Here is an 84,282-nt window from a genome sequence, read left to right as displayed (position 1 = left end):
GTTTATATTTATTAAGTAAAATTGGTGAAAAAATTATTTATGCGATACGCTCAGTTTTATGGGAGCATATCATACAATTAAAAATGCCATTCTTTGATAAAAATGAAAGTGGTCAATTAATGAGTCGATTAACTGACGATACGAAAGTGATAAATGAATTTATTTCACAAAAGCTACCTAACTTATTACCATCAATCGTTACATTAGTTGGGTCACTAATCATGTTATTTATTTTAGATTGGAAAATGACATTATTAACATTTATAACGATACCGATATTTGTTTTAATTATGATTCCTCTAGGACGTATTATGCAAAAGATATCGACAAGTACACAATCTGAAATTGCAAACTTTAGTGGTTTGTTAGGGCGTGTCCTAACTGAAATGCGTCTTGTTAAAATATCAAATACAGAGCGACTTGAATTAGATAATGCACATAAAAATTTGAATGAAATATATAAATTAGGTTTAAAACAGGCTAAAATTGCGGCAGTTGTACAACCAATTTCAGGTATTGTTATGTTGCTAACAATTGCAATTATTTTAGGTTTTGGTGCATTAGAAATTGCGACTGGTGCAATCACTGCAGGTACATTAATTGCAATGATATTTTATGTTATTCAATTATCGATGCCTTTAATCAATCTTTCAACGTTAGTTACAGATTATAAAAAGGCAGTCGGTGCAAGTAGTAGAATATACGAAATCATGCAAGAACCTATTGAACCGACAGAAGCTCTTGAAGATTCTGAAAATGTATTAATTGATGACGGTGTGTTGTCATTTGAACATGTAGACTTTAAATATGATGTGAAGAAAATATTAGATGATGTGTCGTTCCAAATCCCACAAGGTCAAGTGAGTGCTTTTGTAGGTCCTTCTGGATCTGGTAAAAGTACGATATTTAATCTGATAGAACGTATGTATGAAATTGAGTCAGGTGATATTAAATATGGCCTTGAAAGTGTCTATGATATCCCGTTATCTAAGTGGCGACGCAAAATTGGATATGTTATGCAATCAAATTCGATGATGAGTGGTACAATTAGAGACAATATTTTATACGGAATTAATCGTCATGTTTCAGATGAAGAACTTATTAATTATGCTAAATTAGCGAACTGTCATGATTTTATCATGCAATTTGATGAAGGGTATGACACGCTTGTAGGTGAACGAGGATTGAAACTGTCTGGCGGTCAACGTCAACGTATTGATATTGCTAGAAGTTTTGTTAAAAATCCTGATATTTTGTTACTTGATGAAGCAACAGCTAATCTCGATAGTGAAAGTGAATTGAAAATTCAAGAAGCTTTAGAAACATTGATGGAAGGTAGAACAACGATTGTCATTGCGCATCGTTTGTCTACAATTAAAAAAGCCGGTCAAATTATATTCTTAGACAAAGGACAGGTAACAGGTAAAGGTACGCATTCAGAACTGATGGCATCACATGCGAAGTATAAAAACTTTGTAGTGTCTCAAAAATTAACAGATTAATTTTATATATATAAGTAAGCTTGGAGCAAATACAGATATACCATCGAGAAAATTTAAGTGTGGCACATTGATGGATATAGATGTTAATAAAATGCTTCAAGCTTTTGTCTATTTTAAATCATGTGAGAAGTTACGACATAATAATTCTTAAATTAATGAAATCGATATTTTAAGAAAAAAATGCTCATGGTATAATACAAGTTATAAGCAAACATACATATATTAAATACTGTAGCCACGAGTCATAATTCTTCATATTTTACATAGCAATTTAACTGATTTTAGAGTCCACGGTACAGAAGTTTGATATTTCAATGTTTCTAAATTTTTAAAAAATTAAATCATAGGTGGGTGCCAAATGTTTTTATTAATCAACATTATTGGTCTAATTGTATTTCTTGGTATTGCGGTATTATTTTCAAGAGATCGCAAAAATATCCAATGGCAATCAATTGGGATCTTAGTTGTTTTAAACCTGTTTTTAGCATGGTTCTTTATTTATTTTGATTGGGGTCAAAAAGCAGTAAGAGGAGCAGCCAATGGTATCGCTTGGGTAGTTCAGTCAGCGCATGCTGGTACAGGTTTTGCATTTGCAAGTTTGACAAATGTTAAAATGATGGATATGGCTGTTGCAGCCTTATTCCCAATTTTATTAATAGTGCCATTATTTGATATCTTAATGTACTTTAATATTTTACCGAAAATTATTGGAGGTATTGGTTGGTTACTAGCTAAAGTAACAAGACAACCTAAATTCGAGTCATTCTTTGGGATAGAAATGATGTTTTTAGGAAATACTGAAGCATTAGCCGTATCAAGTGAGCAACTAAAACGTATGAATGAAATGCGTGTATTAACAATCGCAATGATGTCAATGAGCTCTGTATCGGGAGCTATTGTAGGTGCGTATGTACAAATGGTACCAGGAGAACTGGTACTAACGGCAATTCCACTAAATATCGTTAACGCGATTATTGTGTCATGCTTGTTGAATCCAGTAAGTGTTGAAGAGAAAGAAGATATTATTTACAGTCTTAAAAACAATGAAGTTGAACGTCAACCATTCTTCTCATTCCTTGGAGATTCTGTATTAGCAGCAGGTAAATTAGTATTAATCATCATCGCATTTGTTATTAGTTTTGTAGCATTAGCTGATCTATTTGATCGTTTTATCAATTTGATTACAGGATTGATAGCAGGATGGATGGGCATAAAAGGTAGTTTCGGTTTAAACCAAATTTTAGGTGTGTTTATGTATCCGTTTGCGCTATTACTCGGTTTACCTTATGATGAAGCGTGGTTGGTAGCACAACAAATGGCTAAGAAAATTGTTACAAACGAATTTGTTGTTATGGGTGAAATTTCTAAAGATATCGCATCTTATACACCACACCATCGTGCGGTTATTACAACATTCTTAATTTCATTTGCAAACTTCTCAACGATTGGTATGATTATCGGTACATTGAAAGGAATTGTTGATAAAAAGACATCAGACTTTGTATCTAAATATGTGCCTATGATGCTATTATCAGGTATCCTAGTTTCATTATTAACAGCAGCTTTCGTTGGTTTATTTGCATGGTAATATGTCGAAGAGTGACTACGATAATACATTTTAACTAAAAAAGATGTCCAGGCATGTCGTCTATTGATATAGGTGAGATGCTTGGACTTTTTTATTATTGATATAAAGATATTTAAATATTTTTAAAGTTACCGAAATTGATGCAATATAAAAACCAAGTGCACATGGTAATACACTTGGCTTTTATGGGAAATGAATATTATTGTACATATGACAGTAAGGACTAGGTACAGTCATAGTACTTCGAGCAAAATTTGTTTTGTTATTATAAACAACACAAAGGAGATAACTTCTCTATTGAAGAAGTTAAAAACATTATAGCAGACAATGAAATGAAAGTAAATTAAAAATTCAGAATATTTTTAATTATTATATTGTGAGTGATATTTATTAGGGAAAGCTATTCTTCATATAAATTAGTTAAATAGTAAATCTTTGTTAGGACTATTTCCATAGAGTTGTGACAGTATTTTTGTTGTGCTACTATTTTTATAGTCTAATAAATATATAAAGGGGATGGTTTCGTGAATAAAACGGTTAAAGATTTAATACTAGTTGTCTTAGGTTCATTTATCTTTGCTGCAGGTGTAAATGCATTTATTATTTCTGGTAACTTAGGTGAAGGCGGGGTTACAGGTTTAGCAATTATTTTATATTATGCGTTTCATATTTCACCAGCCATCACTAACTTCTTGGTCAACGCAGTATTGATTGTCATAGGTTATAAATTTTTGAGTAAGAGAAGTATGTACTTAACTATTCTTGTAACAATTCTTATTTCAATATTTTTGAGTTTAACAGAATCATGGCAAGTAGAAACTGGAAACAGCATTGTGAATGCCATTTTTGGTGGTGTAAGCGTTGGACTAGGAATCGGAGTAATTATTCTTGCAGGCGGTACAACAGCAGGTACAACAATTTTAGCGAGAATTGCAACGAAATACCTCGATGTAAGCACGCCATATGCTTTGCTTTTCTTCGATATGATCGTTGTTGCAATTTCACTTACAGTTATTCCACTTGATAAAGTTTTAGTAACAGTAATATCACTTTATATAGGAACAAAAGTGATGGAATATGTCATAGAAGGTTTAAACACTAAAAAAGCTATGACGATTATCTCAACTAATCCCGACAAACTTGCCAAAGCAATAGACGAGCAAATTGGAAGAGGTTTAACCATTTTAAACGGACATGGCTATTATACACGTGAAGAAAAAGATGTCTTATACGTTGTTATTTCTAAAACACAAGTTTCAAAAGCAAAGCGATTAATTAAACAAATCGATAAAGATGCATTCCTCGTAATTCATGATGTAAGAGATGTCTATGGTAATGGTTTTCTTGCAGATGAATAAATAAATGGTAAGAGCACACACATACTTAAATAGAAGTCCACGGACAAGTTTTTGAATTATGAAGACTTATCTGTGGACGTTTTTTATTTTATAAAAGTAATATACAAGACATGACAAATCGAACTATCCAATTTAAAAAGTAATGTTAGTCAATAAGATTGAAAAATGTTATAATGATGTTCATGATAATCATTATCAATTGGGATGCCTTTGAAAATTGATAATTTAAAAATAGAAATTATTTTTTATAAACAGAAAGAATTTTATTGAAAGTAGGGAAATTATGAATCGTTTGCATGGACAACAAGTTAAAATTGGTTACGGGGATAACACGATTATAAATAAATTAGATGTTGAAATACCAGATGGCAAAGTGACGTCAATCATTGGTCCTAACGGCTGCGGGAAATCTACTTTGCTAAAGGCATTGTCACGTTTATTGGCAGTTAAAGAAGGCGAAGTATTTTTAGATGGTGAAAATATTCATACACAATCTACAAAAGAGATTGCAAAAAAAATAGCTATTTTACCTCAATCACCTGAAGTAGCAGATGGCTTAACTGTTGGAGAATTAGTTTCATATGGTCGTTTTCCACATCAAAAAGGATTTGGTAGATTAACTGCTGAGGATAAGAAAGAAATTGATTGGGCAATGGAAGTTACAGGAACTGATACATTCCGACACCGTTCAATCAATGATTTAAGTGGTGGTCAAAGACAACGTGTTTGGATTGCAATGGCATTAGCACAAAGAGCTGATATTATCTTTTTAGACGAACCAACCACATATTTAGATATCTGTCATCAATTAGAAATACTAGAATTAGTTCAGAAGCTAAATCAGGAACAAGGTTGTACAATTGTCATGGTTCTTCATGATATCAACCAAGCGATTCGTTTCTCAGATCATCTTATTGCGATGAAAGAAGGCGATATCATCGCTACAGGTTCAACAGAAGACGTATTAACACAGGAAATATTAGAAAAAGTTTTTAATATTGATGTTGTTTTAAGTAAAGATCCTAAAACTGGAAAACCTTTACTGGTAACTTATGACTTATGTCGCAGGGCTTATTCTTAATTAAGTAAGTTAATATGATAAAAAGGACAATTAACATGACAAATAGAGAGAATCCAACGCCATTGAAGTTTTTATCCTATATTATAGGTTTAAGTATGATACTACTAATCACACTATTTATTTCTACATTAATAGGTGACGCCAAAATTCAAGCCTCTACAATTATAGAGGCTATTTTTAATTATAATCCTAGCAATCAACAGCAAAACATCATCAATGAGATTAGGATTCCGAGAAATATAGCAGCAGTAATTGTGGGTATGGCGCTTGCAGTTTCTGGTGCGATTATACAAGGTGTCACTCGTAATGGTCTTGCTGATCCGGCGCTCATAGGTTTAAATTCAGGTGCTTCATTTGCTTTAGCATTAACATATGCAGTTTTACCAAACACTTCATTTTTAATATTGATGTTTGCTGGATTTTTAGGTGCTATTCTAGGAGGTGCTATTGTATTAATGATAGGCCGATCTAGGCGTGATGGATTTAATCCGATGCGTATTATTTTAGCGGGTGCAGCAGTAAGTGCTATGTTAACAGCGCTAAGTCAAGGTATTGCATTAGCTTTTAGACTAAATCAAACAGTAACATTTTGGACTGCTGGAGGCGTTTCAGGCACAACCTGGTCACACCTTAAGTGGGCAATTCCATTAATTGGTATTGCGTTATTCATTATATTAACAATTAGTAAACAACTTACCATTTTAAATCTTGGTGAATCATTAGCTAAAGGTTTAGGTCAAAATGTAACAATGATCAGAGGCATATGTTTAATTATTGCTATGATTCTAGCAGGTATAGCAGTTGCTATCGCTGGACAAGTTGCATTTGTAGGTTTGATGGTACCTCATATAGCAAGATTTTTAATTGGAACTGATTATGCTAAAATTCTACCATTAACAGCCTTGTTAGGTGGGATACTCGTGCTTGTTGCCGATGTGATAGCACGATATTTAGGAGAAGCGCCTGTTGGCGCAATCATTTCATTTATCGGTGTTCCTTACTTTTTATATTTAGTTAAAAAAGGAGGACGCTCAATATGATTAGTTCAAATAATAAACGCAGACAATTGATAGCACTGGCTGTTTTTAGCATTCTACTATTTCTAGGTTGTACTTGGAGTATTACCTCAGGTGAATACAACATACCTGTAGAAAGATTTTTCAAAACTTTAATTGGACAAGGTGATGCCATTGATGAGTTAATCTTATTAGATTTCAGGTTACCTCGGATGATGATTACTATTTTGGCTGGCGCAGCGCTTAGTATTAGTGGTGCAATAGTGCAAAGTGTCACGAAAAATCCAATAGCTGAACCAGGTATATTAGGTATTAACGCAGGCGGCGGATTTGCAATCGCATTATTTATTTCAGTTGGTAAAATTAATGCTGACAACTTTGTTTATGTACTGCCGTTAATAAGTATACTAGGTGGTATCACCGCTGCATTGATTATTTTTATTTTCAGTTTTAATAAAAATGAAGGTGTTACACCTGCGAGTATGGTATTAATAGGTGTAGGTTTACAAACAGCATTATATGGTGGCTCAATTACAATTATGTCAAAATTTGATGATAAGCAATCTGATTTCATCGCTGCTTGGTTTGCAGGTAATATTTGGGGTGACGAATGGCCATTTGTCATTGCATTTTTACCGTGGGTGTTGATTATTATTCCTTACTTACTATTTAAATCGAATACACTAAATATTATTCATACGGGTGATAATATTGCACGAGGTCTAGGTGTAAGGTTAAGCAGAGAACGTTTAATATTATTCTTTATCGCAGTGATGTTATCATCTGCTGCTGTAGCAGTAGCAGGTTCAATTTCGTTTATCGGATTAATGGGCCCGCATATTGCCAAACGTATCGTTGGACCACGTCACCAGTTGTTTTTACCAATTGCCATTTTAGTAGGGGCATGTTTACTTGTTATAGCTGATACAATTGGCAAAATTGTATTGCAACCGGGTGGTGTTCCAGCAGGTATTGTCGTAGCAATTATTGGTGCACCGTATTTCTTATATTTAATGTACAAAACGAAAAACGTATAGCGTCAAAGGACACAACTTATTGCTATGAAAAGCACTTTATTATAAGGCTTTTCATAGCATTTTTTATTTAATGAGTCACTCAAGACTATTTACATTTTCAATAATGAACCATTAAGTTATCAAGACTGTCTTATCATAAATATATTTGATAACGGTATCAGGTTAACCCTTTATGATAGCGCATTCATTTATTCTGTTTTATACTATGACTGATAATACCAAGGAGGTACAACATGATGAAAAAGTTAATCAATAAAAAAGAAACATTTTTAACTGATATGCTTGATGGATTGTTAATTGCGCACCCAGAGTTAGATCTGATTGCTAATACAGTTATTGTAAAAAAAGATAAGAAAGAACATGGTGTAGCAATAGTCTCTGGAGGTGGAAGCGGACATGAACCTGCGCATGCCGGTTTTGTTGCAGAAGGTATGCTAGATGCAGCGGTTTGTGGCGAGGTATTTACTTCACCTACACCAGATAAAATATTAGAAGCTATTAAAGCAGTAGATACTGGTGATGGTGTATTACTAGTTGTGAAAAACTATGCAGGTGACGTGATGAATTTTGAAATGGCACAAGAGCTTGCAGAAATGGAAGGTATAAATGTTGAAACAGTTATTGTTCGTGACGACATTGCTGTGACAAATGAAGCACAACGTCGTGGTGTTGCAGGAACGGTGTTTGTTCATAAGCTTGCCGGTTATCTTGCTGAAAAAGGTTATTCATTAACAGAGATTAAATCGCGTGTAGAAGCGTTGTTACCTGAAATTAAAAGTATTGGTATGGCAATTGAGCCACCGCTTGTTCCAACTACTGGAAAATATGGCTTTGATATTGAAGACGACAAAATGGAAATCGGTATTGGTATACATGGTGAAAAAGGTATTCATAGAGAAGAAGTAAAGGATATTGATCATATAGTTGGAACATTGTTAGACGAATTGTATAAAGAAGTTACTGCCAATGATGTCATATTAATGGTAAATGGTATGGGTGGTACGCCGTTATCTGAATTAAATATCGTAACTAAATATATTCAACAAAATTTGGCTGCAAGAGCGGTTAATGTTGCTAAATGGTTTGTTGGTGATTATATGACATCTTTAGACATGCAAGGTTTTTCTATAACTATCGTGCCTAATAAACCAGAATATCTGGAAGCATTTTTAGCACCAACAACAAGTCAATACTTTAAATAAGCAGTGAATATGAATAAATATACATTTATGAGGTGGCACAAATGAAAGTGAATGATATGAAAGCACGTTTATTAAATTTAGAAGAAACGTTTAAAAAACATGAATCTGAATTAACTGAATTAGATCGAGCTATTGGTGATGGTGACCACGGGGTTAACATGGTTCGTGGGTTTAGTAGTCTTAAAGACAAACTTGATGATAGCTCAATGCAATCATTGTTCAAATCGACTGGTATGGCATTGATGTCAAATGTTGGCGGTGCATCAGGACCACTGTATGGCTTTAGCTTTGTTAAAATGTCTGCAGTTACTAAAGATGATATGGATAATCAAGATTTCATTACACTAATTCAAGCATTTGCCGAAGCGGTTGAATCACGTGGGAAAGTTACTTTAAATGAAAAGACAATGTATGATGTAGTAGCACGAGCAGCAGAGAAGCTTAAAAATGGTGAAACTTTAACATTTAATGATTTACAGCAATTAGCAGATAATACAAAAGATATGGTAGCAACGAAAGGTAGAGCTGCATATTTTGGAGAAGAATCAAAAGGTTATATAGATCCAGGTGCTCAAAGTATGGTTTATATTTTAAACGCTTTGATTGGAGATGAAGATAATGCCTAAAATTATACTTGTTAGCCACAGTAAAGAAATTGCAAGTGGTACAAAATCTTTGTTAAAGCAAATGGCTGGTGACGTTGATATTATACCAATCGGGGGATTACCAGATGGTTCAATTGGAACTTCATTTGATATCATCCAAGAAGTTTTGACTAAATTAGAGGATGATGCATTGTGTTTTTACGATATTGGATCTTCAGAAATGAATGTAGATATGGCAATTGAAATGTATGAAGGTAATCATCGTGTGTTAAAAGTTGATGCACCAATTGTTGAAGGCAGTTTTATCGCAGCAGTAAAGCTGTCAATCGGCGGTTCAATTGATGATGCATTAGCAGAAATCAAACAATCATTTTAGTTAAAATTTACTAATAATGAAAAATGTAAACCTTTTTCAAATGAAACTTTATAAAAAATATGATAGTATATATGTAAATGTTTAATAAAATCTGGAGAAATAGGAGGACATTGCCATGCAACACCTTATAAAAAAACATGTATTGAATGGCGAGTTTGATTTAGTACGACAATTGATGTCCGAAACAGATTTTATGGAATTTGAAGAAGCATATATTTCAAGTGCGCATGAAGTAGAAAGTATGATGTTTTATACATGTATTTTAGATATGATTAAGTACGAAGAATCATCTGAAATGCATGACTTAGCATTTTTATTGCTTGTGTATCCACTAAGTGAATATGAAGGTGCTTTGGATTCTGCTTATTATCATGCAGACGCTTCCATAAAACTTACTGACGGCAAAGAAGTTAAAAGTTTGTTACAAATGTTATTATTGCATGCGATACCAACACCTGTTATTTCAGATAAGAAGGCTTTTGATATCGCCAAGCAAATTTTAAAATTAGATCCTAATAATAATGTTGCTCGTAACGTCTTAAAAGACACTGCCAAACGTATGGACAACGTTGTTGTTGATATAAATGAATTACACCAACGTAATGCACGTTAATTTCATTTCAATTATATTAGCTTAATAATAGTTTTAACATTTGGTTGGGTTGGGACATATGTTCCAGCCTTTTTTAATACTTAAAAACTATCGAAGTAAACTTGTATGCACAAATGGTTTTTATACAAGATTTTATAAATTTATACATTTTAATTTAGAACATGCGATAGATGGTTTAAACCTTGTTAACTGAGAGATTTTGATATGTATTCTTCGAAATTCAACTAAATATACGAAATTCAAGAAGCACAATAATTAATCATTTTTCCTATATAAAAGTTCGTATGACTGCATTATAAAAGCATGAATTTATAATTTTTTTAAATGTCATTGAACGTGATAATGTGAATGGATTGAGCAATTTTGAAAAAGTGAAAAATAACCTATGCGACTTGCAATTAATTTTCAGTACGTTATAATGCACACTGTGCAAAATTAAGGAGGTCTATTATTCACATGATGATGAATAAAGAAGCAACAAAAATTGGATTTGCCTACGTCGGCATTGTAGTGGGCGCAGGATTTTCAACAGGACAAGAAGTTATGCAATTTTTCACTAAATATGGCTTGTGGGCTTATTTAGGTGTGATTATATCTGGTTTTATTTTAGCTTTTATTGGGCGCCAAGTAGCAAAAATTGGTACTGCCTTTGAAGCGACAAACCATGAATCAACATTACAATACGTATTCGGTGAAAAGTTTAGTAAAGTCTTTGATTATATTTTAATCTTCTTCTTATTTGGTATAGCTGTAACCATGATAGCTGGTGCAGGCGCAACATTTGAAGAAAGTTATAACATACCTACATGGCTAGGTGCATTAATTATGACATTAGCAATTTATGTAACATTGCTATTAGACTTTAATAAAATAGTACGTGCCCTTGGTGTCGTTACACCATTTTTAATTGTTTTAGTTGTATTAATCGCTGGCGTTTATTTATTTAAAGGTCATGTTTCATTAGCAGAAGTTAACCAAGTAGTGCCTGAAGCAAGTATCTGGAAGGGAATCTGGTTTGGTACAATATATGGTGGATTAGCTTTTTCTGTAGGTTTTAGTACCATCGTAGCAATCGGTGGGGATACTGAAAAACGTACAGTGTCAGGTGCAGGCGCGATGTATGGTGGTATTATCTATACTGTATTACTAGCATTGATCAACTTTGCTTTACAAAGTGAATATCCTACAATTAAAAATGCATCAATTCCAACATTAACATTAGCCAATAATATTCATCCGTTAATAGCAACCGTGTTATCTGTTATTATGCTGGCGGTTATGTATAATACTATTCTAGGACTAATGTATTCATTTGCAGCACGTTTTACAGAACCATACAGTAAAAATTATCATATCTTTATTATTATAATGATGGTGGCAGGTTATTTATTAAGTTTCGTAGGATTTGCTGAATTAATTAATAAGTTATATACAATTATGGGATATGTAGGCTTATTTATTGTAGTAGCTGTAATTATTAAATATTTCAAACGTAAAAATGCGGATAAAAAACATATTGCTTAATATCATATGATGGATATCCGAAACTTTACAATTGAATCACTTTGTTTTAATCTTAAAAGCAATTCGTCTCTACTCTTATCGGGCGAATTGCTTTTTATATTTATTCAGTCTATTAATATGAGCGTCTAACAAATAGAGAGGTACGATGTAATGAATAAAGATAATAAATGGACGATGATAACTGCGTTTTTTATAGCTGTAATCAGTGTATTGTTAGCATTTCATCTGAAACAACATTATGACCAAATTACAAATGAGAAACATGCTAATAAAGACAAAATTAATATAAAAAATAAAAATGTGCGCATTTATCAAAACCTTACATACAATAGAGTTTTCCCTAACAGTAAATTAGATATTATTACACCTGTTGATATGTCTTCTAATGCCAAACTGCCAGTTATTTTTTGGATGCACGGTGGTGGTTATATTGCGGGTGATAAGCAGTATAAAAACCCATTATTGGCGAAAATTGCTGAACAAGGGTACATTGTTGTGAATGTAAATTATGCATTGGCGCCACAATATAAATATCCCACACCATTAATTCAAATGAATCAAGCGACTCAATTCATTAAAGAAAATAAAATGAATTTACCTATTGATTTTAATCAAGTAATTATTGGCGGTGATTCTGCAGGTGCTCAATTAGCAAGCCAATTTACTGCAATACAGACAAACAATCTATTAAGAGAAGCCATGAAATTTGATCAGTCATTCAAACCATCGCAAATTAAAGGTGCTATACTATTTGGTGGTTTTTATAATATGCAAACAGTTAGAGAAACTGAGTTTCCAAGAATACAGTTATTTATGAAAAGTTATACTGGCGAAGAAGATTGGGAAAAGAGCTTTAAAAATATTTCACAAATGTCGACAGTAAAACAATCGACAAAAAATTATCCACCAACATTTTTATCTGTTGGAGATAGTGATCCATTCGAAAGTCAAAATATAGAATTCAGTAAGAAATTACAAGAATTGAATGTACCAGTAGATACTTTGTTTTATGATGGTACGCATCATTTGCATCATCAGTATCAATTTCACCTTAATAAACCTGAATCGATAGATAATATCAAAAAAGTGTTACTTTTCTTAAGTCGTAATACATCTTCTAGTGGTATTCAAACTGAAGAGAAACCACAAATAGAAAATCCGAGTAATGAATTACCGTTAAATCCATTAAACTAATGATAAACAGTAGTAATTTATTACTTAAGCAACATTTAAGATCTTCAAATTGAAAACGAATAATTTAAAACATGTGGGGCTAATGTGTAAGTATCTGAGATATAATAAATAGTTAGCAGTCCTTTATCATTTCTGTCCCACTCTATTATAATGTGACATTTATTTTGCTTACCAATTTGTTTTGGAACTGAAAATAACTTTTTACAACTAAATAGTCGAAAAACTGTGTGTACATGATATAATAAATTTATAAATTGTAAAGAATTCAAAAGAAAAATTAAAATATAGATTGAGCACGAAGTGATTTGAAATAAGGTTGTGAAAGGGAATGACAAGGTCTGCATTAAAACCATTTAAAAATAAACGCGTTATGGTTACTGGACGTATACAACGTGTTTTGTTTAAAAATTATTTAGATAGACATAGCACATTTAAGCCGAATGTAAGGATATTATTAAAAGATGTATTTGTTTCAGGTGTATCAATAGATCATTTATGGTTATATGAGACAAATAAATACTATGCATTGGCAATGGAACTTATTCATCAACGAGTAAAATTTAGTGCGAATGTTGTACCGTATTACAAAATAAATAGAAATAATAATTTATTCGTACAAGATTATGGAATTAAGCGTAAAGGTAGGTTAATTACTGAAGAAGCTTATAATCAAAACAATCAGTATCAGGATAAAATATATGAAAAATTACCGGATATAGATTTTAGACTCGAAGATTTTTATAGTAAGGAAAACTAAAAAACATATATATAAAGCACCACTAATCGTAGTTGATAGTTAATCAATTACACATTAGTGGTGTTTTATTTTGAATTTAAATTTGATAAATGAATAAGAGTATACGCATTCATTTAAGATTAGATGACATTGATAAGTATGAGTAATGTATTAGGTAACCATTAAATTCGTTGTTATACGATTCTAATACAAGATTATGATAAAATAGCTTTAATTAAGAATTTTAGCCATCATATAGTCATCATAATATTTACCATCGATAAATAACTTATCTTTTAAAACGCCTTCGATTTGAAAATCGGCACTTTTAAAAAGCTCGAGGGCAGGTTGGTTATTGAGTGGTACATTTGCTTCAATTCGGTGTATTTGATTGTTTAAACACCAAGCCATAATGGCATCAAGAAGTGCTTGGCCAATTCCACGATGTTGATATAATTTCTTTACACCTAAATCAATTTTAGCAACATGTTTAATGCGTTGAAATGGTGTCGTATTAACAAAGGCAAAGCCAACGAGTTGTTCATCACTTTCAGCAACAAAGATGACTTTATGTGGAGAAGTGATATATTCTTCTAATTGTTTACTAGCCGATGTGACGCTAGGATCATATTCTCCTGGTGTGTAGAACATATACGGAGATTCGTCGTATATTTTCGCTAACATTGAAATGAAATTTTCTACATCTTTGATACTAACTCTACGTATAATATGGGCCATAAAAAGCCTCCAGTATTTTGAAATTTTAAAACATTTGCTACTATTATAATATATATTTAACCAAAAGGTAGAGTAATATGTTTTTTGGTTACAGTTTAAAGGAGTATTTTAGATGAAACCTAAAGTTTTATTAGCAGGTGGAACAGGGTATATTGGTAAGTATTTAAGTGAAGTGATTGAAAATGATGCTGAACTTTTTGCTATATCAAAATATCCAGACAATAAAAAAACAGATGATGTTGAAATGACTTGGATTCAGTGTGATATATTTCATTACGAACAGGTTGTTGCCGCAATGAATCAAATAGATATTGCTGTATTCTTTATCGATCCAACAAAGAATTCTGCCAAAATAACACAATCATCAGCAAGAGATTTAACATTAATCGCAGCAGATAATTTTGGTCGAGCAGCGGCTATCAATCAAGTAAAAAAAGTAATCTACATACCTGGGAGTCGTTATGATAATGAAACAATTGAACGCCTAGGTGCATATGGTACAACTGTAGAAACAACAAATTTAGTTTTTAAACGTTCTTTAGTTAATGTAGAATTACAAGTTTCAAAGTATGATGATGTTAGATTAACGATGAAGGTAGTTTTACCAAAGGGATGGACATTAAAGAACGTTGTAAACCATTTTATTGCATGGATGGGTTACACTAAAGGAACTTTTGTGAAAACAGAAAAATCACATGATCAATTTAAGATATATATTAAGAATAAGGTGCGACCACTCGCAGTATTTAAAATAGTAGAAACAGCTGATGGAATAATAACTTTAATATTATTGAGTGGAAGTTTAGTGAAAAAATATACAGTTAATCAAGGGAAGTTAGAATTTAGATTAATCAAAGAGTCGGCAGTCGTTTATATACATCTATACGATTATATCCCTCGATTATTTTGGCCGATTTATTACTTTATACAAGCACCAATGCAAAAAATGATGATTCATGGCTTTGAAGTTGACTGCCGGATTAAAGATTTTCAAAGTCGATTAAAATCAGGAGAAAATATGAAATATACTAAATGATATTGGGTGATATGGATGCAAATACTACTAGTAGAAGATGACAATACTTTGTTTCAAGAATTGAAAAAAGAATTAGAACAATGGGATTTTAATGTTGCTGGTATTGAAGATTTCGGCAAAGTAATGGATACATTTGAAAGTTTTAATCCTGAAATTGTTATATTGGATGTTCAATTACCTAAATATGATGGGTTTTATTGGTGCAGAAAAATGAGAGAAGTTTCCAACGTACCAATATTATTTTTATCATCTCGTGATAATCCAATGGATCAAGTGATGAGTATGGAACTTGGCGCAGATGATTATATGCAAAAGCCTTTTTATACAAATGTATTAATTGCTAAATTACAAGCGATTTATCGCCGAGTGTATGAATTTACTGCTGAAGAAAAACGTACATTGACTTGGCAAGATGCTGTCGTTGATCTATCAAAAGATAGTATACAAAAAGGTGATCAGACGATTTTTCTATCCAAAACAGAAATGATTATATTAGAAATTCTTATTACTAAAAAAAATCAAATCGTTTCTAGAGATACAATTATTACTGCGCTATGGGATGATGAAGCATTTGTCAGTGATAACACATTAACAGTTAATGTGAACCGATTACGTAAGAAACTATCTGAAATAGGGATGGACAGCGCAGTTGAAACAAAAGTAGGAAAAGGATATATGGCACATGAATAATTTGAAATGGGTAGTTTATTTTCTGAAATCAAGAAAGAATTGGATATTTTGGATACTGTTTTTAAATATTCTTATGTTAGGCATTAGTCTTATTGACTATGACTTTCCAATCGATAGTTTGTTTTATATTGTTTCTTTAAATTTAAGCTTAACACTGATTTTTCTTATATTGACTTTTTTTAAAGAAGTAAAATTATATAGACATTTTGAAAAAGATAAAGAAATCGAAGAAATTAAGCATAAAGATTTAGCGGAAACGCCATTTCAACGTCATACAGTTGATTATTTATATCGTCAAATTTTAGCGCATAAAGATAAAGTGGTCGACCAACAGTTGCAATTAAACATGCATGAACAAACCATCACAGAATTTGTGCACGACATCAAAACACCAGTGACTGCTATGAAATTGTTAATTGACCAAGAAGAGAATCAAGAAAGAAAACAAGCGCTATTATTTGAATGGTCACGTATTAACTCAATGTTAGATACGCAATTGTATATTACGAGATTAGAGTCGCAACGTAAAGATATGTTTTTTGATTATGTCTCGTTGAAGCACATGGTTATTGATGAAATTCAATTAACAAGGCATATAAGTCAAGTTAAAGGTATCGGATTCGATATTGATTTTAAAGTGGATAATCATGTGTACACGGATATAAAATGGTGTCGTATGATTATTAGACAGATTTTATCAAATGCTTTGAAATATAGTGAGAATTATAATGTTGATATTTCAACGGAATTAATTGATCAACATGTTGCGTTAATCATCAAGGATCACGGAAGAGGTATTAGTAAAAAAGATATGCCTCGAATATTTGAACGTGGGTTTACGTCAACGGCTAACAGAAATGAAACGACATCATCCGGCATGGGTCTATACTTAGTGGATAGTGTGAAAGATCAATTAGGAATACAATTACAAGTCACTTCGACTATTGGAAAAGGAACAACGGTTAAATTGATCTTCCCATTACAAAATGAAATTGTTGAGCGCATGTCAGAAGTGACAAATCTGTCATTTTAAACATGCGTTTTGTTACTTAGAATTGATACATCATGACCACTTCAACGATATAATCAAATAGATGTTAATTAAATACAAAATTGAAGGTAAGCGTGCCAAATTGAATATAAAGGAAATGAAGTTAAGATAAATATAGGAGTGTTAAAGTGACAATATTAGAAGTAAAACAATTAACAAAAATATATGGCAATAAGAAAATGGCACAAGAAGTTCTGCGAGATATCAATATGTCTGTTGAAGAAGGTGAATTTATTGCCATTATGGGACCTTCAGGATCTGGTAAAACGACCTTATTAAATGTTTTGAGTTCAATTGATTATATTTCGCAAGGTTCTATCACACTAAAAGGACACAAACTTGAAAAGCTATCAAACAAAGCATTATCTGATATTCGAAAGCATGATATTGGTTTTATTTTTCAAGAATATAATTTACTTCATACATTAACTGTTAAAGAAAATATCATGTTACCATTAACGGTTCAGAAATTAGATAAGGACACAATGTTAGATCGTTATGAAAAAGTGGCAGAAGCATTAAATATATTAGACATCAGTGATAAATATCCATCCGAATTGTCTGGTGGTCAAAGACAACGAACATCAGCTGCCAGAGCATTTATAACATTGCCTTCTATAATATTTGCCGATGAACCTACAGGTGCACTCGATTCGAAAAGTACACAAGATTTATTAAAGCGATTAATGAAAATGAATGAAGAGATTAAGACGACAATTATTATGGTGACACATGATCCGGTTGCAGCTAGCTATGCAAATCGAGTAGTGATGCTTAAAGATGGGCAAATATTCACGGAGTTATATCAAGGTGATGATGACAAACATACTTTCTTTAAAGAAATCATACGTGTACAAAGTGTTTTAGGTGGCATTAATTATGAGTTTTAATGAGATTATATTTAAAAATTTCCGCCAAAATTTATCACATTATGCCATTTATCTTTTTTCGCTAATTACAAGTGTAGTTTTGTTTTTTAGCTTCGTAGCACTAAAATATACGCATAGCATTAACATAACTGAGACATATCCCATTATTAAAGAAGGATCGCAAGTAGGTAGTTACTTTCTATTTTTTATCATTGTTGCCTTTTTGCTATATGCCAATGTACTATTTCTTAAACGTCGTAGTTCTGAACTTGCATTATATCAAACATTAGGTTTATCCAAATTCAACATTATATATATATTGATGTTTGAACAATTATTAATATTTTCAATAACAGCTATATTGGGCATTACGATTGGTATCTTTGGTTCTAAAATTTTATTAATGATAGTGTTTACTTTATTAGGTATCAAAGAAAAGGTTCCAATTATTTTCAGCTTTAGAGCAGTTTTTGAGACGCTATTATTAATTGGCGTTGCTTATTTCCTAACTGCAGCTCAAAATCTTATCTTAGTATTGAAACAATCTATTTCAGAACTATCAAAGCATAATCAGGCTAAGCAAATGAATCATAATAAAATTACATTTGAAGAAGTTATACTAGGAATTCTAGGTATTATTTTAATCATCAGTGGGTATTACTACTCTTTACGCATTGTACATTACTATGATGCAATTGGCGTCCTTATGTTTATATTGTTTGCGACAGTAATTGGGGCGTATTTATTTTTTAAAAGTTCAGTATCCCTGGTATTTAAAATTATTAAAAGGTTTAAAAAAGGTGTAATAAGTGTAAATGATGTCATGTTTTCTTCATCTATTATGTATCGTATTCAGAAAAATGCATTTTCACTTACTGTTATGGCAATTATTTCAGCTATTACTTTATCAGTACTTTGTTTTGCTGCTATCAGTAGAGCAACTTTATCAAGTGAAATTAAGTACACGTCACCTCATGATGTTACGATTAAAGATCAACAGAAGGCGAATCAGTTAGCAAGTGAATTGAACAACCAAAAAATTCCTCATTTTTATAATTATAAAGAAGTGATTCATACAAAACTTTATAAGGATGACTTATTTGATATAAAAGCAAAAGAACCATATAACGTAACAATTACTAGTGACAAATATATTCCTAATACGGATTTGAAACGTGGTCAGGCTGATTTATTTGTGGCGGAAGGTGCTATTAAAGATTTAGTGAAGCATAAGAAACATGGTAAGGCAGTGATAGGAACGAAAAAACACCATGTTGATATTAAATTGCGTAAAGATATCAATAAAATTTACTTTATGACTGATGTTGACTTAGGTGGACCGACGTTTGTGTTAAACGATCAAGATTATCAAGAGATAAGAAAGTATACTAAGCCAAAACACATTGTTTCTCAATTTGGATTTGATTTAAAACATAAAAAAGATATGTTAGCATTGGAAAAAGCAACAAATAAAGTTGACAAATCTATTGAAACAAGAAGTGAAGCCATAAGTTCGATATCGAGTTTAACGGGCATATTGTTATTTGTAACCTCATTTTTAGGAATTAGTTTCCTAATTGCCGTATGTTGTATCATATACATTAAACAAATAGATGAAACTGAAGACGAGTTAGAAAATTATAGTATTCTTAGAAAACTTGGATTTACACAAAAAGATATGTCAAAAGGATTAAAATTTAAAATTGCGTTTAATTTTGGGTTACCATTAGTCATTGCACTTTCACATGCATACTTTACATCATTAGCATATATGAAATTGATGGGGACAACGAATCAAATACCGATATTTATAGTAATGGGACTATATATTTGTATGTATGCCATTTTTGCAATAACAGCTTATAATCATTCTAAGCGTACAATCAGACATTCAATTTAATATATATATATAGCGGCTTTCAGTAGAGTAGTGGATTCGGATTCACGAACTATACTGGAAGCTTTTATTTTTGGATAGTTATAGATCCGGGCACGACAGTTTTAATGTATATGTTTCAACTTTGTAAATTGTATTAAATGTGAGAAAATAGAGCTATAGGTATTGAAAGAAATATGAATTAAGAATAGTTAGAAGAAAGATAAGTGTGTTTTAATATGTAAAAGTTATGTAATAAATATTGCATCGTTGTTTAATTTCCAACTATGTCCAATTACAATTATTAGAGTTTTGTAGATAACAAATTGCCTATATATCAAGTTTTTCAAAACAAATGTCTACCACTATTTAAATTTTATGTAAAAGTTAAGTTTCGGAATTGTTAAAAATTTGTAAATTGAATTGTGGGATTGTAAATTTTGTGCTATTTTCATATAAGGGCAAATACAGTAAATTGTTTACTGTGAGGCATTTTTGAAATTAATATCAGTACACTAAAAATATACTGACGATTGATAATAACAAATTTGTATCATTAGTTTGTAAATTCACTTGTCTTAATTTGAAACAAATTATAACTGAATGTGATTGGTGACAATCGCTTAAATGGAGGATTTTAAATGTTTAGTAAGAAAAAAGATAAGTTTATGGTTCAATTAGAAGAGATGGTTTTTAACCTAGATCGTGCAGCTATTGAATTCGGTAAAATGGATTTCAATACACATCTAGATTTAAAAGCATACTCAGACAACATTAAAACTTATGAGTCACATGGTGACGAATTAGTACATCAAGTAATTACTGATTTAAATCAAACATTTATCACACCAATTGAACGTGAAGATATTTTATCATTATGTGATGCAATTGATGATGTTTTAGATGCAATTGAAGAAACGGCAGCTATGTTTGAAATGTATTCAATCGAATACACAGATGAATATATGGCTGAGTTTGTTGATAACATTCAAAAAGCAGTTGCAGAAATGAAACTTGCTGTCGGCTTATTAGTTGATAAAAAATTATCACATATGCGTATTCATTCAATTAATATTAAAGAATTTGAAACAAACTGTGATGGTATTTTAAGACAGTCAATTAAACATATTTTCAATAGCGAAACAGATCCAATCACTTTAATTAAAATAAAAGATATTTATGAAAGCATGGAAGAAATTGCTGATAAATGTCAAATCGTAGCAAATAATTTTGAAACTATTATTATGAAAAATAGCTAAGGGGAGTATATATTTATGTCATATATAATCATCGTCACTATAGCTGTAGTTATTTTCTCGCTGATATTTGACTTTATCAATGGATTCCATGATACAGCCAATGCAGTAGCTACTGCTGTATCTACTAGAGCGTTAACGCCTAAAACGGCAATTTTAATGGCAGCAGTGATGAACTTTATAGGTGCTTTAACATTTACGGGCGTTGCAGGCACCATTACTAAAGACATTGTCGATCCATTTAAATTGGAAAATGGATTAGTTGTTGTGTTAGCTGCAATACTTGCGGCTATTATTTGGAATTTAGCTACTTGGTTTTACGGAATTCCAAGTTCGTCTTCACATGCACTTATAGGTTCAATTGCGGGTGCAGCAATCGCATCTGAAGGCTCATTTGGCGTATTACATTACCAAGGTTTCACAAAAATTATTATTGTATTAATCGTGTCACCGATTATCGCATTTTGTGTTGGTTTCTTGATGTATTCAATTTTTAAAGTTATCTTTAAAAATGCAAATTTAACAAGAGCGAATCGTAACTTTAGATTTTTCCAAATTTTCACAGCAGCGTTACAATCATTCTCTCACGGTACCAATGATGCACAAAAATCAATGGGTATTATTACGTTGGCATTGATTGTTGCTAATGTACAGAATGATGGCAGCGTTGAACCACAGTTATGGGTAAAATTTGCCTGTGCAACAGCAATGGGGCTTGGTACTGCAATTGGTGGCTGGAAAATTATCAAAACTGTAGGTGGTAATATTATGAAAATACGTCCAGCAAATGGTGCTGCGGCCGATTTATCATCTGCATTAACAATTTTTGTTGCATCATCGCTACATTTCCCATTATCAACAACTCACGTTGTGTCATCATCAATCTTAGGTGTTGGTGCTTCTAACCGAGCTAAAGGTGTAAAATGGAGTACTGCGCAACGAATGATCATTACATGGGTGATCACATTACCTATTTCAGCATTGTTAGCAGGTTTACTATTCTATATACTTAACTTATTTTTCTAATTGAAAATAAAACTAAACTGAACTTCAGTATCACAAAGATATGGTGGTATTGAAGTTCAGTTTTTTATGTAAATAGATAACATATTTTATAGAGTTTACATAGAATGACCAAGACAAAGCATTTTAATTTGTGGCTAAGTTATAAATGTATTCCATGGAACATAAACAGTTAGGTCATTAAAATATAAGTAAGCGTAAAATAATGATTTAATAGTTTATATTCTTCAATGGATGAATAATTAAATAGCTATCAACTTGTTTAATTAACCTAAATTGTATTGGACTTTATTTAATATAAATTTGTATATGTAGACGAAAAAGCGTAAAATACTGGTATAACAAATTAAATCATTATATAGTCAACTTAGTTGCATTATTTTGATTTTTAATATATTATGCATTTAATTTAATTAAATAGGTAGGTCATAATTTTTACCTAACTACCATTCATACAAAATATAAATAAGTATGATAGGGAAAGGTGAGATAATTTTTTGTACCAAAATGAAATTTTTTTTCAGAAATAAAAAACTAGCAATATCACATGATGTGAATTGCTAGTATATATCAGTACAATTTATTTAATTAATGGATGAATGCATAGCTAGAAACTTCTGAAGCTGGAATTGTACGGTAGTTCATATTGTATGGACCATATGTGTAATTCATTTCAGAAATCAAGATACTACCATCACCATTGACACGTTCAACATAAGCAACATGACCATATGGACCAGGTGTGCTTTGCATGATTGAACCAACTGATGGTGTGTTGTTTACTTGGTAACCATCATTAGCTGCGTTACCAGCCCAATACTTAGCGTCTGACCAATATGTGCTAATTGGACTACCAGCTTGAGCACGACGATCAAATACGTACCATGTACATTGACCAGCAGTGTATAAATTTTGGTGATTAAAAGATGATGCATTGCCATTGCTACCTGTTGTAGCTGTTGGTGTTGTACCACCTGATCCACCATTAGGAATTTGTAATGTTTGGTTAGGCATAATTAAATAACCACGTAAGTTATTGGCTGCCATTAATTGATCAACTGAAACACCATATCTGCTAGCAATGATATTTAAAGATTCACCAGCTTGTACAGTATGAGATGATGCTGAGCCAGCTTGTGGAGAAGTGTTTGATGTATTTTGTGCATCACTTCCACCTACTGAGATAACTTGACCAGGGAATACCAAGTTGTTATCTAATTGGTTATTTTGTTTAATACTCTCTACTGAAGTGTTGTATTTTTGAGCAATACTCCATAATGATTCACCAGATTGTACTGTATGTTGTGTAGATGCTTGTGCATCATGATGCGTTAGAAATGCAGCTGCACCAGATGTTGCTGTTATTGCAAATGCTAATTTTTTCAAAGGGACTCCTCCTTAAAATTAAGATTTACTACTTTTAAAAATTATTAAGACAATTTATATAGTAAATTAAGTTTTCGTTTTATATTACGCTTTCCATATTATCAAAAATAAGTAGCTTTGTGTGGTTTGTTATTATCTTGTAATATTATTAACATTTTAGGATATCGGTTCATATTTTTATAAATGCTGATTTGATAGTGTATAAAAGCGTTTTAGTGATTTTAACTAATTATAAAAAATTATATTTTGTAACATTGTAAAATGTAAAATTACTATACTTGTTAAAGGTTATTTCTTTTGATGAAGCAAAATTTACTGTAAAATTTGACGCATAAAACGACAGTAGAAGGAGGAATTATTTTGTCGCAAAATACAAATCATTCATATTTTCAGCAAAACCAGCATGCTCAATCAATAAGTAAAGTGTGGCTTTATTTTATGTATTACTGGATTATCTTTGGCATAGGATGCTATCTAGGTCAGTTTTTACCATTAAGTTGGCGACAACCCTTGTCATTTGGATTACTGATTATTATTTTAGCAACACTTGTTTTTGAAAGAGCGAGACGGTTCGGTTTAATTATTTCACATATTTACGCTGTAGTAATTGGCTTATTGTCATACGCAACGTTTACCACGTATTTACAAAATTTAGGACCTGATATTTTCTATAAAAATATCGCATTAGCAATTTTTGCATTTATAGCATTTGGTATTATTGGTTATTTCTTCGTTGGAGATGCATCGAGTATAGGCAAGTATTTATTCGTTACATTAATAACATTAATTATTGCGAGTCTAATTGGTATTTTTCTTCAAAATCCTATTTTTTATACTATTATTACCGTCGTTAGTTTATTGTTATTTCTACTTTATACTTTGTATGATTTTAATCGTTTAAAAAGAGGTGACTATTCACCAAGAGAAATGGGATTTAATCTATTTATTAATTTGTTGAATATTATTAAGGATATACTTTATCTTGCTAATATGTTCAGAAGATAAACAGTTAAATTAATAAAGAAATTCATATGAAGTTTTAGAATAATCAATAATGAATATCAACCTTAAATTGGAGCGATTGTCATAAATTAGAAATTTAGATAGAGATTTTACTGATAAAGCAATAAAAATATATTACCTTAATTGTAAAGATATTATTAATCATTGAAATGATTAACTGCTATAGTTCTAAAGTGAACAAATCTTAGAAGATAAACTTTAAACAGGTGTACTTGCCTTTCTAATTACACTTTTATTAGAAAAGTAAAGTATAGCTACGTATTAATTTTAAAATCGAAATATTAATAGGAATAAGTATAAATAATATAAAAAATTTAATGTTAGTTTGAGCTCATCTCAAAAGTAGAATGTGATTTAAATAAGTGTTTATTTTTAAATTGAAAATGAATATAAAACTAACAAAAGATAATAGTAATACGTTGTAGATGTGGTCATTTAAAATTATTTTGAAAATACTAAAAAGTAGTGTGTTTTCAATTGGATAGTTTAATTAAACTGACTACATCTATTTTTGTAATATTTAAATGATTGATATATGAGTTTAAAAATTAACCATTATATAGTTTTATTTATTTTTGATTTGGTATTCGTATTGTGTTAAATTTACGTTTAATTAAATAAGTTAAATATTATAGGGAATGATAAAAGTGGTATTTAAATATAGAAAGAGGTAAAGTTATGGCAAAATCATGCTTGCATATACTTACTAATAATGAATATGCGACAACGCGTTGCCAAGATGGCATAGTCTTATTTTGGCCAATTGACGGGGAAATCGAACTACAAAAATTTCGTAAAAGTAAAATAATTGAAGATGATATATATATCATTAATCATCTGGATGTATTTAGTATTAAGAATAATAAAAAAACGATCATGTTGTATTTGAGTAGCGATTGGTTTGCGGAATTAGGCTTTACTTTCTTTAATTATCACTATACAGCAAAGTTAATTAAATCATCCTATAATTTGAAATGCTTATTATTAAAATTGACATATCGATACCTTGATAATCAGCCTATTAATGACGCTGATATTAGAAAATTACAGGATATTATTAAAATCATTGCAAAAGAAGCAAGTATGGATAAAAAGATTGCGCAAAATCAATATCGTTATGCTTATTATGGTGATTTGCGAGATGAGCTCGAATATATTTATCAAAATGTAAATCAACGATTGACATTAAAAAGTGTCGCTGATAAATTATTTGTTTCAAAGTCAAATCTGTCTTCGCAATTCCACTTACTTATGGGCATGGGTTTTAAAAAATATATTGATACTTTGAAAATTGGAAAATCCATAGAGATTCTACTTACTACAGATAGTACTATTAGCAATATAAGTGAACATTTAGGATTTAGTAGCAGCTCAACGTACTCTAAAATGTTTAAAAGTTATATGGATATAACACCGAATGAATATCGTAATTTATCAAAATTTAATAAATGTATCATGCTTAATCCAGAGCCACTTGTAGGCGGTATGGCGCAAGAAGTAAAAGAAGTCATATTGAATTATATTGATCATTATAAAAATCACCTAACTGATGTTATACATATTGACGAAGATAAATTTGAAATACCTAAGTTATTTCAAACGGTTATTCAAATTAATACTTATACAGAAATGAAACTAGTTTTCTTAGAAGGGATTTTTAAAACCTTATTGAATAAGAACAGCCAAGTTGTCTTTTTCATCATGCCATCGATTTTAAAAAGTAAAAATACCATGTCCGAAGAAGAAAAGTTTACAATCATTAAAACCATAATTGAAAGTGATTTAAAGATAGCATTTAATATAAATGATATTGAAACGACTTATTATGTTGAAGAAGCTTTTATGAATGTTATTAGACAATTATCTCCAAACGAAATAAATCATCATAATAATTACGAAGTGCATTTTGTTTTTGATTTATCATTGATGGAAATTAGGACAATTTACCGTATGATTTTAAAACTACATAACATCATGTTAAATGTGAAATTAGGATTGAATATTACCTGTTTATTTGATAAACCTTCAGTTTTTAAATCACTAGTATCACAAATAAAGCGACTTAAATTCGATTCGTTAATAATAGATAATGCAAATTTAAGTAGCCCTTATTTGATGGGGGAAAGTGATGAGTTACTATTGAAAAATATTTTGCATTTTAAAAATTTAAAACAAGTTATTAACGAATTGGATATAGAACAAGAAAAGCTGATTTTTCTAAATGTTGAAAATCATAAACTGCTTAATAATAAAGAACGAGATTTAAGTAATAGTGCTCCATTAATTTATAAGACATTAAGTGCGCTGTATCATAACTTTGATGGTTTTGGATTAAACATTTTTGATAATCATCAAACATTTAATGCGATGCATCTATATGATAAAAATGGATTTAAAACAACACTAGGTCTTATATTAGAAAAGTTTATCGAATATGTCTCGAAACCAAAATACGAAAACAGTTATTATTCTATTTTTGATATAGAGAATTATTATTGTCTGGTTATTTATGATTGGCGAGTGATTGAGAGCGAGACAATTATGAGCAATTTTGAAGATAGTCAAGTTTATATAAATTTCAAAAATAATGTTTTAAACGATAAATATCTAATTGTAATAGAAACGTTAGATGAAAATAGTGGGAACATTAATCATTTGATCTCTAAAGAATTAAGAGATAAATATGAATGGAACCCCAGTTTACTCTCTAAAATTGACAACTACCTTAAACCGGCAATCGAGATTAAAGAGCATAACTTTAGTAATAATTCCTTAAATATTAACGTTACTTTTAATGCGTTATACATAATTAAAATAGGAAAAAAATAACACCTTGATATGTATTGCAAAATTTAATTTGCATTTGTTGGTAATTTTGACAACGTATTAAAAACAAATGAGAAAGACAATGGCAGAAAAATTTAAGATAATAATGACAGAAGCATTGTCTTTATATATTTGGGGGTGCAACATTTTGAATACTGAGAAATTAGAAACATTGCTTGGCTTCTATAAACAATATAAAGCATTATCTGAATATATTGATAAAAAATATAAGTTGTCGCTAAATGATTTAGCAGTCTTAGATTTAACGATGAAGTATTGCAAAGATGAAAAAGTACTTATGCAATCATTTTTAAAAACTGCAATGGATGAGCTAGATTTAAGTAGGACAAAATTATTAGTTTCTATAAGAAGACTAATTGAAAAAGAAAGACTTAGTAAAGTTAGATCATCTAAAGATGAGCGTAAAATTTATATTTATTTAAGTGATGATGATATATCTAAATTTAATGCTTTATTTGAAGATGTAGAACAATTTTTAAATATTTAATTGAAATTGAGTGTCGAAAGCATAGAAATTGCTTATCGGCACATTTTTAATTTATACATATTTTAAAACTAAGTAACAGATTGAAGAAATCGTAGTTCAATAATGTTAATTGTGAAAATGTATATAATCATAAAAAAATCATGTATAATATATGTTGTTAATTAAACAGTTCGAAAGCGAGATGACATTATGGGACGTAAATGGAATAACATTAAAGAAAAAAAGGCCCAAAAAGATAAAAATACAAGTAGAATATATGCGAAATTTGGTAAGGAGATTTATGTTGCAGCAAAATCTGGTGAACCAAATCCAGAATCTAACCAAGCTTTAAGATTGGTACTTGAACGCGCTAAGACATATTCAGTACCGAATCATATTATTGAAAAAGCAATAGATAAAGCTAAGGGTGCTGGAGACGAGAACTTTGATCACCTAAGATATGAAGGATTTGGCCCAAGCGGATCAATGCTTATTGTTGATGCGTTAACAAACAATGTAAATCGTACTGCATCTGATGTGCGTGCTGCTTTTGGTAAAAACGGCGGTAATATGGGTGTATCTGGATCAGTTGCATATATGTTTGACCATGTGGCAACGTTTGGTATTGAAGGTAAAACTGTTGACGATATACTTGAAACATTAATGGAACAAGATGTAGATGTAAATGATGTGATTGACGACAATGGATTGACAATAGTCTATGCTGAACCAGATCAGTTTGCGGTTGTTCAAGATGCGCTTCGTGCAGCTGGTGTAGAAGAATTTAAAGTAGCAGAATTTGAAATGTTACCTCAAACAGATATTGAGCTTTCTGAAGAGGACCAAGTAACATTTGAAAAATTAATCGATGCATTAGAAGATTTAGAAGATGTACAAAACGTATTCCATAATGTGGATTTGAAATAATGAAAACAGCAAAACAATGGATTAATGAATTACAACTCGAATCGCATCCTGAAGGTGGTTTTTATAGAGAGACGATCCGAGAAGTATTAAAAGATGGACACAGAGCGCCGTTTAGCAGTATTTATTTTTTACTTACAGATGACAATATTTCGCATTTTCATCGAATTGATGCTGATGAAGTATGGTACTATCATGCCGGTGATTCTCTAACAATTCATATGATAAATCCGGATGGAGCATATACGACAGCAACATTGGGTACTGATATCCAAAATGGAGATGTATTGCAATATGTAGTGCCTAAAGGAACAATTTTTGCTTCTTCAATTGAAAATTTAAATTCTTATAGTTTAGTAGGTTGTATGTGTCAACCGGCATTTGAGTTTAAGCAATTTGAATTGTTTAAGCAATCTGAATTATTTGTTCAATATCCGCATCTTAAATCAGTAATCGAAAAATATGCTTTAAAATAAAAAGAATCAATGAAGTGGTTTGAAGGTTGTTAATAAACCTTTGAGTCACTTCATTTTTATATGTATTCTTGATTGAATCAGAATAGATTTGATGCTTCAGCTGTTTTTAATGAAATTAACATTAAATGGTTTTGAAAATGATAAGACTATAATATTTATATTTTTGAAAAATCACTTTTATGAAGAAATGTGTGTACTATCTAATTAATATTGTCTATTTTAAGTAAATTGAAGCGAGTTGTAGTAAAATAATAATAAATATTTTCATATGATTAACAAAAACTATAAAACTGTATCATAACATGACATCATTTATGTAGTTTTATATAATAATGACAAGGAGTTGGTGACTGTGAAAGTAAAGTATATAGATAAACGTCACTGGCGTCGCCTAATTGATAGGGAATACACAGAGGTAAAAGTTAATAATAATAGGTTTAAAGGTATTATAGGCTTAGTCACGATGAAAAAGGTTCGTGATCCTTTAGAGGTGACGGTAGTTGGACAAAATATCATTGTCGCAGATGACAATTATAAATGGTTGCAAATACTACCTGAAAAAAAACGTTATAGTATTACTGTAATGTTTGATAATAAAGGCAATCCATTAGAATATTATTTTGATATAAATATCAAAAATATAACGCAAAAAGGTAATGCGCGTACAGTAGATTTATGTTTAGATGTTTTAGCATTACCAAGTGGTGAATATGAGTTGGTAGATGAAGATGATTTAATGTTTGCATTAGAAAGTGAGCAAATTACAAAAAAGCAATTTCATGAAGCATATATGATTGCACATCAAATTATGGCAGAGTTAGAAAATGATTTTAAAGGATTCCAAAAGAAAATTATGTACTGCTTTAATAAAATTAATGCAAAGGCTCAAAAAAATCGTCAAAAGCCACAAAATAAAACTAATTTTGAAAAAAGTAAACAAATAAAACCTAAGCAATATAATCAAACTAAAAATCACCAACAACAAAAGAAAAACTAAGTAATTCAAGCTGCAGCCATACCAATAAAATTGGTGAAATTATTCGTTAGTTATGAACTCATGAATGCTTGTAGCCATGAAAGTTCAATAATTGAATAATTTATGGGGGGAAATTATGAAGATTGAAGACTATCGTTTACTAATAACATTAGACGAAACGAAAACGTTACGTAAAGCGGCTGAAATTTTATATATATCTCAACCTGCTGTTACACAAAGACTAAAAGCTATTGAAAATGCTTTTGGAGTAGATATTTTTATCAGAACAAAAAAACAATTGATTACAACAACTGAAGGAACAATGATTATTGAGCATGCCCGTGACATGTTGAAAAGAGAGCGATTATTTTTTGACAAAATGCAGGCACATATTGGTGAAGTGAATGGAACGATATCAATAGGGTGTTCTTCATTGATTGGACAAACCTTACTTCCTGAAGTTTTGAGCCTATACAATGCCCAATTTCCAAATGTTGAAATTCAAGTACAAGTTGGTTCAACTGAACAAATTAAAGCAAATCATAGAGACTATCATGTCATGATAACTCGTGGAAATAAGGTAATGAATTTAGCTAACACACATTTATTTAATGATGATCATTATTTTATTTTTCCAAAAAATAGACGAGACGATGTTACAAAGTTGCCATTCATAGAGTTTCAAGCTGACCCGATTTATATAAATCAAATAAAACAATGGTATAACGATAATTTAGAACAAGATTACCATGCAACTATTACAGTGGATCAAGTAGCAACTTGTAAAGAAATGTTGATTAGTGGTGTAGGAGTTACAATCTTGCCAGAAATTATGATGAAAAATATCAGCAGAGAACAATTTGAGTTTGAAAAAGTAGAAATTGATAATGAACCACTGATTCGTTCAACGTTTATGAGTTATGATCCGAGCATGTTGCAATTGCCACAAGTTGATTCTTTTGTAAATCTCATGGCGAGCTTTGTTGAACGACCTAAGGCGTAGTTTTAGACTAATTTAAGGTTAGTATTTAATTTTAATCTATTCGATTAAATTGAACGCAGTTGGATGCTAACGCACCAACACAGAAGCTGACGAAAAGTCAGCTTACAATAATGTACAAGTTGGGGTGGGACGACGAAATAAATTTTGCGAAAATATCATTTCTGTCCCACTCCCATAAGAGCCCCTAATTAATAAATTAAAAGGGGCTCTAAGAAGCGGGGTTATGGATATGTTTGCAGCGTTATTACAAATAAAGAATTATAAACTCTTTGTTGCTAATATGTTTCTACTAGGTATGGGTATTGCGGTTACGGTCCCATATCTTGTTCTTTTTGCAACTAAAGATTTAGGTATGACAACAAATCAGTATGGATTACTTCTAGCATCTGCAGCGATTAGCCAGTTTACAGTAAATTCAATTATCGCTAGATTTTCGGATACGCATCACTTTAATAGAAAAATTATTATTATTCTCGCATTATTAATGGGTGCGCTTGGTTTTTCAATATACTTTTTTGTAGATACAATCTGGTTATTCATATTACTATATGCGATTTTCCAAGGATTATTTGCACCAGCAATGCCCCAACTTTACGCATCTGCTAGAGAATCTATCAATGTTTCAAGCTCTAAAGATAGAGCCCAATTTGCCAATACAGTATTACGTTCAATGTTCTCATTGGGCTTTTTATTTGGTCCATTTATTGGTGCGCAATTAATCGGATTAAAAGGCTATGCTGGATTGTTTGGTGGAACAATAAGTATCATTTTATTTACTTTAGTACTTCAAGTGTTTTTCTATAAGGATTTAAACATTAAACACCCTATTAGTACGCAACAACATGTTGAAAAAATTGCTCCTAATATGTTTAAAGACAAAACGCTTTTATTACCATTTATTGCATTTATTTTATTACACATTGGACAATGGATGTATACGATGAATATGCCTTTATTTGTTACTGATTATTTAAAAGAAAATGAGCAACATGTCGGTTATTTAGCTAGTTTATGTGCTGGTTTAGAAGTGCCATTTATGATCATTCTTGGCGTTTTATCATCTAGATTACAGACTCGAACGTTGTTGATTTATGGAGCGATTTTTGGAGGTTTATTCTACTTCAGCATTGGGGTATTTAAAAACTTCTATATGATGTTAGCAGGACAGGTGTTTTTAGCTATTTTCTTAGCGGTTCTTTTAGGAATTGGTATTAGTTATTTCCAAGATATCTTACCAGATTTCCCAGGATACGCCTCAACACTATTTTCTAATGCAATGGTTATTGGACAGTTAGGCGGTAACTTATTAGGTGGTGCTATGAGTCACTGGGTAGGTTTGGAAAATGTATTTTTTGTATCAGCAGCATCAATCATGTTAGGTATGATACTTATATTCTTTACTAAAAATCAAAAAATTACAAAAGAGGATGTGATATCAACATGACAATTATTTTATGGCTACTTATCATCGCTGCCTTCATGTTAGCATTTGTTGGGTTGATTAAGCCGATTATTCCTTCTGTTTTAGTATTATGGGTTGGCTTTCTAATCTATCAATTTGGCTTTCATAATCAGCATTTATCATGGGTGTTTTATGTATCTATGGCATTGCTAACAATATTAATTTTATGTGCGGACTTTTTAGCTAATAAATATTTTGTGAATCGCTTCGGTGGTTCTAAGTTTGGAGAGTATGCAGCTTTAATTGGTGTCGTTATTGGATGTTTTGTTTTACCGCCATTTGGAATTATTATTATACCTTTTATTTTGGTATTCATAGTTGAATTAATACAAGGCTATTCATTTGAAAGAGCAGTTAAAGTAAGTATAGGTTCAATCGTAGCATTTTTAACAAGTAGTATAGCTCAAGCAATCATTATGTTTATAATGATTGTATGGTTCTTTATAGATGCTTTATTGATTAATTAATAAAAAGCTTATTGCAAAATATGTTTTTCGGTAACTGTAATTTAGTGATTTTATCATTAACAGTACCAAATTAGCATATGATGTAATAAGCTTTTTGTTTATAAAAATGTATGAGAATGTTTTTTCGAAATATTTCTTTCAATGCGTAATCCAATAGGCATAACTATAAATGAAAATATAATAAATACCCAATTGCTTACCTGAATATATGGTCCAAAGGCAAGTAATGATTGTGGAATAAAGAATACATAGAAAAATCCTACAATTAGTAGAATGATTGCTAAATAGGTGAATATCCATATCCAATTTGAATTGTTAAAACACTGCAGTTGAATTGTTTTAAAACTAAACCATATAAATAAAAAGACAATAAAGAATCCAACGACTACTGAAAACGGGAATGAAACAAAATATAAATTACTTCCACTTTTTTCCATGAAAAATCCTAAAAATCCTTTGAGAAAACTAACAATACCAATTAATAGAACGATGTGCTGATATATATATTTAAAAATATTTTTAAATGTTTCATTAGGCATCGCTTTTAGTTCTTTTATTGCATGTGCTTTAGGGTCATGATTGAAAAAATCTAAGGCTAATAAACCATGTTGTTCTGCGCTTAATAATTGTTTAAGTATACGGTTAATAATTAACTCTGTATCATGAGGATTGACGCGAAAGTCAGAGCGCATATAAGTCATATAATTCTCGAAGATTTCTCTATCAGTATTGCTTAATCTTAATGATTTAACATTATTTTCTTTTGTTAATTGCGCAGTACTTTTCATTGTTACTTAAGCGCTCCTTTAAAAAATGTTTAATTCCAAATTAAAATGGAAATGATTTTATAGTATTAATAAGGTCAATCATATCATATTAAACGCATAAATATAACGATTAATATTGGAGAGGAAAATGAGGACACTTAATAAAGATGAACATAATTATATCAAGCAAATAGCTAGTATACATGAGACATTATTGTCGCAATCAGAATCCAACTATAAATGTACTAAACTGAGTATTGCTCTTAGGTACGAGATGATTTGTTCAAGATTAGAACATACAAATGATAAAATTTATATATATGAAAATGAAGGTCAATTAATAGCGTTTATTTGGGGACATTTTAGTAATGAAAAAAGTATGGTTAACATTGAACTGCTATATGTTGAACCACAATTTCGCAAACTGGGAATAGCTACGCAACTGAAGATTGCGCTTGAAAAATGGGCAAAAACTATGAATGCAAAGCAAATAAGCAGTACAATTCATAAAAGTAATTTACCAATGATATCTTTGAATAAAGATTTAGGTTATCAAGTGAGTCATGTGAAAATGTATAAAGATATTGATTAGAATTAGGACTATGTTGCTAATTCATGTTAAAATTAAAAAAGATTTAATGACGTTAAGGAGTTTTATATGAAGAAATTAATCATCAGTATTATGGCGGTCATGCTATTTTTAACAGGTTGTGGTAAAAGCCAAGAGAAAGCCACTTTGGAAAAGGATATCGATAATTTACAAAAAGAAAATAAAGAATTAAAAGATAAAAAAGAAAAGCTTCAACAAGAAAAAGAAAAATTAGCAGATAAGCAAAAAGACCTTGAAAAAGAAGTGAAAGATTTAAAACCTTCTAAAGAAGATAACAAGGACGATAAAAAAGACAACAAAAAAGACGAAGACAAAGATAAAGAGGCATCACAAGATAAGCAACCAAAAGATCAAACTAAGTCATCGAATAAAGATAATCACAAAAAGCCTACATCAACAGATAAAGATCAAAAAGCTAATGACAAACACCAACCATAATTGAATTGCTTACTTGTTATATATGAAAGGTACAGCGTTTTAAACCTTATTTTAAGGGTATGTATTAATTAAAATGGGGTCATGATTGAAACAGAACGTAAAAATAGACATCGTAATTAATAAAGGAGAGAAACGGCATGCATGAACAAGATTTTAGAATTTTAGAGGGTCAAGATATTACTTTGCCAGAATTAGGTAGAGAATTAGAAAATATTACTGGACGCACGATTGCTGATTCTACTGGCGAAATTAAGCGTGTAATTGCACATTTACCAAACTTTGAGTCCGATACAGATACTTTTGTTGCTACATATCGTTTAAACCATCAACAAGATTTTATAGATGCAACTTTTACTGCGCTGAAATCAGATAGAGCACGTTTAAAAGAAGTGCCAGTTCATGTTGAACTTATAAGTTATATTTCTAAATCAAAATAGACTGCTATCTAAAACGCAAAGTTGATCAAAATATCGATTTTGTGTTTTTTATTGAGAAATTATATAGGAGTGTCAATCGATGATTTATTGTGAAACAGAGCGTTTAATATTAAGAGACTGGCATGAAGATGATCTGTTACCTTTTCAAAAAATGAATGCGACTTATGACGTACGTAAATATTTTCCAAGTTTATTGAGTTATCGTCGTTCAGAATTAGATATGAGAACTATGGATGCGGTTATTAAAGATTATGGCATTGGATTATTTGCTGTAGAAGATAAAGAGTCCCATCAATGGATAGGCTTTATAGGTTTGAATTATATTCCAGAAACAAGCGAGTATCCATTTAAAGAATTACCGCTTTATGAAATAGGTTGGCGCTTGTTGCCAGAATTTTGGGGAAAAGGATTAGCAACTGAAGGCGCAAATGCAACGTTGAAGTTAGCAGAACAACATCAAATATACGATGTCTATAGTTTTACAGCAGAAGCAAATAAAGCTTCACAACGTGTAATGGAAAAAATTGGCATGACAGTGTATGATCATTTCGAATTGCCTAATCTAAGTAAGTATCATTTATTAAAAAGGCAAGTGCGTTATTACATTAATCTTCGAAAGTGAAAATTTATACATAAGCGTAACAAACACCCCTAATATTGTTTAGCTGATGATAACAATATTAGGGGTGTTTGTTTATTTTTTAACCTTAGAATGATTAATCGTATGAACGAGTACCTAGAGGTTTGAAATTCAATATTGATTCTATTAATGATTCCTTAGTGTCGCATAACGGTGCAAGTGCACGATACTTAGGATCAATAAAACCTTCTTCAATCATATGGTCAATCATTGTTTGTAGTGGGTTGAAAAAGCCATTAATATTATAAATGGCAATAGGCTTTTCATGGATACCTATTTGAGCCCAACTATACATTTCGAAAAATTCTTCTAGTGAACCTGCGCCACCGGGAGCCATGACAAATGCATCTGCAAGTTCTGCCATTTTATTTTTACGTTCATGCATAGAATCAACTAAAATTAATTCAGTTAAACGTTGGCTTGTGATTTCATGTTCATCTAACATTTTAGGCATGACACCAATAGCTTTGCCACCATGATCTAATACACCATCTTGAATGGCACCCATAATACCAATTGACCCTGCACCAAATACTAATTCATAACCTTGTTCAGCAAAATATTTACCTAAATTGTATGCTTTTTGTACATATGAAGGGTCATGACCTTTGCTTGCACCACAATAAACTGCGATTCGCTTCATATTAATCCAGCTCCTTAATTCGATGAATGACTCTTAATAGTGATTGTTCAAACACTTTTTGATCTTGCTTTGTAAAAGGTGGGGGACCTTTGTGGCGACCACCTTGTTTTCTAATTTGTGCATTTATATATCGTTTATCTAATAGTTGTTGAATATTTTTGGAATTGTATATCTTCCCATTATGATGCATGACAATTAAGACTTTGTCGACTAATAAACTTGCGAGTCCATAATCTTGAGTGATTACGATATCATCTTTCGTTGATAATTGAACAATTTTGTAATCAACTGCATCTGGTCCATCATCAACATATAATGTTGATACATGTGGGGGATATAATTGGTTCGAAAAATGGCTGAAGCTCCGAATAATTGTCACAAAAATGCCTGTCTCAGTTGTTAAATCTATAATAGAATCAACAACAGGACAAGCATCTCCATCAATAATAATATGTGTCACAATTATGCCTCTGTATTGTTTTCTTTATTTTGTTGAGAGGCGCTTTTGGCAACATAATCTTTATATTTTTTAAATGACTTGATGCGTGCTTTATCAGCTTCTTGTTGGCGTTTTTGTTCTTCTTTGTGTCGTTTTTCAATATTTTTTTGTAACTTTTTATTCATTTTAGCGATTTCTTTGCGATTTTTTTCAGCTAGTTTATCGCCTTTTTTCTCAGTTTTCTCATCTAATTTATTAGGTGTTAAGCCTGCTTTTTCTTCGTATTTTTGTGTTTTTTTCATATCTTTAATACGTTGTATTTCATTCTTTTCGCGGGCTTTTTGCTCTTCTTTATGACGCTTTTCGATATTTTTTTGAAGTATTTTATTCATTTTATCAGCGTCTTTACGATTTTGTTTAGCTAATTTTTCGCCTTTTTTCTCAATATAGGCAGGATCATGTTCTCTAGCAAACTTTTTAAGTTCACGCTTATTTTCAAAATCTTGTTTTTTATCGCCGACATATTCTTTAACATCACTCGCTGTGTTACTGATTGCTGCAGATGTTTTTGAAGCAACTTTACTTGTAGCATCTGTAACTTTTTGTACGTCCGGATGTTGTTTGATACGTTTACGTTCAACAATTAACGGTACCAATACAATTGGTAATACATTAATCATAAATTTGATGACTTTTTTCTTATCCATAGATCTTGCCTCCATAATTACTTTATTAATTTTACATACCCTATGATACATCAATATAAACGATGAGAGTAGTGAATCACTTATAAGTATTTCAGATGTTTTTTTAAAGAAGACAATATAAACTGCCAATCAAGTGGTTCCTTAATTGACAGTTTATATTTTAAAAGGAAATTAAATACCTTTACCAATGCCAAATCCGAAGTAAAGTATAGCAATAAAGATTACTAATACAATTCTGTAAATGGCAAATGGAATTAATTTGATTTTGTTAATTAGATGCAAGAATGTTTTGATTGCAATTAGTCCAACAGTAAATGCAGCTAAAAAGCCTAAAATATAAAAAGGTATATCAGCAATCTGAATATCTTGATAATGTTTTAATAAAGATAAACCACTAGCTGCTAACATAATTGGAACAGCCATAATAAATGTGAAGTCCGATGCTGCTTTATGATTTAATTTCATTAATACACCAGTTGAAATTGTTGAGCCTGAACGGCTGAAACCAGGCCACATAGCTACTGCTTGAGAGATACCAATTACAAACGCTTGGAAATAATTGATTTGATCCACTGTTTGTGGGTTTTTAACTTTAACTGAATACTTATCAGCGATAATCATATAGATAGCACCTACGAATAAGCCAATCATAACAGTTGGCACACTAAATAAATGTTCTTCGATGAAATCATCAAATAGTAAGCCTAAAATACCTGCTGGAACCATACCCACTAATACATGTAATAAATTTAAACGTCTTGGCTTTGAACGTCTTTGTTGATTGTTTTCTCCTTCAACATGTTTGTGTTTACCAATATGTAAAATCTCTAAGAAGCGTTCGCGGAACACCCATGCTGCTGCAAAGACGGATCCTAATTGGATGACGATTTTAAATGTAAATGCTGATTGAGAACCTAAAAATTCAGATGATTTTAACCACATATCATCAACTAGAATCATATGTCCAGTAGAGGAAACAGGTGCAAATTCTGTTAATCCTTCGACGATCCCTAAGATAATACCTTTTATTAATTCAATGATAAACATAATGTACCCACTTTCATTACTCAATTTAATTTATTTAAATATCAAAATTACCATATCATGATAGCATATTCATTTAAAGACATGCTAGTTATAGTTATAATACTAGACTAAAGATGTATATATTCATTTTCTTTTACATGTAAAACTACAATATTTTATTGAGCTATTTAATTTGATTTTAAGGAAAACCTTTTATAATAGGTTTAGGTGATATAATTGTGAAAAAATTAACAACAATACTGTTTCAATATAAAATTTTTCCGGTACTCATGTTCTTGGTCAGTACTGGTCTCGGCATACTCGTTATAGCGCAAAATATTTTAATAGCAGATTTTTTAGCTAAAATTATAAGACATCAATTTCAAGGTTTATGGATTGTATTATTTATTTTATTAGGTGTTTTACTCTTAAGAGCAACTGTGCAATTTCTAAATCAATGGTTAGGTGATACATTAGCATTTAAAGTTAAGCATATGCTTAGACAGCGGGTTATTTATAAAAATAATGGTCATCCAATCGGTGAACAAATGACTATACTCACAGAAAACATTGATGGTCTAGCACCTTTTTATAAGAGTTATTTGCCTCAAGTGTTCAAATCAATGATGGTTCCGCTCATCATAATCATTGCAATGTTTTTCATCCATTTCAATACCGCATTAATTATGTTAATAACTGCACCATTTATTCCTTTGTTTTATATTATTTTCGGTTTGAAAACGCGAGATGAGTCAAAAGATCAAATGACTTATTTGAATCAATTTAGTCAACGTTTTTTAAATATTGCTAAAGGTTTAGTGACGTTAAAGCTATTTAATCGTACAGAGCAAACAGAGAAGCATATTTACGACGATAGTACTCAGTTTAGAACTTTAACAATGCGCATTTTACGCAGTGCTTTTTTATCGGGATTAATGCTCGAATTTATAAGTATGTTAGGTATTGGATTGGTTGCATTGGAAGCAACGCTAAACTTAGTAGTATTTCATAATATTGATTTTAAAACTGCGGCAATTGCGATTATTTTAGCGCCTGAATTTTATAATGCAATTAAGGACTTAGGACAAGCATTCCATACTGGAAAACAAAGTGAAGGTGCCAGTGACGTTGTGTTTGAGTTTTTAGAACAACCGAACAATAATAATGAATTTCTATTAAAGTATGAGGAAAATCAAAAACCATTTATTCAGTTAACAGACATATCATTTCGATATGATGATTCTGATAGATTGGTATTAAATGATTTAAATTTGGAAATATTTAAAGGTGATCAAATTGCACTTGTAGGTCCAAGCGGGGCAGGTAAATCAACTTTGACACATCTTATTGCAGGTGTTTACCAGCCAACAATAGGTACTATAAGTATAAACCAGCGTGATTTAAATATAGGAATACTTAGTCAACAGCCATATATTTTCAGTGCTTCTATAAAAGAGAATATTACGATGTTTAAAGATATAGAAAATAATACTGTTGAAGAAGTGCTAGACGAAGTAGGTTTATTAGACAAAGTTCAATCTTTCACACAAGGCATTAATACAATAATAGGTGAAGGAGGCGAAATGTTATCTGGTGGACAGATGAGACGCATAGAACTTTGCCGTCTTTTAGTTATGAAGCCAGATCTCGTTATATTTGATGAGCCTGCAACTGGTTTAGATATTCAAACAGAACACATGATTCAGAACGTTCTGTTTCAACATTTTAAAGATACAACGATGATTGTCATTGCACATAGAGATAATACAATTCGCCATTTACAACGACGTTTGTATATAGAAAATGGAAGACTGATTGCTGATGATCGCAATATTTCAGTAAATATAACAGAAAATGGTGATGACTTATGAAAACACGACTAAAATTTCAAGTAGATAAGGATTTATTGTTAGCTATAGTTGTTGGTGTTTGTGGAAGTTTAGTTGCGCTCGCCATGTTTTTCTTAAGTGGTTATATGGTGACACAAAGTGCACTTGGTGCGCCACTATACGCTCTGATGATTTTAGTCGTTACAGTAAAATTGTTTGGGTTTTTAAGAGCTATTACTCGATACGTAGAGCGCCTAATTTCTCATAAAGCTACATTTACAATGCTACGTGATATTCGGGTACAGTTTTTCGGTAAATTAGTAAATGTCATTCCTAATGTTTACCGTAAACTGAGTTCTAGTGATTTAATTTCACGTATGATTAGTCGTGTTGAGGCATTACAAAATATTTATTTACGTGTTTATTATCCACCAGTCGTCATCGGTTTGACAGCGCTAGTTACAGTAATAGTATTGGCGTTCATTTCAATCGGCCATGCGCTATTGATTATGGTTAGCATGTTGTTTACTTTACTCATTGTTCCTTGGTTAAGCTCAAAAAAAGCACGTACTTTAAAGAAACATGCAGCTAATGAACAGGCTCGATTTTTAAATCATTTTTATGATTATAAAGCTGGTATGGATGAACTACGTCGATTTAATCAAATTAATCATTATCGAGATAATTTGATGGCTAAATTAAATCATTTTGATAAATTACAACTTAAAGAGCAACGCTTTTTAACGATTTATGATTTTATATTAAATATTATTGCTATGCTTTCGATTTTTGGTAGTTTAGTTCTAGGATTAATTCAAATTAATGCAGGCCAACTAAATATTATTTATATGACGAGTATCGTTTTAATGGTCTTAACTTTATTTGAACAAGCTGTACCAATGACAAATGTCGCGTATTATAAAGCGGATACTGACCAAGCATTGCACGATATTAATGAAGTGATATCTGTACCTTCTACTAATGGAAATAACCGCCTTACTGATAAGTATGACGCAACGAACATTTATGAAGTTAAGGACGCTAGTTTTAAGTATTGGAACCAGCAAATGTATGTGTTATCGGATATTAATTTTAATGTTAATAGAGGCGAAAAGATTGCGATTGTGGGTCCTTCTGGTTCAGGAAAAAGTACATTACTACAAATTATGGCAGGGTTATATCAATTAGATAGTGGCTCTATTCGTTTCGAAAATATGGACATGTTTGAAATAGATGACAAAGATAAGTTTGAATCGTTAAATGTCTTACTACAATCTCAACAATTATATGATGGTACAATACGTCAAAATTTATTTACCGATGAAAAAGATGAAGCGGTGCAAGCAATATTTAAGCAATTAGATTTAGAACATTTGGCACTAGAACGTCAAATTGACTTAGATGGTCATACATTATCTGGCGGAGAAATTCAGCGTTTAGCGATTGCGAGGATGTTATTAAAAGATACTGCATCAACATGGATTTTAGATGAACCAACAACGGCATTAGATAAACAAAATAGTTTAAAAGTTATGGATTTAATTGAAGCACATGCAGAAACATTAATTGTTGCTACACACGATTTAACTTTATTGTCACGTTTTGAGACCATCATTGTGATGATAAATGGTAAAATAGTTGAAAAGGGAAACTATCAACAATTACTCGCTAATCAAGGTGCTTTATGGAATATGATTCAATATAATGCATAAAAAAACTGCTTGATAGGCTAAGAAACCTTTCAAGCAGTTTTTTAACTAACAAGCTTACGCGTGCTAATTGTTTTTCTATTCTTAATAAATTCTAAACATTACTTTAATTGTCATGACAAAAGTTAATTATTTTTCCTTTGTTTCATCAAATGCATGAATGACTTTACCTAATAAGCGATTAAGTTCTTTAACTTCATCTTGAGATAAAGAAGAAGCTGAAGCGACTTTGTCAGATGCATTACTTAATTCTGGTCTAATAGTTTCACTTTTGTCAGTCAAGTGAATAAATACTTCACGTTGATCGACTTCGGAACGTTCACGCTTAATTAAGTCTACTTGTTCCATTCGTTTTAATAATGGTGATACTGTACCAGTATCGAGTGCTAATTCAGTTACGACTTTCTTGACGTTTACAGGAGATTCATCCCATAAAATAGTTAAGACAAGAAATTGTGGGTATGTTAGATTGTACTTCTTAAAAACTTTGTTAGAGTAGTAGCGATTAACTTGTCTTTGAGCATTGTACAAACTAAAGCATAGCTGTTCTTTTAAATTATGTTGATCAGACATTAAAGTTCTCCTCCAGACATACTATCCGTTTTTTTCTCTTTTCGGATTGGTAATCATTAAAAAGTTGATTGTTTATTAATTCACAACTTTCTTTGATTCAATGCCATGCTAAAATTAAAGTATGTTTAAAGTTTAGAAGATATTTTTGATTAAATCAAGCAAAAAGATAATTTAATATATATGTTATCATTTTTAAAAATAACTGTAATAGAAAAGAGAATATAAAATGAAAAATAATAAAGATGAAAAAATAAGAATATCCATAATTAACGGATTTTTGGGTAGTGGTAAAACCACGTTACTGACACATTATATTAGTGAATTATTAAAAAATGATGAGAAAATTAAAATCATCATGAATGAATTCGGTACTTTTGATATTGATAGCAATAGTATTTCAAATGAAATTGAAGTCCATTCATTGATTAATGGTTGTGTTTGTTGCGATCTTAAACAAGAACTTGTCTATGAACTAAAAGCCATTGCTTTAAAAGGGGACGTTAATCATGTCATCATAGAAGCGACAGGCATTGCGCATCCTTTAGAATTACTAGTTGCATGTCAAGATCCGCAAATCGTTAATTTCTTTGAAAAGCCAATTATTTATGGTGTATTAGATGCGACTCGATTTTTGGAACGTCATCAATATACCGAAAATACAGTTTCGCTGATGGAAGATCAGTTGAAACTAAGTGACATGATTATTATTAATAAAATTGATCTTGTAACTGATGACAGTCTTGAGAAAATTGATAAGCAATTAAGTATGATTTGTGCAAGTATTCCAACTTATAAAACAACCTATGGACAAGTTTCGTTGGAAGAATTGGACTTACTTGGTAAAGACAGAGAGATATCGTCTCATCATCACCATCATCATGGGATTAAAAGTATGACTTACACATTTACAGGTCCGATTGATCGTCAATTGTTTTATCAATTTATAATGAAATTACCGGAATCTGTTCTACGTTTGAAAGGTTATGTATCATTTAGAGATCAACCAAATGCAATTTATGAATTTCAATATGCATATGGTTTACCAGACTATGGAATAATTGGCATGCAATTACCATTAACGATTGTTATTATTGGTGAAACTTTAGATACAAATCACATACGTAATCAATTGGATATGCTACAATTTACGTAAATCACAAAATGTGTTGTTTCAATTTAACGGAAATAGCACATTAATTTCTTAATACTTTTGTTGTGAATATTTTGTGACATTGAGGGATGGAGTGGATGAGATATGGAACAAATAATGATTAATCACTATGTTCATTTTTCTAGGCTTGTACAAGGTTTTTGGCGTGCAAATGAATGGAAGATGACTGCGAAAGAGTTAAATTATTTTATAAATGAATTAGTTGAACGTGGGATTACAACGATGGATCATGCTGATATTTATGGGGATTATCAATGTGAATCACTGTTTGGTAATGCTTTGGATTTATCACCCGAATTAAGAAATAAAATTCAAATTGTTACGAAATGTGGTATCATATTGCCTTCTAAGCAATTTGATTTTACAAATGGACATCGTTATGATTTGAGTAGTAAGCACATCGTGAAATCTGTTGAACAGTCATTAATCAATTTGAATGTAGATTATTTATATAGTCTACTCATTCATCGTCCTTCACCATTGATGGATCCAGAACAAGTTGCTGATGCATTAACTAAACTTGTTAAACAAGGTAAGTTGAAGTCATTCGGGGTGTCGAATTTTAATCATTCACAATACCAATTGTTAAATCAATATATTATGAAAGAAAGACTACATATTAGCATCAATCAATTAGAATTATCGCCATATCACGTTGATAGTTTACAAGATGGAACAATGGATTCAATGTATCAAAACCATGTTCAAATTATGGCTTGGAGTCCTTTTGCAGGCGGTAAAATTTTCGACAAGGAAGATATTAAAGCGCAACGTATTATGAAAGTTATTCAATCAATAGCTGACAAATATGGTGTGAGTGACACAGCTGTGATGATAGCATGGTTAGTAAAAATACCGCATCGTATCATGCCGATACTTGGAACAAGTCAGTTAAAGCGTATTGATCAAGCAATCGAAGGGCTGCAACTTAATTTAGATGATCAGTCGTGGTTTGACATTTACACCGCTATTATCGGACAAGATATTCCATAAACTTATTTACTTTTAAATCATAAAGGAGCATATCATGACAAACGAAGATAAACGTTTCGAACAATTAAGATTTGAACGCAAATTTATAGTTATTCCGTATGTAATTTATGCAGTCATTGTATTACTATTAAATATTTTCTATTCTGATTTGAAAATAACAATGACATTATTCGGACTTTTCTTTGCGTATAATGTAGTCATTTTGTTCATAGCATTTATTAAACATTATAAACGCACATTGTTACTAAGTCTTATATTAACAGTGCTTAGTGGCGCGGCATTCTTTGGAATTATTTATGTTTATGGCATTAATCATTTTTAAATATTAAAAAGAGACTATCTACAATAATCTCATTTGCATTTTATCTAACTAAGTTTAACTTTTGCTTAGAAAAATAATGCTATGAGGATATTCAGTAGATAGTTTTTTATGTTTTAATATTTAAACTTAGATATCGTTTTGTAATTAACCGAGATAACATATCACCTAGCAATATTATTTACAAAATATTTCGATAAATTTGTGTATTTTGCATAAATCGAAAAAGGATGTTTATAAAAATTGTTATAATTAAATTGAGATTAAACAAAGGGGTGACTGTTATGTCAGAAGAAAAAAAGGTAGTTAAACATGAACAACAAAAGAAAGAAAAGACAAAAAAGCAATACAAGCCATTTTGGATTGTTATGAGTTTTATAATACTTATAGTTGTACTATTACTCCCGGCACCTTCAAGTCTGCCAATAATGGCTAAGGCAGTACTAGCTATTTTAGCTTTTGCAGTTATTATGTGGGTAACGGAAGCTGTATCATATCCGGTGTCAGCAACTTTAATTATTGGCTTAATGATATTACTTTTAGGATTTAGCCCGGTTCAAAATTTAGGGGAGAAGCTGGGTAACCCGAAAAGTGGCAGTGCTGTTTTAGCTGGAAGTGATCTTCTAGGAACAAATCATGCATTATCATTAGCGTTTAGTGGATTTGCAACATCAGCTGTAGCTCTCGTTGCAGCCGCATTATTTTTGGCCGCTGCTATGCAAGAAACGAATTTGCATAAAAGACTAGCTCTTATAGTGCTATCAATTGTTGGTAATAAAACTAGAAATATAGTTATTGGGGCAATTATTGTTTCAATTGTACTTGCATTTTTCGTTCCTTCTGCAACAGCTAGAGCAGGGGCAGTTGTACCAATCTTGCTTGGTATGATTGCGGCATTTAAAGTTTCCAAAGATAGCAAGTTAGCGTCTTTATTAATAATTACTTCAGTACAAGCTGTGTCAATTTGGAATATTGGTATCAAAACGGCGGCAGCACAAAATATCGTAGCGATTAATTTTATAAACCATCAATTAGGATTTGATGTTTCATGGGGCGAGTGGTTCTTATATGCAGCGCCTTGGTCCATAGTTATGTCTATAGCTTTATATTTCATCATGATTAAAGTGATGCCTCCAGAAATTAATACAATAGAGGGTGGCAAAGATTTAATAAAAGAAGAATTGCATAAACTTGGCCACGTTAGCGCACGTGAATGGCGTTTAATTGTTATATCGATGTTATTATTACTGTTTTGGTCAACTGAAAAAGTATTACATCCAATTGACTCTGCATCCATTACTATTATTGCTTTAGGTGTTATGTTAATGCCGAAAATTGGTGTCATGACATGGAAACATGTTGAAAATAAAATACCATGGGGAACAATTATCGTGTTTGGTGTAGGTATTTCACTAGGTAATGTTCTTTTGAAAACAGGTGCAGCCCAATGGTTAAGTGATCAAACTTTTGGTGTTTTAGGTTTAAAACATTTACCTATTATCGCGACAATTGCACTTATCACGCTTTTTAATATATTGATTCATTTGGGCTTTGCGAGTGCAACAAGTTTATCATCAGCGTTAATACCTGTTTTTATTTCGCTAACCTCTACGTTACACTTAGGAGACCAGTCTATAGGATTTGTTTTAATTCAACAATTTGTTATTAGTTTTGGTTTCTTATTACCTGTTAGTGCACCTCAAAATATGTTGGCTTATGGCACTGGTACTTTTACGGTGAAAGATTTCTTGAAGACAGGTATACCATTGACAATTGTAGGGTATATTCTAGTGATAGTTTTTAGTATGACTTATTGGAAATGGTTAGGTTTGCTTTAATTAAAAATATAAATAAGAATCTAGGTTATTTTAAAGTGACAAAAAGCTTAATAAAATAAAAAGATAATTGAAGGGTGTTATATTTATGGCAATTGCTGTGTTATTAAATCGAATGTTTCGAATGGAACATAATCCATTATTTGAATATATTTACCAACAAAAAGAAGACATTGATGCATGTTATTTTATCATTCCGGAAGAGGACATGTCTTCAGCTTCTGATTTGAAAGCACAGTTTTATCGCGGTACTTTGAAGCGCTTTTACCAATCGTTGCACGCAGAAAAACTCACACCTTATGTCATGTCTTATGACGATATCATTTCATTTTGTAAAGAAAACAATATCTCTGAAGTAGTGATTGCAGGTGATATTATGAGTTATCACCTTGAAGAATATGATATTTTACATCAACGCTCTTTATTCAATGAAGCACGCATTGCCGTTACTTTGATACGTGGGAATCATTACTTTAAAGCGAGTAAAACAATGAATCAACAAGGGGAGCCATACAAAGTTTTTACTAGTTTCTATAAAAAATGGCGACCTTACTTGAGGCATAGAGACGTATATCACTATGATTTAAAATCATTCGAAGACTTCGTCATTGCATCACCTGATGATTTAGTGTTTGATGACATAGCATTTGGATCCTCACAAATAATTGAACAGAATAAATGGCAACATTTTTTAGATCAAGATATACAGAATTACGAAAGCGGAAGAGACTATTTACCTGAAGTGTTAACAAGTCAGCTAAGTGTTGCTTTAGCATATGGATTATTAGATATTATTGAAATTTTTAATGATTTATTGGCGCGTTATGATGAAGATGAGGCAAACTATGAAGCATTTATACGTGAACTCATTTTTAGAGAATTTTATTATGTGTTAATGACACAGTATCCAGAAACCTCATACCAAGCTTTCAAATCTAAATATCGACAGATAAAATGGTCGCAAAATGAAGCGGATTTTAATGCATGGTGCGAAGGGCAAACAGGATTTCCAATCATTGATGCAGCAATAATGGAATTGACACAAACTGGTTTTATGCACAATCGAATGAGAATGGTTGTGTCGCAATTTTTAACCAAAGATTTATTTATAGATTGGACATGGGGAGAAAAATTCTTTAGAAAGCACCTTATTGACTATGATGCAGCATCAAATATTCATGGATGGCAATGGTCTGCTTCTACAGGTACTGATGCAGTGCCGTATTTTAGAATGTTTAATCCAATAAGACAGAGTGAACGCTTTGATGCTAAAGCTTTGTATATCAAAACATATCTCCCGATTTTCAATCAAATTGATGCAAAATATTTGCATGATACACAACGCAATGAGTCCAACCTTTTTGAACAGGGGATTGAATTAGGTCGTCATTATCCAAGACAAATGGTAGATCATCAAGAAAAACGTACACAAGTTTTAGCTGCATTTAAAGCGCTAGACTAATTCGGCTGAATTGATAGATCAGGAATGAGTAAAACCTGGAGCAGAATTTAAAGTTCTTAAGCAATATAAATAAGCCAATTTCTATTATTGATGTGATAGAAATTGGCTTTGCTCAAATATATAAGTTGTATTTAGTTTTCTTATTAATTTGGTGTTATCTTAGTATGTCCGTAAATAAAGTGAGGTATAGTACGACATACTCTAAAAATGTAGCGAGATAGATATATTTCAATCTAACTTTTATGTTTTGAGGCACTTGCCATTTAGGATATTGTCGTTCGTAATACGACACTTGTTGTATAAATACACCTAGTCCAAATGGTAGCATCATGAGTAAGATACTTCTTAAATAACTTAAACCAATATCATGCCATATGTGTCCAATAATCAATTGAAAGACAATGATAGATACTATTAAAACGATTATATTTATTGTCACTTGTTCAAACGCACTCCTTTTCCAAATAATAGAATTGCTGCTTGCATCACAACCATAAAACATACAAACATAGCAGTTTTAAGCGTAAGACTTTCTAGAATGTGATTTAGAACATGTAAGGGTTCATTAAAGAAATAAACGGAATGTAAGCGTAAGAAACGACCAATATAAATTCCGAATCCATTTAAAAACATTAGTACGACAACAATTAATCTATTAAGCCAACGGTGAGAAGTCAATGTTAGTATTTCAAAATAGATTAAAATCATCACATAAACCGCTAAGAAGACACCAAGCAGTAAATAGGTAAAGTATTTCCACTCACCTAAATTTAGTCCTGCGTAAAAGTTGAATTGAAATTGGTTCAAATGGATTAAATCAGTTACCATATAAAATGTATTTGGTAAAAGTAACACAAATATAAAACTATATATGATAAAGAGTGGCCATTCATACTTTTTATTCGGTTTGAATAATCGTAATAATAGACTAAGCTCAAAAGGTATATATGCTAAAAACAAATTTAAAGTCATAAATTGAAAAATTTTAGTCTCAAAAAGGGAGACGATAAATAATATTAAAAAGTAAATTCTAGCGATGTATCGAGATTGCATCAATAATAAACACTACTTTCTAATGAAAAAAGTTATTCATTCAAATGTGATAGTTATAAACGCATTCAAGTCCTAATTAAAAATTTAATTTAACTCGTTGAAGTATATTAATAAACGAGAATGCATTTATGATTAAGCACTTATGATAACTTGTAATAAAATTTGATTCAACTAAAAAGTAAAGTGCTATTGAGGATCAAGTAAATTTAAACCGACTGCATCGTTGAATGAACGTTGAATGTCCAAATCAGTTACAGTAAGAATGATTTCAGCAGTTGCAGAAACAATTGCTTTAGCGAGATGTCCGCTAAAAGTTTCATATGATTGAGTACCGAAAGTAGCATGCAAATGTGCAAAATGACCATTGTCTAGACGAGAAATATTACCTAATAAGCTCGTCAATTCCAATGGCTCAGTAATATGTTTTTCTTCGTATTGTTTCGTTGTTAAATTGAAAAATTTTAAAACGACGTCATCACATGCACCAATGCCGCTGACAGATGTAAATGTTAAGTCTTGGTCATCTGCAAAGTTTGTTATACATTCAACGATATCTTCGCCTTTTTCTAACACTAGTAGTATAGTATGATTACTTTTTTGCAATTTCATATGATCAATCCCCTTTATTTTAATATGTCATTAATTATACAATTAAATGGAAAATAGTGATAATTACAAAGAAAAAATATTGTCAAATGTAGCAATATTGTAATACAATATAGAAACTTTTTACGAATATTTAGCATGAATTGCAATCTGTCGTGGAAAAGAAAAATAACAGCTTGAAGAGTGACAAGTAGAAAAAAGAGGTGAGCAAATGAATAAACAGATTTTGGTATTATATTTTAATATTTTCTTAATTTTTTTAGGTATCGGTCTAGTGATACCAGTCTTACCTGTTTATTTAAAAGATTTGGGGTTAACTGGTAGTGATTTAGGATTATTAGTTGCTGCTTTCGCCTTATCTCAAATGATTATATCGCCATTCGGTGGTACGTTAGCTGATAAATTAGGAAAGAAATTAATTATATGTATAGGATTAATTTTGTTTTCAGTGTCAGAATTTATGTTTGCTATCGGTCAGAATTTTTTAATTTTGATGTTATCAAGGGTTATCGGTGGTATGAGTGCTGGTATGGTTATGCCTGGGGTGACAGGTTTAATAGCTGATATTTCACCAAGCCATCAAAAAGCAAAAAACTTTGGCTACATATCAGCGATTATCAATTCAGGATTCATTTTAGGACCAGGGATTGGTGGATTTATGGCAGAAGTTTCACATCGTATGCCATTTTATTTTGCAGGTGCATTAGGTATTCTAGCATTTATAATGTCAATTGTATTGATTCACGACCCTAAAAAAGTTTCGACAAATGGATTCCAAAAGTTGGAGCCACAATTGCTAACGAAAATTAACTGGAAAGTGTTTATTACACCAGTTATTCTAACACTTGTATTATCGTTTGGTTTATCTGCATTTGAAACATTGTATTCACTATACACAGCTGACAAGGTAAATTATTCACCTAAAGATATTTCGATTGCAATTACAGGTGGCGGTATCTTTGGTGCACTTTTCCAAATTTATTTCTTTGATAAATTTATGAAATACTTCTCTGAGTTAACATTTATTGCATGGTCATTAATATATTCAGTTATTGTATTAGTGCTATTAGTTATTGCCGATGGTTACTGGACAATTATGGTAATAAGCTTTGTTGTCTTTATCGGGTTCGATATGATAAGACCTGCTATTACAAATTATTTTTCAAATATTGCTGGTGATAGACAGGGATTTGCAGGTGGGTTAAACTCAACATTCACTAGCATGGGGAATTTTATAGGTCCTTTAATCGCAGGTGCGTTATTTGATGTGCACATTGAAGCCCCAATTTATATGGCTATAGGTGTGTCATTAGCTGGTGTTGTCATTGTTTTAATTGAAAAGCAACATAGAGCTAAGTTAAAACAACAAGATTTGTAATATCGCACATGGTTGTCATTCGATTAATGTTTTTCGACAACTAAAGCATTTCAAAATAAGCATCGATTTTCTTACAATTATAGTGAAGAAAAGTCGATGCTTTAAATTTATAAAGATTAAAAACTTTTAAGTGTTTTAGTCTTTATATTTAAATGTTATATGTAACAAAAAATGATTTTGAGTAATAAACGTGTTACAAATATTACATTCTTTTTAAATTGCAATCCACATACCTAATTCATTAACGTTAATGTGTTAAGATGATAAAAAATGAGTAAGGAAATGTGGGTAAGGGGATGACAGTAAAAAATTTATTTTTAGGCTTTGTTGCTGTAATATTAACTGTTTGTTTAATTGGTTTATTAATTTTAGCAACAAATGAAGATGCGCTTGCTAAGGTACATAAAACGATTAATACGCTTAACGCGATAAATGTATCAACTGAAGATACTTATAAAAAGAAAATGGATATTCTCAATATTCATACTGCTAAAGCATCTGAAGTGAATGAAAATGTGAAAAAGCAAAATCATTTTAAGCATCGTGTGAATGCAAATAAATCAAATTCTTTTAACGAACAAGAGTGCCAAGTTATTGCTGATCGTTATGCAGATAAGCATATCAATGATAATTATGGTTTAGAAAGAATTTCTAAGACAAATCATGGATATAATTATGTTTATTCCAATGATAATTCAACGAGTAAGCAACATGTAAGTATTTCAAATCAAGGCATAATAACGAAATAATAGATGGAACAGTGTATTCTAATTGGATATACTGTTTTTATTTTGCAATATTTTAATTTAAAAAGGTGAAATCAACTTATAAAATGATGTAAATGTTATGTCAAAATCAACCAATCCGTAATGTATTTTAAAATGTTAATATAGTTCTGAAGAAGTATAAATGAGGTGTTGAAATGGCTAAAAATAAGAAAACGAACGCGATGCGTATGCTTGATCGTGCAAAAATTAAATACGAAGTTCATAGCTTTGAGGTACCAGAAGAACATTTATCTGGCCAAGAAGTCGCAGAACTCATACAAGCAAATGTTAAAACAGTTTTTAAAACACTTGTTCTAGAAAATGCAAAACATGAACATTTTGTATTTGTTATCCCAGTAAGTGAAACTTTAGATATGAAAAAGGCAGCTGCTATGGTTGGAGAGAAGAAATTGCACCTTATGCCTTTAGATAATTTGAAAAATGTAACGGGATACATTCGTGGTGGGTGTTCGCCTGTTGGTATGAAAACATTGTTTCCAACAGTCGTTGACAAATCCTGTGAAAATTATAGTCATATCAGTGTGAGTGGTGGGCTTCGAACAATGCAAATCACGATAGCTGTTGAGGATTTGATTACAATAACTAAAGGCAAAATTGGAGCAGTTATCCATGAATGATTAATAACAACAAAAATTATGGGGCAAGATTAGAGTGTGACAGAGATGAAATTTTTATAAAATTCATTTCTGCCACACTCCTTTTTGATTGAATTAGCATTTTACGATCATAAACAGTCATGATAATTGAGTGTTTGAACATAAAAATGTAATTTTATCGTCACAATTTGATTGTTTGTGATTGTTTTTGGTAATTTATGATTGAAAAGTGAAAGCGTACTCATTATAATACAGAGTGAGATGGGGTGATGATGATAATTACAGAAAAAAGACACGAGTTAATATTAGAAGAACTTTCGCACAAAGATTTTTTGACTTTGCAAGAATTAATAGATCGAACTGGATGCAGTGCTTCAACAATACGAAGAGATTTATCTAAACTGCAACAATTAGGGAAATTGCAACGTGTGCATGGTGGTGCAATGTTAAAAGAAAATCGTATGGTTGAGGCGAATTTAACTGAAAAATTAGCAACGAATCTCGATGAAAAGAAAATGATTGCTAAAATAGCAGCTAATCAAATCAATGATAATGAATGCCTATTTATCGATGCTGGTTCATCTACATTGGAGCTAATTAAATATATTCAAGCGAAAGATATCATTGTGGTAACCAATGGTTTAACACATGTAGAAGCTTTACTTAAAAAAGGTATTAAAACAATTATGCTAGGTGGTCAAGTTAAAGAAAATACACTTGCTACGATTGGTTCAAGTGCCATGGAGATATTAAGACGATATTGTTTCGATAAAGCTTTTATCGGGATGAATGGATTAGATATTGAACTTGGATTAACTACTCCCGATGAGCAAGAGGCATTAGTTAAACAAACAGCAATGTCATTAGCCAATCAATCATTTGTACTTATAGATCATTCTAAGTTTAATAAAGTATATTTTGCTCGTGTACCTTTGCTAGAAAGTACGACAATCATCACATCTGAAAAAGCATTAAATCAAGAATCGTTAAAAGAATACCAACAAAAGTATCACTTTATAGGAGGGACTTTATGATTTATACAGTGACTTTCAATCCTTCAATTGACTATGTCATTTTTACAAATGATTTTAAAATTGATGGTTTGAACAGAGCAACAGCAACATATAAATTTGCTGGGGGAAAAGGTATTAATGTCTCACGTGTTTTAAAGACATTGGATGTTGAGTCAACTGCTTTGGGATTTGCAGGTGGATTTCCTGGGAAATTCATTATAGATACATTAAAAAACAGTGCAATTCAATCGAATTTTATTGAAGTTGATGAAGATACACGTATTAATGTGAAATTAAAAACAGGACAAGAAACAGAAATCAATGCACCGGGTCCTCATATAACGTCAGCACAATTTGAACAATTGTTACAACAAATTAAAAATACAACAAGCGAAGATATAGTTATTGTTGCTGGAAGTGTACCAAGTAGTATTCCAAGCGATGCGTATGCGCAAATTGCACAAATTACAGCACAGACAGGTGCTAAATTAGTAGTCGACGCTGAAAAAGAATTGGCTGAAAGCGTTTTACCATATCATCCACTATTTATTAAACCTAATAAAGACGAATTAGAAGTGATGTTTAATACAACAGTGAACTCAGACGAAGATGTTATTAAATATGGTCGTTTGTTAGTTGATAAAGGTGCGCAATCTGTTATTGTCTCACTTGGCGGTGATGGTGCTATTTATATTGATAAAGAAATCAGTATTAAAGCAGTTAATCCACAAGGGAAAGTGGTTAATACAGTTGGCTCTGGTGATAGTACAGTTGCAGGCATGGTGGCTGGAATTGCTTCAGGTTTAACGATTGAAAAAGCATTCCAACAAGCAGTCGCATGCGGTACTGCCACGGCATTTGATGAGGACTTAGCAACACGGGACGCTATAGAAAAAATAAAATCACAAGTTACGATTAGCGTACTTGATGGGGAGTGAAAATAATGAGAGTAACAGAGTTATTAACAAAAGATACAATAGCAATGGATTTAATGGCAAATGACAAAAATGGTGTTATTGATGAGTTAGTAAATCAATTAGACAAAGCAGGTAAATTAAGTGATGTCTCGTCATTTAAGAAAGCGATTCACAATCGAGAATCACAAAGTACGACTGGTATCGGCGAAGGTATTGCTATTCCACATGCGAAAGTAGCCGCAGTTAAGTCTCCAGCTATCGCATTCGGTAAATCTAAAGAAGGTTTAGATTACCAAAGTTTAGATATGCAACCAGCTCATTTATTCTTTATGATTGCAGCGCCAGAAGGTGGTGCCCAAACACATTTAGATGCTTTAGCTAAACTATCTGGTATTTTAATGGATGAAAATGTACGTGAAAAATTATTACATGCATCGTCTCCAGAAGAAGTGTTAGCAATTATTGATCATGCTGATGATGAAGCGACAAAAGAAGAAGAGGCAGAAGCTGAAGCACAACAAGTTGCTGCTGTAGAAGCAAATCAAGACACTAATGGATCAAACGAGCCATATGTATTAGCTGTAACTGCTTGTCCAACAGGTATTGCACATACGTACATGGCACGTGACGCATTGAAAAAACAAGCGGATAAGATGGGGATTAAAATTAAAGTAGAAACGAACGGTTCAAGTGGTATTAAAAACCATTTAACGGAACAAGATATTAAAAATGCAACAGGTATCATTGTTGCTGCTGATGTTCATGTTGAGACGGATCGCTTCGATGGTAAAAATGTCGTAGAAGTACCAGTCGCAGATGGTATTAAACGCCCAGAAGAATTAATTAATAAAGCATTAGATACAAGTCGTAAACCTTTTGTTGCCCGTGATGGTCAAAGAAAAGGTAACTCAAATGACAGTCAAGAAAAATTAAGCCCAGGTAAAGCTTTCTATAAACACTTAATGAACGGTGTTTCTAACATGTTGCCACTTGTAATATCTGGTGGTATTTTAATGGCAATCGTGTTTTTATTTGGTGCAAACTCATTTGATCCAAAAAGCTCAGAGTACAATGCGTTTGCAGAGCAGCTTTGGAACATTGGTAGTAAAAGTGCATTCGCGTTAATCATTCCAATTTTATCTGGATTCATTGCACGTAGTATTGCGGATAAACCTGGATTCGCTTCAGGTCTTGTAGGTGGTATGTTAGCAATTTCAGGTGGTTCAGGGTTTATTGGTGGTATTATTGCAGGTTTCTTAGCAGGTTACTTAACACAAGGTGTTAAAGCCATGACACGTAAGTTACCACAAGCATTAGAGGGATTAAAGCCGACATTAATTTATCCACTATTAACAGTGACAGCTACAGGCTTATTGATGATTTATGTCTTTAATCCACCAGCATCTTGGTTAAATCATTTGTTATTAGATGGATTAAACAATTTATCAGGTTCTAATATTGTATTATTAGGTTTAGTTATTGGCGCAATGATGGCGATTGATATGGGCGGTCCATTCAACAAAGCGGCATATGTTTTTGCAACAGGTGCGTTGATTGAAGGTAATGCAGCACCAATTACAGCTGCAATGATTGGTGGTATGATTCCACCGTTAGCAATTGCGACAGCGATGTTAATTTTCAGACGTAAATTTACAAAAGAACAACGTGGTTCAATTATCCCTAACTATGTGATGGGTATGTCATTTATTACAGAAGGTGCGATTCCATTCGCGGCTGCCGATCCATTACGTGTTATTCCTTCAATGATGATTGGGTCAGGTATAGGTGGCGCAATCGCTTTAGGTTTAGGTTCTCGAATTACTGCGCCACACGGTGGTATTATCGTAATTGTTGGTACGGATGGTGCACATTTACTGCAAACACTTATTGCACTTGTAGTAGGTACATTAGTTTCAGCATTAATTTACGGTTTAATCAAACCCAAGTTAACTGAAACAGAAATCGAAGCTTCAAAATCAATGGACGAATAACTTTTATGATTTAAAATGATTGTCAGCAATGACGTTACATTAATTTGTCAGTCGATTGAATATATGTTAATTTAATATGTCGTGTTAACGGTAGTTTATATAAAACTATTAAAACACCTTCCATTAATTCAGTTTTTATGAATGGATGCGAAGGTGTTTTTAATTTTAGATAAATGAATGAAGAAATAGACACCACAAATGTATAGACTTTTTTAATATTTTGCAAAAAGTTATGCCAATTGGTGTAGATATAGTAAAATATGAGTGTCTTAAAGTGAAAATTTATAAATAAAGAAGGGTTTATACGTGTCAGAATTAATTATATATAACGGCAAAGTTTATACTGAAGATGGCAAAATCGATAATGGTTACATTCATGTGAAAGATGGACAGATTGTTGCAATTGGAGAAGTGAATGATAAAGCAGCGATTGATAATGATACGACAAATAAAATTCAAGTGATTGATGCAAAAGGTTATCATGTAGTGCCAGGTTTTATCGATATACATATTCATGGTGGTTATGGTCAAGATGCAATGGATGGATCATATGATGGTTTAAAATATCTATCTGAAAATTTGTTGTCTGAAGGTACGACATCATACTTGGCAACGACAATGACGCAATCGACTGATAAAATAGATGAAGCACTTATAAATATTGTTAAATATGAGGTGGAGCAAGATGTTCACAATGCAGCGGAAATTGTAGGTATACATCTGGAAGGGCCATTTATATCTGAAAATAAAGTTGGTGCTCAACATCCGCAATACGTTGTACGCCCATTTATCGATAAAATTAAACATTTTCAAGAGACTGCTAACGGATTAATAAAGATTATGACGTTTGCACCTGAAGTTGAAGGTGCAAAAGAAGCGCTTGAAACGTATAAAGATGATATTATTTTTTCAATTGGTCATACAGTGGCAACATACGAAGAAGCAGTTGAAGCTGTTGAGCGAGGAGCTAAACATGTCACGCATTTATATAATGCAGCGACGCCATTCCAACATAGAGAACCAGGTGTTTTTGGGGCAGCATGGTTGAATGATGCTTTACATACCGAAATGATTGTTGATGGCACACATTCTCATCCGGCATCGGTTGCAATTGCTTACCGTATGAAAGGTAATGAACGTTTTTATTTAATTACCGATGCAATGCGTGCAAAAGGTATGCCTGAAGGAGAATATGATTTGGGTGGCCAAAAAGTAACAGTTCAATCGCAACAAGCACGTCTTGCAAATGGTGCGCTTGCTGGTAGTATTTTAAAAATGAATCATGGGTTACGTAACTTAATATCATTTACAGGTGATACATTAGATCATTTATGGCGTGTAACAAGTTTAAATCAAGCCATTGCATTAGGTATCGATGATAGAAAAGGTAGTATTAAAGTAAATAAGGATGCAGATCTTGTTATTCTAGATGATGACATGAATGTAAAATCTACAATAAAACAAGGTAAAGTTCACACATTTAGCTAATAATTAATCATAATTAAATGTATGCAATAGATTTAATCTGTTAACATAAGCACTTTATATTATGATAAAATAGAAGCAATAACATTTTTTTCTGGGGGTGTCTAAATGGGAAGGCGATAACATGTAGTTGTAATTTAAGTCATAGTGATAAATTTGAATGCGTGTTACCCATGAGTGACACATATAACATGGAGGTGAATCCCTAGAAATAGGGAATTAATTGGAAACTTCGACCATAATTAGTTTGATTATATTTATTCTATTAATTGCATTAACCACAGTATTTGTTGGTTCAGAATTTGCATTAGTAAAAATTAGAGCAACAAGAATTGAACAGCTAGCAGATGAAGGAAATAAACCTGCTAAAATAGTAAAAAAGATGATTGCTAATCTAGATTATTATCTTTCTGCTTGTCAGTTAGGTATCACAGTAACATCTTTAGGGTTAGGTTGGCTTGGTGAACCAACGTTTGAAAAGCTATTACACCCGATATTTGAAGCAATCAATTTACCAACTGCATTAACGACGACGATTTCGTTTGCAGTATCATTTATAATCGTTACGTATTTGCATGTAGTACTTGGTGAATTAGCGCCTAAATCTATAGCGATTCAACATACTGAAAAGCTTGCTTTAGTATATGCAAGACCATTGTTCTATTTCGGTAACATTATGAAACCATTGATTTGGCTGATGAATGGTTCTGCACGTGTTATTATTAGAATGTTTGGTGTAAATCCTGATGCCCAAACTGATGCAATGTCAGAAGAAGAAATCAAAATTATTATTAACAATAGTTATAATGGTGGAGAAATCAACCAAACTGAATTGGCATATATGCAAAATATCTTTTCATTCGATGAAAGACATGCAAAAGATATTATGGTACCTAGAACTCAAATGATTACACTAAATGAACCTTTTAATGTAGACGAATTACTAGAAACAATAAAAGAACATCAATTTACGCGTTATCCAATTACTGATGATGGTGATAAAGACCATATTAAAGGATTTATTAACGTTAAAGAGTTTTTAACTGAATATGCTTCTGGAAAAACAATTAAAATTGCAAACTATATACATGAGTTGCCAATGATTTCAGAGACAACACGTATCAGTGATGCATTAATTAGAATGCAACGTGAACATGTACATATGAGTCTGATTATAGATGAATATGGTGGAACGGCAGGTATTTTAACGATGGAAGATATTTTAGAAGAAATCGTTGGGGAAATTCGTGATGAATTTGATGATGATGAAGTGAATGATATCGTTAAAATTGATAATAAGACATTCCAAGTAAATGGTAGAGTACTATTGGATGATTTAACTGAAGAGTTCGGTATAGAATTTGATGACTCTGAGGATATTGATACGATAGGTGGATGGTTACAATCTCGTAATACCAGCTTACAAAAAGATGATTACGTGGATACAACTTATGATCGCTGGGTTGTTTCAGAAATCGATAACCACCAAATTATTTGGGTAATGTTAAACTATGAATTTAATGAAGCGAGACCTACTATCGGACAGACTGATGAAGATGAAAAATCAGAATAGATATTAATATATAAACCAACTAAGAATGATTTAATTCATTTTTGGTTGGTTATTTTTTTGACTAAAATTAATGAAAAGTGAAAATATTACTTGAACTCAATATCTTTAATGATTTAATGAATATTTTTTATTGAAAGCGATAATTCGTATTAATTGAGTTTGTTGAAAAAATTAGGGTAATGTAAAGATATAAAAGATACATAGATTGGAGAGATATAAAGATGTTGAATGAGATACAAATATTAAAAAATGGATACCCGATGCCTTCAGTTGGATTAGGTGTTTATAAAATCTCTGACGAAGATATGACTAAAGTTGTAAATGCTGCAATTGACGCAGGCTATAGAGCGTTTGATACAGCATACTTTTATGATAATGAGACTTCACTAGGACGAGCATTAAAGGATAATGACGTCGATAGAGAAGATTTGTTTATAACAACGAAGTTATGGAATGACTATCAAGGTTATGAGAAAACATTCGAATATTTCAACAAATCGATTGAAAATTTACAAACTGATTATCTTGATTTATTTCTAATACATTGGCCTTGTGAAGCAGATGGTCTATTTTTAGAAACATATAAAGCTATGGAAGAACTTTACGAGCAAGGTAAGGTAAAAGCAATAGGTGTATGTAATTTTAATATTCATCATCTAGAAAAATTAATGGCTCAATCAAGTATCAAACCAATGGTGAATCAAATTGAGGTACATCCATATTTTAACCAACAGGAATTACAAGAGTTTTGTGATCGTCACGATATTAAAGTGACTGCATGGATGCCTTTGATGAGAAATAGAGGACTACTAGACGACCCTGTCATTGTTAAAATTGCTGAAAAATATCATAAAACACCAGCACAAGTTGTATTGCGTTGGCATTTAGCACACAATAGAATTATTATTCCAAAATCTCAGACACCTAAACGCATTCAAGAAAATATAGATATTTTAGATTTTAATTTAGAATTAACAGAAGTAGCTGAAATTGATGCTTTAAATAGAAATGCAAGACAAGGTAAAAATCCAGATGATGTGAAAATTGGGGATTTAAAATAACTGGATGTTAAATTTTACGTTTATGAATGCCTTTTAATGTGTACATTAAAATAAATGAGTTGGTTTTTACTATTTGATAAAACAATACTCAGGTACATTCAAAATCTTTTAAATAAAAAGGATGGACATAGATGAAAATTAGAGTCGTCATTCCTTGTTTTAATGAAGGGGAAGTCATTACACAAACACATCAACAATTAACTGAAATACTTTCACAAGATAGTAGTGTGAAAGGCTATGATTATAATATGCTTTTCATAGATGATGGTAGTACGGATACCACTATAGATGAAATGCAACATCTTGCCACAATAGATAGACATGTCAGCTTTATTTCTTTTAGTAGAAATTTTGGAAAAGAAGCAGCTATGATTGCAGGTTACCAGCATAGTACTGAATTTGATGCAGTCATCATGATAGATTGTGATTTGCAACATCCACCTGAATATATTCCGAAAATGGTTGAAGGTTTTATGGAAGGGTATGATCAAGTGATTGCAAAGCGTGATAGAAGTGGTGAAAATTTTAGTCGCAAAACATTAAGCCATTTGTACTATAAGTTAGTTAATTGCTTTGTAGAAGAAGTACAATTTGATGATGGTGTTGGTGATTTTAGACTTTTAAGTCAAAGAGCTGTTAAGTCCATTGCATCACTTGAAGAATATAATCGATTTTCAAAAGGATTATTTGAATGGATAGGATATAATACTAAAGTGTTTACGTATCAAAATGTTGCGAGACAAAAAGGAGAATCTAAGTGGTCCTTTAAAAAGTTATTTAATTATGGTATTGATGGATTGATTTCCTTTAATAGTAAACCTTTGAGAATGATGATATATCTTGGCTTATTTATTTTTTCAATAAGCGTGTTATATATTATCTATTTATTCATCAATATTATGATTTCTGGTGTTAATATTCCAGGATATTTTTCAACGATTGCAGCTATTTTATTATTAGGCGGCATACAGTTAATTTCAATTGGTGTTGTAGGTGAATATATTGGCAGGATATATTATGAAGTTAAGGCACGTCCTAAATATATTATTCAAGCTACAAATCTTTCAAGTATTGAAAATGATGAGAAGGATACCCATAAAATTTACTCTAAATAAACAAAAAAAGAAGCCCTCATCAATGAGAGCTTCTTTTTAGTCTTTGCATTTTATTTTATAAATAAATCGGATTATGACGTAATGTCTAATTTGTGTAATGTTACAGTCATCGTAGTTCCTACATCTATATCACTGCTTACACTGATTTTTGCGTTATTTTGTTGCGCGAGTTCATTAGCTATATATAAGCCTAATCCAGAACCACCCGTTTTTGTATTACGAGAGTTTTCTACTCTGAATGTTCGTTCGAATATACGTTCTTGTAGTTCTGGTATAATGCCAATACCTTCATCGCTAATAGCAATGTCGATAGTATCTTGATCTTTATTTTCACTAATATTAATATCAATGCGACTACCAACATTTGAAAATTTTAGCGCATTATCAAGTAAGTTTGTTAAAATACGCTCAAGTGGCGTTCGATATTGATAAAATGCATCAATTTCGCTACAGAAATTCACTTCTAATGTACGGTTTTCATGTTTGATACGTTGCTCATATGGTTGCAATATTGATACAAGTAATTGGTCTAGTTGTATTAATTCTGGGGGATATGTTTTACCTGTATTTAAAGTGATAATATGAGTCATATCATCAAATAATGTTGATAATCTGTTTGCTTGTTTAATTAATATGTCGTATGACTCTTTAATCTCATGATCCTTTGTGATTATACCATCACGTAGTCCTTCAGAATATGAAATAATGCTTGCTAAAGGTGTTTTTAAATCATGGGCTAAGTTTTGAATCAGTTCTGTTTTTTCTTGTTGTTCGGATTTAATTTGATTCATTTGTTGCGTAATTTCAGAAGCCATTTTATTAAAAGATTGATTTAATTCATAAATTTCTTTTGGTGAATTAAACGTTTTATCATTGCTTGCGTAATTTCCGTTAGCAAATTGCTTAGTTTTTATATTAAACTGCTTAATTTTTTGTATAAGTGGATTAATAAAAATACTACATATTAATAAGGTTAAACAGCTTGTAATTATTGTCGTTAAGGTCAAAGTTAGTGTCATATGGCCATTAAACCACATTAAAATATATGCAATTGCTAAAATAGTTGAAGTTAATAGTATACTCGATACGACGCCAATAATGATTTGACTTCTAATTGATAACACCATTATCGGCTCCTTTCAAATTTATATCCTAATCCCCATACAGTTGTGATGGTATATGTTGTAAAGCTCTCTTTTTCTAATTTTTCTCTAATACGGTGTATATGGACATTCACGGTATTAGCATCTTCGTAATAGTCATATCCCCAAACTTTTTCAAGTAATTCTGATTTAGAAATAACTTCATTTTCTCTAGAAGCTAAATACCACAATAACTCAAATTCCTTAATACGCATAGGGACTTCGTGACCATTTACAGTCACAACTTTACTTAAGTTAATAAGTGTTAATTCATCAAACGACAGTTGTTCAACTGGTTGATGATGGTATTTCTTCATTCTTGTAAGTAAATTATTAATACGTAAAACGAGTTCCCTTGGACTAAATGGTTTTTTGACATAGTCATCTGCACCTAAAGTTAAGGCATAAATGGTATCATGTTCTTGTGTTTTGGCAGTTAAATAGATAAAGGGGATATCTAATTTTTGCCTTTTCATTTCTTTGACAATGTCGTAACCATTAACTTCTGGCATCATGATATCAAGTACCATGATATCAATATCATTTGATAGTAAAGAAATTGCTTCTTTACCGCTAGTTGTCGTTGTTACTTTGTAACCTTCATATTCAAAATAGGTTTGACAAATGTCTACAATGTCTTGTTCATCATCCACGATCAGTAAGTGGGTCATCTATTTTTTCACCTCTGTTCTTACGACCTCTAAAGTAATTAATGATTTCTTTAAGTGAAATCTGTTTTAACAATGAGTGACTCATTAGTAAAAGGATAAAGAAAGTTAATTGAAGAGGATACGTAAATATCATATCTGCTAAGATATAATTTATCATAACAAAGGCTCCAAAGAAACTAGCAGCATATGCAAAAACTCCAAAAATTAAACCTAATCCAATTGCAATCTCTCCGAGTGGGACAACAATATCAAATAATGACGTCGTATGTGCAACTATATTTGCGAAAAACCACTTATACCACTCTGGTGAATCAGTATTGTTAGCGATGACTGGTACTAAACCTTTCAGCGTAAATCCGCCCGTTAATTTTTCATAGCCTTGCATTAACATAACAATACCTGAACCCACACGAATGATAAATGTAACGAGTAGCAATAATTTATTCATGATGTTCACATTCTTTCTATTTATTGTGTGTAATTTATATAAACATAAGATTAAGCAACATAATGTGATTTGTAGTGTTATGTGAACAGGAAGTGTTTGAGCTCATGGGTTGCTTAAGCTAAACAAACCTCAAGCTCTAAAAAAATTTACTTATGTGCTCTACAATCTTATGGGATTTAATAGTTGTATATATATTGAAAAAAGGAAAGTATGATTTCTACAAGCTAAGGGGGCTGTGAAATCATACGCTTTCCATTGAGTAATGAGTGTAATGTATATTTTAAAATTTGTAATGTATAGTAATAGTATGTTGTAAATAAAAGTTTAACTCAGAAATTGATTATTTTAATTTAGCGCCGCCGAAGATGACGTGAGCTTTTTTACAATAGATTGTTACTTCATCATATTTGCTTAAATCTACATTTTTAAGATCAAATGTTTGTTTTTCTTTATCGTAGTCAACCATTGCGATTTCTTTACCGTTTTTAATGTCGCCATTTTTTGTTAGGTAGACGTATAAATCTGGACCTTTTGATGATTTGTAGTTAGTAAGCATTAATTTACCATTTTTAATCTCAGCTTTACCTTCAACAGTTTCACCGTTTTTAGAACTGAATGTACCAGTTAGGTGTTTTGTTTTATCAGTTTTAACATTGCTATCTTCTGACTTTGTTTTTTGTTCAGTTTTGTTACCTTGATCTTGTGAATTAGAATTACCACAAGCGCCTAAAGTTAATACAGCGGCAGCAGCACCAACTGCTAAAAAATATTTTGTATTCATGCTAACGCCTCATTTCTTCAATTTGATAAGTTAAGTTTAAAATGAAGGCAAATAATATGCCATTAACTAATTCTTAACTTCGTTTAAATATCGCTTAACTAATATTGAAGAAAGAATAATTTGAAAATGAAAATAATTGTCTGATTTAAATAAATAGGAGTCAAAATAAGAGGAGGGCGGTTTTTTAAGTGAGAAAATATTTATCTAAACTAGTTATCACTATAAAACACTTCTGATATATCGAACTAAGAATATCAGAAGTGTTTTATAGTTTTGATATTAAAATTTATAAACCTTTTGCCACAATAAAAACAACAAGAAAATAAGATAGACGATTAAATACAAGTACCAATATGGTGTTAAAACCATCATAACGATAAATGAAATGTTAATAATGATAAGTCCTTTAATCATTAGTTTCTTTATTTTGTTATTATTTTCAGCAGTTTCATCTAAGTTATTAAATGTTGAAATAAACAACATAATACCACCAATGATGAAAATGGCAGGGGCTAAAAATGGAATAGACATATATATTGATTGTGTACTTGAAAAGTCGGTAACACGTTGCGTTAAACTGACAACAATCGTTAATATGATAGCAATAAATTTTTGGTCTGTAATGTATACAGGTTTTAATTTTTTATCAATGTAAAACTGTAGTATCGTCCAAATGATAAACATCGTTATAGTACACAGAGTAATAAAGTTATATTTATCAATTATGAATGTATTTATAAAGGCGTTTATAGTTATAGATAACAACATTGCACTTAATGATAAATGTTGCATTTGATGCCTATATAAATTGAATCCAGTTATAAGTACGACGATAGCAATATTAATTAATATATATACAATCATGATGGACTCCTGTTCGTTATACTTCAATCAACTATTATATCAATTAATATATTGTTATTCATTAGATATGACTTGTAAAAAGTAAAATAAGTTATCCTTTATACACCTTTTTTATTACTCCAAAGTAATGTATGAAGTTGTGGTAACACATAAACGTGATTCATATCATTACTTTGCATAACTAAATCCACCAACTGCTCGTAGCGTTCTAACAACTTTTCGGTATGATTATCTACGCTGTCTGATAAATATGGGTTACCAACTTGTAAATAGAAGGGAATATCTGGATAACGGTGGTGTATCATTTTGGCAAAATCATAATCTTTATCGTCGAATACAACTACTTTTAAGTTTAATGAGGAAGGTACGCATTGTGCAATCACTTCATCTAACTTTTTTAAATCAGGCGTCATAGTTGAACTTGGTGGTTTTGGACTAATCGTTAAATCATCAATTTGTGTCATCCAAGGTTGGAATTTACTGCCTTGCGTCTCCAGTGCGCTGAAAATACCTTTATCTTGAAATAAGTCAACTAACTCTTGGATACCTTTAATTAATGCTGGGTTACCACCAGAAATTGTAACGTGGTTAAATAAATCGCCACCAATTCGTTTTAATTCATCATAAATTTCTTCAGCGGTCATGAGTTTTATATCGCTTTTAGCACTACCATCCCAAGTAAATGCAGAATCACACCAGCTACAGCGATAATCACATCCAGCTGTTCTCACAAACATCGTTTTTCTACCGATTACTCGACCTTCACCCTGAATGGTTGGACCGAATATTTCGAGTACAGGAATTTTAGCCATTAGTTACACCTGTTCCTTTGGTCTAAATACGACATAACTTGTTGGTGTTTCTCTTACAAATACTTGAATACATTTTGGTTGGTGTTCGAGCGATGCCAAATTTTCTTTAACAATTTGATAAATTGTTTCCGCTACGATTTCAGTTGAAGGGATTTTGTTTTTAAAAGCAGGTAAGTTATTTAACAGTTGATGGTCAAATTTACCGTGTATCATCTTTTTCAAATGACTAAAGTTCACTAAAAAGCCAGTGTCATCTAGTTTATCACCGACAATTGTTAAATTAACAAAGTAAGTATGACCATGGACATTTTGACAAATACCTGCTTCTTCACACGGAATGTGATGTGCAGCTGAAAAATTAAAATCTTTATTTAATTCGAATTGATATGGATGCGTTGTACTAGGATAGATTTGTTGTAACAATTTAAAGCGCTCCTTTACTTTCAAGATATTGATTTAGTCCACGTTGACGTAAATGACAAGCTGGACATTCACCACAGCCATCCCCAATGATACCGTTATAGCATGTTAATGTTTTTGTACGAATATAATCTAAAACTTCGAGTTCATCACTTAATTTCCACGTTTCTGCTTTGTTTAACCACATTAAAGGAGTATGAATAACAAAATCTTTGTCCATAGCTAGGCTTAATGTTACGTTCATTGATTTTATAAAACTATCGCGACAGTCTGGGTAGCCTGAAAAGTCTGTTTCACATACGCCTGTAATAATATGCTTAGCCCCAATTTGATAAGCTAGAGCGCCTGCAAACGACAAGAAAAGTAAATTTCTAGCTGGAACAAATGTATTAGGTATACCATCTTCATTATTAGTAATTTCCATATCATGTTGTGTTAATGCGTTTGGAGTAAGTTGTGATAATAATGACATATCTAAAACGTGGTGTTTCATTCCTTGATCTTGTGCAATTTGTTTTGCGACTTCAATTTCAGTATCATGTCTTTGTCCATAATTAAACGTTACGAGTTCAACTTCTTTGAATTGTTTTTTTGCATAAAAGAGACATGTTGTACTGTCTTGACCACCACTAAAGACAACGATGGCTTTTTCATTATTTAATACACTTTCCATTTTGTAATTGCTCCTATCATTAATAATATTAATAAAGAGGTTAATGGCATTGATAAGCCCGTTTTTAATTTATAAAATAAAAAAAGCCTATCTCCATAAAAGATAGACGAAAGAAATGGGTTGCTCCTATAATATATATTAAAGGTTTACCAACGAATGTTTGAAATTTCAATGTCTAGTTTTTTATAGAGGGTTTCAGCTAGGAACCTCTGATATTCATTTATGTACGATGAATAGAATATACCATATATTAGTTAAAATCAAGGTCAGGATAATGACAATGCCTTTAAAGTTTTAGCTACATCCAATACATATTATAAAAATAAAACACATTTAGAACGGAGTATACAATGATTCTAGTCATAGATAATAATGATTCATTTACATATAATTTAATAGACTATATTAAGACTCAAACGAAACTAACAGTTCAAGTTGTTGGTATTGATAATCTGCTGATAGAAGACGTCATTAATATGAAGCCAAAAGCAATTGTTATTTCACCAGGGCCGGGTAATCCTGATGATTATCCAATCTTGAATGAAGTGTTAGAACAATTTTATCAGCGTGTACCTATACTAGGTGTATGTTTAGGATTTCAATGTATCGTGTCTTATTTTGGTGGAAATATCATTCACGGCTATCATCCTGTACACGGACATACTACACAGTTACGCCATACCAATGAAGGTATTTTTCAAGGACTGCCTCAAAATTTCAATGTAATGCGTTATCATTCATTAATTGCTGACGGAGCGACTTTTCCAAATTGCTTAAAGGTTACAGCAAAAAACGATGAAGCGATTATTATGGCATTTGAGCATATTACATTTCCGGTTTTTGGTGTGCAATATCATCCTGAATCTATTTTGAGTGAATACGGTTATCGACAGGTTGAATTATTTTTATCGAAGGTAGGTGATTATTGTGAGAATAGAATATAATTATCGCTACTATCTAACTGAAAATGAATATAAGCAATACCATATTCAATTAAAGGGATTTATAAAGAAGTATGTTGCCACTAAGTTGGCTGATGTGGGAGAAGTGATACACTTTGCACAAGCGCAGCAACGACAAGGTAGATATGTTTCGTTATATTTAAGTTACGAAGCGGCAAAGTATTTTAATCATGTTATGTGTACACATTCATTAGCTAAAGATGATATTTATGCAGTAGCTTATAGTTTTAAAAAAGCGGAAAACATAAATTCAATATATGAACATCAAACTTCTTATGTATCAAAACATCATTTTTCATTTGTTGAATCTTCTGAGGTTATGATGACTAATATTAAACGTGTCCAACAAGCAATTGTTGAAGGCGAAACGTATCAGGTGAACTATACGGCGCGCTTAACGGATAACATTTATTATCCTATTAGTACTTTATATGAACGATTAACTCAATTTAGTAATGGTAATTATACTGCGTTATTACAAACTGATGAAATCCAAGTAGCGTCTATCTCACCAGAATTATTTTTTCAAAAAGGACAATTTAACAATGTCGATAACGTTATCATAAGCAAACCGATGAAAGGGACAATGCCTAGAGGTAAAACGGAAGCTGAAGATCAACAGTATTATAAAACATTGCAAACTTCTTCGAAAGATCGTGCAGAAAATGTCATGATTGTTGATTTACTAAGAAACGATATAGGGAGAATATCACAGAGTGGCTCAATTAAGGTGTATAAACTATTTTTCATTGAGGCATATAAAACTGTATTTCAAATGACTTCGATGGTAAGTGGAACTTTAAAAACTAATACAGACTTAACTCAAATTTTAACATCGTTATTTCCTTGTGGTTCGATTACAGGTGCACCGAAACTGAATACAATGAAATATATTAAACAATTAGAAAGTTCACCTCGTGGAATATACTGCGGAGCAATTGGACTATTACTTCCAACTGAAGATGATAAAATGATTTTTAATATTCCGATTCGTACTATTGAGTATAAATATGGACAAGCGATTTATGGAGTCGGAGCAGGTATTACAATTGATTCTAAGCCAAAAGATGAAGTAAATGAATTTTACGCAAAAACCAAGATTTTGGAGATGTTATAATGCAATTATTTGAAACAATGAGAATTGATAATGGACATATCCCTAGACTTACTTATCATACTAATCGCATAAAATGTTCTTCTGAGCGATTAAACTTTAAATTTGATGAACATGCATGGCGAAATGAATTAAACGATGTAACAACAAAGTATCACAGTGGCCAATATAGACTTAAAATCGTATTACATGCTGAAAGCGAATTTGAAACGATAGTGTCACCTTTACCTGAGAAAAGTAGTTTTACAGCAAAATTTCAAGTGTTGCCCAAAGCAGTTAATCCAACTTTTATAAATAATAAAACGACAGAACGAAAGCATTTAGCACACAATCATGAAACGGATTTAATATTACTAACCTCAGAGGACGGCAAGGTCCTTGAATTTGATATTGGCAACGTTGTCATTGAAGAGGATGGAAAATGGTACACACCAAGTTATAAAGATGATTTCTTAAAAGGATGCATGCGTGATTATTTAATAGATAGTGACAAACTTGTTGAAAAAGACTTTAATAAAAGCGAATTGATTTATAAATATCATAACAATGAGATACGTTTATTTTTGATAAATAGTTTACGAGAGGTTGCCGATGTCCACCTTTGCCTTTAAAATTAGTATGATAATAATGTAGAAAATGAAGTGAAAACAAATTTAAAAATTAAATGGGGCCAAATATGATTATTGTTTATATTGTGCTGTTGTTAATTCTTGTATACGTAAATTATCGATTTGTGAATCGATTGCTATCTGAAAATAGAATATATGTTGTTCGTTTGATAGCAACAATTACTACTGTTATAAGCTTTATCCTAGTATACGCATTAATTCGCGAACTCATGCCTTTTGTTGTGCGAGCAATGGATTTAATGTATCACCAGTAAATTAAGTGAGTAGGTAAAATGAACTATTCAATCGATTCTATAATTAAAAATCAAAGTAAAGTAAAGTAACCAAATATTGAAGAGGTGTACAAATGAAAATATATAGTCAAGGTGACCAAGCCATTGTAGTCGCAATTGAAAAAGAAGTATCTAAAAGTTTAACCGAAGATTTATTAACACTTCGCTCATATTTAATTGAACAAAATTATCCATTTATTATAGAAATTGTGCCATCAGAATCAGACATGATGATTGTCTATGACGCAAGGGATATGATTAAACACCATAATATACAATCACCTTTTTTATACATGAAAGCACTAATAGAATCGATTCATTTAAACATAAAACATGATTTTAACCAGCAAGATTTGATTGAAATACCAATTGTTTATGGTTCGAAATATGGTCCAGATTTAGAATCACTTTTAAAACATTACAAAATCAAGCTAGAAACATTTATTGAATTACATTCTAAGGCGCAATATTTTGTTTCGATGATGGGATATTCACCTGGGTTTCCTTATTTAACTGGATTAAATAAGAAATTGTATATTAATCACACGAGTAAACAGAAAAAATTCATTCCGGCTGGTTCTGTAGTACTTGAAGGGAAAAAATGCGGTATTGTAACTACGGATACAATTAATGATTGGTTAGTTATTGGTTATACACCATTATCACTTTTTAATCCGAAAGAATCAGATTTCGCACGCTTAAAGTTAGGCGATAATATTAAATTTAGACCTATCAATGAAAATGAATTAGAAGTAGGAGCGTTTAAAGATGTCAATCATAATTGAAAAAAGTGGCTTATTCAGTAGCTTTCAGGACTTTGGTAGAAGGGGATATGAACATGATGGTGTAATTCCATGTGGTGCACTTGATACTTTAGCACATGAAATTGCTAATCGATTAGTTGCAAATGACAAGAATGAAGCAACTTTGGAAATGACTAATAAAATGGCGACGATTCATTTTACAGAACCTACACTGATTGCATTAGCAGGAGGTAATGTAAAAGCTTACACTGAGCATATGACTATATCTCCATATAAATTGTATTTGTTAGATAAAGGCGATGTTTTAAAGTTTAGAGAAACAAGTTATACATCGCGAGTGTATTTAGCTGTGGGAGGTGGATTTGAATTAGATGCATGGTTAGGATCTAATTCAACCGACTTTAATGTAAAAATAGGTGGGTTTAAAGGAAGAACATTACAAGATGGCGATGAAATAAAGCTTAAGAGAGATTATACAGCTCGTCATCATAAGTTATTTGAAAACCTTGCTCACACGAAACAAACAGATTGGGGTATTGATGGATACGCCTTGTCATTTAATTATATGTCTGATGTATTTCATGTCGTTAAAAATAAAGGTACTGAAGATTTTAAAGAAGATGCCATTCAAAGATTTGTGAAACATGATTATAAAGTAACGAGCAAAGCAAATCGCATGGGGATGATGCTTGAAGGTGAAAAAATCAAAGCTTTTTATGAAGATATGCCACCATATCAGACTGTCAAAAAAGGAACGATACAAATTAAGCGTGATGGCACACCTATTATCTTATTAAATGATCATTATACGTTAGGTAGCTACCCGCAAATCGGTACAATCGCAAGTTATCATTTAACGAAATTAGCACAAAAACCGCAAGGATCACGTTTGAAATTTCAATTTATAGATATTTTAACGGCTGAAAAGAACCTCGTTAAGTATAGTAACTGGTTAAACCAATTATTCCATGGAATAGAATATAGAATGCAATTAGAAATGATGAAATAATATTTGGTACGTAGCTCATACTCGAGTCCGATGCAAATAATTTCCTCCTAATGTATAATGAAATAATACTGTGTTTTATCTGCGAAATGTATCATATATTAATTCGTTTCACAGTAAAATGAAAAGATAAAGTGTGTTTTTACTTGAATTTTGACTAAAATTACTCTATATTTATTAATTGAGCTATGCTTATTATTACAATTTGATTACAAATTTTAAATTTGTTAATTGAATGATAATATTAAATAAAGAGACTTACACAAGCAAATATGAGTTGTAGCCCAAAATACTTGTTAAATCAAAGTTGAAAGCTACAAATAATGAAAATTATAAACTTGAATCTGAAAGTAATTACTATAATTATGACAATGTTAACTTTTAAACGCACTTATTAATTAACTACATAATGTTAATATCTAATTTATTCAAGTACTTTCGCAAGATTTATTATCTAAATAACGGGGGAAAGAATCATGAGTTCACAAAAAAAGAAAATTAGTCTTTTTGCGTTCTTCTTATTAACCGTAATAACGATTACCTTGAAGACGTATTTTTCTTATTATGTTGATTTTTCTTTAGGTGTTAAAGGTTTAGTACAAAACTTAATATTATTGATGAATCCTTATAGTTTAGTAGCACTGGTTTTAAGTGTGTTCCTATTCTTTAAAGGCAAAAAAGCATTTTGGTTCATGTTCATAGGCGGCTTCTTATTGACGTTCCTATTATATGCCAATGTTGTGTACTTTAGATTCTTCTCGGATTTTTTAACGTTTAGTACTTTAAACCAAGTAGGTAACGTAGAATCTATGGGTGGTGCGGTTAGTGCATCATTCAAATGGTATGACTTTGTTTATTTCATTGATACGTTAGTTTACTTATTCATTTTAATATTTAAAACAAAATGGTTAGACACAAAAGCATTTAGTAAGAAATTTGTTCCTGTCGTAATGGCGGCTTCAGTAGCATTATTCTTCTTAAACTTAGCTTTTGCTGAAACTGACAGACCAGAATTATTAACACGTACATTTGACCATAAATATTTAGTGAAATATTTAGGACCTTATAACTTTACAGTTTACGATGGTGTTAAAACAATCGAAAATAATCAACAAAAAGCGTTAGCATCTGAAGATGACTTAACAAAAGTATTAAATTATACGAAACAACGTCAAACAGAGCCTAACCCAGAATATTATGGGGTGGCAAAGAAGAAAAATATTATTAAGATTCATTTAGAAAGTTTCCAAACCTTCTTAATTAATAAAAAGGTTAATGGTAAAGAAGTAACACCGTTTTTAAACAAATTATCAAGTGGGAAAGAGCAATTCACATACTTCCCTAACTTTTTCCATCAAACAGGTCAAGGTAAAACATCTGACTCTGAATTTACAATGGATAACAGTTTATACGGTTTACCGCAAGGTTCTGCCTTTTCATTAAAAGGAGATAATACGTATCAGTCATTACCAGCAATTTTAGATCAAAAGCAAGGCTACAAATCTGATGTCATGCACGGTGACTATAAAACATTCTGGAACAGAGACCAAGTATATAAACACTTTGGTATCGATAAATTCTATGATGCAACATACTATGACATGTCAGATAAAAACGTTGTAAACTTAGGCTTGAAAGACAAAATTTTCTTTAAAGATTCTGCTAATTATCAAGCTAAGATGAAATCACCATTCTATTCTCATTTAATTACATTGACTAACCACTATCCATTCACATTAGATGAAAAGGATGCAACTATTGAGAAGTCAAACACAGGTGATGCAACAGTTGATGGTTATATTCAAACAGCACGTTATTTAGACGAAGCATTAGAAGAATATATTAATGACTTGAAGAAAAAAGGATTATATGACAATTCAGTGATTATGATTTATGGTGACCACTATGGTATCTCTGAAAACCATAACAATGCCATGGAAAAACTATTAGGTGAAAAAATCACACCAGCTAAATTTACAGATTTAAACAGAACTGGTTTCTGGATTAAAATCCCTGGTAAATCTGGTGGTATCAATAATGAATATGCTGGTCAAGTCGATGTAATGCCAACAATTTTACATTTGGCTGGTATAGATACGAAGAACTATTTAATGTTCGGTACTGATTTATTCTCTAAAGGTCATAATCAAGTAGTTCCATTCAGAAATGGTGACTTTATAACAAAAGATTATAAATATGTTAATGGTAAGATTTATTCTAATAAAAATAATGAACTCATAACTACTCAACCAGCTGATTTCGAAAAGAATAAAAAGCAAGTTGAAAAGGATCTCGAAATGAGTGACAACGTGCTTAATGGTGATTTGTTTAGATTCTACAAAAATCCAGACTTCAAAAAGGTAAATCCTTCGAAGTATAAATATGAAACAGGACCTAAAGCAAACTCTAAAAAATAATATTTAAACACGAACTCGGATTGATAAAATATCAATCCGGGTTTTTATTATGTTCTTTTATATTATTTTTTAAATTATATGTGTTGATAAAAAGGTATATTATAAAGATCATTAGCATAGTCATCAAAGCCTTATCAAGTTTTATTTATAGTTGAAGCAACAAAATATTAAATTATGACACTTAACGGTATCGATTTCTTTTGATTTCAAAAAGGTGTATAATGTATAGAACTGATTTAAGTACGTAGAGATTTCAACAGAAGAAGGAAGATGGGTATGGAAGCATATAAAATTGAACATTTAAATAAATCTTATGCCGATAAGACTATATTCGATAACCTAGATTTATCAATTTCAGAAGGTGAAAAAATAGGTTTGGTAGGCATAAATGGTACAGGGAAAAGTACGTTGTTAAAAGTAATTGGTGGTATTGATGATGATTTTACAGCCAATGTTATGCATCCAAATCAATATCGAATTCGATATTCGTCTCAGAAACAGGACCTTAATGAAGATATGACAGTTTTTGATGCAGTATTAAGTTCTGATACAACAACTTTACGTATCATCAAGCAATATGAGCAGGCAGTACAAGCTTATGCGGATGATCAAAGTGATAAATTGTTCAAGCGAATGATGGATGCGCAAGATGCTATGGATCAACATGATGCTTGGGACTATAACGCTGAAATTAAAACAATCCTCTCAAAACTAGGTATACATGATACTACTAAATACATTAAAGAATTATCCGGCGGACAACAAAAACGTGTTGTACTTGCTAAAACATTAATAGAACAACCAGATTTATTGTTATTAGATGAACCTACGAACCATTTAGACTTCGAATCAATCAGCTGGTTGATCAATTATGTGAAGCAATATCCTCATACAGTTTTATTCGTAACCCATGATCGATATTTTTTAAATGAAGTTTCCACTAGAATTATTGAACTAAACAGAGGTAAGTTAGCGTCATATCCTGGTAACTATGAATCTTATATTGAAATGCGCGCTGAAAGAGAAGTAACACTTCAAAAGCAACAACAAAAACAACGAGCTTTATATAAGGAAGAACTTGCTTGGATGAGGGCTGGCGCTAAGGCTCGTACTACAAAGCAACAAGCTAGAATTAATCGATTTAATGACCTAGAAAATGAAGTTAACCAGCAATATAAAGACGATAAAGGTGAATTGAATCTTGCTTATTCAAGATTAGGTAAGCAAGTGTTCGAATTAGAAGACTTATCAAAGGCTATTAATGATAAAGTATTATTTGAACATCTGACGGAAATTATTCAAAAAGGTGAGCGTATTGGTGTTGTTGGGCCAAATGGAGCTGGTAAAACAACACTCTTAAATATTTTGAGTGGAGAAGACCAACAATTCGAAGGTAAATTGAAGACTGGGCAGACGGTTAAAGTAGCTTATTTTAAGCAAACAGATGAGACCCTGGATAGAGATATTCGTATGATTGATTATTTAAGAGAAGAAAGTGAGATCGCAAAAGAAAAAGATGGAACCTCGGTATCTATTACACAACTTCTTGAACGATTTTTATTTCCAAGTGCAACTCATGGTAAAAAAGTTTATAAATTATCTGGAGGAGAGCAAAAGCGTTTGTATTTATTACGTTTACTCGTACACCAGCCAAATGTTCTGTTGTTAGATGAACCGACAAATGATTTAGATACTGAGACTTTAACAATACTTGAAGATTATATTCATACTTTCGGTGGTACAGTGATTACCGTAAGCCATGATCGTTACTTCTTAAATAAAGTTGCACAGTCATATTGGTTTATTCATGATGGTCAGATGGAAAAGATTATCGGAACTTTTGAAGATTATGAAAGTTATAAAAAATCATTAGATAAAAATAAATCCACATTGAAGCAACAATCTAAATCTTCTACAACTGTACGTAAGAAAAATGGTTTATCATATAAAGAAAAATTAGAATATGAACAATTGATGAAACGCATAGAACAAGCGGAAGTAAGAATGGAAGAAATTGATGTGCTCATGATTGAGGCAAGTGCAGATTATGGGAAAATTAAAGAATTAAACGAAGAAAAAGAACAACTTGAAATTCAATATGATTTAGACATCACAAGATGGAGTGAGTTAGAAGAAATTAAAGAACAACAATAAGGGGTCAATTTATGATGCAACAAACATTATCGCATTACTTTGGGTATGAAACGTTTCGACCAGGACAAGAAGAAATTATTAGCAAAGTATTAGACCATCGTAATGTGCTTGGTGTCTTACCAACTGGTGGAGGTAAGTCTATATGCTATCAAGTACCAGGTTTATTGTTAGGTGGTACAACAATTGTAATAAGTCCACTTATATCATTAATGAAAGATCAAGTGGATCAATTAAAAGCGATGGGAATTCAAGCTGCTTTTTTAAATAGTAGTTTGACTCAAAAAGAGCAACAACGTATTGAAAAAGCATTATCAAATGGAGAAATTCAATTTTTGTATGTTGCACCAGAACGATTTGAAAACCGATATTTTTTAAATATGCTTCAGCGTATAAAGATTCATTTAGTCGCGTTTGATGAAGCGCATTGTATATCTAAATGGGGACATGATTTCAGACCGAGTTATCAAAACGTCATTTCTAAAGTATTTACATTACCTCAAGATTTTACAATAATAGCGTTGACAGCAACTGCCACGGTTGAAGTACAGCAAGATATTAGAGAAAAGTTAAATATCGCTCAAACTGATCAAATTAAAACGAGTACTAAGCGTAGAAATTTAATTTTTAAAGTAAATCCTACTTATCAACGTCAAAAATTTATATTAGATTATATTAAAACACACGATGAAGATGCAGGTATTATTTATTGTTCTACACGTAAGCAAGTTGAAGAGCTTCAAGAAGCCTTAGAAAGCCAGAAAATTGAAAGTGTTATATATCATGCAGGTTTGAGCAATAAAGAAAGAGAAGAAGCGCAGAATGATTTCTTATTTGATCGTGTTAAAGTAGTTGTTGCTACAAATGCTTTTGGTATGGGTATTGATAAATCTAATGTACGTTTTGTTATACATTATAATATGCCTGGAGATTTAGAATCTTATTATCAAGAAGCGGGACGTGCAGGTCGTGACGGATTGAAGAGTGAATGTATTTTGTTATTTAGCGAACGCGATATCAATTTACACGAGTATTTTATAACAGTCTCACAAGCTGATGATGACTATAAAGATAAAATGGGCGAAAAGTTAACTAAAATGATTCAATATACAAAAACAAAAAAATGTTTAGAAGCAACAATTGTCCATTATTTTGAACCGAATGAAAAATTGGAAGAATGTGAACAATGTAGTAATTGTGTTCAACAAGATAAATCATATAATATGACACAAGAAGCTAAGATGATTATTAGTTGCATCGCTCGTATGAAACAACAAGAGAGTTATAGTGTTATCATTCAAGTGTTAAGAGGAGAGTCAACAGATTATATTAAGTATAAAGGTTATGACCAAATTTCAACCCATGGTTTAATGAAAGGTTACACAACATCAGAATTAAGTCACTTAATAGATGAATTAAGATTCAAAGGGTTCTTAAATGAAAATGATGAAATATTAATGTGTGATACTTCAATTAAAAAATTACTCAGTAATGAAGTAGAAGTATTCACAACACCATTTAAGCAAAAAGCGACTGAAAAAGTATTTATAAATACGGTTGAAGGGGTTGACCGAGCATTATTCAGTCAGTTGGTAGAAGTTCGTAAAAAGTTAAGTGACAAATTAACAATAGCACCTGTAAGTATATTTTCTGATTACACGTTAGAAGAATTTGCTAAACGTAAGCCTGCTTCGAAACAAGATATGATTAATATTGATGGCGTAGGTAGTTACAAATTAAAACATTATTGTCCAGCATTTTTAGAAACGATTCAAAATTATAAAGCCAAAGTATAGTGAAGGCACCTAGTAAACATTACTTGTTTTACTGGGTGTTTTTTGAATTCAAAGTAAAATAACACTATTTCTTAACTGGAGATTACCTATTATTCATTATTTTGTTAAAAAAGTTCAAGGATAAATCATTTAAATTTGAAAATTGTAATAAACGTGGTTAAATAGGGAATACATACATATAATCTCGGTTTTATGCTATGAGAAAAAAAGAGGTGGCAAAGTGATTAAGTTTAAAAATGTAACTAAGCGTTATGGCAAACATGTTGCTGTCGATAACATTAGTTTCAATATTAATGAGGGTGAATTTTTTGTACTAATTGGACCTTCAGGTTGTGGAAAAACTACGACCTTAAAAATGATTAATCGACTCATTCACTTAAGTGAAGGTTATATTTATTTTAAAGATAAACCAATAAGTGATTATCCAGTATACGAAATGCGTTGGGATATTGGATACGTATTGCAGCAGATTGCATTATTCCCACATATGACAATCAAAGAAAATATAGCACAAGTGCCACAAATGAAAAAGTGGAAAGAAAAAGATATAGATAAAAGAGTAGATGAATTACTTGAAATGGTTGGATTAGAACCTGAAAAATATAAAAACAGAAAACCTGATGAATTGTCAGGGGGACAACGACAACGTGTAGGAGTTATACGTGCGTTAGCAGCTGATCCACCAGTTATTTTAATGGATGAACCGTTTAGTGCATTAGACCCAATCAGCCGAGAAAAACTTCAAGATGATTTAATTGAATTACAAACTAAAATTAAGAAGACAATCATATTTGTTACACATGATATTCAAGAGGCGATGAAACTTGGTGATAAGATTTGTCTTTTGAATGAAGGTCATATTGAACAAATTGATACACCAGAAGGATTTAAAAATAATCCTCAAAGTGAATTTGTTAAACAATTTATGGGTAGTCATTTAGAAGATGATGCGCCATGTGTTGAAGAGAACGCAATTATCCGTGACTTGGGTATAATGAAACCAATCGATGAGGTTACATCTATGAGTGCTTATCCAATTGTTTATGACAATCAACAAATTGAAGTATTGTATCAACATTTATCAGAGAGCGAGCGTGTCATTGTCATGCAAGAAGATAGCGTAGGTCAATATGTTATTGATAGGAAAGATATCTTCAAATATTTGTCCCAGAAAAAGGAGGTAGCTCAACATGATTAACTTTTTCGACATATTGAGTGAACGTAAGGGGCAACTATTTTCGACAATGATAGAACATATTCAAATATCATTTATCGCATTATTGATTGCAACTGCTATTGCGGTACCATTAGGTATTTTATTGACGAAGACTAAAACGATATCTGAAATCGTAATGAATATTGCGGCAATTCTTCAAACCATACCATCGTTGGCATTATTAGGTTTAATGATTCCTTTATTTGGTATCGGTCGTGTGCCAGCAATTATTGCACTTGTAGTGTATGCGTTGTTACCAATTTTAAGGAATACGTATACTGGAATTAAAGAAGTTGATCCATCACTCATTGAAGCGGCTAAAGGTATAGGTATGAAACCATTTAGACGTTTAACTAAAGTTGAACTTCCGATAGCAATGCCTGTTATAATGGCTGGTGTAAGAACGGCTATGGTATTAATTATAGGTACAGCAACACTAGCAGCATTAATTGGTGCAGGCGGACTAGGTGATTTAATTTTATTAGGTATAGACCGTAACAATGCATCATTGATATTATTAGGTGCAATTCCAGCAGCCTTATTGGCAATTATATTTGATTTAATTTTAAGATTTATGGCTAAATTGTCATATAAAAAGTTATTGATAACGTTAGGTGTTATAGTGATGATTATTATACTGGCCATCGCTATTCCTATGTTTGCACAAAAAGGTGATAAAATTACGTTAGCTGGAAAGCTTGGCTCCGAGCCTTCGATTATTACAAATATGTATAAAATTTTAATAGAAGAAGAGACCAAAAATACTGTAGAAGTGAAAGATGGTATGGGCAAAACAGCATTTTTATTTAATGCTTTAAAATCTGACGATATAGATGGGTATTTAGAGTTTACTGGAACAGTTTTAGGTGAATTAACAAAAGAACCATTGAAGTCAAAAGAAGAGAAAAAAGTATATGATCAAGCTAAGCAAAGTCTTGAAAAGAAATATCAAATGACGATGTTAAAACCAATGAAATATAACAATACGTATGCTTTAGCTGTAAAACGTGATTTTGCTAAACAACATAATATACGTACAATTGGTGATTTAAATAAGGTTAAAGATCAACTTAAACCAGGATTTACATTGGAATTTAATGATCGTCCAGATGGTTACAAAGCTGTTCAAAAGGCTTATAATTTAAATTTAGATAACATACGTACAATGGAACCTAAGTTGAGATATCAAGCGATCAATAAAGGTAATATTAATTTAATAGATGCATATTCAACTGACGCTGAATTAAAACAATATGATATGGTTGTGTTAAAAGATGATAAGCACGTATTTCCACCATATCAAGGAGCGCCATTATTTAAAGAAAGCTTTTTAAAGAAACATCCAGAAATTAAGAAACCGTTAAACAAACTAGCAAACAAAATATCTGATGAAGATATGCAAATGATGAACTATAAAGTAACAGTTAAAAATGAAGACCCATATACAGTTGCGAAAGATTATTTAAAAGCAAAAGGGTTAATCAAATAACGACCAACGCCACATAAGATGAGGGGCACGCCATTATATCTTATGTGGCGTTGCTATATTTAAATACATGCATATGTTCAATTTAAGCATGCAATAATTATTATAAAATATGACATGTCAAATACTATGTAAGCTAGTAATATGTGAAAATAGTAGCATTGCATTTTAGAAACATAGAGCGATATAATGAATATAAGTTTTTTAAAATTTCAGTTAATTCTAAGGAGGTTGTTTTTATTATGAAAGAACAACTTAATCAACTATCAGCATATCAGCCTGGTTTATCTCCAAGGGCATTGAAAGAAAAGTATGGCATTGAAGGAGATTTATATAAACTTGCATCAAATGAAAACTTGTATGGACCATCGCCTAAAGTTAAAGAAGCGATATCAGCACACTTAGATGAGTTATATTATTATCCTGAAACAGGATCACCGACATTAAAAGCGGCGATTAGTAAACATTTAAATGTAGATCAATCACGCATTTTATTTGGTGCGGGATTAGATGAAGTTATATTAATGATTTCTAGAGCAGTATTAACGCCAGGGGATACTATTGTTACAAGTGAAGCGACATTCGGTCAATATTATCACAATGCGATTGTTGAATCAGCTAATGTGATACAGGTACCTTTAAAAGATGGTGGCTTCGACTTAGAAGGTATTTTAAAAGAAGTTAATGATGATACGTCATTGGTATGGTTATGTAATCCAAATAATCCTACAGGTACGTATTTTAATCATGAGAGCTTAGATTCGTTTTTATCTCAAGTACCATCACATGTTCCGGTACTCATAGATGAAGCTTATTTTGAATTTGTGACAGCAGAGGACTACCCGGATACACTTGCTTTGCAACAAAAATATGACAATGCATTCTTATTACGTACATTTTCAAAGGCGTATGGATTAGCGGGTTTACGTGTAGGATATGTGGTAGCAAGTGAACATGCGATTGAAAAATGGAACATCATTAGACCACCATTTAATGTGACACGTATATCTGAATACGCAGCAGTTGCAGCACTTGAAGATCAACAATATTTAAAAGAGGTAACACATAAAAATAGTGTTGAACGCGAAAGATTTTATCAATTACCTCAAAGTGAGCATTTCTTACCAAGTCAAACGAATTTTATATTTGTAAAAACAAAGCGGGTAAATGAACTTTATGAAGCACTTTTAAATGTAGGGTGTATTACGCGACCATTTCCAACTGGTGTTAGAATTACAATTGGTTTTAAAGAACAAAATGATAAAATGTTAGAAGTTTTATCAAACTTTAAATACGAATAGAAAAGGGCACCACATGGTATGAATATGTGCCAAAATGCGGTGTGAATGATGAGGTGAGAGCATTCAGTGTAAAAAGCAACAATAGATGATATTGTTTTGTATCAATTGCTTTTTTGCTATACTGAATTAATACTGATATTTTGAGGAGAAGATTAAAATGACCCGTAAATCAATCGCGATTGATATGGATGAAGTATTGGCAGATACATTAGGAGAAATCATTGATGCTGTCAATTTTAGAGCGGATTTAGGTATTAAAATGGAAGCTTTGAATGGTCAAAAACTTAAACATGTTATTCCTGAACATGATGGATTAATTACAGAAGTATTGAGAGAACCAGGCTTCTTCAGACATCTTAAAGTGATGCCGCATGCACAAGAAGTTGTGAAAAAATTAACTGAACATTATGATGTATATATTGCTACAGCAGCAATGGATGTACCAACATCATTTAGTGATAAATATGAATGGTTACTAGAGTTCTTTCCATTTTTAGATCCACAGCATTTTGTTTTTTGTGGTAGAAAAAACATCGTTAAAGCTGATTATTTAATAGATGACAATCCTAGACAGCTTGAAATTTTTACTGGTACACCGATTATGTTTACAGCAGTGCATAATATTAATGATGATCGATTTGAACGCGTAAATAGCTGGAAAGATGTAGAACAGTATTTTTTAGATAATATTGAGAAAGAAAAATAAATCACTTGAACCATTTTATGTAGCAAATAAAATGCATATACTGGGGCCCCAACACAGAGAATTTCGAAAAGAAATT

General features: G+C 31.5%; 84 protein-coding genes. 65 read left to right on the top strand and 19 right to left on the bottom strand.

Annotated features, from left to right (window positions below; all coding sequences use genetic code 11):
• The 14 genes from HMPREF2658_RS09805 to HMPREF2658_RS09735 all read left to right on the top strand — a co-directional run.
• On the top strand, window positions 1–1,502 hold a 1,502-nt coding region (locus tag HMPREF2658_RS09805), incomplete at its 5' end, for an ABC transporter ATP-binding protein (RefSeq protein WP_070854380.1).
• A gap of 358 nt (window positions 1,503–1,860) precedes the next feature.
• Window positions 1,861–3,090, top strand: coding sequence for a NupC/NupG family nucleoside CNT transporter (locus HMPREF2658_RS09800; RefSeq protein ID WP_000479280.1), 1,230 nt, complete (start codon window positions 1,861–1,863; stop codon window positions 3,088–3,090).
• Between the two features lie 254 nt (window positions 3,091–3,344).
• On the top strand, window positions 3,345–3,437 hold the full coding sequence (locus tag HMPREF2658_RS09795; RefSeq protein ID WP_001788321.1) for a hypothetical protein: 93 nt from the start codon (window positions 3,345–3,347) through the stop codon (window positions 3,435–3,437).
• Window positions 3,438–3,614: 177 nt separating this feature from the next.
• The gene (locus HMPREF2658_RS09790; protein WP_001044668.1) at window positions 3,615–4,448 is read left to right on the top strand and encodes a YitT family protein; all 834 of its coding nucleotides are present in this window, start codon (window positions 3,615–3,617) and stop codon (window positions 4,446–4,448) included.
• A gap of 283 nt (window positions 4,449–4,731) precedes the next feature.
• Entirely contained in the window at window positions 4,732–5,529 is a 798-nt protein-coding gene (locus HMPREF2658_RS09785) for an ABC transporter ATP-binding protein (RefSeq protein ID WP_070854378.1), read from the top strand.
• 35 nt (window positions 5,530–5,564) lie between these two features.
• Entirely contained in the window at window positions 5,565–6,569 is a 1,005-nt protein-coding gene (locus HMPREF2658_RS09780; RefSeq protein ID WP_000184741.1) for a FecCD family ABC transporter permease, read from the top strand.
• On the top strand, window positions 6,566–7,582 hold the full coding sequence (locus tag HMPREF2658_RS09775) for a FecCD family ABC transporter permease (RefSeq protein WP_000625881.1): 1,017 nt from the start codon (window positions 6,566–6,568) through the stop codon (window positions 7,580–7,582). The genes HMPREF2658_RS09780 and HMPREF2658_RS09775 overlap by 4 nt, the downstream gene beginning before the upstream one ends.
• Window positions 7,583–7,815: 233 nt before the next feature.
• Complete coding sequence (gene dhaK / locus HMPREF2658_RS09770; protein ID WP_000976256.1) at window positions 7,816–8,784, top strand: dihydroxyacetone kinase subunit DhaK; 969 nt, start codon at window positions 7,816–7,818, stop codon at window positions 8,782–8,784.
• Window positions 8,785–8,825: 41 nt separating this feature from the next.
• Complete coding sequence (dhaL, locus tag HMPREF2658_RS09765) at window positions 8,826–9,410, top strand: dihydroxyacetone kinase subunit DhaL (RefSeq protein ID WP_000867203.1); 585 nt, start codon at window positions 8,826–8,828, stop codon at window positions 9,408–9,410.
• Window positions 9,403–9,765, top strand: a complete 363-nt coding sequence (gene dhaM / locus HMPREF2658_RS09760; RefSeq protein ID WP_001124171.1) for a dihydroxyacetone kinase phosphoryl donor subunit DhaM — start codon at window positions 9,403–9,405, stop codon at window positions 9,763–9,765. The genes dhaL and dhaM overlap by 8 nt, the downstream gene beginning before the upstream one ends.
• 115 nt (window positions 9,766–9,880) lie before the next feature.
• The gene (locus HMPREF2658_RS09755; protein ID WP_001164085.1) at window positions 9,881–10,378 is read left to right on the top strand and encodes a hypothetical protein; all 498 of its coding nucleotides are present in this window, start codon (window positions 9,881–9,883) and stop codon (window positions 10,376–10,378) included.
• A gap of 456 nt (window positions 10,379–10,834) precedes the next feature.
• The gene (locus tag HMPREF2658_RS09750; protein ID WP_000980142.1) at window positions 10,835–11,902 is read left to right on the top strand and encodes a YkvI family membrane protein; all 1,068 of its coding nucleotides are present in this window, start codon (window positions 10,835–10,837) and stop codon (window positions 11,900–11,902) included.
• A 150-nt stretch (window positions 11,903–12,052) separates the two neighbouring features.
• Window positions 12,053–13,096, top strand: a complete 1,044-nt coding sequence (locus HMPREF2658_RS09745; RefSeq protein ID WP_001030756.1) for an alpha/beta hydrolase — start codon at window positions 12,053–12,055, stop codon at window positions 13,094–13,096.
• Between the two features lie 328 nt (window positions 13,097–13,424).
• Window positions 13,425–13,853 carry a hypothetical protein gene (locus HMPREF2658_RS09735; protein WP_000198504.1) on the top strand — a complete coding sequence of 143 codons (429 nt, stop codon included), beginning with the start codon at window positions 13,425–13,427 and terminating at the stop codon, window positions 13,851–13,853.
• A 210-nt stretch (window positions 13,854–14,063) separates the two neighbouring features.
• Here the strand turns inward: HMPREF2658_RS09735 and HMPREF2658_RS09730 are convergent, their stop codons facing one another.
• A complete protein-coding gene (locus HMPREF2658_RS09730) occupies window positions 14,064–14,570 on the bottom strand; it encodes a GNAT family N-acetyltransferase (protein WP_000940129.1) in 507 nt (168 codons plus the stop codon).
• A 112-nt stretch (window positions 14,571–14,682) separates the two neighbouring features.
• Between HMPREF2658_RS09730 and graX the strand changes: the two genes are divergently transcribed.
• From graX to HMPREF2658_RS09695, 7 genes are all read left to right on the top strand, one after another.
• Entirely contained in the window at window positions 14,683–15,606 is a 924-nt protein-coding gene (gene graX, locus HMPREF2658_RS09725; RefSeq protein WP_070854376.1) for an auxiliary protein GraX/ApsX, read from the top strand.
• 15 nt (window positions 15,607–15,621) lie between these two features.
• Window positions 15,622–16,296, top strand: a complete 675-nt coding sequence (graR, locus tag HMPREF2658_RS09720) for a response regulator transcription factor GraR/ApsR (protein WP_001166504.1) — start codon at window positions 15,622–15,624, stop codon at window positions 16,294–16,296.
• Window positions 16,289–17,329: a histidine kinase GraS/ApsS gene (graS, locus tag HMPREF2658_RS09715; RefSeq protein ID WP_070854375.1), complete on the top strand. Its 1,041-nt coding sequence runs from the start codon at window positions 16,289–16,291 to the stop codon at window positions 17,327–17,329. Before graR ends, graS begins: the two co-directional genes overlap by 8 nt.
• Window positions 17,330–17,475: 146 nt before the next feature.
• The gene (gene vraF / locus HMPREF2658_RS09710; RefSeq protein WP_000153733.1) at window positions 17,476–18,237 is read left to right on the top strand and encodes an ABC transporter ATP-binding protein VraF; all 762 of its coding nucleotides are present in this window, start codon (window positions 17,476–17,478) and stop codon (window positions 18,235–18,237) included.
• Entirely contained in the window at window positions 18,227–20,116 is a 1,890-nt protein-coding gene (locus tag HMPREF2658_RS09705) for an FtsX-like permease family protein (protein ID WP_000009403.1), read from the top strand. The genes vraF and HMPREF2658_RS09705 overlap by 11 nt, the downstream gene beginning before the upstream one ends.
• A gap of 617 nt (window positions 20,117–20,733) precedes the next feature.
• A complete protein-coding gene (locus HMPREF2658_RS09700) occupies window positions 20,734–21,351 on the top strand; it encodes a DUF47 domain-containing protein (protein ID WP_000491755.1) in 618 nt (205 codons plus the stop codon).
• 15 nt (window positions 21,352–21,366) lie between these two features.
• Window positions 21,367–22,374 (top strand): inorganic phosphate transporter, encoded by a 1,008-nt coding sequence (locus HMPREF2658_RS09695; protein ID WP_000120368.1) that lies wholly within the window; start codon window positions 21,367–21,369, stop codon window positions 22,372–22,374.
• Window positions 22,375–22,959: 585 nt separating this feature from the next.
• Here HMPREF2658_RS09695 and HMPREF2658_RS09690 read toward each other — a convergent pair.
• Entirely contained in the window at window positions 22,960–23,757 is a 798-nt protein-coding gene (locus HMPREF2658_RS09690) for a LysM peptidoglycan-binding domain-containing protein (protein WP_000731644.1), read from the bottom strand.
• Window positions 23,758–24,117: 360 nt separating this feature from the next.
• Here HMPREF2658_RS09690 and HMPREF2658_RS09685 point away from each other — a divergent pair, with 360 nt between their 5' ends.
• The 10 genes from HMPREF2658_RS09685 to HMPREF2658_RS09640 all read left to right on the top strand — a co-directional run bounded on the left by HMPREF2658_RS09685 (window position 24,118) and on the right by HMPREF2658_RS09640 (window position 33,401).
• A complete protein-coding gene (locus tag HMPREF2658_RS09685; RefSeq protein WP_000081596.1) occupies window positions 24,118–24,762 on the top strand; it encodes a Bax inhibitor-1/YccA family protein in 645 nt (214 codons plus the stop codon).
• Window positions 24,763–25,458: 696 nt separating this feature from the next.
• Entirely contained in the window at window positions 25,459–27,609 is a 2,151-nt protein-coding gene (locus HMPREF2658_RS09680; protein ID WP_001129741.1) for a helix-turn-helix transcriptional regulator, read from the top strand.
• 145 nt (window positions 27,610–27,754) lie between these two features.
• Window positions 27,755–28,114, top strand: coding sequence for an HTH-type transcriptional regulator SarX (sarX, locus tag HMPREF2658_RS09675; protein ID WP_070854387.1), 360 nt, complete (start codon window positions 27,755–27,757; stop codon window positions 28,112–28,114).
• Window positions 28,115–28,303: 189 nt separating this feature from the next.
• On the top strand, window positions 28,304–29,020 hold the full coding sequence (locus HMPREF2658_RS09670; RefSeq protein WP_000532969.1) for a YebC/PmpR family DNA-binding transcriptional regulator: 717 nt from the start codon (window positions 28,304–28,306) through the stop codon (window positions 29,018–29,020).
• Window positions 29,020–29,493: a cupin domain-containing protein gene (locus tag HMPREF2658_RS09665; RefSeq protein ID WP_000844823.1), complete on the top strand. Its 474-nt coding sequence runs from the start codon at window positions 29,020–29,022 to the stop codon at window positions 29,491–29,493. Before HMPREF2658_RS09670 ends, HMPREF2658_RS09665 begins: the two co-directional genes overlap by 1 nt.
• Before the next feature lie 91 nt (window positions 29,494–29,584).
• Window positions 29,585–29,701, top strand: a complete 117-nt coding sequence (locus HMPREF2658_RS09660; protein ID WP_001806154.1) for a hypothetical protein — start codon at window positions 29,585–29,587, stop codon at window positions 29,699–29,701.
• Window positions 29,702–29,845: 144 nt separating this feature from the next.
• Window positions 29,846–30,490: a ribonuclease FAU-1 family protein gene (locus HMPREF2658_RS09655; protein ID WP_000865625.1), complete on the top strand. Its 645-nt coding sequence runs from the start codon at window positions 29,846–29,848 to the stop codon at window positions 30,488–30,490.
• 115 nt (window positions 30,491–30,605) lie between these two features.
• The gene (locus HMPREF2658_RS09650; RefSeq protein ID WP_000687415.1) at window positions 30,606–31,472 is read left to right on the top strand and encodes a LysR family transcriptional regulator; all 867 of its coding nucleotides are present in this window, start codon (window positions 30,606–30,608) and stop codon (window positions 31,470–31,472) included.
• A 223-nt stretch (window positions 31,473–31,695) separates the two neighbouring features.
• On the top strand, window positions 31,696–32,916 hold the full coding sequence (locus HMPREF2658_RS09645) for a sugar efflux transporter (protein ID WP_000367064.1): 1,221 nt from the start codon (window positions 31,696–31,698) through the stop codon (window positions 32,914–32,916).
• A complete protein-coding gene (locus tag HMPREF2658_RS09640; RefSeq protein WP_000152582.1) occupies window positions 32,913–33,401 on the top strand; it encodes a DUF456 domain-containing protein in 489 nt (162 codons plus the stop codon). The genes HMPREF2658_RS09645 and HMPREF2658_RS09640 overlap by 4 nt, the downstream gene beginning before the upstream one ends.
• Window positions 33,402–33,499: 98 nt before the next feature.
• On the opposite strand, the gene HMPREF2658_RS09635 is transcribed toward HMPREF2658_RS09640, so the two are convergent.
• On the bottom strand, window positions 33,500–34,189 hold the full coding sequence (locus HMPREF2658_RS09635) for a DUF1129 domain-containing protein (protein WP_000842865.1): 690 nt from the start codon (window positions 34,187–34,189) through the stop codon (window positions 33,500–33,502).
• A gap of 127 nt (window positions 34,190–34,316) precedes the next feature.
• On the opposite strand from HMPREF2658_RS09635, the gene HMPREF2658_RS09630 reads away from it, so the two are divergent.
• From HMPREF2658_RS09630 to HMPREF2658_RS09615, 4 genes are all read left to right on the top strand, one after another.
• Window positions 34,317–34,760: a GNAT family N-acetyltransferase gene (locus HMPREF2658_RS09630; RefSeq protein ID WP_001259685.1), complete on the top strand. Its 444-nt coding sequence runs from the start codon at window positions 34,317–34,319 to the stop codon at window positions 34,758–34,760.
• Window positions 34,761–34,826: 66 nt separating this feature from the next.
• A complete protein-coding gene (locus tag HMPREF2658_RS09625) occupies window positions 34,827–35,216 on the top strand; it encodes an SA0632 family lipoprotein (RefSeq protein ID WP_000733438.1) in 390 nt (129 codons plus the stop codon).
• A 137-nt stretch (window positions 35,217–35,353) separates the two neighbouring features.
• Window positions 35,354–35,653 (top strand): hypothetical protein, encoded by a 300-nt coding sequence (locus tag HMPREF2658_RS09620; protein ID WP_000545116.1) that lies wholly within the window; start codon window positions 35,354–35,356, stop codon window positions 35,651–35,653.
• 79 nt (window positions 35,654–35,732) lie between these two features.
• Window positions 35,733–36,275 carry a GNAT family N-acetyltransferase gene (locus HMPREF2658_RS09615; protein WP_000638623.1) on the top strand — a complete coding sequence of 181 codons (543 nt, stop codon included), beginning with the start codon at window positions 35,733–35,735 and terminating at the stop codon, window positions 36,273–36,275.
• A 94-nt stretch (window positions 36,276–36,369) separates the two neighbouring features.
• On the opposite strand, the gene HMPREF2658_RS09610 is transcribed toward HMPREF2658_RS09615, so the two are convergent.
• The 4 genes from HMPREF2658_RS09610 to HMPREF2658_RS09595 all read right to left on the bottom strand — a co-directional run bounded on the left by HMPREF2658_RS09610 (window position 36,370) and on the right by HMPREF2658_RS09595 (window position 39,129).
• A complete protein-coding gene (locus HMPREF2658_RS09610) occupies window positions 36,370–36,936 on the bottom strand; it encodes an LOG family protein (RefSeq protein ID WP_000820900.1) in 567 nt (188 codons plus the stop codon).
• Between the two features lies 1 nt (window position 36,937).
• A complete protein-coding gene (locus HMPREF2658_RS09605; RefSeq protein ID WP_000148819.1) occupies window positions 36,938–37,396 on the bottom strand; it encodes a YaiI/YqxD family protein in 459 nt (152 codons plus the stop codon).
• Between the two features lie 2 nt (window positions 37,397–37,398).
• Window positions 37,399–38,082 carry a hypothetical protein gene (locus tag HMPREF2658_RS09600; protein ID WP_000358502.1) on the bottom strand — a complete coding sequence of 228 codons (684 nt, stop codon included), beginning with the start codon at window positions 38,080–38,082 and terminating at the stop codon, window positions 37,399–37,401.
• Between the two features lie 171 nt (window positions 38,083–38,253).
• Window positions 38,254–39,129: an undecaprenyl-diphosphate phosphatase gene (locus tag HMPREF2658_RS09595; protein ID WP_000469886.1), complete on the bottom strand. Its 876-nt coding sequence runs from the start codon at window positions 39,127–39,129 to the stop codon at window positions 38,254–38,256.
• A 218-nt stretch (window positions 39,130–39,347) separates the two neighbouring features.
• On the opposite strand from HMPREF2658_RS09595, the gene HMPREF2658_RS09590 reads away from it, so the two are divergent.
• Both HMPREF2658_RS09590 and HMPREF2658_RS09585 read left to right on the top strand, forming a co-directional pair.
• The gene (locus tag HMPREF2658_RS09590) at window positions 39,348–40,979 is read left to right on the top strand and encodes an ABC transporter ATP-binding protein/permease (RefSeq protein ID WP_000737145.1); all 1,632 of its coding nucleotides are present in this window, start codon (window positions 39,348–39,350) and stop codon (window positions 40,977–40,979) included.
• Entirely contained in the window at window positions 40,976–42,649 is a 1,674-nt protein-coding gene (locus HMPREF2658_RS09585) for an amino acid ABC transporter ATP-binding/permease protein (protein ID WP_000857605.1), read from the top strand. The genes HMPREF2658_RS09590 and HMPREF2658_RS09585 overlap by 4 nt, the downstream gene beginning before the upstream one ends.
• Window positions 42,650–42,775: 126 nt before the next feature.
• On the opposite strand, the gene mgrA is transcribed toward HMPREF2658_RS09585, so the two are convergent.
• Window positions 42,776–43,219, bottom strand: a complete 444-nt coding sequence (gene mgrA, locus HMPREF2658_RS09580; protein WP_001283444.1) for a global transcriptional regulator MgrA — start codon at window positions 43,217–43,219, stop codon at window positions 42,776–42,778.
• Window positions 43,220–43,445: 226 nt separating this feature from the next.
• Here mgrA and HMPREF2658_RS09575 point away from each other — a divergent pair, with 226 nt between their 5' ends.
• The 5 genes from HMPREF2658_RS09575 to HMPREF2658_RS09555 all read left to right on the top strand — a co-directional run bounded on the left by HMPREF2658_RS09575 (window position 43,446) and on the right by HMPREF2658_RS09555 (window position 48,999).
• The gene (locus HMPREF2658_RS09575; RefSeq protein ID WP_000794415.1) at window positions 43,446–44,372 is read left to right on the top strand and encodes a CobW family GTP-binding protein; all 927 of its coding nucleotides are present in this window, start codon (window positions 43,446–43,448) and stop codon (window positions 44,370–44,372) included.
• A gap of 102 nt (window positions 44,373–44,474) precedes the next feature.
• Window positions 44,475–45,383, top strand: coding sequence for an aldo/keto reductase (locus tag HMPREF2658_RS09570; protein ID WP_070854372.1), 909 nt, complete (start codon window positions 44,475–44,477; stop codon window positions 45,381–45,383).
• A gap of 34 nt (window positions 45,384–45,417) precedes the next feature.
• On the top strand, window positions 45,418–45,705 hold the full coding sequence (locus HMPREF2658_RS09565; protein WP_000180420.1) for a hypothetical protein: 288 nt from the start codon (window positions 45,418–45,420) through the stop codon (window positions 45,703–45,705).
• Window positions 45,706–45,986: 281 nt separating this feature from the next.
• The gene (locus HMPREF2658_RS09560; protein WP_001288099.1) at window positions 45,987–47,540 is read left to right on the top strand and encodes an SLC13 family permease; all 1,554 of its coding nucleotides are present in this window, start codon (window positions 45,987–45,989) and stop codon (window positions 47,538–47,540) included.
• 85 nt (window positions 47,541–47,625) lie between these two features.
• Window positions 47,626–48,999, top strand: coding sequence for a cryptochrome/photolyase family protein (locus HMPREF2658_RS09555; protein WP_000952028.1), 1,374 nt, complete (start codon window positions 47,626–47,628; stop codon window positions 48,997–48,999).
• Between the two features lie 154 nt (window positions 49,000–49,153).
• Here HMPREF2658_RS09555 and HMPREF2658_RS09550 read toward each other — a convergent pair whose 3' ends face one another.
• The 3 genes from HMPREF2658_RS09550 to HMPREF2658_RS09540 all read right to left on the bottom strand — a co-directional run bounded on the left by HMPREF2658_RS09550 (window position 49,154) and on the right by HMPREF2658_RS09540 (window position 50,661).
• A complete protein-coding gene (locus HMPREF2658_RS09550; protein ID WP_000154465.1) occupies window positions 49,154–49,438 on the bottom strand; it encodes a hypothetical protein in 285 nt (94 codons plus the stop codon).
• Window positions 49,435–50,052 carry a DUF1361 domain-containing protein gene (locus tag HMPREF2658_RS09545; protein WP_001191871.1) on the bottom strand — a complete coding sequence of 206 codons (618 nt, stop codon included), beginning with the start codon at window positions 50,050–50,052 and terminating at the stop codon, window positions 49,435–49,437. Before HMPREF2658_RS09545 ends, HMPREF2658_RS09550 begins: the two co-directional genes overlap by 4 nt.
• A 186-nt stretch (window positions 50,053–50,238) precedes the next feature.
• Window positions 50,239–50,661 (bottom strand): PPC domain-containing DNA-binding protein, encoded by a 423-nt coding sequence (locus HMPREF2658_RS09540; protein ID WP_000776009.1) that lies wholly within the window; start codon window positions 50,659–50,661, stop codon window positions 50,239–50,241.
• A 208-nt stretch (window positions 50,662–50,869) separates the two neighbouring features.
• On the opposite strand from HMPREF2658_RS09540, the gene norA reads away from it, so the two are divergent.
• From norA to csbB, 10 genes are all read left to right on the top strand, one after another.
• A complete protein-coding gene (gene norA / locus HMPREF2658_RS09535) occupies window positions 50,870–52,036 on the top strand; it encodes a multidrug efflux MFS transporter NorA (protein ID WP_054194603.1) in 1,167 nt (388 codons plus the stop codon).
• Between the two features lie 296 nt (window positions 52,037–52,332).
• Window positions 52,333–52,785, top strand: coding sequence for a hypothetical protein (locus HMPREF2658_RS09530; protein ID WP_000216727.1), 453 nt, complete (start codon window positions 52,333–52,335; stop codon window positions 52,783–52,785).
• 173 nt (window positions 52,786–52,958) lie between these two features.
• Window positions 52,959–53,441, top strand: a complete 483-nt coding sequence (ybaK, locus tag HMPREF2658_RS09525) for a Cys-tRNA(Pro) deacylase (RefSeq protein ID WP_001107239.1) — start codon at window positions 52,959–52,961, stop codon at window positions 53,439–53,441.
• Window positions 53,442–53,689: 248 nt separating this feature from the next.
• The gene (locus HMPREF2658_RS09520; protein ID WP_000972699.1) at window positions 53,690–54,454 is read left to right on the top strand and encodes a DeoR/GlpR family DNA-binding transcription regulator; all 765 of its coding nucleotides are present in this window, start codon (window positions 53,690–53,692) and stop codon (window positions 54,452–54,454) included.
• Entirely contained in the window at window positions 54,451–55,371 is a 921-nt protein-coding gene (gene pfkB, locus HMPREF2658_RS09515) for a 1-phosphofructokinase (protein WP_000640733.1), read from the top strand. The genes HMPREF2658_RS09520 and pfkB overlap by 4 nt, the downstream gene beginning before the upstream one ends.
• A gap of 5 nt (window positions 55,372–55,376) precedes the next feature.
• Entirely contained in the window at window positions 55,377–57,341 is a 1,965-nt protein-coding gene (locus tag HMPREF2658_RS09510; protein WP_001266571.1) for a PTS fructose transporter subunit IIABC, read from the top strand.
• Between the two features lie 306 nt (window positions 57,342–57,647).
• Window positions 57,648–58,829: an N-acetylglucosamine-6-phosphate deacetylase gene (nagA, locus tag HMPREF2658_RS09500; protein WP_001292260.1), complete on the top strand. Its 1,182-nt coding sequence runs from the start codon at window positions 57,648–57,650 to the stop codon at window positions 58,827–58,829.
• 220 nt (window positions 58,830–59,049) lie between these two features.
• The gene (locus HMPREF2658_RS09495) at window positions 59,050–60,399 is read left to right on the top strand and encodes a hemolysin family protein (protein WP_000450259.1); all 1,350 of its coding nucleotides are present in this window, start codon (window positions 59,050–59,052) and stop codon (window positions 60,397–60,399) included.
• A 221-nt stretch (window positions 60,400–60,620) separates the two neighbouring features.
• The gene (locus tag HMPREF2658_RS09490; protein ID WP_000931231.1) at window positions 60,621–61,460 is read left to right on the top strand and encodes an aldo/keto reductase; all 840 of its coding nucleotides are present in this window, start codon (window positions 60,621–60,623) and stop codon (window positions 61,458–61,460) included.
• Between the two features lie 131 nt (window positions 61,461–61,591).
• Window positions 61,592–62,575 (top strand): lipoteichoic acid-specific glycosylation protein CsbB, encoded by a 984-nt coding sequence (gene csbB / locus HMPREF2658_RS09485; protein ID WP_000702775.1) that lies wholly within the window; start codon window positions 61,592–61,594, stop codon window positions 62,573–62,575.
• Window positions 62,576–62,646: 71 nt separating this feature from the next.
• Here the strand turns inward: csbB and saeS are convergent, their stop codons facing one another.
• The 8 genes from saeS to queC form a co-directional block, all read right to left on the bottom strand.
• Window positions 62,647–63,702: a two-component system sensor histidine kinase SaeS gene (saeS, locus tag HMPREF2658_RS09480; protein WP_000244415.1), complete on the bottom strand. Its 1,056-nt coding sequence runs from the start codon at window positions 63,700–63,702 to the stop codon at window positions 62,647–62,649.
• Window positions 63,702–64,388, bottom strand: a complete 687-nt coding sequence (gene saeR / locus HMPREF2658_RS09475) for a response regulator transcription factor SaeR (protein WP_000149344.1) — start codon at window positions 64,386–64,388, stop codon at window positions 63,702–63,704. Before saeR ends, saeS begins: the two co-directional genes overlap by 1 nt.
• Window positions 64,363–64,836, bottom strand: coding sequence for a DoxX family membrane protein (locus HMPREF2658_RS09470; RefSeq protein ID WP_001037807.1), 474 nt, complete (start codon window positions 64,834–64,836; stop codon window positions 64,363–64,365). The genes saeR and HMPREF2658_RS09470 overlap by 26 nt, the downstream gene beginning before the upstream one ends.
• A 340-nt stretch (window positions 64,837–65,176) precedes the next feature.
• The gene (locus tag HMPREF2658_RS09465) at window positions 65,177–65,617 is read right to left on the bottom strand and encodes a DM13 domain-containing protein (protein WP_001093554.1); all 441 of its coding nucleotides are present in this window, start codon (window positions 65,615–65,617) and stop codon (window positions 65,177–65,179) included.
• Between the two features lie 279 nt (window positions 65,618–65,896).
• A complete protein-coding gene (locus HMPREF2658_RS09460; protein ID WP_000637683.1) occupies window positions 65,897–66,481 on the bottom strand; it encodes a hypothetical protein in 585 nt (194 codons plus the stop codon).
• A gap of 98 nt (window positions 66,482–66,579) precedes the next feature.
• Window positions 66,580–67,293 (bottom strand): 7-carboxy-7-deazaguanine synthase QueE, encoded by a 714-nt coding sequence (gene queE, locus HMPREF2658_RS09455; protein WP_001062976.1) that lies wholly within the window; start codon window positions 67,291–67,293, stop codon window positions 66,580–66,582.
• A 3-nt stretch (window positions 67,294–67,296) separates the two neighbouring features.
• Window positions 67,297–67,716 (bottom strand): 6-carboxytetrahydropterin synthase QueD, encoded by a 420-nt coding sequence (queD, locus tag HMPREF2658_RS09450; protein WP_000941336.1) that lies wholly within the window; start codon window positions 67,714–67,716, stop codon window positions 67,297–67,299.
• Between the two features lies 1 nt (window position 67,717).
• A complete protein-coding gene (gene queC, locus HMPREF2658_RS09445; RefSeq protein WP_000446726.1) occupies window positions 67,718–68,386 on the bottom strand; it encodes a 7-cyano-7-deazaguanine synthase QueC in 669 nt (222 codons plus the stop codon).
• A 350-nt stretch (window positions 68,387–68,736) separates the two neighbouring features.
• Between queC and HMPREF2658_RS09440 the strand changes: the two genes are divergently transcribed.
• From HMPREF2658_RS09440 to HMPREF2658_RS09375, 13 genes are all read left to right on the top strand, one after another.
• The gene (locus HMPREF2658_RS09440; protein WP_000604517.1) at window positions 68,737–69,330 is read left to right on the top strand and encodes an anthranilate synthase component II; all 594 of its coding nucleotides are present in this window, start codon (window positions 68,737–68,739) and stop codon (window positions 69,328–69,330) included.
• On the top strand, window positions 69,314–70,465 hold the full coding sequence (locus HMPREF2658_RS09435) for a chorismate-binding protein (RefSeq protein WP_001217805.1): 1,152 nt from the start codon (window positions 69,314–69,316) through the stop codon (window positions 70,463–70,465). The genes HMPREF2658_RS09440 and HMPREF2658_RS09435 overlap by 17 nt, the downstream gene beginning before the upstream one ends.
• The gene (locus HMPREF2658_RS09430; protein ID WP_001175790.1) at window positions 70,465–71,073 is read left to right on the top strand and encodes an aminotransferase class IV; all 609 of its coding nucleotides are present in this window, start codon (window positions 70,465–70,467) and stop codon (window positions 71,071–71,073) included. The genes HMPREF2658_RS09435 and HMPREF2658_RS09430 overlap by 1 nt, the downstream gene beginning before the upstream one ends.
• Window positions 71,074–71,138: 65 nt before the next feature.
• Window positions 71,139–71,345 (top strand): hypothetical protein, encoded by a 207-nt coding sequence (locus HMPREF2658_RS09425; RefSeq protein WP_016528696.1) that lies wholly within the window; start codon window positions 71,139–71,141, stop codon window positions 71,343–71,345.
• A gap of 92 nt (window positions 71,346–71,437) precedes the next feature.
• Window positions 71,438–72,148, top strand: coding sequence for a 5-oxoprolinase subunit B family protein (locus HMPREF2658_RS09420; protein WP_000708692.1), 711 nt, complete (start codon window positions 71,438–71,440; stop codon window positions 72,146–72,148).
• On the top strand, window positions 72,132–73,136 hold the full coding sequence (locus HMPREF2658_RS09415) for a 5-oxoprolinase subunit C family protein (protein WP_054194602.1): 1,005 nt from the start codon (window positions 72,132–72,134) through the stop codon (window positions 73,134–73,136). The genes HMPREF2658_RS09420 and HMPREF2658_RS09415 overlap by 17 nt, the downstream gene beginning before the upstream one ends.
• Window positions 73,137–73,609: 473 nt before the next feature.
• Entirely contained in the window at window positions 73,610–75,550 is a 1,941-nt protein-coding gene (gene ltaS, locus HMPREF2658_RS09410; RefSeq protein WP_000098285.1) for a polyglycerol-phosphate lipoteichoic acid synthase LtaS, read from the top strand.
• Between the two features lie 270 nt (window positions 75,551–75,820).
• Window positions 75,821–77,704: an ABC-F family ATP-binding cassette domain-containing protein gene (locus HMPREF2658_RS09400; RefSeq protein WP_000525111.1), complete on the top strand. Its 1,884-nt coding sequence runs from the start codon at window positions 75,821–75,823 to the stop codon at window positions 77,702–77,704.
• Between the two features lie 11 nt (window positions 77,705–77,715).
• Complete coding sequence (gene recQ / locus HMPREF2658_RS09395; RefSeq protein ID WP_000983676.1) at window positions 77,716–79,497, top strand: DNA helicase RecQ; 1,782 nt, start codon at window positions 77,716–77,718, stop codon at window positions 79,495–79,497.
• Between the two features lie 220 nt (window positions 79,498–79,717).
• Window positions 79,718–80,695: an ABC transporter ATP-binding protein gene (locus HMPREF2658_RS09390; RefSeq protein ID WP_000589263.1), complete on the top strand. Its 978-nt coding sequence runs from the start codon at window positions 79,718–79,720 to the stop codon at window positions 80,693–80,695.
• On the top strand, window positions 80,688–82,202 hold the full coding sequence (locus HMPREF2658_RS09385; protein WP_000606781.1) for an ABC transporter permease/substrate-binding protein: 1,515 nt from the start codon (window positions 80,688–80,690) through the stop codon (window positions 82,200–82,202). The genes HMPREF2658_RS09390 and HMPREF2658_RS09385 overlap by 8 nt, the downstream gene beginning before the upstream one ends.
• Before the next feature lie 239 nt (window positions 82,203–82,441).
• The gene (hisC, locus tag HMPREF2658_RS09380; protein WP_000663021.1) at window positions 82,442–83,500 is read left to right on the top strand and encodes a histidinol-phosphate transaminase; all 1,059 of its coding nucleotides are present in this window, start codon (window positions 82,442–82,444) and stop codon (window positions 83,498–83,500) included.
• A 157-nt stretch (window positions 83,501–83,657) separates the two neighbouring features.
• On the top strand, window positions 83,658–84,206 hold the full coding sequence (locus HMPREF2658_RS09375) for a 5' nucleotidase, NT5C type (RefSeq protein ID WP_000197263.1): 549 nt from the start codon (window positions 83,658–83,660) through the stop codon (window positions 84,204–84,206).
• Window positions 84,207–84,282 lie beyond the last annotated feature (76 nt).

Origin of the sequence: Staphylococcus sp. HMSC062H10, assembly GCF_001836945.1 — a bacterium.
Lineage (GTDB): Bacteria > Bacillota > Bacilli > Staphylococcales > Staphylococcaceae > Staphylococcus > Staphylococcus aureus.
The sequence above is the reverse complement of the archived record's forward strand: the minus strand, read 5'-3'. Positions and strand labels throughout refer to the sequence as shown.

Coding starts and splice junctions, on each gene's coding strand:
- dhaK (WP_000976256.1), top strand. CDS start 7,816: ATGATGAAAAAGTTAATCAATAAAAAAGAAACATTTTTAACTGATATG.
- dhaL (WP_000867203.1), top strand. CDS start 8,826: ATGAAAGTGAATGATATGAAAGCACGTTTATTAAATTTAGAAGAAACG.
- recQ (WP_000983676.1), top strand. CDS start 77,716: ATGATGCAACAAACATTATCGCATTACTTTGGGTATGAAACGTTTCGA.
- HMPREF2658_RS09665 (WP_000844823.1), top strand. CDS start 29,020: ATGAAAACAGCAAAACAATGGATTAATGAATTACAACTCGAATCGCAT.
- HMPREF2658_RS09470 (WP_001037807.1), bottom strand. CDS start 64,836: ATGAATAAATTATTGCTACTCGTTACATTTATCATTCGTGTGGGTTCA.
- HMPREF2658_RS09430 (WP_001175790.1), top strand. CDS start 70,465: ATGCAATTATTTGAAACAATGAGAATTGATAATGGACATATCCCTAGA.
- HMPREF2658_RS09700 (WP_000491755.1), top strand. CDS start 20,734: ATGTTTAGTAAGAAAAAAGATAAGTTTATGGTTCAATTAGAAGAGATG.
- HMPREF2658_RS09635 (WP_000842865.1), bottom strand. CDS start 34,189: ATGAAAAGTACTGCGCAATTAACAAAAGAAAATAATGTTAAATCATTA.
- queE (WP_001062976.1), bottom strand. CDS start 67,293: ATGGCTAAAATTCCTGTACTCGAAATATTCGGTCCAACCATTCAGGGT.
- mgrA (WP_001283444.1), bottom strand. CDS start 43,219: ATGTCTGATCAACATAATTTAAAAGAACAGCTATGCTTTAGTTTGTAC.
- HMPREF2658_RS09595 (WP_000469886.1), bottom strand. CDS start 39,129: ATGTTTATCATTGAATTAATAAAAGGTATTATCTTAGGGATCGTCGAA.
- HMPREF2658_RS09800 (WP_000479280.1), top strand. CDS start 1,861: ATGTTTTTATTAATCAACATTATTGGTCTAATTGTATTTCTTGGTATT.
- HMPREF2658_RS09625 (WP_000733438.1), top strand. CDS start 34,827: ATGAAGAAATTAATCATCAGTATTATGGCGGTCATGCTATTTTTAACA.
- ltaS (WP_000098285.1), top strand. CDS start 73,610: ATGAGTTCACAAAAAAAGAAAATTAGTCTTTTTGCGTTCTTCTTATTA.
- HMPREF2658_RS09400 (WP_000525111.1), top strand. CDS start 75,821: ATGGGTATGGAAGCATATAAAATTGAACATTTAAATAAATCTTATGCC.
- graX (WP_070854376.1), top strand. CDS start 14,683: ATGAAACCTAAAGTTTTATTAGCAGGTGGAACAGGGTATATTGGTAAG.
- HMPREF2658_RS09645 (WP_000367064.1), top strand. CDS start 31,696: ATGGATATGTTTGCAGCGTTATTACAAATAAAGAATTATAAACTCTTT.
- HMPREF2658_RS09570 (WP_070854372.1), top strand. CDS start 44,475: ATGGAACAAATAATGATTAATCACTATGTTCATTTTTCTAGGCTTGTA.
- HMPREF2658_RS09750 (WP_000980142.1), top strand. CDS start 10,835: ATGATGATGAATAAAGAAGCAACAAAAATTGGATTTGCCTACGTCGGC.
- hisC (WP_000663021.1), top strand. CDS start 82,442: ATGAAAGAACAACTTAATCAACTATCAGCATATCAGCCTGGTTTATCT.
- HMPREF2658_RS09755 (WP_001164085.1), top strand. CDS start 9,881: ATGCAACACCTTATAAAAAAACATGTATTGAATGGCGAGTTTGATTTA.
- ybaK (WP_001107239.1), top strand. CDS start 52,959: ATGGCTAAAAATAAGAAAACGAACGCGATGCGTATGCTTGATCGTGCA.
- saeR (WP_000149344.1), bottom strand. CDS start 64,388: ATGACCCACTTACTGATCGTGGATGATGAACAAGACATTGTAGACATT.
- graR (WP_001166504.1), top strand. CDS start 15,622: ATGCAAATACTACTAGTAGAAGATGACAATACTTTGTTTCAAGAATTG.
- HMPREF2658_RS09460 (WP_000637683.1), bottom strand. CDS start 66,481: ATGATTGTATATATATTAATTAATATTGCTATCGTCGTACTTATAACT.
- norA (WP_054194603.1), top strand. CDS start 50,870: ATGAATAAACAGATTTTGGTATTATATTTTAATATTTTCTTAATTTTT.
- HMPREF2658_RS09385 (WP_000606781.1), top strand. CDS start 80,688: ATGATTAACTTTTTCGACATATTGAGTGAACGTAAGGGGCAACTATTT.
- HMPREF2658_RS09575 (WP_000794415.1), top strand. CDS start 43,446: ATGAAAAATAATAAAGATGAAAAAATAAGAATATCCATAATTAACGGA.
- HMPREF2658_RS09620 (WP_000545116.1), top strand. CDS start 35,354: ATGCATGAACAAGATTTTAGAATTTTAGAGGGTCAAGATATTACTTTG.
- HMPREF2658_RS09610 (WP_000820900.1), bottom strand. CDS start 36,936: ATGAAGCGAATCGCAGTTTATTGTGGTGCAAGCAAAGGTCATGACCCT.
- HMPREF2658_RS09600 (WP_000358502.1), bottom strand. CDS start 38,082: ATGGATAAGAAAAAAGTCATCAAATTTATGATTAATGTATTACCAATT.
- HMPREF2658_RS09615 (WP_000638623.1), top strand. CDS start 35,733: ATGATTTATTGTGAAACAGAGCGTTTAATATTAAGAGACTGGCATGAA.
- HMPREF2658_RS09630 (WP_001259685.1), top strand. CDS start 34,317: ATGAGGACACTTAATAAAGATGAACATAATTATATCAAGCAAATAGCT.
- HMPREF2658_RS09520 (WP_000972699.1), top strand. CDS start 53,690: ATGATGATAATTACAGAAAAAAGACACGAGTTAATATTAGAAGAACTT.
- HMPREF2658_RS09735 (WP_000198504.1), top strand. CDS start 13,425: ATGACAAGGTCTGCATTAAAACCATTTAAAAATAAACGCGTTATGGTT.
- HMPREF2658_RS09465 (WP_001093554.1), bottom strand. CDS start 65,617: ATGAATACAAAATATTTTTTAGCAGTTGGTGCTGCTGCCGCTGTATTA.
- HMPREF2658_RS09540 (WP_000776009.1), bottom strand. CDS start 50,661: ATGAAATTGCAAAAAAGTAATCATACTATACTACTAGTGTTAGAAAAA.
- HMPREF2658_RS09775 (WP_000625881.1), top strand. CDS start 6,566: ATGATTAGTTCAAATAATAAACGCAGACAATTGATAGCACTGGCTGTT.
- pfkB (WP_000640733.1), top strand. CDS start 54,451: ATGATTTATACAGTGACTTTCAATCCTTCAATTGACTATGTCATTTTT.
- HMPREF2658_RS09680 (WP_001129741.1), top strand. CDS start 25,459: ATGGCAAAATCATGCTTGCATATACTTACTAATAATGAATATGCGACA.
- HMPREF2658_RS09420 (WP_000708692.1), top strand. CDS start 71,438: ATGAAAATATATAGTCAAGGTGACCAAGCCATTGTAGTCGCAATTGAA.
- HMPREF2658_RS09780 (WP_000184741.1), top strand. CDS start 5,565: ATGACAAATAGAGAGAATCCAACGCCATTGAAGTTTTTATCCTATATT.
- graS (WP_070854375.1), top strand. CDS start 16,289: ATGAATAATTTGAAATGGGTAGTTTATTTTCTGAAATCAAGAAAGAAT.
- saeS (WP_000244415.1), bottom strand. CDS start 63,702: ATGGTGTTATCAATTAGAAGTCAAATCATTATTGGCGTCGTATCGAGT.
- HMPREF2658_RS09785 (WP_070854378.1), top strand. CDS start 4,732: ATGAATCGTTTGCATGGACAACAAGTTAAAATTGGTTACGGGGATAAC.
- HMPREF2658_RS09490 (WP_000931231.1), top strand. CDS start 60,621: ATGTTGAATGAGATACAAATATTAAAAAATGGATACCCGATGCCTTCA.
- HMPREF2658_RS09745 (WP_001030756.1), top strand. CDS start 12,053: ATGAATAAAGATAATAAATGGACGATGATAACTGCGTTTTTTATAGCT.
- HMPREF2658_RS09660 (WP_001806154.1), top strand. CDS start 29,585: ATGCTTCAGCTGTTTTTAATGAAATTAACATTAAATGGTTTTGAAAAT.
- HMPREF2658_RS09555 (WP_000952028.1), top strand. CDS start 47,626: ATGGCAATTGCTGTGTTATTAAATCGAATGTTTCGAATGGAACATAAT.
- csbB (WP_000702775.1), top strand. CDS start 61,592: ATGAAAATTAGAGTCGTCATTCCTTGTTTTAATGAAGGGGAAGTCATT.
- HMPREF2658_RS09510 (WP_001266571.1), top strand. CDS start 55,377: ATGAGAGTAACAGAGTTATTAACAAAAGATACAATAGCAATGGATTTA.
- HMPREF2658_RS09695 (WP_000120368.1), top strand. CDS start 21,367: ATGTCATATATAATCATCGTCACTATAGCTGTAGTTATTTTCTCGCTG.
- HMPREF2658_RS09415 (WP_054194602.1), top strand. CDS start 72,132: ATGTCAATCATAATTGAAAAAAGTGGCTTATTCAGTAGCTTTCAGGAC.
- HMPREF2658_RS09545 (WP_001191871.1), bottom strand. CDS start 50,052: ATGCAATCTCGATACATCGCTAGAATTTACTTTTTAATATTATTTATC.
- HMPREF2658_RS09425 (WP_016528696.1), top strand. CDS start 71,139: ATGATTATTGTTTATATTGTGCTGTTGTTAATTCTTGTATACGTAAAT.
- dhaM (WP_001124171.1), top strand. CDS start 9,403: ATGCCTAAAATTATACTTGTTAGCCACAGTAAAGAAATTGCAAGTGGT.
- HMPREF2658_RS09670 (WP_000532969.1), top strand. CDS start 28,304: ATGGGACGTAAATGGAATAACATTAAAGAAAAAAAGGCCCAAAAAGAT.
- HMPREF2658_RS09560 (WP_001288099.1), top strand. CDS start 45,987: ATGTCAGAAGAAAAAAAGGTAGTTAAACATGAACAACAAAAGAAAGAA.
- HMPREF2658_RS09585 (WP_000857605.1), top strand. CDS start 40,976: ATGAAAACACGACTAAAATTTCAAGTAGATAAGGATTTATTGTTAGCT.
- HMPREF2658_RS09565 (WP_000180420.1), top strand. CDS start 45,418: ATGACAAACGAAGATAAACGTTTCGAACAATTAAGATTTGAACGCAAA.
- queC (WP_000446726.1), bottom strand. CDS start 68,386: ATGGAAAGTGTATTAAATAATGAAAAAGCCATCGTTGTCTTTAGTGGT.
- HMPREF2658_RS09705 (WP_000009403.1), top strand. CDS start 18,227: ATGAGTTTTAATGAGATTATATTTAAAAATTTCCGCCAAAATTTATCA.
- HMPREF2658_RS09375 (WP_000197263.1), top strand. CDS start 83,658: ATGACCCGTAAATCAATCGCGATTGATATGGATGAAGTATTGGCAGAT.
- HMPREF2658_RS09730 (WP_000940129.1), bottom strand. CDS start 14,570: ATGGCCCATATTATACGTAGAGTTAGTATCAAAGATGTAGAAAATTTC.
- HMPREF2658_RS09650 (WP_000687415.1), top strand. CDS start 30,606: ATGAAGATTGAAGACTATCGTTTACTAATAACATTAGACGAAACGAAA.
- HMPREF2658_RS09440 (WP_000604517.1), top strand. CDS start 68,737: ATGATTCTAGTCATAGATAATAATGATTCATTTACATATAATTTAATA.
- HMPREF2658_RS09530 (WP_000216727.1), top strand. CDS start 52,333: ATGACAGTAAAAAATTTATTTTTAGGCTTTGTTGCTGTAATATTAACT.
- HMPREF2658_RS09640 (WP_000152582.1), top strand. CDS start 32,913: ATGACAATTATTTTATGGCTACTTATCATCGCTGCCTTCATGTTAGCA.